The following is a 115,343-nucleotide window of genomic DNA, read 5'->3' as shown; positions in this document are numbered from 1 at the left end:
CGGCCTTCGATGCATGTTCCAGGGCTTCAGCCTGGGCGCCTGTAGTTTGGGCGCTTATGCCGTAACAGCTGCTCTTTATACCGTGTACCAAAATCGCGTATGCCGGCAGGGTTTCCGGGGTATACACCCGCAGTTGTTCCAGCAGGGGCGGGGTGTTGCTTGTCCAGGATTTAAGGACCTTGATATACGATTCATGGTCGCCGCCGAAACGTTCCAGACCGTTTTGTAAATCCAGACCCTCAATGACGGTGTTCTCCGGAATTAGCGGCCCGTCCTCTGTTTTATGTTCCTCGTCCTGGGGACGCATAACAGGCAATGCCGCTTCGAGATTTTTGTCCCGCACCCAATGATTGATCACCTGATCCAGGCGCATAATATCAATGGGCTTGGAAAGGAAGGCTTGGAATCCGTGGGCCAAAAACATTTCCTCATTCCCGGTGATGGCGTTCGCGGTAAGAGCGATGATGGGAATATTTTTTGCGTACCCGGTACCGATTTCCTCGCGGATGATACGCACCACCTCAATACCGTCCATTCCGGGCATCATGTGATCCATGAAGACGGCGTTGTATTTAGTTTCTTCCTGGCGGATAAGATCAATGGCATCGGGACCGTTGGTGACACAGTCTATTTGCATACCATAGGGTTTCATCATTCCCTTGGCTACATCCAGGTTTGTCTGAACATCATCTACCACCAGTACCTTTGCATAGGGTAACTGAATCCGTATAATCTGGGAATTTTGCCTGCGCCGGTCATCAATAAACCTAAAACCCTTAAGTCGTTCGGCAAGTTCCTTTCCAATGGGGTTGTCTTCTATAAAATCCTGGCGCAGACGTACCGTGAAAGTACTCCCCTTTCCATACTCGCTTTCCACTGAAATTGTTCCGTCCATCATCGTCACAATTTTTTTAGTGATTGAAAGGCCAAGGCCGGTTCCCTCAATAAAACGGTTGCTTTTGGTATCCACCTGATTGTAATCGGAGTAGAGTTTTTCTATATCCTCCGGCTTTATACCAATACCGGTGTCGGAAACCCTGGAGATAATCCATACACTGTCGCCGTCTTTTTCAGACGAAAGGTGCCAGTCAACCCGGCCTTCCCTGGTGTATTTAAAGGCATTACTCAGCAGGTTGTTAAAGATCTGCTTGATCCGCAGTTCATCTCCAAAAAGTTTTTGGGGAATATTTTCATCAAGGTGTAGTTCAAAGATGATGGGCTTATCGGCGATACGCAGAATATTGAGGGTGACCGTATCATTGATAAGGCTGGGGGTGTCGTACACCGTGGGAATTATTTCAAACTTTCCCGATTCTATTTTAGAGATATCCAGTACGTCATTGACTGTTCCCAGAAGGGTCATCCCGGCATTGTGGATCTTCTCCAGATTTTTTAAATTTTCACCGCTTATTTCCTCTGACTCAAGGATCATTTCACTGAAACCTATTATGGCATTCAGGGGGGTCCGCATCTCATGGCTGGTATTGGCAAGGAAACGGCTCTTTGCTTCGTTACTGGAAAGCGCCGCTTCCCTGGCCTGCACCAGATCTACCGTCATCTGGTTTCGTAGTATGGCATCGGCAATGAGAAGGCCCCCGGAGCGGAGAAGGTTTTCCTCGTCGATGGAGAATACCCGCTCTTTATGGCAGTCGTCATAGACCACGAAACCCCAAAAATGCTCACGAAAATAAATGGGGATGACCAGGATTGAAATGATCCCCTGAGGGGAAAGCTGGCCCCGTTCTGCATCAGAAAAGGTACGCACTATGCCGTTGATGCACTGCCCTGTGGAAAGCTTCTCTTCCCAGCCGGGGATATTTTCACTATAGGGGATATTTTTTGTAATTGCCTTACCCTGCTGCGGCTCCGCCCCCTCGGACCATTCGTAGAGCTGAGAACAGTATAACTTTCCGTTGACCGTAGAATTTTCCCAGATACGCATACGATCAACCCCCACACAATGGGAAAACATATCCATACAAGTGTGAAGGGCATCTACGAAACGATCCACATCGGACTGCAAGAGTACTGCCGCAGCATCGTTGGTGGTATGGAGAACCCTGGTCTGATATTCAAGGGTTTTAAGCATATTGTTGGCGGCAGCGTAGGGCTTTTCAATGGTACCGGAAGCGAAGCAGGCAGCTATAATACTTAGCAGGACGCTTATTACTCCCGTCATGATCATCCCGTTTGCCACATTGGTTAAGGCGCTTTCCCTGATGGGGGCAATTACCCCCAGGGTCCAGCCCGATACGGATCCCGATATCGGCCGGTACGCGCAGAGCCGTTCAACCCCATCCATGAAAAATCTACGTACCCCTGTTTCCCCACGGATCATCAGGCTGACCATTTTTGCAATTTCCGTATAAGCGCTGTCGGTTTTTGCAAGCTCAATGAAGTTCCGGCGTTCCTGCACCCATTCGGCTCGTCTGTTGGCAAGAATATAACCTTCATGGTCATCAATAAAAATATGACCGGTTTGCCAGATGGTAAACTCTGAAAGGAGATCGTTAAAAAACATTCCCGGTACGGTGGCGGCAAGTACCCGATCTCTGCCAATGGGTGCATAGACATGGAAAAACAGGTTTCCCTGGGAATCGTAACGTGTGGTGCTGACGGAACTTATTCCGTTAAAGGTCCGCCGTATATATTCATCGTTTATAAGCTCCACCGGGGCAGGGTCCGGACCGTAGGCTGCGATGATCCCTTCCCGGTTGAAAATAGTCAGTGAAGTGAATTCTCTTTGGGTATTGGCTTGTTCCTGCAGAATCTCTTCTAACTGGTCTTCCGGCGCATCAACCAAATATATGGTTACCCGTTCGGCATTGGATTTAAGGAGGTACAGTTCGGTGGAAACCAGACGATCCGCAATTTCAGCAATTTTCGTCATATCAGTTTCAATAGAGCTGTTGAGATGGGACAAAATAGAGATCATACCGGAACTGGTACCAAAAGCTACGATTACAAGTGAGATACTGATGATGATACTTATAACCTTCAAACGGATCGACATAGGGGTACCCCTTTTTTAATATTATCGCACAATCGCTTCTGTCGCTGCCATTCCCTCATTGGTGTAGACCCGGTTGTGGTTAAATGGATCCAGGATACGTTGGCCGCGGTGAAAAAATACGTAATGGTAGGTTCCCGGAGGAAGGGGGAGGGTAAGGGAATAGTAGCCAACCCTTGTTTCCTTTAGTTCATACATAAAGGGGTCCCATCCATTAAATGATCCCGCTACAGTAACGATTTCTCCGGAAGGCGCCTGGAAATTAAAGGTGAGGGTGCCCGGCGGGCCGTCAAAGGCGGTGGGGACCTTCTGAATTTCCGGCATCGCTATCATCGAGCGGACTATTCCGGACTTCTGATCTATCCGGTATTGTGGGTTCAGAGGATCGGTGGTCCACAGGCCATCGATAACCAGACGGTATTCCAGTTCCCGTATCTCCGGTGGTACCGTATAGACATGGAAGAGTATCCCCGAATCCCGGTATTGATCCTCGATATTCTTGCTTTTTGCTTCCTGCGGGGTCAATTCATCCTTGGCCTTCAGCAGTTTTTGGAACCAATAGACCCGGGCAAAGCCCTCGTGGGCAAAGGCGATCCCCACCCGTCGATGGGTGGAGGGGGAGGTAAAAATCACCCCATCATCAAAAATTTCCGGCGCCCCGGGAGCCGGAATGGTCAGGAGATGGTTGATAAATTGGTAAGATTCTGTATCAATAGCTTCTATATTGCCGATAATCACAACAAGGAGCATCAGAATTATATTCTTTCTCATACCTTATTTACAATTATCGGCTGATGTTTCAATATCTTAATAAGAGGGGAACCACGGGCCTATGGTCCAGTGATTGTGCATGCCGTCATTAGAGCAACTTAGAAACTTTAAAGCCTCTTTTGGCAATATCGCCGATGAAGCCATGGTTCTATCCCAGCTGGAACTTCCCCTGGATGATCTGCCCCTCCCAAACTCCGAACCGGTTGCACCTCCACCGCCGCCTCTCAGGGCGCCCTCGTCTCCTGTAGAGCCGGACGAGGAAACGGCCTTCGATGCGGTTCCCGGCCTTGATTTGGATACCAATGATGACCTTACCGGTATGGATGAACTTTTCGCCGAACCGGAAACCAATACCCCCCCTGTTCCCGATCTACCCACTCCTGAACCACCGCCTCCCCGATCTGCCGCTCCTCCTAGGACCCCCGATCCTGCGGCTCCTCCTCCTAGAGCCCCTGCCCCCTCCGCTCCTCCGGCTCCTCCTCCTAGGGCTCCCACTCCTAGGCCCCCTGCTCCTGCGGCTCCTGCTGCTGCAGCGCCCTTTGAGGTACCGGGGCTTGGGTTTAATTTTGCTGATCTATTGGGCGGCGGTTCCGCTAATCTCCCCCCCCCTCCGGCCGCCGAAACCGCCATAGAAGAGGCTCTTTCCGCAGTTCTACCCGAAGAAACAGACCCGGAACCCGATGTTTCCGATCTTGGCGCCGAAACCGTTGCCCCCGGGGAAGCGGAAATCGGCTTTGATGAGGAATTTGCCGATCTTGGTGATATCCACGCCGAAACAGCAGAACCGCAGCCTGCGGGGGAATCCGCTCCGGACGATATCGACCTGAATGCCGCTTTTGATGAGACCGAGGATGATGATCCCTTCTCGGACCTTGGCGATACCGATTTGGATTTGTCCGCAATAGACGATCTCGACCTATCCGCCGGTTTTCCCGATTTTGATGACAGCGCGGCTGCTTCCGGCGACACGGATATTACGGATACCGATTTAGATATACCCGCTGCGGATGATCTCGACCTGTCCGCCGGTTTCCCCGACTTTGACGATAGTGCGGCAGTTTCCGGTGAAGATGCCGGTACCGGTGAAGCCGGCGACGCCCCCTTCCCGGACCTTGGTGATACCGATTTGGATTTACCTGGCGCGGATGATCTCGACCTATCCGCCGGATTTCCCGACTTTGACGACAGTGCGGCAGTTTCCGGCGAAGATGCCGGTACCGGTGAAGCCGGCGACGCCCCCTTCCCGGACCTTGGTGATACCGATTTGGATTTGCCTGGCGCGGATGATCTCGACCTATCCGCCGGATTCCCTGATTTTGATGATAGTGCGGCTGTTTCCGGTGAAGATACCGGTGAAGCCGGCGATGCATCCTTCCCGGACCTTGGCGATACCGGTTTGGATATGCCCGGCGGCGATGATCTCGACTTGGATGCCGGTTTCCCCGACTTTGGCGACGATGCAGCCGCTTCCGGCGAAGAGACCGGAGAGGAAGTCGCCGCAGCGGACGTACCCGGCACAGACGAATTAGCTCCGGACGCCGATTTCCCCGGCTTTGAATCCTCAATCGAACCGCAAGTCGCTTCCGGCGAGGCCGGTGACGAGGTTGGGGATGATCCCGGCGCCATGAATGGTTTATTGGATGGGTTTGCCAACGATATTGAGGCAGGACTGGCCGAGGAGCCCACTACCGAAGCGGACTTTGGGGATGCTTTCCCCGACATGGTGGATATGAACCCGGAAGAAGGCGGGGAAGCCGAAGGGGAGTTCTCGGTTCCGGATGTTGGCCTTGATTTGTCGCCTGAGGGTGATGCCGGCATCGATCCCTTTGAAGGGTTCAGCCCCGATGGCGGGGAGGCCGGTCTTAGCAGCGATGAGGGAAAAGATACCGGACCGGGCAGTTCCGACATGGATTTTACCCTGCCCGGTATTGATGATCTATTTGGCGGTAATGCTCCTAAAATTGCCGGCATGGAAACAGGCGCCTCCGCTGCTGCCGGCGGATCGATGGCGCCTGAAGAAAATGTGGTTGAAGAGATCCGTTTAAGCGAGGCCGATTTTGACCGGCTTCGGAACACCCTCTCCGGTTATCCTCTGAATTTACGGATCGCCATTGAGGAAATAATCGCCGAACAGGCCATCGCTCCGCATCTCATGTCCTCCCTGATTAAGCTGCTGGTCCGGGGCGGGTCCGCCAAGGAAGCCTCTTCCCTGGCAGGAAAAATTCTGGGTAAACCGGTTCCCATTCCCAAGGGATTTGAGAAAAAAACCGGTGAAGAACTGGAGGCGGAACAGGCCAGCTTCCCCTATATTTTTGTCCATAAGTTTCTGCCGGTACTGCGGCTTTTCCTGGTTATTGCCATGTTGGCAGCTTCCCTGTTTTACCTGGGCTATAAATTTATCTATACCCCGGTACATGCAAATTCGATATACAAGCAGGGGTATGAACTTATCCCCACCGGGAGTTATGCCCAGGCAAACGAGCGGTTCAACCGCGCTTTCCGGCTTCACCGTCAGAAGGACTGGTTCTACAAGTACGCCGAAGCTTTCAGGGATGAGCGGCAGTATATCTACGCGGAGGAAAAGTACGATCAGCTTCTGACCCATTATCCCACGGATAAAAAAGGCGCCCTGGATTATGCCGGTATGGAAACCAATTATCTGCGGAACTACGCCAAGGCGGATCGAATTATCCGTTTAAATGTTCTGGAGTATTCTATTGATGATAGGGAAGGGCTCCTGGCCTTGGGTGATAACAACCTGCTTTGGGGAGAAATCGATCCTTCCCGCTATGAAGAGGCCCGCAACGCCTACGCCAGGCTTTTGGAACGATATGGATGGCAGGATCCAATAGTTGAGCGGATGCTGAGGTATTTCATCCGGGTTGACAACCTGGGGGAGGTTCTCCCGCTGCAGCAATACTTTATGTCCGATCCCAAGAAACGGAAAATTTCCGCGTTTACCCTCGCTGAATTGGGCGGATACCTTTTGGATAAACGGTTTGAGGAAGTCCGGGGCGTTCCGGATGAACATGTCGGTCAGATTGAGGGTATCCGGGACGTACTGATCCAGGCGGTACAGTCCGACCCGCGTTTACCCGAAGCCCATTATCATCTAGCCCGGTACTATGACCATTTCGGCAACAGTCTGGAAGAACGGCAGACCCTGGAAATAGCCGCCCGGGCCTTTGACACCGCCCCGCAGGAATCTACCCAGCGTACCCGGTACCGCCTGAACACCCAGCGGCGTCTGGGGGAGATGCTTATCAGCAGCCGGGAATTTTTCTCCGCCGAAGAACAGCTCATCAAGGGTATTGATATATATGAGGATGCCCTGGACCGGCGTTTCCTTACCCGTTCTCCTGAATTCGGCAGGCTTTACTCGGATCTGGGGGATCTGGAGTACTTTACCAAGTCGGGGAATATGCCCCAGGCCTTGGAGTACTACCTCTTGGCCGAACGGAATGGCTGGGCCCCCCCGGAGATACAGTACCGTATGGGAACTGCCTATTATCAGCAGGGGCAATGGGCGCCGGCCTTAGACCGGTTCTTCGCGGTTTCGTCAACGCAGGTTCCGAACCGCCGGCTTCTCAATGCCCTAGGAAATGTCTCTTATATGCGCGGCGACTATTTCCATGCCCAGGGCTACTATAACCGCCTCCTGGACCTATTGGACACCGAACGCGCCCGCTTCCCCATGCTCATGCCCAACGACCGGCCTGAACACCTGGAACTGGCGGAACGGATGATGGTGGTGCGGAACAACCTGGCAGTAACCCTGGAAGCCCTAACCAAGGCCACGGGCAACCGGAATTACCGCTCCCGCGCCCTAGGCCTCTACACCGAATCCGCCCGCGCCTGGGACTCCCTTACCCGCAACCCCAACACCATGCTCCGCGCCGGCGCCGGGGACCTTTCCACCCCCGGGATGAACCTTGCTTTCCTGAACTCCCGGAACACCCTCTACCCCGAACCGGGTTACGAACCCCAGCTCTACATCCAGATCGACAAGGACATGCTGGAACCCTCCGCCTGGGAGGATCTGGTCCCCCAGGATTTCCGGTTCACCGACGTGATTGAACCCTACCGCCCGCAGTAAAAGGCGTACGCGCGTTGACATACGGGGAACCATGATGATAAAATACGAAAATCGCGGATAGATACCGCTTTTTGGGCGATTAACTCAGTGGGAGAGTGCTACCTTCACACGGTAGAAGTCACTAGTTCAAATCTAGTATCGCCCAGCTATTTTTGGGGAGCAAACAGGCTTTGCTCCCTTTTTCTTTTCTTTACCCTATAAGGAATTAGCGTTTTCTCATTTTTCTCTCTTGACTTTTGTTCAGTTCGATTTTACCTTATTTTGTAGACATATCGTAGAGTATATGTAGACAAAAAGGGGAGAAAAGAGAATGGGAAGCGTACATATCAGGGAAAAGCGGGGAAAACTGTATCTGGATATTTACCAGAATGGGAAAAGAATCTGGCAAGCTCTCCACCTTACTGTTTCTGATGATTCGGCTACAAACAAGGAAACTTGGCGGCTTGCCAAAATCGCCCGTGATATGCGGGAACAACAGCTTTTTTCCGGCGAATGGGGATTGATTGATAGGTTGGGTAGTAAGACGGCCCTATATAGTTATATCGAGAAAATGTCCGAAGGGAGGGATAAGCAAAAGGACCGGGTTTGCAAAGTGTTGCCCTGGCTTAAGAAATATCCTGGAGGACTTGCCATTCAGGTGGGGCAAGTTCAGGCTAAATGGTTTACCAATTTTCAAGACTATTTATTAAAGGATTGTGGACTTTCCGAGCAATCGGCCTTTTCTTATGCCTATGCCGTCAGGATGGCCTTAAAGCAAGCGGTCAGAGAAAACATCCTCCCTAGTGATCCATCGGAGGGAGTAAAATCAATTTCTATACCGGAACCAGATCGGGAATACCTGGAATTGGAGGAAATCCAGCAATTATCAAAAGTTCCTTTAGGGGGAAAGCTGGGCGCCGAGGTAAAGAGGGCTTTTCTTTTTGCTTGCTATTGTGCCTTGCGTGTAAGCGATCTAAAAAGCCTTCAATGGGGGGATATTCAGCATAACACCTCAGGTGTACAAGTGGTTAAGAAACAAGTAAAGACCCGGAAACGGGTTGTGGTTCCTCTTCATGACAGTGCTTGGTCTATTATCAATGATAATGTACCACACAATCCTACCGATCCTGTTTTTCCCCTGCTGGTAAAGAGTAAAACCGATACCAATAAATATCTGATCCAGTGGGTAGAAAAGACAGGTATCCCAAAGCATATCACTTGGCACGCTGCCCGGAGGACTTGTCCTTCTTTGCTTCATGAAATGGGGGTAGACATTTACACCATCCAAAAAATATGCGGCCATGCCCAGGTTAAAACGACCGCTATCTATACCCAGGTTTCGGATAAAAGTCTACGAAAAGCGGTAGATACCTTGCCTAGTATTGAAATTAAATAGTACCTAGTAAGCATATGACACATTAAGAAAAAAAACGTCACTTTTTTTAGTAAAAAGCGGTTTTTCCTTATCTGATCGCCCTCTTTTACGCGTATATAGTGCAGCCCCGGAAGGGGACTTATAGACGAATCACGGAGGGCATTATGGCCGGTACAATTTCTCAAAAACCAATGAACTTATCAGAGGCCGCGGCTTATACAGGGTTATCAAAAACCTATCTGTATAAATTGATACATCTTAAAAAGATACCATGTTATAAACCGACGGGCGGGCGAGTGTTTTTCAAACGGGAAGAATTGGATCAATTCATATTCCGGGGTAAGCAATCTGCGGATTATGAGCTAAATATGTTGGCAGAACAGATTTTGACCGGAGGGGGTTATAGATGAGTAGCTCCCATGAAAATTGAATCCGTTCTTAAAGAGATTAGAGACAATCAAAGGAGGGCCACAATGATACCACATACTCGCCCGGATGGAACAATAGTAAGATTCCCTGCGGCAAAACGGGGAAATGCTACTTATGCGTGGAGAACTGAGCCTCTAATCTCTGCCTATAGGGAAGGTATTTTACATGAGATTTTGGATACATCGTTGATGTTTATTACCTTAACGGTGCCCTATGATAAGACATTTGAGGGTTGCAAAGTTTCGTGGTTAGCGGTTCATAAGGCATTAGGGCCGTTTATAAAAAAGCTTAAAACAATGGGGGCAAAGAAATATATAGCAGTTTTAGAGGCTACTGGTGAGGGCGGTTGTCACGTTCATTTACTGGTTCGTTGGAAAACTATAATTCTGACGGTAACAAAAAAGGAAAGGTATTATCCAGCGGATAGAGAGTTTTCAAGGAAGGTATGGGATTCCTGGGTATTTGAATGGGGTAAAGTTTCTCCGAAAACACTACAAAAAAACGCCGTCCATATTCAGATCTGTCCAAACAATTCTGAAAATCAAAATATAATTGGATATGTAACAAAATGGATTGGAAAGGGGAGCGATATTGAAACAGCCCTATATAATGCGGAACAGGGGATAGCCAATAAAAATGATATTTCACGTTTATTCACAAATTATTGGGCTTTCAAATTGCGGATAAGATTATACCGGATATCCAGGGGGGTAATAAAATGAGTTTATTATATTTAAGAGAGTAATTAGAGAGAGGGTTTCATAACGTAAAGCAATGATGGGTTCTTTTCCTTAAAGAAAATTTTAATTTAAGGGAATGAAGTATGTAACTACTCTAAGATTGATTAGAGAAATATATTTTGAGGGGAATGAAGTATGTTAATAGACTCTAACGATATTGATATGGTCCCATATTTTCAAGAGTTATGGAAAAGGGATAGAGAAAAACGAATTGCGGAAGAAGAAAGAGATAAACAGATAGATAGAAACTATCTTCTACAAACCAAACTCAAGGATTTTGCCAATACTCCCGATGTAAAGAATCCAGAAAGTAGGCAACGATTATTAAACTTTGCCAAGGAATGTGTAAAAGATAATGCCCCGATGCATCAAGGATATTATCTGGAAACTGAATTACACATGAAGCAGTTTATAAAAGAGGTCTTATTGGCATATTATAATAACTCATATCAAAAACTTGTCCATACTTTTGAATTGATGGACAGTAGGGATATAGTAGATCAACATTTATCTAAAAACATGAGTTTGCAATATTTTGTAAAACCGGATTTGTTTTTTATAATAAATAGATATAATAAAAGGCATAAAGCGTTATACCGCATTTCAGATTTTACTATCGAGGCACGATTACATGAATGCAAACGGACATGGTTGCTTTCAGTAGTCCAAAATGTTGGCCCAGATAAGGCGGGCGATCGTGGTTTCTTTGAAACTTTGGTTCCTGTAAAAGAAAAAATAAATGAAGTACTAAAAGCCGTGGATGAGAAGAAAAAGTATCCATGGTAGATCCGTCTGGGGTTTTATAAAATGCTATGTAACTTGTCCATATAACTAATAACATTGTATTATTAGTTATATGGAAAATCAGGTAAATGGAGAGAAAACAGAGATGGATTTCATAGCCCAGCGGATAACCCAGGCCCCAGTTTCTGACGTAGAGGAAATGGCCTTGAGGATTGCCAAGACCGCTCCCGCTTTGGCTGATCTAAACAGGGAACAGCTTGAACTCATCGCCCGTATGGTTATAACTCAAAGATTGACCGGGGAACTAAGCGATATGGCAAATCTTGCCGGGATAGACTATGAAGCGGAAAAAATCATTTTTTTGAATAATGCTGGGAAGAGTAAAAGTAAGCATACCCGTATTGGATATTCCGCAGCTCTTACCAGCCTTGAAACCTGGGCAGGCCGGGCCGGGATTAACCCCCTGGCCTTATCGCCTGCCCAGGCCGATGATTATATTTATAGCCTTAAAGGGGAGGGGCGGGCTTCCTCTTCAATCCGAAGGGATATATCCGCCGCTTCCTCTTTTTATTCATTCCTGGAAAGGCGGCATAAAAACATAAAGAATCCTTTCCGGGGAACCAAAGCCCGCCCGCCAAAGAAGACCATAAAAAAAACAGAAATCCCTACTCCCGAAGAAATGGATATTATCATGACTTCTATCCCTCCCTTAGAAGGGGCTATACTTGCGGTACTCGCAGGACGGGGGCTTCGGATCGGAGCTTTACCCCCTATGGAACTATGGGGAATAAAATATAAAAGTCAGAGTAAGGGAAAAGATATAACCGGGGCATTCCCGTTTGAGGTAATTACAGCGATTAAAACCGCCGAATTAGACCCCCGTCATCCCTTTGCCGATTTTACCGTAAACGCGATAGAACTCAAGATTAAATACCAAATTAAAAAACTCTATGAGGCAAAAAAGATTAACGCTCGCTATTCTTGTCATGACTTTCGCCATTTTTTTGCAGTAACAGAATATCGTAAAAACAAGGACATACACCGCCTAAGCAAGTTATTAGATCATGCTGGTATCGCCGTGACGGAAACGTATCTCCGGGGGTTGGGGGAAGTGGATATCTGATAAGATCGCTATATCGGCCCTGGTTTACTTCGACTTAGGCTTTTCGGGAGGAAGTTTATCATTGATTTCTAATAAGATTTTTAGTTGTTTGATAACCAGCTTCTGTAAATCCGGGTGTAATTGGTTATAGATATCAATAATTTCTGAAAGGGTAGTATCTTGGGAGGTAGTAAACATAGAACCGCTTCCTGTTTCTAACCATTTTTCACTTGCCCCGAAAGAATCGGCTATCAGTTTGATAAGTCTGACATTCAATTTTCGGTGGGATTGCTCAAGGGAACTCATATATCCGGTGGAAACCCGGATTTTTTCAGCGAATTTTTCTTGAGTAAGCCCTAAAGCCAGCCTTAATTCAATAAGTCTGGCCCCTAAATCTTTATTCATTGTCTATAAGAGTAGCAAAAAACGGGGTCATAGGCAAGTTTACCCTTTTGCCCATATTTCTCTTGACAGTCCACCAATGTAAATATATAATTGTAACATTGTAGGATTTTATGAATAATCAGAAGGATATGAAGTTTTTAGGAAAAAGCTTCAATGAGTTGCCACAGGAAGGGAAGCACCACTTAAAGGATTTTTTGGAAGGACTTCTAGCTCTCCAAAAATCACTATTGGGATCAGCTCCGTTGGTAAAAGAACCAGCAAACAAGAGTAAGGTAATGGGTAAAGGCCGCCCATAAGACGGCCTCCAGATATTTAGGAGGGATTATAACATGGGACAGAAGATAAACATTTCTATTGATACTGGACCCGAAAAAAGAATGCATTGGGGGTATTTCTTTATCTGTGGTTGGATTATAGGTCTACTGGTAGCTTGCTGCATTATCCCATTGTTTATCAAAGGCTTGGTTCCCCGGGCGTTTGGGTATTGGTAAAAAATACCTCTAAGAGCCTCATAGTAGTCCGGAATGGAGTTCGTTGAGGGGTTCCCTTACTTTCCCACGGTTAACATAAATCTATGGCGATAGCGGGGATTTTTAGTTTAGAATGTGTTGGAAATTTCAGGAAGAAATTTCAATAGGCGGCTTAAAAAATAAAAGGAGGGTATAAGTTGAAGAGGGTATTGGTTTTGTTAACGTTGGTTCTGGCGTTAGCTGGAATCGTGTCGGCTCAGTCTACTTCTCGGCAGACGGTGGTAATCTCGAAGGATGCCAGTTTACCTGGGTTTAATCCGGTAAACATTTATACAGTTTATAAGTATAACCCGGCAGGAGCAGACTTTCTTTACGAAGGGAAAAGGTACAACTTCAATTGTGTTCCGGCGGCAGTAATCCCATGGGAAAACACCACTGCTATTCTTTTGGAGACTCCGGACCCGTACAGTATTGGAATGGAGTATCATGCCCTACTGGAAGTGGCAAACGATTCTCCCATCTTGAAGGCAATTGGTCCGGTTCTGGAAAACGGGGAAGTAAAGCCGCCGTTAGTAGAATACCGAATTGTGGCTAGAGTAGTCGGCTACGTAAATGAGATGTTATACCTTTCAGAGTTTTAATGTACTTTTTTTCGGACCAGGCGTCTGGTAAATCGATCAACCCCGGCTTAAGCATTTAGGTATTCATTGCTATCCTCTTAAAATGCTCCGGAGGGCCTCATAGTAGCCCGGAATGGAGTTCGTTGAGGGGTTCCCTTACTTTCCCACGGTTAACATAAATCTATGGCGATAGCGGAGATATTTTTACTTGGACGTTAATTGGAGCCTTTGTATACTTAGTAGGAGAGTAGACATGAGGCAGATATTTGAGTTTGAAAGGGAGCTACGTCAGAGTCAGGAGCTTGTTACAAGTAGTGGGCTTGGGCATTTATACCAGTCAGTTGAGGAAGGATTAGTTGGATTTTTTTTCGCTAAAGCGGAGGGGTTGACACCGGAAGAGATCAGGTCCAAAAATGAAACATTGCGGGTACGGTTGCGGCAGCTTGGGTTTATCCCGTTAGAGGGTTATCCGGGCAAGGAAGCAGCCGGGGATGAGGGTGAGTATAAAATCTGGTTGTAGTGGTTTACATGGATGAGATATTCTGTGAACGTATTGTAGACATCGAAATATAACCGTAATTTAATTACTTGTCATATAATGAATTACTTGATTTCAAGATATACAAATCTAGTATCGCCCAACGTTGTAAGTATTTACTGTATAGAAATTCATACAATTTTTTCCCCTCTGCCCAAATTATTACCGTTGTCTTACGAAAATCAGCCAATTATGGTATAATACTCCTAAAAGGGTCCATCAATGAAAGAAAGCGAGTGGATAACCAGAAAAACCAGGATAGATACCCGCCTCACTTCCTTAAATCCATCATGGGCCATCATTCCCTATACAGAAGGGATGGATATTACCAGGTTAAAGGCCCACGCGATTGAAGAGTACCCTACTGCGAACGGACCCGCCGATTACGCCTTGGTGGTGAAGGGCAAATTATTGGGAATTCTTGAAGCCAAAAAAGTCAGCATCGGCGCCCAAAATGTACTTGAACAAGCCAAACGATACGCTGCCGGGTGTAAAAAAACGATTGGTTCCTGGAATGATTTCAAGGTACCCTTCTTATATGCATCTAATGGAGTTGAGATTCATTTTGCCGATGTCCGGGAGGATGGCTATTATTCCCGGGAAATCCTTGATTTTCATACTCCCGATGCTATGGAAGAACTTTTTAACAGGGACTATGATTTGGCGCGGGAATGGCTCAGTACTACCCCAAATGAAATAGATCGGCTGCGGCCTTATCAAAAGGATGCCATAAAAGCGTTTGAGATCGGCTTGTTAGAGAAAAAACAGCGGATGATGCTTGCCATGGCAACCGGAACGGGGAAGACCTTTACCGCTGTATCAATGATATACCGCCTCTTAAAATCCGGTTATGCCAAACGGATACTCTTTCTGGTTGACCGGCGAGCCTTAGCCGCCCAGGCGGCACAGGCTTTCGCAGCCTTCGACACTCCGGAAGGGAATAAGTTTGATCAGGAATATGAGGTATTTTCTCAGCGTTTTAGAAGGGAAGATTTTGAGGACGGTGAAGTATTCGATATCGGCGTTCTTCCTAATGCCTATTTAACCCAGCCGACCAACAGCCATACATAGGGGGAATCGGTAATTTACTATTCTTTATCCTCTATTAATAATGTTTTATATTCAGTTAAGTATTTTTCCCCCATTGATTCTTCAACGGAATATGTTTTTTCATTGACTTGTATTCTTGAACTACTACTAGCTAAATTCAAAACCTCTTTTGAAATAATAGTAAATGTTTTATTTAAATTCTCCTTTGCGCTATCGTCAACATCTATTCCAGCTGACTTTAATTTTTCGAATAAATCAATTTCAGTAACGAGGTAATCTGCGAGCTCTTTTTTTCTTGCTAATTTTCCTTCAAATGTAAATTTATTAAATATAAGTACAATTAATTTATCTAAAATTTCGCAAATAATTTTTATGATATTTTTATCACCAAGTAATTTATCAAGAAATGAGCCGGATTCAATTTTTATGATTTTCAAATCTATAGTTTCACTATTGATATAATATCCAATTTCATCATAAATTATCTGAATAGAATTAAAGTGTTCAATAAATTTAGAGAAATCAATATTTTCATTAAAGAAATGTAGATAAATTTCTGCACCGCTCTCGGCCATGTCTTTACCTATTTCTGTTTCGAGCCTTTTTACATATTCGCTTATTTTTTTGTATTCATTATTAATCTCCTTGTATTTATTTAAAGCAACATTAATACTTCTGAACATTACCATTAAATCGTTATGATTCTTACTTTTAATGTAAGAATAAATTTTAGTAGTTACTTCATCATATAAGGACAGTAACTCTTCAATATTATTTATTTCATCCGTAAAATTCAGATATAGATTTTGAGTTTTTTTATCTGAAATTGATTTTTTTATATTTATTAAGTCCAAATGATTTTTTAACATATCAAAATTAGTAGCAAAAGTGTCCACCTGATTTATTATTTCTCTTCTTGAATTTGTAATTTGACTTATGCTGTTTGTATCTAACCCTCTTGAAATAACGAGGTCATTGATAATATCAATTTTTCTATCAATTCCGTCCAATAATTTTAATATATCGGTAGTATAAGAACTCAGTTTATTTATTTCTACTAACATATTATCATAGAGCGCCATTAATTCGTATGATGTCATATTTACCTCTCTTATTTTGCCTTCATTATCGTTTTTGCCATATTTGGCCCCTAGCTTCTTACTTCATGCTTTTCCCACTCATAATACACCTTAAAATGATTTCCGATTTTCCACGAAAGTATACCCTCCCGCTGTAATCTACCCACAACAATACCGGGCGCAATTCCGATTTCTCTTGCAAAATGCCCAATATCCGTTAATGCAGGAGGTTTATGATCCTGAAGGAATTTTTTCAATTGTACAGGTGGGATAAGTTTGTCACGTGCAAAAGCATTTGCTTCTTCTTCCTTTTTATTTTCCTGCTGGGTACCTTCAAGAAAAAAGTCCTTGCGGCCATGTTTTAGTATATGCCCGATCTCATGAAAAAACGTAAACCAAAACTGATCATTGCTTTTTAGATAAAAACTAAGCTGTATTACAGGTTTGTCGCCGATCCATCGTGTTGATCCATGACAGCCGATTTTTTTCAGCGCCGGCACAAAGACCACTACTACTCCTGTCCCGGAACACAAATCAACGAGGGCGGGAATGAAAATTTCAGGGTCTTTTTCCATGGTTAATGCACGTATTTTGTCAATGTTTTCCAGAAGACGTTTGCTGTCATAAAGAGCGCATTTTATCTGCTTCGCCTCAATTTCCCCCTGCCTAAGCCATGCAGATATAGCTTCAACGCTTTTTTCCTGCTTGGTTGTTTGCCGGTAATTAACTTCCAGATTACCCCAAAAAGTAACCCATTGATTGGGAGAGGCAATGCCAAAAAAACGCAATAGAATTTCCAGTTGTTCAACTTTATCCTTAGTTTTTTGAATCCAGCCCAGTTTAGCCATCTCATTAATAGGAAAATTATCAAGCCAGTGTAATTGAGCTTCCATGCGCATTTTTTCCGCCAATCGGACCTTATCACCCTGATAATTGCGTTCCAGATTACTCCAATATTGAGCGGAGCGGCCTAGGGTACGTTCCAATTTTAGAGCCGTTTCGGAACTTATAGGCTCTTTTGCCTTAATAATTCCATTTATAGTCTTTCGTGTAAGACCGGTTCTGTCAGATAATTCTGCCTGGGTGATATTTAATCCCTCAAGAAAGTCCAAAAGAACTTCTCCGGGGGTGACTAAATAATCCGGCAAATAGGTGTTCTTTGTTACGTTACTCATGGGTATCTTCTATTCCTTCAATTCTAATAGCGGTCACCTTGGACCAATCAAGGCCCCCATCTTCCGTTTTTGCAACCGGATCATGGTCAGGGACAAAAATAAGGCGATAAGGGTGATCCAAATCTACCGACAATTGCCCTTTCCTGTTTCCGGTTAATTCATGACACCGGGCCGGATGTTTATAAGGTGGCCAAAATTCCATCAAATTCGGTGCAGCCCTCAAATCAGCCAAGCGTATACGAATCAGCTTTGCTCGTTTAGCGCCATGTATTGTATTGAGCTTGGCTTCCATACTAAGCTCTTTTTCCAGTTTGGTATTCTTAAAATATACGTCCAAACCCTAACTCCTGTCAAGTATTATTAACCTAATAGGTTAATAAATACAAGGGCCTTGCCCCCAGAAATTTTTATACCTGATAGCCGAATTCGCCATTTATTTTCTCAAAGCAGACAGAGGAGGCGCCGTCTTTCTTTGAAATCATTTTCTACTTGTATGACAAAAATGGGAAAAATGTCAAATACCCGTATTGAGATACGGGGGAAAAAGCGGCTGTCATCAACCCGGGCTGAAATATGCCCACCAGTGGTTAATTGTTCCACTTTGCACTCGATTCTATCAGCCAAACCCGCCACTTCCTTTTGTCCGCTGTCAAACCCTAGCGCAAGGACATTTGCAGGCTTTCGTTTTGGCAACAAGCTGTTGCCAAATTAGGACAAATTCACTGGTGGCTGGCTCTCATTTTTAGGGCATCAGTATAAAATAATCGTTGGGGATGAAGATTTTTACTTGAGACGGAGTTGGGGGGATTGGGTGAGATATCGGTAGCCCGTTTTGAATTGCCCCGATACCCCACGGCAATGATTGCGTCCAGGTTATAGTGCTTGATACGATAGGTTTTGCCATCCGAGGCAGTTGCCGAGAAATTCTCGGTAACTGCTAAAAATGAATTGTCCTCTCCCGAGGTGCTATCAAAGCAAGATGCCGCTGTTGAGTGGTGTGAGATTGCTACGGATTACAATGCCGACATAGGGAAAAAGCCGTGGATATACCTCTTGATACCGCATGACGAAGTAAAAGATAATATGACCTTAATAAGCTTTAGAAGGTTAAAATAAAGACAAAGAAAAGCCAGGGGATATAGCATTGAAAAAAGAGTTCGAATCGAGCTGCATAAACTTGGCAAGGAAGTATTCAGCATGAATATGGTCCCGCATGAAGAATCCCAGAAACTCCTCTCAGAAATAAGCAAATTGCAGGACACCTTGGCTGCTCTATATTTTGAAAAGGATGAATTACAATTTCAGACATGCAAAAATATCGAGATGGAATACATGCTTAAGATCGGTGTTCTGGAATACAATCTTTATGAAATAGAAACACAAATTTTGCGCATAAAGCGCAAATTAGAATTGATCCGTCAAAAAATAAACCGTCAGGAAATATTTATTATTGAATCAATAGAAAAGCAGTTGGATATCGAATATGAGGAATATACCAAAAAGCTCAAAGTCCAATATGAAATTTTCCAAAACGCACTTACCCGTAAAGAAAGTGGTTTTCTTGACAAGGACAAGGCCAAAGAAGTAAAGAAATTGTATGGTGTTATAGTCAAAAAAACCCACCCCGATTTATTGCCTGAACCTGACAACGCAAAGAACGAACTTTTCCTTAAAGCGGTGGAGGCCTATAAAAACGGGGATTTTGAAACCCTTTCCGCAATCAGTCTCATGGTAGACAAACCGGACCTGCAATCCGCAAAACCCAGTACCATGGAAGAATTGAAAAAGAAACAAGTCTCCTTGCAGGAGCGGATTATCAATATCACGGCTATTATTGCAGATATAAAGAAGTCTTTTCCTTATGATCAAATTGATTTCTTAAATTCCCCTGAACTGGTTGAACAGAGAAAAAATGAACTGACTGAAAAAATCAATGAGTATAATACTGTCTACAGCCAATACGAGCAAAAATTAAATGAATTAACAGGGGGTACTAAGCAATGAATGATATTATTAAACTCGATGAAACAAATATTGTAAGCATCCTTCATAGCGAAGGTGCCATCAAAGCAGCCGGAAAACCCTTTGTCAAGCAGATTTATTTGGTAGACGCGCATATCGCCGGAACCATGTATGTTGATAACATTGATGAATTAGAACCAAACCTTGTGGTGGGTAAGAAATTGAATTTTTTCCGGGAACCGGATAACCCTCATGACAAACTCGCCATTGTAGTAAAAGATGACCGGGGCAATAAAATCGGCTACGTTCCTCGAAATAAGAATGAGGTTTTAGCCAGACTTATGGATGCCGGAAAATTGATTTATGGAACCATTCATGAAAAGGAATATCAAGATGATTGGCTTAATGTTTCCATGCAAATTTATTTGGATGATTAGGAAGCGGTAAAAATCCGGAAGAATGAAAGAAAAGTATTACTCAATTGACAAAAATAGGCGGTGAAAGAGTTGAACTTCCCTATCCGGTATATCAGACCGGTGTAATCAAACCGATATACGAACCGCCTTTACAACAGGTGTAGGACGGGAATTGAACCCGCATAAACTGGATCCACAATCCAGTGCATTACCATTCTGCCACCTACACAGAGACATCGACAGGATTTGAACCTGCGGTTGAGGATTTGCAGTCCTCCGCCTTACCACTTGGCCACGATGCCTTGTTACGCCTCGACGGGGAATCGAACCCCGGTCATTGGATCGACAATCCAACATTCTAACCGTTGAACTACCGAGGCAGTATTACTAAGAGTGAGAGTTGAACCGACAATATCTACGTCCCAAGCACAGCTGTCTGCCGTTGGTCTACTCTCCGAGAAACTACGAAATCCATTTGGATATAAAAAAAGCGGCAAACCCATGAGGTCTGCCGCCTAAAAAAATCCAAACATCCATATATGCTTGTATTTAGACGGCGCCTCCTGAATCGCTAATGTCACAATGATTGCGATCAAATGATTTTGGGAAAAATACAAATTTGGACGATGCCTTTGTCTTCATACTTAATTTAGTATCTCACAAGAAAATAATAGTGTCAAGAGGTTTTAATTATTTTTATTATAACTAAATCCTTCAGACCCTCGGTTTGTTTCGCAAAATGCCGTTTCAGTAGACCGGGTATCCTCCAACTGGCCCGGGTTGGTCATGGCTACCTCGCCCTCAAGTATGCCGCCGGATATGGTCAACTTTCCGGTTTCTACCAGAAGTATAGCGGGATGTGCCTGCCGTATGCTCATATCACTTGCCGGCTTAGCGGGTTTTGTAACTTCTCTTAGTATATCGGTAATTGTTTCCTCGGGTTTTTCTTTGCAGTCCTGGGGGCTTATATAGGTATTGTCAAAAACAGCCCCGCCGGATATAAGGGTTTTACCGAATATAGCCAGCCCATTCCCCATCACAGCGGCGGTGTTTTTTGTAATTGCGCCATTCTCCATTGAAAAAACACTATCGGTCAGGACATAAACCGCCCCGCCGCAACCGTTGGTAGAGTTATAGGCCACGTACCCGTTTTTCATCGTAAAGGCGCCATTTTTTCCGGCAACTTGAACGCCTCCTCCGCCTAGACCGGCCTCATTATAACTGACTATTGCCATTGAATCGGTGGTAAAAGCGCCTTCGGTGTAAACACCGCCTCCCCAATTACTTGCGTTATTTTCGGAAATGTCCCCAAACAGATAGTTGAAGACAGCGCCCTCCGCAACATAGACGCCGCCTCCGGATCCTCCGTCCGGTACTTCACTCCGGACTGTGACGGCACGGTTTTTTTGGATTAAACCATCATACATGGTAAAGACCGCCCGGTCGTCAACATACACACCACCTCCATTTCCGGAGGGAACCATGATCCCCCCAATCTTTGCATCCCCTTGGCCGCCAACATAGTTTTTTTCGATAGTACCGTCATGCATGGAAAATTCAGCGTCGAGTCCCACAAAGATACCCGCCCCTGAAACGGCGGCCGTATTGTCGGCGATACAGCCTCCGTGCATGGTAAAGACGCCGCCATCATCGGCGAATACTCCGCCGCCAAACATCTTGCTGCTGTTTCGGACAACAGCTCCATCCCGCATGATAAATTCGCTATCCCTTCCCACATACACACCGCCGCCCATGCCTATCCCGACATGGTTGTCCGAAATTTCACCGCCCTCCATGATCAAAGTTCCCCCCTGGATACAAACCCCTGAGCCACCGTTGATGTCTGCCGAACCACCCCGGATCACGATGTTATCCACCATGCATACGCTGTTACCATCGGAAATATATATTACCTGTTTATCAAGCCCATCGGCATCCAGTATTCCGGGCCGTTCCGGGCTTTCTCCTCGAAGGAAAATCGGCGGCAGTCCCTTTCCGGAAACATCGATCATCGCCATCCGCGCCGCAGGTTCGGTAATGGTCCCGGAGATGACAATTTCCGCTTTTTCGTAGGATTTCCACACAATTTTCCCCAGCGCCGCCGCAATACTCCACAGAGGGTTTTGCTGGCTCCCGTCATTTCGGTCATCCCCGTTTTCTGAAACAAACAGGGTAATTTCCGTATTTCCATTCATAGTTTCTCCTTTTCCCGCTCCCTGCCCAAATTTTCGTCGACCCTTATGTTTTTCTGTATACAAATCCAGTGAAACAGTGACATATGTCACCCCTCCTGCCTTTCATTTGTTAATTTTCTTGTAAGTATCAAGGGTTGTTTGAATCCACTCACTTTTAAGCTTTACACACTGATATACCATGTATTACCATACATAAGAATTCTAAAAAGAGGCTTAGATAAATGGAAATAGCAAATAACATCTTTTCGCTTGACTGTGTTCTTTGTCCATGCATATCAGCATAGGTTTTGACTCCTGCGCCTTTCCAAGGTTTTCCGAAGCTATAGAAGACTTGCCTAACAGAACAAAGCACCGTTAACTCCCGAACAAAAGCATCATGCTATCCGCGATCCTGGGTGTGTAAATCTTTCTCCGGAGGAGTTTATACAATGGCACCCTGTCAATGGTATGACTTGGGAGGAACGAGCTCGACGGATGAAAGAGTCACATTAAGATCGGCCTCCGTAAACTTTCCGCCTGACAGAAAAATGGGCGGATACCGGTGAAATTGTAATTGTAATAAGCGGGTATCATAGTACTTTATGAATATACCCTGTATGTTTTTTAATACGATTTTGGCGGCCTAGGCTTTTCGGACAGATTTCAGTATTTTGTAACTCTTTACTATATAACGAAATAGATAATATTCTTCGTGGATTAACCAACATGGCACGGTATTTGCTAGTATTATGGTATGGAAGGGATGAATCTTAATAAAAATAGTTTTAGCATTTCTCGTTTAATGGGTTTCGATGCGGAGGCCTCTGAGCTCCAGGAAATAAAGACCGAACTGGTCAGAAAGTCCATGCATTTTCTTATTGCCCTTAGCCCCAGTATGGCATCCCTGAACCGCCCCCTCACGGCGGCAATTCTTATGGTGGGGACCCTTTTCTATGCCGTTATGGAGACCCTCCGGCTTTCCGGTATTGAGGTTCCCCTGGTGTCCTCCCTTACCAGTATGGCTTCCCGGCCGCGGGACCGGGAACGTTTTGTGCTTGGCCCGGTTACCCTGGGTTTAGGCGCCCTGCTGGCGTTGCTTCTGTATCCCTCCCCGGCGGCGTCCATCGGCATTTATGCCCTGGCTTTTGGTGATGGTTTTGCCAGTCTTATCGGTAAAACTTTCGGCAAGCACCGCCCCGATTTTATGTTGGGTAAGAGTATCGAAGGGTCTCTGGCCTGTTTTGGCGCGGTATTTGTTACCGCCTATGGTGTTTCCCGAAGTTTTAAGGTGGCCTTTATAGCCGCCATAACCGCGACTCTGGTGGAAGCCCTCCCCCTAAGGGACTATGATAATCTTGCCTTGCCCATAAGCGTTGGTTTTGTGGTGCAGATGTTCATCCTATAAGAAAAGCGTAAATCAGCAAAAATTCTCAATTTTCCTTTGACATAAACTTGTCTGATGGGTACAGTCGTCATATGAACCAATACTTCATTGAAGGCGGTGTTCCCATCAGCGGGACTATCCGGGCCAGCGGTAATAAGAACGCCGCTTTGCCCTGTATTGCCGCCGCCCTCCTTTCCGATGAGCCGGTGATACTCCGGAATATTCCCGATATTGAAGATGTCCAGGTGATGTTTTCCATATACCGGTCCTTTGGCGGGACCGTGGAAGTCTTGGGGCCGAATGCCTACCGGATGAAGCTGGGGAATATCAGCTCCTCCGAGGTGCCCCTGGAATATGCGCGGAAAATCCGGGCGTCTATCCTTTTTGCGGGGCCCCTTTTGGCAAGGACCGGGAAGGTGGTGCTGCCGCCGCCCGGGGGGGATGTTATCGGCCGCAGACGGCTGGATACCCACTTTCTGACGCTTACCGAATTGGGCGCCCAGGTGGAAATTAACGGCGCCTTTAACTTTACCGCTGCGGAGCTTCGCGGGGCGGATATTTTTCTGGACGAAGCTTCGGTAACTGCTACGGAAAACGCCGTCATGGCAGCGGTTCTGGCCAAGGGGGAAACCCTCCTGACCAACGCCGCCAGCGAACCCCACGTCCAGGACCTTTGCCGTATGCTCAGCGCCATGGGCGCCCGTATCGATGGTATAGGCTCCAATATCCTCAGAATAAACGGCGTGAAAAAGCTTTCGGGCTGCGACTTTGAGATTGGCGCGGACTTTATGGAGGTGGGTTCCTTCATCGGCCTTGCGGCGGTTACCGGGGGGGAACTCTCAATCGAAGGTCCCCGTTTCCAGGATCTGCGGCCTGCAAAGATTGCCTTTGGCAAGCTGGGGATAGTCTGGGAGCATGAAGGGTCCACCCTCCACGTTTCTAAAAACCAGGAGATGGCGGTGAACTGCGACCTGGGGGGGATGATTCCCAAGATAGACGATGCGCCCTGGCCGGGTTTTCCCCCGGATCTAACCAGCATTATTACGGTGGTAGCAACCCAGGTTACCGGTACGGTTCTGGTTCACGAGAAGATGTTTGAATCCCGGATGTTTTTTGTGGATAAGCTCATCGGCATGGGCGCACGGATTGTACTCTGCGATCCCCACCGGGCGGTGATCTCCGGACCTGCAAAACTGGCGGGGTCGGAGCTGCAGAGCCCGGATGTGCGGGCCGGTATGGCCATGGTTATCGCGGCCATGTGCGCCGAGGGCCGGAGTGTTATCCGCAATGTTTATCAGATAGAACGGGGTTACGAAAACTTAGTGGCGCGGCTCTCTTCTCTGGGCGCCAAGATCCGCGGAGTCGAGGACTGAGCGAACCAAAATTTCTTCGTTCAGGGATCCTTTTTGACGGGGATATAGTCAGGGTCCAGGGCCTGGCGGATAAAAACAGCCTCCTTCAAGGCCCGCTCCCCCTGGGCCAGGGATTCTAATTCCTGCCCCAGCAGCTTAAGATCTCCGAAACCGGAACGCCGGGCGGTTAAACTTTCCGCCAGGAGATCCGGGTTCAGCCGATCCGTCATGGAAAGGGCGATCTTACAGAAGGTTTCCATCAGGGGAAGGGCCGTAGAACTTTTGGGGAAAATATACAGGGCGCTGCGGATTACCCGCTCGGAAATAAGTTCCACCCCCTCGCTTTTACCCATTACGGCTTCTGAAACCGGAAGGACCTCTCCATCTCCGATAGCTCCCTTGCGAAACAGCAGACCCGGTTCGGCAGGCCTCACCGACTGGGAAACGATTATTATCCCCAAGGCACAATAGGCGGGTAAACCCGGAACACCCTCATTAAAATCAATTTTTCCGGGCGCCTCAAAATATCGCGTTGTTTTTCTTTTTATACGAAACTGACCAATTAATGACTGAAGTATACACCCTAAAAAAACCCCAATCAGAATTCCTGTTATCCCTCTAACAGCTCCGATAAGCGCCCCCAGGAGGGGACCTATCCAATTTTTAACGAACGAAAATTTCATTGTACTATCCATGTTGGGATGCTAAAAATATTAAGGACATGATGAAACAGAGCAATACCCCGGCGACAGCGATTATGATGGCCGTCGAAAATCCCAGGGAAAGGAGCATCCAGAGCCCCAGGATATTAGAAATTCCCCGGATTAAATCTATCATCCAGTTGAAGACCAGAGGGATAATGACAAGCATGGGGAACCCCAGGTACCGGGGCTTCGTTTTTGCCCGGAAACGCCAGCCTATGATGATGGCCAGAATAGAAAGGGGTAAAAGGCTTATCGGATCGGAGATACGGCGCATAATTTCCGCCTGGAATACCTGCGGGATATACCCGTAGTTTCCGAAATCTTTGCCCATGGCTAGTAGATCCACCAGGAAAAGACTGTCCACCCTGCGCCGGGCTTTGGAAAGCCGCAGGAAATGTTCGTAGGTGGTATCCAGGGCTATCTGAGCATCCCCCAGGTCGGAATGGCCCGGACCGGTCCATACGGGCTCCCACCGGATCGTTTCATCGTACCGGCTAAGGGCTCGCAGCAGGATAAGCAGCCTGGGCTTTCCCTGGACCGTCATGGGGATAAGTTTGGCATACCGGGCTTCCATCTCGTAGAGAGCTTGGTTGTTTCCGTCAAAGGCAACAATCTCAAGACCGATGGCGTAGGAGAAATCCGGGTAGGTCATGAGGGAATCGGCCCGCATCACGACCCGGCCCCCGGGAGTCCCTGAGGACGGCTGACCAACTGCCTGAGCTGTGGGTACCAAGGGGATAGAGAATACCGCTCCGGTAAGGTTTTCCCCGATACCCGCCTCTATTTCATCAAGAAAGAAGGCAACCTCGGTGGTTCCTTTCTCGCTCATGCCGAGGAATTTAACCACATCCGGATCTTCCGGGCTTAGTTCAGTAAGCTCCCTGAAAATATAATAGGCGCGGATCCAATCATTGGAAACCATAGCCTCATAGCCTTTCCGTTTAAGATGGTACAGGGAATAGTTTTGGGCTTCACGGATACCGGGCTCCATAGAAGAGACAGCGTTCCAGGCAAGGCTTGCCGTCCGGGCAGCTTCCCGGGCTTCAATACTCCCTGCCCTGGCTAAATGGGAGGCCAGGGTGGCAAGCCAATGGGCGTCATAGTACCGTTCTTCGGCTAAGGCTGTTTTAGCCATATTCAGGGCTTCCGCAGTATCCCGTACCGCCTTCCGTAGAGCCGCTTCGTCTTCCCGGTTTGCGGACCCCTGTCCCAAAACCGGCCGGATACCACTTCCGGAAAATTGGACAGTCTCTATCCCTACGGTGACCGTTGCCCTGGCCTGTTCCATAATAGAACTCAGGGGCCATATATTTTCACAGATCGCGAGAAAATGGGATGCCTCCTGCCAATTTCTTTGTGCCGCGGCTATCTCCGTCCTTTCCTTAGCTATTTTGAATAGTTCACCCTTAAAGCGCATATTCGATTGGTATTCCTCGGCAAGGGGAAAGGCGATAAAGAACAAAAGCCCGTAGCATGCGGCGGCGATTATAGCGGCAAGGATAGCCCCCTGAATCTTTTCGATAAATTTTAGGGAGAACCGGGGAAAATTTTCTTCCTCATCCGTATTAAATCCAAAGGGAATAACCAGGGATGCCATGGTCAAAGCCGGAAAGAGATCGATAAAATCCAAAATACCCTGCGTAAAACGCCATTGTAAGGAAAAATACTCCAGAGGGATCGCCCCGCCTGGGAAAACAAAGCGGTAGGCCACCACAACGACAAAGGAAACCAAGATATAGATGATAAAAATTCCTACCTTGTTCCCGGCGAATTTCTCCGCAGAGGAAACAAGGCTCTCCCGGTTTATCATTGGCGCCCTTCCCGCCGCTTCTTTTGGCGCGGCTCATGGCCCACCCCGATCCGGCCGCGGACCAGACTACCCAGGAATGTATACAGAAGGATAAGCAGAGCGAGTCCGGTAAAAATAACGGGGCTTATTATAGAGGCGTCTATCCGGTTGTCAAAAAAATTGAGGATAAAGTCCTGTACGATCCGGGAATCGACGAAGGTTTGAAATGCCAGGATGCCCCGGAATACCAGGGCGCCGGAAAAAAGATTTGCCAGGGGCCAGGAACTGAGATCCAGCACAAAGCGGAGGGACACCAGCAAAAAGACAAGAGCGCCCGCATAAATAGCGAAGGGAATGAGCCCCTTACCCAATCTGGTTTCAAACTGATCCGCCACCAGGGCTGAATCGACGAGAAAGCCGCTCGTCAGGTAGGATTTTTCATCCCTAAAGGGGGCCGGAGGCAGGGCTATGATGGTATTATTAGGCCCCGAAGGCAGTTCCTGATAGATCAAAGGACGTCCGGGGATTGATACCATCCGGGGACTCCCCGCCTCACCGGGATCACCCAGGACCACCATTACCGTATCCCCCTGGGAAAGAATAATTCCCGGGGAGCCCAGGGTTTTCAGTTTTCCGTCGGTGTAGCTTGATGAAAACAGAGGTAGTTGGAGGGTATCGTCGGATTTAAGGTGGAGGAGACCCAGGGATACCCCCAGGACAGCGCCGCCGGCCAGAATAAGGAGACAAAAAATAGCTACAGGCATGGGAATAGCCTGCCGGGCGGTATAACTGAGGCTTAACAGGATAGAAATATACAGGACCAGGGGAACTATTTTTTGGAGGGCGGAAAGGAATTCCCGCAATTCCACCGGGGGGCCGATGGGAATGGTCCGTGCGGCATCCAAGGCAAGCTGGATGTACCGGAGAACCCCACCGAGAACGAAGGCTATGATAAACATGAGGCTAAAAAAGAGCACCAGCCGTGCTATATTTTTCATTATCTCTAGCCTAGCATGAGAAACCCCGGTTTGCAACATGGGGGAAAAGCTTTTCGGGCGCCTGCATATACACAGTTTATGCACAGAGAAATACTTGGTGATTTTGCATGGGTTTTTAGGCGGACAAGGAAAATTTAGGTAAATCTAAACGGAAAAAACATTAAATATAGTAAATAAAATGTATAATTCTTTGTATTATATAGAATTATAAATCAAACTATAATTCCGGGATACATAGAAAAACCATCGGTGTATAAAAACTGATACACCCGCCTTATAATTCCCAGGGTATCAACAATTTATCCACAGGTATTGAACATAATACAAGTTAGTATTATTCGGTTTTTTCCGGCAAAGCCTTCATTTTTTCTTTTAGCTCCAGGAGCATCAGATCCGCAGTATCATCCGACTTTTCCAGCTCGGCAAACTTCTTTTCCAGGTCGTTATTGGCGGAAAGATCCTCCAGCTCCTTAGCCGCATCCGCCTGGGCTTCCAGTTGGTCCACCTTCTGGGCTATACGGTCAAATGCGTCAAAGGCGGTTCGATTACCGGTTACACTGGACATGGTGCTCTGGATCTTCTGCTGGGCTTCCGCGCGCTTGGCCCGGGCTATAAGTAAGTTCTTTTTCCGCTGGGCCTCGTCAATTTTGTTCTGCAGTTCCTTCAGGGATATCTTGAGCTTATCCACCGCCGCTTTCTGGGCTTCCCACTGTTTACGGTACTCCGCCGAGGCGTTTTCGTATTCCTGCTTACGGAGCAGGGCTTCCCGGGCCAGATCGTCCTTGCCCGCCCGAACCGCCAGCATGGCTTTCTTTTCCCATTCCTGGGCCAGGGCTTCCTGGTTTGCCGTTTCCCGCTCAAGCTTCTTTTCGTCCGCAATGGCCATGGCCACCGCTTTCTTTGACTCAATGAGCTGGGTATTCATATCGATCAGAAGCTGGTTGAGCATTTTTTCCGGGTTTTCGGCTTTATTTATTAAATCATTCACGTTTGAAGAAATAAGGGTCTTTAATCTTGAAAAAATTCCCACGGTATCTGACCTCCCACCAAATTATCTGTATTGAGAAAGTAACGGATAATGCTGAATCAGGGCAAGACTAAAAGCGTCAAGAGAGGCCCGAAATTCGGTATAATCCATGGTATCGTATTCCAATGTATCAATTAAAACTATTTTGTTCTCCTCCAGGGCATAGGCGCCGTGCACTAAATCGCTGGCGTTGAGCTCCAGGAGCTTGGTGAACAGTTCGAGGCGGTTTTCCTTGGGGGCATCCATTACCACCACCCTAAAAACTACCAGGGGTTCGTTCAAGGCTACCGCCACCCCTTCCATGCCGTGTTCTTCATCATCAATAAGCCAGACATTATTCCCAATTTCCTGATAGGTAAACATGAGGTCGATAAGGTACTGTTCGATCTTATTCTCTGCACGGGAAACTTCGTTATAAGTTGCCATGGGATCTCCGATGGGTGAAATATGAATCGGATTAACCGAGGAATACCTGACCCGAATTATCAATAGCCAGAATAGTTTTGCATTCGGAACACCGGAAACGACCGGGTTTCAGCGCCTTAAGCTTTTTGGAACAAATGGGGCAGGAGAAAACCTTTGGGAAAAGCGAAAGCTGTTCTCCGGGTACACCGCTGCGGAAGAAATTAACCGAATCATCAAGGTTGTCTTTAATATTGAAAAACTGGGAGAACCCTAACAATTGGAATACTTCGTACACCTTAGGCTGGATTTCCAACAGAACCAGATCTCCGCCCCTGGGCTTTACGGACTTGAGAAAGGCGGTAAAGGACCCGATACCGGTGGAGGAAACATAGTTGAGCCCTCCGCACTGGAACACCAGACGGATAAACCCGGCATCAATAGCCTTGGCCACCCGTTTTTGAAAATAATTTGAATTATACGTATCGATATAGCCGGAGAGATACAGAACAAGGCACCCTTCAACCTCAGATATCTTTTGTAGTTTTATCTTGAGGCTTTCGTCCTTTTCGTCATCGAACCCGGATACGATCTCGTTGTTAGTCATGACGCTCCCTTCGCCCAAAATCAACTCCCTATAACTTCGTTGACATAACCCACCGGTATATTCCAGTATCGGCCTTTAACACTCTAATATATCATATTAGCTCGTTATGGCTTTGTCAAACCTCGTTAATTATTTAAAATTTCCTATCAATATATAGCATATTACAATCCCGGCCCATCGTCAACCGGTAAAATTGGGGCAATTTCTATGCTTCCCTATCTCCGAAAAAAACGGATAAAATAACTCATGTACCTCTCGGATCTGGTGATAATCCTCTGCCGCCCCTCAGAACCGGGAAATGTGGGAGCGGTTTGCCGGGCCATGAAGAACATGGGCCTTACCCGGCTGCGTCTGGTAGCCCCGGCGCCTGGCGCTAAAACGTCCCGGGACGAGGCCGTGCTGCTGGCCCGGGCGGTTCATGCGGAGCAGGTCTGGGAGGATGCGGAAACCTTCGATACCCTGGCCGCCGCCGTGGCGGACCTTTCCCTGGTAATTGGAACCACCCGGCGCCGGGGCCACCACCGGAAAGCCGTAACCCAGACCCCGGAGGAATGCGCCGCCTTCCTGAAATGCCACCCCGGCCCGGCAGCCCTGGTTTTTGGCAACGAACGTACCGGCCTTGAGGCGTCGGAACTCAACCTTTGCAATCTGGCCTCCCACATCCCTGTGGACGATGCCTTTCCTTCGCTGAACCTTTCCCACGCCGTCCAGATTTATGCCTACCAGCTTTTCCGTACCCTGGACCCCAACCCTGCCCCGGTGGCAGGAACCTGGAGGCCCCTAGACCGGATCAGCCAGGACGCCTTGGTCAAGTCGATAAGCGATTCCCTGGCCGGCCTCGGCTTTTACAAGCAGCGTGGCCGGGAAGAACAGGAACGGTTCCTCCGGGACGTTTTTGCCCGGGCCGGGCTAACCGCCGACGAGGGCCGGTACCTGAGGAATATCTTCGTAAAAGCGGCGAGGCTTAGTTCTTCTTAAACACCCGATAAATCAAAAGCAGTATTTTATAGTAAAAATAAGGGAAAATACGGAAAAAGCGGAGCGGGCGCTGGAAACAGTAACCGAACCATTCAAAGCCCCGGTCAAAAACCGCGCGGGAGGGGCGTCTTTTACGCTCCGAAAAGACATCGAAGATATCGCTGCACCAGAGCCGCAAGCCGGGGTTGAGCAAGCCGGTGTTTCTGGCAATCCACCGTTCTCCTCCGTGGACCCCCTTGCCGATGAGCAGCAGCGAGGGTGAGGCTTTTCGTATAGCCTCCAGTATGGTGTTTTCGTCCTGGCGCTTGAAGTTGCCCACAAAACGGCCGACTACCCGGAGTTTAGGAAAGGTTTGGCGTATGTTTTTTTCGGTTTTTTTGAGAATTCGTGATTTTGCCCCTAAAAGGTAAACCGACAGTTCCCGGTTTTCCAGGATGGTCAGAAGGCTGATGATAAAGTCAAAGGGCATATATCGTACCGGGGTTTTACCGGTTAAGAACCGGGAACCGCCGATTAAACTTTTCGAAATGGGGAGGATCAGGGCGGCTTTTTGCACAAAGTCCCGGTATTCATTAGCCCCCCGAGCCCGCAACAGATCCCAGAGGGACAGGAGGACGATATTTTGCCCCTTAATACGCCCATCCTTTTCCGGGGCGAGCAGTTCATAAACCTTTTCGGTTAATGCTTCCTGGGACACTATATCCAGAGGAACCTTTAGGACATTAATCCGTTCTATCGGTGCGATGTTGTCAGAGTCCACGTTGTACTCTCCAAAAGAATGATCCGAACCGCTGCTGCGGCATATAGGGCGGCGGTTTCGGTTCTCAAAACGGTATTTCCTATAACCAGGGGTTTGAGTCCCGCCGCTAAAAACCGGGAAACCTCTTCCGGAGAAAATCCTCCTTCAGGGCCTATTGTAAGGACAACCAGATCAGGATTAATACTAAGATAACCATGGAACCCGCTCTGTGCAAGGGGTTCGGCAAAATCCCTGGGGTTCTGATGGAGGATGATCCCCAGGGGGCGTAGGGCTCGTTTTTTTACGGTTTCCCAGTAATCCAACAGGGCTTCCACCGTACAGGGAGGAGCAATTTCCGTGGCGGTAGAGGAGCCGCTCTGCTGCCGGGCTTCCTTGATAATCCGGCGCCACCGTTCAACCCGTCCGGTTCCCTCGATCTGGGGTATGGAATAATCGGAACTGAAGGGATGGATTTCGGCAATACCGCCTTCGGCAGCCTGACGGACTATGAGATCCAGCTTGGCGCCCTTGGGCAGAGCCTGGAACAAAATTATGCGGGGCAGGGATGTTTCGCCGCTCGACCCCCGGTTGGACAGTTCCGCAGGGAGACATTGCCCGGTAAGGCAGTTATCGGACACAGACTGTACCAAAACCCGGACTTCGCTGCTCAGGTTTCCTTCGGCGGCCGGGAGGAGGGCATTAAAAACCACCCCCTCCTTTAAACGACGGACCCGGGCCAGATAATGAAAATCTTTACCGGTGAGCCGTACTATCCCCTGAGAATCCGGAGGGGAGGGTAGGATGAACTGTTTCATGTCCCTCCGCTCTTTTATGAAGCCAGGGCGGTATCATCCTCCAGAACCGCCTCATTCTGCAATTCCCGCAGGGTCTTGGTGGTCTGCATCAACTGGCCGTAGTTTCCGTTCTTCAGTATGTTGACCGCCTCCTGGAGCTGTACATCGTATTCCAGATCGTAAACCGGGGCAATGGCGGTACGGTTCTGCTCATTCCGGATAAGCCGGCGGAGTAGGGAAAGATCGATTTTGTATTCGCTGTTCAATTCCCGGGCAAAGGCGTTTACCGCTTCGGAGTTGGCATTGGGATTTGCCTCAACAAAGGCGGGGATACGGTTATCGGTAATAAGGCCGTTCAGTTTTTCCGCTTCATCATCGGAAAATTCCGGAAACAGTACCTCCCTATCCGGGGGTATACCGATTTTATCGATGTTTACATCGCTGGGGGTATAGTACCGGGCGGTGGTTATCCGAAACCCCGATTGTTCCAGGGGATACACCTGCTGTACCGAACCCTTTCCGTAGGACTTTTCGCCCACCAAAAAGGCCCGGCCCCGGTCCTTCAGCGCCCCCGCTACAATCTCCGACGCCGAGGCGGAACCGCGGTTGATAAGGACGATGATGGGGATATTCGACGGGACCACCGTACTCCGGCGGGCGGTAAACACCTGATTCTCCGATGAAATCCGGGATTTAGTGGATACTACCACCCCGCCTTCCAGAAAGAGATCGCTGATGCCCACCGCAGAAGTGAGGAGCCCTCCGTAATTGTTCCGCAGATCCAGGATAAAACTGGTATAGTTCTTACCCTTTAAATCGTCCAGGGCTTCCTTGGTTCTGTCTACGCTCATAGGGGTAAAGGTGAGGAGCTTAAGATACCCAATACTTCCGATCATATCATGTTTAACCGTGGGGACCTCAATAATAGCTCTGGTGAGGGTAATGGGAAATTCAAGCTTTTCTCCCCGGCGGATCAGGAGCTTTACCTCCACCCCGGGGGTTCCCCGGAGACGGTTTAAGACTTCGTCCATGGACAGGGCATCCGTGGATTCGTCGTTTATTTCGACGATAAGGTCGCCGGGGTTGATCCCTGCCCTCCATCCGGGAGTATCCTCCATTGGGGAAGCCACCTCCACATAGGGGGGCCTTCCATCGGGCCTGGCCGCAGTCGGTTTGGTTATATACAAGCCCACCCCGCCGAAATTCCCATGGGTAGTATCGTTCAAGTCGGACATTTCCGATTCCGGCAAAAAGGCGGTGTAGGGATCTCCCAGGGCTTTAAACATGCCGGACATGGCCCCCTCATACAGAATCTTTGGATCGACATCTTCTACATAACGTTTTTGAATAAAATCAAAAACATTCTGAATAACCGAAGTATACTTTTTAGAATCCTGGTCATTGCCCTGGGCATACATACGAGGTACAGACGCAAAGATAAATATCACGCTGAGGATCAGGATTGCAACAATCCATACCATCGGCACAGTCTTGGGTGCCGATGGCACAGTCTTGGGCGCCAGCGGGTATGGCGGTTTTTTCTTATTATCATCCATAAAAAACACTTCCTTTTTGTATTTACTTCTGTATTATCGGCGTTTTGTCGTCGAATATACTGAATATCTAATTGTAGGAAACCTGGAAGCTTTGTCAATTACCAGAGTCCCAGTAGTTTCATCCGCTTCGCGGTTTTTCGCATATCATATTCAAGCCGTTTGAATTGCCACACCCCGGATTCGGTGTCGAAGAAGGCGTACCGGGCGGCGGCGTGGCGGTATTTTAAAGCATGATGGGCATCGTCCTCGTCCCGGGGGAAACCGATGCTTCCCGGGTTGAGCAGTACCCGCAGGTTTTCCCGGTCTGTTTCAATGGTAGAATCCGGTTCGCCATAACCTATTTGGTAGGAGACTGTCCCCTGAGGTTCCTGGGATGCAAGAAAAAACGAAGGGAGATGGGTGTGCCCAAAGAAACAGCGGGTAAATTTGCTCTTGGTAAAGGCGGTTGCGGCATCGGTCTGGGAAAAAACATAGCCCCAGAGGGGATTTTCCGGGCTGCCGTGGGACAAAAGCAGATCCCCGTAGGTGGTTTTAAGGGGAAGTTTGGAAAGATAGGCGCTATCCTCCGGTGAAAGCTGGGGCCGGGTCCATTCCAGGGCGATCCGGGCATGATCCGCAAAGTTGGAAAGGTCCGTAACACCCCCTGCGGCGAGATCGTGGTTTCCCCCTAAAACAACGGTACAGTGTTCGGCGGCCCGGGCGATACACTCCCTGGGGTCCGGTCCATACCCTACCAAATCCCCCAGACAAAGAACCGCATCCCGGTCCGCCCGGGTTTTCTGCAGAACCGCGTCAAAGGCGGCCAAGTTGGCATGTATATCCGAAACAACTAATATTCGCATTTTATAATTATTTTAGTATAATATAGTTGTAAACGTAAGTAGGAAGAGCATGGCAGAAAAAAAATCAGGACATTTGGCTGATATACTTTCGGATAGGTTTTCCGATGTTTGGAAACTCCTTTCCGAAACCACCATTTTTTTAAGCAGAACCAAAGAATTTGATGCCTATGAAGGTCAGCTCCGCGCCTGGCGCTCCGAGCTGCAATCTTCCGGCCGAAATCCCGAAGTAGCCCAGAGGATCCGTTCCGATCTGACGGGGCTTCGGAAGAGTCTCCGTCTTCAGGGCTACGATCTGAGCCTGGGAAAGCAGAACCTTGTTATTGAAGGATTCCGAAATGACGCTTGTCTTGGCGAGGGGTTCCGGCGGGTTGTCATATTTATCGGAGACAACACAATCTTTTTCCTGGCGGGGGAGGACAACCATATTGCCTTGGCGGAATATCTTGAAGCGCAGGTACAGGCTCAAGCCAACGCCCGCAAGCAGCAGGTTCGAATCCTGGACAGGCATTATCTTTGGTATCGCCGGCAGGGGCAGGATCTTATTCTTTCGGGATCGGATACGGAAACCAAAGAAGACTTTAAGCGGTTTACCGCCATGTGTGATGCCAATAGCCTGCTGCTTTTGAGCGGACTTAAGGGGCTGCGCTAATACGGAATTATACTCCGTACTCTATACAGCCGCTAAATTGCAGATTATACTCAGTTATGAGTCAAACAAAGAAGGTTCGGAAAAGTAGTATTTTGGTAAAAATAGCCGGATTGTCTTCTGCATTTGTTTTTCTGGCTATTCTGATCCTGGCGTTTGTAAATGTCTACGACACGAGAGACGTGAGTCTCGAAACAGCGGTAACGGTGGTTGAAAGCAAGATCCGTGGAGATATTAGTTCCTTGCAGTATAGGATTACCGATCAGTACGGTGAGCTGCGTTTGGAAGATGGCCATTTGGTTGACCAGGAGCTGCAGCCTCTTGATGAGCGGTATGATTTGATAGACCGGATATCGCAGGATTTGGGTATTGTTGCAACTATTTTTGTAAAGGACGGAGACGATTTCCGCCGGATTACCACCAGTATTATTGACAGTTCGGGAAAGAGGGCTGTTGGAACCATGCTAGGCCACGGCAGCGCCGCCTATGGGCCGGTTAGCGGCGGCCAAGATTATATAGGGAATGCGGTAATCCTTGGCAGCCAATACATAGCCGGGTATGAGCCGATTTTTGCCCCGAACAGCAGGGATGTGATTGGTATTTTATTTGTGGGCATTGAAATATCGTCGGTACATGCAATCATAGATGCAAGGATTAATAAAACTGTTATTACCATTGCGATAATTTCTGCGGCAATTTTAGTGTTCTCGGTGGTGTTAACGTTCCTGCTGTTTAAATCGATGATTATACGGCCAATAAAAAAAATCATCGCAATCCTGCAGCAGGTAGGGGAGGGGGATCTTACCCGTCAAATCAATCTCAAGTCCACCGATGAGATTGGCGATATGGCCCGGTACTTTGATCTTACCCTTGGTAACCTTAAAAACCTTGTGCGTATCATCAATGGGGAGGCAAAAAAACTCCTCGATATTGGCAATGATCTTGCCTCTAATATGACAGAGACTGCTACGGCGATAGTTCAAATGGCATCCACCATCCAGAGTATAAAAAACCGGGTTATCAACCAGTCCGCCAGCGTAACTGAAACAAACGCTACCATGGAGCAGATCACCATCAATATTGATAAACTCAATAATCAGGTGGAACAACAAACAAGCAGTGTAAACCAGTCCTCATCGGCGATTGAAGAGATGCTTGCCAATATCCAGTCCGTTACCCAAACCCTTGTCAAAAACACGGCGAATGTCAATAATCTTTCGGAAGCCTCCGAGGTGGGCAGGTCGGGCCTGCAGGGAGTGGCGGCGGACATTCAGGAAATTGCCCGTGAATCCGAAGGGCTTTTGGAAATTAATGTGGTGATGGAAAACATAGCGAGCCAGACGAACCTGCTTTCAATGAACGCCGCCATAGAAGCGGCCCATGCTGGGGAGGCGGGGAGAGGTTTCGCGGTGGTGGCCGATGAAATAAGAAAACTGGCGTCCTCCTCCGGGGAACAGTCCAAGACCATATCCGCGGTATTGAAAAAAATTAAGGATTCCATTGATAAGATCACCAAGTCCACAGAAACGGTATTGAATAGGTTTGAGGATATAGACGGCGGAGTCAAGACCGTATCGGATCAGGAAGAGAATATCCGTAATGCCATGGAAGAACAGGGCGTGGGAAGTCAGCAGATATTGGAAGCCATTAGCAAACTTAATGATATTACTCAAAGGGTAAAGAGTGGTTCCATGGAGATGCTTGAGGGTAGCAGGGAAATTATCCAGGAAGGTAGAAATTTAGAAACAGCAACCCAGGAAATAACTAACGGTATGAATGAGATGGCAGGCGGGGCAGACCAGATCAACGGAGCGGTAGATCATGTGAATATGATCAGCGGGAAAAACAAGGAAACTATTACCACCTTGGCGGAGGCGGTTTCCCGGTTTAAGGTCGAAGAAACCGTATAATTAGCGCAGCGGTATGTCGTCGTAGCGGCCGGAGTTGTTCCAGTAGGTCAGCCCGTTTGAACCGGCGTCCCGGACCCCCTCAACCTGGCGGCGGACATAGTCGGTGTTGTAATACTGCCTATCGTAGGAAACGTTAAGAAAAAAAGCCTGCACATAGGGCCGGACGATGATCTGTCCCCGACCGATACGTTCGGTGCGCTGGGTACCCTGGAAGTAGATCCGGTAGGGCCGGAGTTCCGCCGGAGCCTGGGCTAAAAAGTCCTGTTCAAAGTGGCTGGGGTAGTACATGGGGCAGATAACGTCCACGTACGGCGCCAGGAGCTCCACCTCCTGACCGGTACGGGCGCCGGTGCGGTACCAGCCGTTGGCGCCGTATATGTCGATGGATATGGGGGCGTCCACCCGGGAATGGATGTGCCGCATAAACGAGAGGATGGCGCTTTCCATGTCCATGCCGTTTTCCCGCCAGCGATACTGTGTGTCGGCAAGATTTGCCCCATCGGTGGGGAAGCGGATATAGTCAAACTGGATTTCATCAAAGCCCCGCTGGTGGAGCTCTGCGGAAATAGCGGCGGTGTATTCCCACACTTCTTCTGAATAGGGATCCACCCAGCGTTCATCGTAGTAGGTTCGCTTAATTTCGTATGCAGGATCGTCTGCGTTCAGTATTTCTGTTTCATAGGTAGAATCTTTGTCTACGCCGGTTCCCTTGGCCTGTCTCGAATCGTAATAGCCCACCCAGGGCTTTCCCCTGCGGCTGTCCCACACGGCGTACTTGCCCCCTTCCTTGCGGGCCAGTTCCGGGTCCTTAAACACCACAACCCGGGCAACGGTATATATTCCCCGGTCCTTCAAGTTTTTTAAGAGTACGTCGATATCCACCGGCCGGAAGACCCTGCCTTTTTCAGGGATGGCGGGATTGTTCGGACTGAACCTGAGGCGGCCATAGTCGTCCTTCATATCGATTACCACCATATTAAGACCGCTTTCTTCTATCACCTTGAGATAGGGGGCGAGGCTTTTGCTTTCCATAGAATGATTCACCGGAAGGTACAATCCCTGTCTGCCCCTGGCGGTGTTCCGTGGGGGTGAACTGATCAGGGTATTTTCGGGAACCCGTATCGGATCATCCGTGGCGTTTACCGCATCCAGCAGCCAGAGCTCCGACAGGGTAACCGGTTCGGTATCGGTGAAGGCGTCGCTGCCCCAGGAGATAAAGCATGAAGGTTTGATCCCCCAGGCTGCGGGGATAGACCGTATAAAGGCATGGAGATCCTGCCTGGTTCGGCCCGCCGCGGGTGATACCAGGGGGTAGTTTAGTTCTACTATGGCCCCTTCCTGGACAAAGCGTATCCCTGCGCCGGTGATATCCAGGGAATCCACGGTACCGAAATCGGCGTCGTCCGACCAGATGGGGGTAAACCGTTTCTGTCCCCAATCAAGCTGGTAGATCCTGCGGCGAAAGGTCTGGGATGCGTAGATTTTCTGTGCTCCCCCCACGGCCGCTACCGCAATGTCCGATACCTCATCGGGGTTTGCGGTAGTTTCCAGCCGTTCGATCCCCTGGTTAAGTTCTACCCACTGGTTATTGCGGCTGTTCGGAAGGAGGTAATGTACCCCATAGGTACTGTGGGAAAGAAAAACCGTAAGCGCCGGTAATGATGCTGTTGGTAGTGTTGCTATCGCCACCGCCTTTATCCCATTGGTTCTGTAGGGCGGAGACCCCAGGCTTTCCCAGTTCCGGCCGGCGTCCCGGGAAAGGAACACCGTATCCTTGGTGGCGCACACCATGATATCCGGGTTTTCCGGAAGGGCCCGGAGATCCTTTATTTCCTGAACCTGGTAGGTAAAGGTTTTTATCCCCCGGCTATAGTTTTTTATTGTTTTTATCGGCAGCCCCGTGTTCCGGGGCTCCCAGTAAAGCAGATCCGTCGAAACCAGTATCCCCTGATCCCCCAGGATAGCCCAGTATCCGGCAGTGTTGAGTATTTTTCGTACGGCGCCTCCGGACCAAAGGGGCCGTACCATACCCAACCGGTCTACCCCGTAAAGCCCCTTGTCGGTTCCCATGATCGTAGGCCAGATAGTCTGGGCAGGCAGGACGGTTTGGGTACCGGCGCCGGGGGGCAGGAGCAGAGCAAAACAATAAAATAGTAAAAAAGCCCATAGGAATCGGCTTTTACAGGTACCTTTTCGGTTCACCGTTATCTACCAGTGCATATAGTTCAATATAAGTCTTGGCGGTACTGGTGGCGATTTTTGCCAACAATATTTCCTCAATCTGGAAGAGGCCCACCTCGCTGGACATCTGTATTTCAATGCGTATCGGCTTTTCCTTGCCCGGGAAAATCCGGACATCCTCAATGGAGTTGGCCGATAGCTGGTGAATATCCCCGGGCCGGGGACCCCCAGCCACAATCAGGGGAATCCGGGCCCGGCCCTTGGTCATGTCGCAGCCATCCGCAATCTGAACAACCCCCGCCTCCAGAGAATGGATGGTCCTGCTTCCCATGTGGCCGAATATACCCTCCAGAGCCAGGGACCGGACCGTAACCATTTTTTGCAGATTCTCCGCATAGACCTTCCGGAGGAACCGATCCAGAATGGGGTAGGCCAGGTAAACGCTGTGCATCTCATGATCCTGGCGGCCAATGGTCATGCCCAGATCGTGGAGTATGCCCGCAAGGAACACCGCGCTAAGGCTATCGTCAAAATTACCGCAGTCCTCCTTCTCTAAATTGGTCTTAATCCCCGCATCCCGGAGGAGCCCCATCATAATCAGGGCGTTCAGCGCCACGGTACGCATATGAACCGGGCCATGGTCGTTGAAATTCAGCCGCATAATGGAAACCGTATTGGCATATTCCTGCATGGCCTGAACCTCATCGTCCTCCAGGACGAGCTTAACCGCCTCTACCGTCTTCCCGCCGAGGCCAAAATTCTTAACGGTTTCGAGGATTTTGGCATCAATGGCTAGTTCTTTCTGTGATCTCATACCTATAAAATACGATTATATGGGAGTTAGGTCCAGTAGGAAGGCCAATGTTATTCATAAAAGGGATACATCGGGAAACAGGCTGTGGGATGGGCTCAATATTGTAGCGCCCAGCAAAACTCCTAGATCTCGAATTGAGTAACCTAAAAAGTTAAATGAATATCCGGAGCGGACGCCGCCTGCGCTTGTTCGGTACGAACAAGCTTCTCTAATTTGCCTATTTCTCTTCCTTCACAAAGAGCGGCGCATTTTTCATCGCTTGCTTTAATTTCTTTCTCAGTAAAACGTACCGGCTCGCCCTCTCCCTTGATAGCGTCACGCAAAGCATCATTGAATTCCGCATTTAATTCTTCCATTTGCTCCATGCCCCCTTTAAATTATTTTGATAGGTCTGCATCTTAAACGGTTTTACTGATTTTATTTCATTATCCCACGTAGTACCGTTATGCGTCATCATATTACTATCGATGGTATACCACAATATTGCGGTAAGACTTTTGCTATCACCGGTTGCGTCAATTATCAGCAAACCTGAACTGAACCCTTGTTGAATTTCCCCTTCCCGATAAATCTCAGCAATCCAAATAAATTTTGGCAGCGACAAAAATAATAAATACTGTTTCAGACCAATATCCAACCCACACTGTTCTAAAATGAATTTCTTAAACGATTGGCTGCCGGTTAAGAGCAACCGTGTTATCCATTTTCCACCCCATCGTACCAGCCCTACCGCAGGGTTATCAAGCACATTTTCCAGTAAGGCATGTGCTTTCTCTCCTGCAAGGAATACATGGGTCGGCAACGGCACAATAAATGATTGTATGGTTAAATTGTGCAATTCTTCCCGCGCATAATGCGCGGTAGGCTTTAGAATATCCACTGCTTGGTAGGGAGGGAAATTATCGTCAATCAGGATTATCTTTTTATCAAGCGAAGACACATCAACCCATGTTTCCCCCGGAGGAACCGTGTAGGCAACCTTTTTCTCATGGCCAATCGCCAGTAATGCATGGCCATCGCTCCCATTCCCAAGCACCAGCAACAAAGGGATTCCCGATTCAATATAGAGTTTGAGCAACGAAAAATCCGCTGTTATGGTCGTATACATTAAACATTGATACCCATTATCCTGCAAACATTTTGCCAGTTCATGTTTCGTTAAACCGATGGACGGTAGCAGCCGGTGATCTGTGCCATCCAAAAGATTTTTCACGATCTGCGACGGCAACAGCGGCTTATACTGGGTATACTTGGTACCAAAATACTCGGTCAAACTCCACAATGCGCTTTCCGCACAGCTATGGGTTTCAGAATCCTGCGCCACATGGGGATACCCGTACACCTCTAAATCATTCCCTAGCAATGATACCTTCACCCGCATAAGGCAACAAAGGAACTGAGTGTCTAAAAAAGCCTTGGGGGAGACCAACGATCTCCCCAACGGATACATCGGCAAGGGCCGTATGACAAAAAACCCCAGGTACCGCTCGTTAAGGGACGGCTCGGGCCTTCCCAAATCCGCTATGGATACCACATCGCCTTCAAATATATGGACCCGGATGCAATTTCTGCCGATTTTCCGGTATTTTGCCGCATGGTATGTATAATAATTATCCCGATAGTGCCTGTCTATGTAGGGCTGCTCCAGGACAAAAGAAATATCGGCCCGTAACTTCCCCAATAATTGGTCGATTGCCTTAAATTGAATCTGAAAATTACCGCAAAACCCCGAACTTTTCAGAATTTTATCCAGTTTTCCGTTCAATTCTTCCATTTTGGAAGGCTCGATACCCACATAACCATGCATTCTCATAACTATTATAAAATGGGGGTTTTGTGTCAATAGCTTCCACTACAATAAAAAAGCCGTGCGTATCCTGGCTTTTTTATTGTCCTGTACGCTAAAACGGCTATTGCTAAATCTTACCTATTTTTTGGCGCCCTGCATTCGCTTGAGGGCTTTCCCTAGGGTGAGAATGACTTCGTATCCGTCCCCGTTTAGCTCCTCAATAACCCGTACCAATTCGCGGATTTTGGCATTTGTGGAATTACGCGCCTTTTCTTCCGGCGAATTATGTTCGGTCATAAGATATTCCACTGTCACCCCCAAGGCTCGAGCGATTTTAAAAGCGGCCTCGGCGGAGGGCCTATTGGCCCGTGTCCCAAGATAACATTCAAGGGTTGCCTTTGGAATACCTGTTTTTGCACATAATTCCTTGACGGTCATGTTTTGATAATCAAGCTCATCGTGTAGATTTTCCCTGAAATTCCCAATCATTCTCAAGAAATATAATGATATATCAATGTTTGATGCTTGTAAAAATTGAAATATCATGGTAATATATTCATATTAACATTGATTATTCATCACATTTTAAAAAATGGGTACTTAAGGAAAAGGATTCTACTTTTTTAGTAAGGAATAAGGATGAATACGGAACGTATACAAGATAATAGTAGTACAAAACAAGCAAGCGGCGGTCTTCGAGCCGCCATGAGTAATAACGCAACCGTAAAGCCCAACAGCGACCTACTCAACACGCTTAAAAATACTCTTCCCCAATTCTTTGAAAAAGATATTGTCGATGAGGAAGGGAACCTTATTGAGAGCGGCGCATTTAAGTCAGACAAATTCCTTGACGAAATCAAAGCCAACAATATTGCCGAAGCTCACGATGGCTACAAACTCGGCTTTGTCGGAAAGGACTATGCCCGGCTGCTATCAGGGCGGGTCTCCGAAACCGTAATTGTACCTGACCACAAGCACAATAGTTTGCCCGAAAACAAGGACTCAGGCAACGTTTTTATTACCGGTGACAATATTGACGCGCTCCGGCATTTGGTCAACGCTTACGAAAACCGGATAAAGCTTATTTACATTGACCCACCATATAATACGGGTAAAGAATTTGTTTATTCTGATAAATTTGAGTTCGAGGACGAAAAACTGGTATCTGCATTGGGCTATACTGAGGCGGAAATCGTCCGGCTTAAATCCATTCAAGGAAAAAGCTCGCATAGTGCATGGCTTACGTTTATGTATCCACGCCTAAAGATTGCTCAAAAATTGCTTACTCCTGATGGAGTTATTTTTATCTCCATTGATGACAATGAACAGGCAAATCTGAAGTTACTGATGGATGACGTGTTTGGGGAAGGGAATTTTGTATCGAGTTTTATTGTTACTCGTGCAGAGGGTGGTGGATTAGCAAAGCAAGCTGTTATCGGTCATGACTATGCTTTGGTATATTGTAAAAATATTTCTCAATTTATACCTCTTGGTAAAGTAAAAGATATTAGAGGTAAAATTGTAAACATAGATGGAGACGACTATTGGATTGAAACAGATTGGCTTCGTAAAGAATTTGGTAAATATGGGACATGTTTATATGAGGAGATACTTGAATATTTTGGGAAGCAAAAAAAAGATGAAATTGATGAAGGCCTCAAACAAGGAAACTATATTTTGATAGATAAGGGTGGTGCCCATATTGTAGGACGTTATAGGAAAGTCAGTGAAGACACATCAAAGTTTTATACGATTTTAAAACATTTAAATAAAGACGGTAATGCCGATTTAGAAAACTTGGGTTTACTTGGTCTTTTTGATAATCCAAAACCCATATCATTATGCAAAGAATTGATATTGGGGGGTACTATAAGAAGTATCAATGATAATGATCTTATTCTCGACTTCTTCGCCGGCAGTGCCACCACTGCCCATGCCGTTATGCAACTCAACGCCGATGACGGCGGAAACCGTAAATATATCATGGTACAATGGGATGAACCGACCAATGAAGACTCGGAAGCACGAAAAGCAAATCCGCCATTTAACACTATAGATGAGATAAGTCGCGAACGTATCAAACGGGCAGGTACAAAAATCCTCGAAAAATATAATGAAAAAGAAACGGCAAACGCAGAAGAATTGGCACTCGAAGATGAACCAGAACAGCCCAAATGGGATAAAGACATTGGCTTCAAGCACTACCGTCTTGTTACGCTCAATGTAAAAACACTCGACAAAATAGAAATCTTTGACCCATCCGCTCCCTTACTCATTGCCGAAGATATGATAAGCCCCTTTGCAAGACCCGAAACAGAAACAAGCGGACTGGAAACGCTTTTAACCACATGGCTTATAGACGATGGGTTTACTTTTGATACCCCTGTTGAAAACTTAGGAATCGCAGGTTATTCAGCCCATCTTGTTCAAAGCAAACTGTATCTTATTGCCCCCGATTGGGGCGCCAAACAAACAAAGGACCTCTTGAATCGAATCGGCAAGAATGAACTGAATGTGCAGCATATTGTGGTATATGCCTATTCGTTTTTAATGGAATCCTTGCGTGAACTGGAAATCAATATCAAAAACACTCTCGATGCTGACCACCAGGTTTATGTAGAAAGGCGTTACTAATGGCTGATGACTCAGGTTCAAAAAACACGCAACTTGCCATTCAGCTTGTCGAATTACCGCACCAGAATGAGGCCATTGAAGCGGTATTGGCTGCAATGGGGGAAGTATCGAGTAATGACAAGATGCTTTCGCTTGCCCATAACAACTTGTCACAGACCAGTTCTCCCCAAGCCAACCCGGAACTCGGACCAATCGAAAACATTGATGTCAAAATGGAGACCGGCACGGGCAAAACCTATGTCTATACACGTTTAATGTTTGCGCTTCATCAGCGTTTCGGCCTGTTCAAGTTTATCGTCGTTGTTCCCAGTCTTGCTATCAAAGAAGGAACAAAGAATTTTATTGAAAGTAATTACGCAAAACAACATTTCCAGCGATTTTATCCGGGTAAGAGACTCAATTTGCAACTCATCAATGCCGGTGATTTTACCACCAAGAGCGGCAAGCGCAAAATGTTCCCTACCGATTTGGTACAATATGCGGAAGCAACAAAAAACGAGCAAAACAGTATCAACTGCTTATTGTTGAATATGCATTTATTGGATAGGGACAGCGCAAAAATCTATGACAACGATTTTGACCAGACCCTTTTTGGCGGCGCAACATGCCCTGCCGAGGCGATTCAGCAGACCCGACCCATTATCATTATTGACGAACCGCACCGCATTAAACCGAACGATAAGGCGTTTAAAAACATCAAAGAAAAGTTTAATCCCCAATTGATTATTCGTTTTGGGGCAACATTTCCGGAAAAGGGCGGCGTAAAAGAGTATTTCCGCAGCGCACCAGTATATGAGCTTGGGGCAGTACAATCCTTTAATAGCGGTTTGGTTAAAGCCATTGACGTAACCTATCCCGATATTCCCGGTGTTGCCAGTCCTGATAGCGCCTTAAAATATAAAATCACCGGTATAAACTCAAGCGGCATAAAATCCGTCTTTTTTCAAAAGATGCCCGGCGGATCAGGGAATAAACCAAAAGAATTGCGAGTTGGTGACAGCCTGGCCGTTATAGACCCCGCATTTGAAGGTAATATTATCCTGGACCAAGTTAAATCAAAATCAAGCGCATTTTTAAGTAACGAAATTGAATTAGGCATTGGCATGGAATTATTTGCCCAAACCTTCACTTCTTCGTATCAAGAGCTTATCCTGCAACAGGCGATAGACGCACATTTTGAAAAGGAAATCGAAAACTTTTTCCGCCCCCAATCCGGTGTTAATGCACCTAAAGTAAAAACCATTTCCCTTTTTTTTATAGATTCAATCAATTCTTACCGTGATACTGAAGGCTGGCTAAAAATCAATTTTGAAAAATTACTTACCGCTAAACTGGATGCGTTGCTTTCCCAATATAAAGGGAAGACAGGATTGCGCGAGATTGAATATTACGAGTATTTACGAGCGACACGGCGAAATATTGCCGGGAGTCATGGCGGTTATTTTGCTAAAGATTGGGGCGAAAGCGATGAAAGCGCCGTTGCCGAAGAACGGGAAGATATTTTACACAAGGAACGGACTTTAACCTTCAAAAAGGAAAACGGCGATTGGAATATCCGCCGTTTTTTCTTTTCAAAATGGACCCTGCGCGAAGGGTGGGACAATCCAAATGTATTTGTCATTGCCAAAATGCGTACCAGTGGTTCAGAAACCAGTAAGTTACAGGAAGTAGGACGGGGCTTACGCCTTCCGGTTGATGAACGCGGAAATCGCTTGTCAGAGGAAGAATTTCGTTTAACCTACCTGATTGATTATTCCGAACAGGGATTTGCCAAAAAGCTCGTAGGTGAAATCAATTCAGATATTCCGATGAAAATTGACCAAATATCCGTTACCGATAAAACCATTAAGCTCATTCTTCAATCCCAGAACGTAGATGTCAAAGCTATGGATGAAAAATCTTTTTCGGCGGCTAAAGAGAAAGTGTTGGAACATCTTGATGAACTTGACATTATCAAACGCAACAATGATTTCAAAGAAGATGGTTACGAAAAACTGCTTGAGGAATATCCCGACCTAATTGCAACCTTGAAAAAAAGTAAAGTCACAGAAACATCAAATGGACAAAAACCAGCCCGTCCAAAGATTAAACTTCGCCTGGATAATTGGGAAAAAATTAAAGGCTTTTGGGCTAAAGTGACACAGCGTTATATGCTTGAATTTGAACGCTTGGATAAAGGCGAATGGGAAAAACTGCTTGATAAAGTTTTAACCGAGGACACTGAAAAGAAAATATTTGTAAAGCCTCAGATAGGAAGCCATACGTTTGGAGTAAAACGTGGTGAAGAAACAAATGATGATATTTCGTTAGTAGAAAATGTCAAATTCCTTGATAGCACCCTTGGAACCCTTGTCTATGGGGAGTTTTTGCGTCAAATCCATCAACAAACATTCATACCACTGACATTGCTGGAACGCAAAGTTGCTGAAACGTTACAAGAGTTTTTCAAAAACGGACTGCAAGTTAATCCCCTTTTGAATACAACAACGGTCTCCAACTTTGTTGCAGCCTTCCAAAGGGTGTTTCAAAAGACCTTTGCCCAAAAATATCTATACCGCAGTTTAGATTTTTCAGCAAAAACCTCAGTATTTAATACCGGGGATGGCTCATGGTTATTGGAACTTGAAGCGGGAGTTGTCGGCACGAGTGACGCAAAAGATATAAAAGATGACATCCGTAACTTATACGAACCTCCATTTAGATATGATTCCGATCTGGAGCATGATGTATTAAAACTTATCCCCTCTGAAGAGGTTGTTGTGTTCGGAAAATTACCCCGCAGGTCGATTAAAGTACCGACCTACACCGGAGGTACAACCACCCCCGATTTTTTATATGCGATTAAACGCAAGGAAGATAAAAACATCGCCTTGCATTTAATAGTCGAAACAAAGGCCACCGATTTACGGGGCGCCGAGCAAATAGCCATAGCTGGTCAAAAGAGATTTTTTGATAATATATTAGGAATTAAATGGGATTTAGCCAACTATGCAAGCGATGTTGAAGGGATTTTGAAACTTCTCATTGATAGTAAAGGTTAATTCCATGCAGCTCAATGATGCCCAAACAAAATTTGTAAATCATATAGGTCAATTTATCCGTTTACTTGCCCCCGCAGGATCAGGAAAAACAGCAAGCCTCCTCTATCGTTGTGTTCAGGTCATTCAAGAGGACCCATCACGGCGTATCTTAATTGTTACCTTTACGAGGGTTGCGCGGGCAGTTTTACAAGAAAGAATATCAAACGCCTCTGAATTTGCCAGTCTTAGGGGCAAAGTCGATGTAAGTACTCTAAATTCTTTAGGCTATAAATTTGTTAAAAATGAGCATCCTCGGATAAAAATAATTGATAATCCCCAGCGGGCAAACACATTCTATCATTCCATGCAGCCGGTATGGAGTAAGACAAAATATGAACGTATCCAGACATTGATGAAAAGTAATTACCTGAACCGGGCGAAGGATTTATTTAACATAATTGACAACTTTAAAGAACTTGGTTTCGATGATTATTCAGGCGCCTCTCATTTTGCGAGCCAATTTAATTTTTTAATCGAAGCAAAGGTCAGATTTTTCAAAACCGTTCTAAAAAATCTATGCAAGTATGAATTTATTACTAAAATCGCATATGATAGTTGGGATACGGATAAAATCATTGAAAATTTATTGGTACGATGGTATCCATTTTTCTGTGAATTTTCCCAGGAGCTTTATAATCAGGAATATATTTCTCTAAATGATCAAAAATTCAAGGCTAATTGTCTTTTACAAGAGAAAGTAAGTCTTAACACAATCCCAAGAAAAAACAATGCCTATTCTGATGTATTTGTCGATGAATTTCAGGATGTCAGCCCTTTAGATTTAATATTTATAAAGACATTAACCCAATACAACCGGGCAAATCTTGTTATTGTAGGTGATGATGACCAAGCAATATTTGAATTCAGAGGGGCATCCCCCCATTTTATTATTGACCCAGACCACTATTTTGACGGGCAATTTTCAACATTCACATTAGGGATAAATTACCGTTCTCCAAAAAACATCGTTGATATTTCACAGAAACTCATCATCCATAATAAAAACCGGGTAAAGAAAGAAATATCAACATCATCAGTAGGTAATGCCGAAATACAGTTAATGGAAATGCGTACCCCTGCGGAATTATTTGAATATATTGTAAAGCAAGTCAAGACAGCCCTTACAGACAATAACCATAAACGCATTGCTTTGGTTGCCCGGAAACGCAGCCAACTTCTCCCTTACCAGGTACTATTTTCCAAAGATAATATTGATTATTTTACCCCGGACGACTTAAATGTATTTCTTGCCAATGCCTTTAGCGAACTGAGAATATTATTAGAACTCAAGAAGAAACTGCTTCGCCACCCCGATCGGATTAGTAATTCGGATATTGTACTTCTCTGTAATAAAGTCAAGGAATATCCGCTAAAGAAAATTCAGAAAGATGAACTTTTACATTATTTGACTAATAAATTGACTGATAAGACAGTCGACGATATTTATCTTACCTTAAAAACCTGTGATCTTTCTTTTATCTCATCAAGCAGTCGGAAAACTAAAAATCAAGCTCGTAAATACAATGAAATATATGCCGAGGCCATACGTGACTTTTTAAATGCAAAAACAGTCGCCGGTGTCATCAGAATATTTGCCACTCAATTTGAAGGCTTTGCACAACACTTTGGAAAAAGCGAAGATGATATTTTCTATACAGACCCGCCCTTTTATCATCTTATTGATTTCGCTGAAAAGTATAGTGATGATTTTGATGAATTTTTATATGACATCGAGCAAGCAATTGAGAAATCGCGAACCGTTTCCATTCGTCCGGATGATGATGCCAATAATCCTCAAGTAAACAAACCCTTACATCTTACCACCGCCCTACGGATAAAAGGCGAAGAATATGATATCGTATATGTTTTGGACGCAAATGATAAAATCTGGCCCAACATAAATGCCAAAGAAGAAGATGAACTTGAAGGAGAACGCCGTTTATTTTATGTCGCCGCAACTCGTGCACGTGAGAAACTAATATTTTCCTATACGGTGAATATACATAGCGGTTGGGTAGCACCATCGCCGTATTTGCGGGAGATGAATTTATTGAATTGATTTTTTCCTTGTCATTATTCCGGATCCATTCGGCCCGGCAAAACAGAGTATCTTTGGCTTAATCTTGGTTCAGCCATATTTTAAGTAACCCATTGGCTACCCATTGTCAATACGTTGGATCTTTACAGTTTTTAACAGATTTTCCAAATTTCTCTATCAGACTAAAGCAAAATTCGCCATATTCCCCTAATCCCGGGAGGAGGCAATTATGTCCAAAAAAATCCATCTCACTCCCGAGGATGTCCTTAGTGACATCACCAGGGGCAATGTTTTCAAGGCTGTATTTACCCGGCCCACTTATCAGATTTCGCTCATTGGAAAGGGAAGAATCTACGATGATGACGATCTGGTCCATCGGTTTATCTATTACGATCCGGAACATAACTTGTCTTTTAAGGGTCTGACGGTTATAATCGACATAGAATTGGAGAAAGCGGAAAAGGTAGCAACGGAAAAATCGGCCCATGGGATGATGGATATTGAGAAATGGGCGGTATTTTTCCTGTACCACAGGGACTTAACAAAACGGGACCTGATCAATGAAATCCTTGAATACGAGGAGGGAATATCCATGGCGACGGAAGAATTATTGACGGTAACACAGGCAGAAAGGGACTGGGTACGGCGGGAAAGCGAACTCAAATTTGAGCTGGATATGCAGAGCCGGCTGACTTATGCGAAAGAAGACGGGTATGAGCTGGCCAAGAAGGAAGCTGAAATAATAATTCAGGAAAAGGACGGAGTGATTCAGGAAAAGGATGCGGAAATCCAGGAATTGAGACGGCTGCTAGCCGCTACGGGTAGTCCTCCTCCTGCGGACCGCTAAACTGGAACGAAAACACCGCCCTGGTTTTCAGCCAGGGCGGTAACTCGTACTTCTAATCTACACCCCTTGTCTGTTCCGCCTAATCAGATCCAGCGTGGTCTGTACCGTAGCGCTCTGGTATCCCTTCAGCGGCAGGATCCGCTCGTGGATGGCGTCGATGATCCAGTTGACCTGGGGGAAGTAGAGTTCCTCCATTTCCGCCGCCGGGGTAATCCAGTTGCGGCTTCCCACCACCGCCACCGGCGCGTCCAGGTAATCAAAGGCCATGGTCTGGATGTTCGAAGCCACCGTGTGGAGATAGGAACCCCGCTCCGCAGCATCACTGGTCAACAGCAGTTTTCCTGTTTTCTTGACAGACTCGATGATTCTTTCGTAGTTCAGGGGATTGATAAAGCGGAGATCGATGATTTCCGTTTCCAGACCAAAATCCGCCTGAAGTTTTTTCGCCGCATCCACGGCCTTGTACAGGGTCGCTCCCAAAGTAACGATGGTAAGATCCTTCCCCTGCCTTCGTATGGCGGGCTCTCCTTCGGGTACTTCGTAATAGCCTTCGGGGACGCCGCCCTTTTCAAACTGCTCGCCCACATCGTAGAGGAGCTGGCTTTCAAAGAAGATCACCGGGTCGGTTCCCCGGAGCGCTAAGTTGAGCATACCCTTGGCATCGTAGGGAGTGGCGGGGAAGTAGGCCTTGAGTCCCGGTATATGGGCCACCAGACCTGCCCAGTCCTGGCTGTGCTGGGCGCCGTATTTATTGCCCACCGAAACCCGGACTACCAGGGGCATCTTGAGAAGCCCTGCGGACATGGACTGCCACTTGGAGGCCTGGTTGAAGATTTCATCCCCGGCCCGGCCCAGGAAGTCGCAGTACATCAGTTCTACTACCGCCCGGCCGCCGGAAAGGGCATAACCAACCCCGGAGCCGACGATTGCGCCTTCGGAGATGGGGCTGTTGAAGAACCGGTTGTAGGGCAGTAATTCTGTGAGCCCCCGGTATACCGCAAAAGCGCCTCCCCAGTCCCGGTTATCCTCACCCCAGGCCGCCATGGTGGGGTCCGTGGCAAAGCGGTGGGCCATGGCCTCAAAAAGACCATCCCGGTACTGGTAAACTTTGTTCTTGGAAACCGGTTTGCCCTCCGCATCAAAGCCGTACCGGGATTTACCCGCCAGGGCCTTGACCCGGGCATTATCCGCCAGGGGCTGAGAAAGGTCACTCTTTCGGTCATCCAGTTTTTCAACCTTTCCGTTGGAGAACATCACCGATTCGATAAAGGCTCCACCCAAGCGGGGGGAGACATCATTATTGGTGGCCAGCTTGACCGCATCCAGGAGCTTGGCGTTCACATGGGTACGGAGACTTTCCAGTTCAGCCTTGTCGGCGATCTTGTTTTCAATAAGATAGGCGCCGTAGGATTCGATGGCATCCGCTTCCTGCCAGAGTTTCACCTCCTCGGGGGTGCGGTAACTGGAGGCGTCCGAGGGAGAGTGGCCGGACACGCGGTAGGTCATGGTATCCAGGAGTACCGGGCCTTTTCCCGCCAGCAGTATCGCTTTTTTCCGGGTAATGGCATCCGCCACCGCCAATGGGTTGTAGCCGTCCACCCGTTCGGAATGCATGTTCTCGGGGTTCACCCCGGCGCCAACCCGGGCCATGATCCCGTAGCCCATGGTTTCTCCGGCGGTCTGGCCGCCCATGCCGTAGAAATTATCGAAGAAATTGAACAGTATTGGCGGCGCTCCGCCGGCGTCTTTTGGCCAGAGAGTATTGTACTGATCCATGGCGGCCATCATCATTGCTTCCCAGACCGGGCCGCAGCCCATGGAGGCGTCACCGATATTGGCGATAACGATGCCGGGTTTTTTGTTGATCCGCTTGTACAGCGCCGACCCGGTGGCGATATCCGCAGAACCGCCGACAATAGCGTTGTTGGGCATGGAGCCGAAGGGGGTAAAGAATGCGTGCATAGACCCCCCAAGCCCGCGGTTGAACCCGGCTTTGCGGGCAAAAATTTCCGCCAGGGTACCGTAGAGGACAAAGTTTTCTGCCAGGTCCTTCACATTTTTGTAACTAGCCTTTTCTGCGGCTGCCAGGGTCTCCCCGCCCAGGAAACTCTTCATGATTTCCTCAAGCTTTTTTTCATCCAATTGCCAAATCGCAGAATAGCATTTGGCTAAAATTTCACCGTGGCTCCGGTGGCTGCCGAAGATGTAGTCATCGGTAGTAAGATTAACGCACTGCCCCACGGAAGAAGCTTCCTGCCCCATGGAAAGGTGGGCCGGTCCCTTGTGGTTATACTCAATGCCGTTCCAGGTTCCCTGGGTCTTAAAGGTATTGAGCATGGTTTCAAATTCCCGGATGGTCACCATATCGTACCAAATCCGCTTAAGCTTATCCTTTCCGTAAAGATCGATTTCCTTTTTGACATCGCTTTTATACTGATTAACCGGAATATCCTTGAGTTTGAGAATCTCCGGTTTCCGTACCGCTTTTGGATCCACCACTTGTGATTTAGGCATTTTCTGTTCTCCTTAGTTTAGTTGTTTTATAGTCCCCACACCGCATCACGGATCAGTTCGCTAACCGTGGGATGAGGGAAGATGATCTGCTTCACGTCTTCGATCCGCAGTTCCTGTTCTATTAGAGCAGCGCCGCCCCAGATAAATTCCGAAGCGTAGGCGCCAACGGCATGGACTCCCAGTATGCAACCGGTAGCGGCATCGGCGATTACCTTTACTGCTCCCTGCCCGGTGAAAGTGTTTTCCGCAGCAAAACGGCCGGAAACCCGCATGGGCAATGACGCCTTGCGGATAGCGATTCCCTTTGCGGCTGCTTCCTGTTCGGTCATTCCTACCCCGGCGGCTTCGGTGACCCCATAAACCGCCCAGGGTACGGCGTTGTAGCGCATTCGGTTGGAAGTCCCGGGGGCGCTGCCGTCCAGGTTCGTCAGTATATCTGCCACCGCGACTTCCGCCATACGATAGGCCGAATGGGCCAGGAGGCTTTTCCCGGTTACGTCCCCGGCAGCCCAGACGCCCGGTATGTTGGTCCGCATCCGGTCATCCACGTTGACCCCCTTGGGTGTCAGGTCCAGCCCCGCAGCTTCGGCGCCCCAGGTATTGAGCACCGGCCGGCGGCCCACAGCAACGAGCACTAAATCTGCTTCCACGGCTTCAGGCGCCTTGCCCTTGGGGGTAAAGTGAACCGTGGCCCCCTCGATCTTTTCAACCTTGCAGCCCAGCTTAAAATTAACCCCCGTTAAGGCCCGGCGGAATAGGGGCGCTTGCTCCTTGTCCATAAAGGGGATGATCTCATCCATCATTTCTATGACCGTAACTTCCGATCCAAAACTGGAAAAGAGGCCGGCGAATTCTACCCCGATAACCCCGCCTCCAATGACGGCGAGCCGTTTGGGTACGGAGCTTACGCCGAGGAGCCCGGTGGAATCCACCACCCGGGGATTGTCCTTTGAACCCGGTATGGGTGGGATAGCCGGAACGGAGCCCGCGGAAACCAGGATAGTCCGTCCCTCATGCTCTTCGGTTCCGCCGCCGCTCAGGGTTACTTTTACTTTTCCCGGCGTACTTCCCCTGGGAGGGGTGAGAATTTCCCCCCGTCCGTTGGCTACATCCACGCCGAAACGTTTCATCTGCCCGGCAATTCCTTCCCGCAGTTTTGCTGAAACTTCTTCCTTCCACTTTTGGATGACCCCCCAGTCAAAGGAAACATCCGCAGCGGTAACGCCGAATTTTCCCGCCTCCTTTGCGTGGACGTAGAGCTTAGCCGAGTTGAGTAGGGTCTTGGTGGGGATGCACCCCACATTCAGGCAGGTCCCTCCAAGGTGTTGTTCTTCTATTAATAGGACCTTCTTTTTATGGTGTCCCAGCCGTTCCGCCGCGAGGTATCCCCCGGGGCCGGCGCCGATGATTATGGTATCGTACATTGTTAACCCCTTATATCGCCAGGGTGAGGTCGATGTTCGCCACCGCCTCTCCCAGGGCTTTTAGAAATTTCGCCGCCGGAGCGCCGTCCACCACCTGATGGTTGATGGTCAGGCTGAATCCTATGTGGGGCAGGAACTGAACCCCGCAGCCGCCTTCTTCAGCGGTCTCCACGGGCTTAAGCTCGATATTGCAGACCCCCAGGATGCCCACCTCCGGTGCGTTGAGCACCGGTGTGAAGTTGGAAACCCCCAGGCTGCCCAGATTGGTTACCGTAAAGGTGGACCCGGAAAGTTCATTGGGCTTGACCCCGCCGCCCTGGCAGGCCGTTGCCAGCCGTTTCGCCTCGGCGGAAATCTGCTGCAGCGACAGGAGATTGGCGTTCCGGATTACCGGCACCATGAGGCCCCGGGGCGTATCCACCGCCACCCCCAGATGTACCCGCTCAAAGGTTTTCAGGGTATCCCCAACTTTGAGGGCATTCATAAAGGGATACCGCGGCAGGGTCCGTGATACCGCGTAGAGAATCAGGTCGTTAACGGTGATCTTGGAAAGCCCCAACCCTTCGCCTGCTCCCTTCATCCGGGCCCGCAACTCCTGGAGCCGTACCGCCGGGGCGCTTCCGCTTAAGGTGAACTGGGCGCTTTCCGCCAGGGACTGGTGCATACGATCCGCGATAAGCTTGCGTATTCCCTTGATGGGTGTCTCGGTGATGGCCCCTTCGCCTAAGTTGGCAGCCGCGGCTGCAGGAACCGGCGCCGCACCAATGCTGCCCGCTCCGCCTGCCGTACCGGCCTGGGTTGCCGTCAAGTCCGCCGCAGTAACTCTGCCGCCAAGCCCTGACCCTGACGCCGGTACCGTTCCGCCTCCTGCCGTTAAAGCCGCCTTGGCCGCAGCGCTAAGGGCAGGCCTGGTTTGCAGGGCCGCCTGTATATCCCGTTCAATGATCCGCCCATCCGGACCTGTTCCGGCAATGCCGGCAGTAGGAAGGCTTTCCTTATCCGCCAAGTGTCGTGCCCGGGGAGAAATAGCACCCCCGGATATAGCACCCCCGGATATAGCGCCCTCTCCCTGGCCCACCACATTTGGTGTGGCCGCCGAAACGGGAACAGCCGCCGCAGCGGTAGCCGTGGCGCCGGCGGGAGCGGAGGCCGCCTCCGTTGCACCGCCTACTGCGGCAGCCCAATCTTCCCCGGGCTTACCGATTACCGCAATGGGTTCCAGGACGGGAACATCGTCTCCGTCCGCCCGAACGAGTTTGAGAACCGTTCCGGTTTCCCCTGCGGGGACCTCAAAGGTGGCCTTATCGGTTTCCACCACGCAGGCCACGGAATCGGCGTCCACCGAATCCCCTTCCTTTACCTTCCATTCTACAAGGATACAGGATTCCACCGTATTGCCCTGACGGGGCATAATCAACACATGCGCCATACACGCTCCTTATATAGTTTAATTTCTCACCGGTAATTCTAAGTTTTTTATTCCCGCGCTTTCACGCCGAACCGCAATTCCCGCTTCGGCTAAATCCCGAGCCGCCCCATCCCCAAGCCCGTCATCGGTGATGATGAGGTCCAAGTCCGACAGGGGCAGTACGGTCGAGAAGCCGAGTTTTCCGTATTTACTGGAATCCGCCACCAGCACCGTAGTTTCCGTGTGGACCTTCATGGCCTTAACGATCTCCGCCCCTTCCATCAGGTGGGTGGTGATCCCCCGTTCCAGGGTAAAGCCGTCGGTTCCCACAAAGGCAAGCCGTACGTTCAGCCGGGCAATGGTTTGGAGGGCAATGGGCCCCACCAGGGATTCCGTAGGCCGCCGGAATTCGCCGCCGGTCATAGTAATCTGAAGATTGGGATTCATCCGGGCGTAAGAAAAAACCAGGGTTGAGTTGGTCACGATATGAATGTCCCGTTTCCCCATCAGATACCGGGCAATCAGGGCGGTGGTTGTCCCCGCCTCAATCATGATCACATCCCCATCCTGTATCAAGGCGGCCGCCGCCCGGGCTATGGCGTTTTTCTGTTCCGGCCGCTCCCGCTGCCGCTCCATGATATCCCGGTGTATCGCCGGCGTGGCTCCGCCTCGAGTCCTGTTGAGCCAGCCCTTGTCCTCCAACTCCTTCAGGTCCCCCCGGATAGTCACCTCGGAAAGGCCCAGATCCTGGGCCAGCGCGGCCACCGTCACGGCGCCGTTTTCCGAGAGCTTCCCAAGTATAGTTCTTTCCCTTTCGCTTAATTCGGATATCATTTGCCTTTCTCTTTCGAAATACTTACGAAACTGTTGTGATTATATATCGATATCCAGAAAAACGCAAGTGGTTATTCCTAATTTGGAATTGCTGAGACGTTTGCCTGAAATATCCGCCAAAATTTTTATATATCGATTGTGGGTCAAAATCGCACTCCCAGCCGATAATCATAGGTATGCGTCTTAAAAGTATGGTGTTTGCGGGGATTATTTTTCTTCTTGGAATAGCTCAGGCTTCCGGGCAGGATCTGTCCGTAAATATTGAGGATCTGCGGATTGAACAGCGGGTGGATGGCGGATTCCATCTATTTATACGAAAGAAACCCGGTATTAATTCGGTTCTGCTAACCGAATCTACCAAGGACCCTTCCTTTAATGAAGATAATTACGCCTACCGTGCCGCAGCATGGAACCCCATAAACGGTGACGAGCCCCGCATACTGAACGGCGTCCCCATACCCCGGGAAACCGGCATCTGGTCCATCGTCGATTCAAGCCCGGAGCCGGATTCCCAGTTTGGTCAGGCTTTCCAGCTCTATATTCCCTATCTTCTTTACTACGGTTACGCATCGACCCGTCACGGGGAGGTCTATGTGGTGGACGGAACCTACCTTAATATACGCGCCTTTGCCCTACCCTACGGTGATTACCGGGATCGCTTCCGGGACAATCCCTTTGTGGTGCGGGTTACCCAGCAGCCCCTGGCCGGTCCTCCGGAGGGGAACTATATGAAGGATACGGTAGATTCCTTTGCGGAAATTGTTGACGGCAGGGGAGAACTTGTTTATTCAAAGGGGCCGGATGACCTGGTGGAGAAGATTGGGGAAATCCTGGAAAAGGAAAAGGGCAAAAAGGTGGATCTGGTCATCTGCCTGGACACCACGGGAAGTATGCGGGACGATATCGACTCGATCCGGGAACTCCTTATTCCCCGCCTGGAGGAACTCATTGCCGAATTTGATGGATTCCGGATCGGTATGGTTCTTTACAAGGATTATAATGAATTATACCTTACCCAACTTGTTCCCTTTACCGATGACTTTGGGAAATTTCGGACCACCCTGAATGCCATCCGGGTTGGGGGCGGCCGGGATATTCCCGAGGCGGTCCACGAAGCGCTTTACGAAGGTTCAGTTAAATTCCCCTGGAACGCGGACACAAAAATGATAATCCTCATCGGTGACGCGCCCCCCCATCCACGGCAGCGGGGTAAGATCTCTAAGGACATGGTGATTAAGGCCATGGATGATCGGGGTCTAAAGCTCAATGCAATTATTCTACCCCAGTAGCTCCCGAATTTTGTCCGCCACGGCATTGCCCAGTTTGGTGTGATCCTCCCGGCTGTAGTGGAGGCCATCCCGGGGGTTCAGGGTAAACTTGAGGGGGGCGCAGTCGATAAAGGCGCAGCTCCGGGATGCCGCTGCCTGCTTGTAAAGGTAGGAGAATTCCAGGCTTTTTTCGTATGCCTGGGGACCAAAATCGTGACCGAACATACACTTGCCTATATCGGGGCTTACCGGAGCGGGGGCTATCACCAGGACCTGGGGCGCCGGATAACCATAGTATTCCTGCTGGGCGGTGAGGATAAGTTTATCAAGCCCCCGGCTTATTTTCCGGGCGCTCAGGTTAAACATCTGTTTAAGTTCATTTGCCCCAAGCTGTAGTATCACCAGATCCAGAGGCGCGTTTGCGTCCAGGGTCTCCTCCAGGCTTGCAAGGCCGAGCCGGTGGGGCTGATAGGGATCATCCCACACCAGGGTACGGGCGTTCAGGGTATTTTCGATGATGCGGTATTCGCTTCCAAGAAGTTTTTGCGCCAGCCCGGGCCAACGGACCTCATAGGGCATACGTTTAACGATACCGGTTGGCAGATCATAGGAATCGGCGTCCCATCCCCAGGAATTTGAATCTCCAAAGCAGAGTATGTGTTTCACGAGCTTCTCCTTACAATATTATTCAGAAGTACAGTTCCGCGGCGCCTGTGGATCGGATCCGGAGAACCGTAACCGAATTGGCGCCGAAAACGGCTTCCATTTTCAATTTATATGCATCCATGCGGTCCAGGGGGATATAAACCTGGATGGTTCCCGCAAAACCGCCTCCATGGACCCGGCAGGCGCCTAAACCCGCAGCTTCGGTATCAATAAAATTCCGGGTTAGGGCCAGGGCTGTGGAGACCCCCTGTTTCTCAGGATGTTTGGGGGAATAGATATTCTGCAGCAGTTCCCAGGAGGAATCCCCGGACTGGTTGACCAGATCCAGGAAATCGGCGATGGCCCGTTTTTCCAGGGCGGCAAGCATGGCATCCACCCGCCGGTTCTCGTCGAAGAAGTGTATGGCCCGCAGCAAAGCCCGGTCTCCGGCAGCCTTTCGGATTTCCGGGGCCTTGGCCAGAACTTGCTCCAAGGTGACTTCCCGCAGCACTGCTTTGCCAAGAACGGCGGCTGCGGCCTTCATTTCGGCGGGAATTGCCGTATAATCCGGGGTCAAGTCGGCATGGCTCCCGTGGGTATCCACCACACAGAGGGCGTACCCCGCAGAGGCGGGATCGAAGTTTATCTGTTTTACCCGGGGATGGGCGGGATCTTCAAAGTCGATGGCCACCGCCCCACCGGAGGCGCAGGCAGTCTGGTCCATCAGGCCGCAGGGTTTTCCAAAGTAGGTGTTTTCCGCTATCTGCCCAATCTGGGCAAGTTCAAGGGCGGATCGTTTCCCTCCCCCGTAGAGACTGTCGAAAATGCGTCCAAAGAGAACCTCCACCGCCGCGGAGGAGGAGAGCCCCGAACCGGATAGCACCGTGGATGCGGCATTGGCGCTAAAGCCTCCAATTGCCACGCCACGCCGGGTTAATTCCGCTGCGATACCCCGGACCAAGGATTCGGTACTTCCCCTTTCTTCCGGCTTGCTTTCCAGGTCTGATGAACCATCGGTCTTTGCCAGATTTACCGACACATCGGGGTAACCTGTGGAACGGAAGAAAACCTTTTTGTCCAGCCGGGGCGCCACAATAGCCACCGAATCCAGTTGTATGGAAGCGGCCAGTACCTTCCCCCGGTTGTGATCCGTATGATTGCCCCCCAGCTCGGTACGACCGGCGGCGGTAAAAACCCTAAGTTCCCCCGGTGTTTCCGGAAGTATCCCCTCAATAAGACCGGTATAACGGCGCCTTGCGGTTTCCGCCTGGCCCGGGCCATAGAGATCCTCAAAAATACCTGCGGCTTTAGTGGTTTGAATAGCTTCGAGCAACGCCTTTCCGGTCATAAAAAACCCCCATTCCCTGCAATTATACCGGAATGGGGGTAAAAATTGTAATATAGAAATTAGCTAAAGTTCCAGGAGTGTGTTCAAATCCAGTTCATCATCGTCACTTTGAACTGCGGAGGGGCTTACATTCGCGGGGACCTGCGGAGCAGGGCTTGGCTGGGGAGTACTGTCTGGTACGGTGGTTTCCGGTGTATTTTCCCGGGATGCCACATAGCGTCCCCGGAGTTCCCTGGTTCTTGGCTGGTCATCGGTTCTCTCATCCAGTTTGACATACACATAGGGGATCTCTCCTTTGAAATCTACCCTATAGGTTTCGTTACCGTATTCGGTAAATTCGCCGTATTGCCGGTCTTCTCTGAATACCAGGTAAAAACGGTTATCCGCCGAATTTTCTCTGAAAGTCAGGGTATGTTCATCCACATCATCAAAACAAATTTTCAGCGTCCGGGGCCCTCCGGGAATAGCGGGATCAGTATCGGGTATCAGTATTCCCCCCGTATCTTTTGGAATTATTATTTTTTCTTGGGCATTAATTTCCTTAATCATACCCTCGCCGCCCTGGTATATTTCGATATCAATTTGCATACCCTTCCCGTGTTCCAGGGTAATACCGGATGAAATAAAGTATTGGAGATCCCGTGTCTCATAGGCGCTTTTGCCTATCAGTTCCAAAATACCCCGGGTAACTGGCCGCGCGGGGATTTCCGGTGGCGGCGGCGCCGCCGGGCGGGCTTCCCGGGTAACGGGCGCTTCCTTCCTTACCGGAGGCAGCGGAGCCGGAGCCGGAGTAGGCTCAGGAGGCGGTGGGGTTTTGCACCCAACCAGGACTCCGGCGAGAAAAATCCCTAACGCTAAAAATATGGCTGTACTTTTATAAGTCATTTGACTCCTCACCTAAATTCCGATAATCCTATTAAGATTATCGGAAAAAATGATGAGCAATTTAGAGTAATATTGATAAGAAGGGGCACATTCCTAATCTTCGCGGTTAACCCTGAATCCGATTGGTTTTGATACCGGTGGATTTGCGATAAAACGATTCAATGCCTGAAGAATATCCTCTACCCGTTTATCATTGTTCTCAATATAGAGCAGCAACAGCTTGCGCAACTCCATAATTTGTTCGTTTGTACCGGTCTGTGAAAGCACATACTGACGCATTTGAATAAACACCCGCATTATTTTGATATTTACATCTATCGCGGTATCACTTTTCAAAACACTGGACAGCATTAAAATACCATGTTCGGTAAATGCGTATGGCGCAACCCGTCGTCCACCCCTCTTTTCGTCGATTTTTGAGGTCACAATTTGTGACCTCAAAGTTTGCCATTCATCTTCGGTCAATTGAAACATGAAATCCAACGGAAACCGCCCAATATTCCGTTTTACCGCTTGATTTAGCACCTTGGTTTCAACTTGGTACAAAGCGGCCAAATCGCTATCGATTATCACTTTACACCCACGGATCTCGTGGATCAGGGTATGTATGGGTATTACTTCGTCCATAATTTATTATCTTACCTATATTCTCCTTAGCAAAGGAAAAAACGTTATAAAAGTGACATATGTCACCCCCATTTAGCTTTGCCGGACTAGGTGGCGTTCCATCTATACATATTTATATTGAATAATCCCCGTAAAAGATGGATATTAATATATATATACATTTTGTGCCGCCTCTAAGGAGCGTTTGATGAGTGATACCCAGTCCGAAGGACCCGGAAGCGATAAGAAGAAACCCAAGAATTCGGGACCCCAGTTTCCCTTTGGAGGTCCTAAGCTGCCGGATCCAAAGCGTTTTGGCGGATGGCGGTTTTCCATCGTGTACATCCTCATCCTTGTTGTGGCGATGAGCCTTTTTAACTACGTATTCCTGAATAAGGTTAACCCCACGGTCGATTTTTCGGAGTTTAAGAACAAGATTGTCGCCGGGGAAATTAAGCGGGTGGAGCTGACCGATTCCTACTTTACCGGGTATACCACCCTCCAGCGATCAACCCCGTCTTCTACCCCTAGCCTCAGACCTTCCTACGGGGCATCCTCTGAGCCGGTCTACCGGACGGTTCCCATCAATGACCCTGAACTTGTCAAGCTCATGGATGAAAAGGGGGTCTCCTACTACGCAGTTTCCCGGGAGGGAAGCACGGTGCTCAACATCATCTTTAGCTGGGTCCTGCCCATCGCATTTTTCTTCTTTATCTGGCGTTTCCTCATGAAACGGCTGGGTAATATGGGGGGCAATGTCCTTTCCGTAGGTAATTCCCGGGCGGTGATCGTAGCCGAGGGGGATATTGCAACCCGGTTCCCCGACGTGGCCGGTGTGGACGAGGCTAAGGATGAACTGGTGGAGGTGGTGGACTTCTTAAAAAATCCAAAAAAGTACACCGACATAGGGGGTAAGATACCCAAGGGGGTGCTTTTAGTGGGGCCTCCGGGAACCGGGAAGACCCTACTTGCCCGGGCGGTAGCCGGAGAGGCGGGGGTATCCTTCTTCCGCATGAGCGGCGCTGACTTTGTGGAGATGTTTGTGGGTGTCGGGGCAGCCCGGGTGCGGGACCTCTTTAAGCAAGCCCGGGAAAAGGCGCCCTGTATCATTTTTATTGATGAATTGGACGCCATCGGCAAGAGCCGGATCAACAATATCGGCGGGGGCAATGATGAGCGGGAGCAGACCCTGAACCAGCTCCTGGTGGAGATGGACGGTTTTGACGCCACCAGCGGCCTTATCATCCTGGCGGCCACCAACCGCCCGGACGTACTGGACCCGGCGCTGCTCCGGCCCGGCCGCTTTGACCGCCAGGTCCTGGTGGACCGGCCGGACCTGAAGGGCCGGGAAGCTATCATCCGTATCCATTCCAAGGCGGTAAAGCTTGATGCCGCGGTGGATCTTGCCGCCATTGCCCGGGTTACATCCGGTTTTTCCGGGGCGGATCTTGCCAATATCGTGAACGAGGCGGCCCTGCTTGCCGTACGGGGAGGCAGAAAACTGGTGGAGCAGCAGGACTTTAACGAAGCTATCGAAAAGACCGTGGCGGGGCTCCAGAAAAAAACCCGGGTGCTGAAACCGGCGGAGCGCAAACTCACCGCGTACCACGAAGCCGGCCATGCTCTGGTTGCCGCCTTTACCCCCGGTTCCGATCCGGTGCAGAAGATTTCGATCATTCCCCGGGGTTATGCCCTGGGTTATACCCTGCAAATGCCGATTGAGGATCGCTACACCATCACCCAGTCGGATCTACTGGGACGGATCGACGTACTCCTTGGCGGCCGGGTTGCGGAAGCTATGGTTTCCGGTGAGTTTTCCACCGGCGCTTCCAACGATCTGACCAAGGCTACGGACATAGCCCGGAAGATGATAACCGATTACGGTATGTCGAACCGCTTTAAAAACGTGGCTCTTACTACCCGCGGAATGCGTATGCCCGGCGATGCGCCCCAGGAACCCACGTTCCACCGGGAGTATTCCGAGGCAACCCAACAATATATTGATGAGGAAATCGCCAAAATCGTAGAAGAACGTTATGTTGGGGTAATGGCGACTTTGGGGCGGAACCGAAATGTGCTGGATGCGGTGGCTGCCCAGCTCCTTGAAAAGGAAACCCTGGACGAGAAGGAATTCAAAGCCCTGGTGGGAGAAGCTCAATCCTCTCCGGTAGAATCCTGAAGGTAGCGGCCTTTAAGGTCTTTCACCATCGTTACATAATCATCGGTCATATTATCCAGGCGCTCTACCAGAGCCGCCGCTGCCTGATCGGGTATCGTTCCTTCGGGCATTAAAAACTGAAAAGGTTCTATTTTCAGCGCCTTTGAAAGCTTGACCAGGGTCTTCGGGGAAAGCCATTTTTTGCCGCTTTCCAGGTCATTGATAAAATTATGAGTCAACCCGGCCCTAACCGCCAGTTGTAATTGGGAAATTTTTTGTCTGGCCCGGAAGCGCTTTAAGTTTTTACCCAATGTAGCCCGAATTTCGGCTTCAAAGATATCATTCACCATCTCGAGAATCTCTGCTTTAATCGATGTTGTTGCAAATAGCCATTGGATACGTTATGTCGCTGATAGTTTGGTGACAATGCCTTTGGAGAAGAACCTAGTTAGCGGTCTTGACGGGTAAATTGTTCAGGATCAATATTTCCGGCCGGTATTCAAAATGCATGGTATCAAAAAAGAGCCATTTCCCGCCCCAGATGAAGCCGTAGTCCTCAAAGGCTTTAATCACCGCCTCCGGAGGGCTGGACCGTCTTTCGTAGGGTACGGCCCACCATGCGGGAAAATTTTGCGCAGTCCAAAGCCAGTAGGTTTGCAGCCCCCCATAGGATGTTGGGAGCAGATCAAGCGCCGTACCATAGGCGTGGAAACTTCTGCTTTGGGTATCGGCAATGCTCCGCCAGTTCCACCCCGCCAGAGAATCAAGCCGGTTCATCCACTGCCGTACCTGGGCATTGGTTTTAGCCGTATTCAGAATCCGTTCTTCCACCAGGGCTAACTCTTCCATAATTGAGTAATGGACCATCACGCTTCTGCCCAGGAAACGGATAGTTTTTACCCGGTCGTAGGACTCTTCCCTGGTAGAAGCCCGCCAGAGGGCGTCATAAAAATGCTGGGATCGCTTAGGGGGATTTGCCGCCCGTCGCTGGGCGGAATCTTTAAACCGCTCCGTCTCTTCCGGGGTCGGGTCTTTCCAGGGGGGTAATTCTGCGGGATAATTATAAAAAGGTTGGGGATCATATTCGGCATACCGGTTCCGGAGATTTTCCGGGAGCAGCCGCCCCTGGGCATAATAGAACCAGGTTTCGCCAACCTGCACCGCCCAATCTCCCGTATCCGCCGTTGAATTTTCACGGAATTCCGCCGCTCCGATGCGCCCCGGATAGGCCGCAGCCAGGGCTTTCATAACCGTCTCCCCCCGGTTCGGCAACACTGGCGGCGCAGTCTGCGCAAAACCCCTCCCGGCCAAGCAGAGTAAAGCAACTATGATGTAACACAAGGACATATCCGGATACTATCACAGGACCCGGATTTTGTGATACACTCCCTAAAAGTAATGCGACACTAGCTCACCCGGATAGAGCATCAGCCTTCTAAGCTGAGGGTAGTGGGTTCGAGTCCCGCGTGTCGCGAACGACAGTGAGCGACCCGCGGGACTCGAAGGGTGCGAGCGCCGACCGGAGGGAGGAAGAGGCGGCAGGATGCCGCCGGACGCGTTAGCGTCCAGTAAATCCATTCCTCTCGGCAAACGGCCCGAAGGGACGTATGCCGCCGGCAGCGAACACCCCGGCCTGGAAGGGTGAGGCATGGATGCCGAACCCCGGAAGGCGAGTCCCGCGTGTCCCGTAGGCATCAAATAAAAATTATTTATCTCCATAATATCTACAAATTTTTGTCATATACTAAACCTGTAAACAAAAGGCAGGTATTGGATGAAAAAAACCATTATTACGGCTGGAATCCTCATAGCGCTGGTTTTTGCTCTTCCGGGGTGCAGGGTGAAAGCCCAGGGCCTTTCCGGACAGAAAACAGACAGGTTTGAGGCAGTTAGCGGTTCCCCTAGAGCTGATGGCAGCGGCGCCGCTGTTGCCAGGATCCCCGCAGCGGCTGGATCAGGTCCGTACCGGAACCCGGCCGAGGTACAGGGCGGTGAACAGATTATTGCCACTACCTTCAGTTCCCGCCGCTATGTGCCTATCACGGTTCAGGTTGGGATTCCCGTCAAGTGGACTATTTCGATGGAACAGGGCAGCCTGAACGGCTGTAACGGAGCCATGATAATTCCTAAGTTCAATGTCCGTCAGCGTCTGAAGGTCGGGAGTACGGTGGTGGAATTTACCCCCACTGAAACCGGGAACATAGCCTACTCCTGCTGGATGGGGATGATCCGGAGCACCATCACTGTGGTGGAGAATTTGTCCGCCGAAAGCTCAGGCTCGTTCCGGCCGACCCTGTACCGGCCCGGGCAGGCGATGCTGCGGACTGCAGCCCTTGAAGCGGATGAGGATGATTTTTCCGGCTTCGGCGGGCCCGGGGGCTGCTGCGGCGCCGGCGGGTTTGCCTTTGGCGAACCGGGGTTTGAAGACCCGGAAGGGGACGATCCCTACCGGACGCCGGAAGATTTTGATGATCAGGGGGATGCCCTTACCCAAAACGGATTTGGCCGCGGCGGCTGTTGCAGCGGTGGTTCAAGAAGATTGTGAAAAAATACATTGATAAGGATGAAAGGATGAAAAGATACGTATTATTAATTGTAGGGACCTTACTGGTTTTGGCAGGCTGTAACCGGGTACAGACCGGCGGCCGGGAGTCCGACGAGGCTTTGGCGGCTTTTAACGCCATTGTTAAAGCGAATCCGGATCGAAAGGGCTATCATGATGCCCTAAAGCATTGGGGGCTCTCCCTTCCCGGGGGCGCTAAGTTTGAGTGGACCAAGGATACCGGGGCGAATAACATTGACTTTGCCATGGTGATCCCCGCAGAGCCCTTTATCCGGGCAGGGTTGGATGTGAGCCGCCTGGACGGGACCGGCTATGTGTTCCAGGCAGCCAAAGTTGAGGGCGGGGAAAACCTGCCGGATTTGTTGCTGCATCCGTACAACGTTAGTGATAAAAAGCAAAACGCCCAGGGTTCCGAGGATGCCCTCCGGCGTATCCTCAAGCAGAAGAACGGTATGGTAAAATACCATGGGGAACTTCAGCACTACCGGCTCTTCCTCTACGATGAAGGGGATACGCCCTTCGAGGTGCAGTGGACGGAAGAACTGGGTTTGAGCGATGCGGATATCACCTTTGTAATTCCCGCGGATCCCCTGACTGCGGCGGGGCTTGATATAACCCGGCTGGACGGTTGGGTTTTTCAGCCGGCGTCGATGGGCAGCGGCATGGGTATGGGAGCTAATCCCAACCAGTTGGTAGAAATATATACCCTGGTAAATTAAAGTAAATTTGGAGAAACTATGACCAGCAAAGTTTTAGTGATAGAAGGGATGACCTGCGCGGCATGCGCCAAGACGGTGGAACGGGTAACCAAAAAACTGCCCGGGGTTGCGGAGGCCAATGTGAACCTGGCCACGGAAAAGCTCAGTATCAGTTTTAATGATGGGGAGCTTACCATAAAGACCATCCAGGAGGCGGTAGAAAAGGCCGGGTACAAGGCTTTGACCCAGTCGGTAAGCAAGGCCTTCAACATCCAGGGGATGACCTGCGCCGCCTGCGCCCGGACCGTGGAGCGGGTAACAAAAAAACTTTCCGGGGTAGATGAAGCCAGCGTAAATCTGGCTACAGAAAAGCTGAACATTACCTTCGATCCGGATCTTCTGACCACGGCTATTATCAAAGCTGCGGTTACCAAAGCGGGGTACAAGGCCATTGAGGATGCCGACGAGAAGGATCTTGCGGGGAAGAAGCAGGGTGAAATTAATGCCCTGCGGAACCGGTTCATCTTTTCGGCGATTTTCGCTTTCCCCTTACTGTTCATTGCCATGGTCCCCATGATTTTGGAAGCCCTGGGGGTCAACCTGCCGGGTTTCCTCAATACCATGCGTTATCCAAAACAATTTGCCCTGATACAATTCTTGATGTGTACCCCGGTGATGATAATCGGGCGGCGCTACTATACCGTGGGTTTCCGTAACCTGGTAAAGTTCAGTCCCAACATGGATTCCCTCATCGCCATCGGTACTTCCGCAGCGTACCTCTATAGTTTCTACGGGGTGTACCAGATCTTCTTTAACGGTAATGTGGACTACGAACTTTACTTTGAGGGGGCCGCAGTAATCCTGGCGCTTATCACCTTAGGTAAATATATGGAAGCGGTTTCCAAGGGCAAGACTTCGGAGGCCATCAAGAAACTTATCGGCCTTGCGCCGAAACAGGCTGCGGTGATACGGGACGGAGTAGAAATACTGGTTCCCATTGACGAAGTGGAAGTGGGGGACATCGTGGTGGTACGCCCCGGGGAGAAGTTCCCCGTGGACGGCATTGTTACCGAGGGGCTCACCGCGGTGGACGAATCCATGCTCACCGGCGAGAGTATCCCTGTGGAGAAAAATATCGGAGATACGGTAATTGGGGCGAGTATCAACAAGAACGGTTCGGTCAAATACCGGGCAACCCGGGTTGGCAAGGACACCGCCCTGGCGCAGATCATCAAGCTGGTAGAAAATGCCCAGGGTTCCAAGGCTCCCATCGCCCGGCTTGCGGATATTATCTCCGGCTACTTTGTGCCCGTAGTAATAGTGCTGGCCCTCATAGGCGCCGGGGCCTGGTTTTTCTCCGGGGAGACCGTCGCCTTTTCTATCACCATCCTCATATCGGTGCTGGTTATCGCCTGCCCCTGCGCGCTGGGCCTGGCTACCCCTACTGCCATCATGGTGGGAACCGGTAAGGGCGCCCAGTATGGGGTGCTGATTAAGAGCGGTGTGGCCCTGGAAACGGCCCACAAGATCGGTGTGGTGGTGCTGGACAAAACCGGTACTATTACTGAAGGTAAGCCGACGGTTACCGACATCATCCTGACGGGCAATGAGCAAGGCGGTGCGGATACGGCGTCTGGTGACAAGTCCCTGCTGCAGTTAGCGGCCTCCGGCGAAAAGGGCAGCGAACATCCCCTGGGTGAAGCCATAGTCCGGGCGGCGGAGGAAAAAGGTTTAGAGCTTTTCCCGGCGGAACAGTTCCAAGCCATTCCCGGCCGCGGCATCCAAACAGTAATCCAGGGTAAGACGGTGCTTCTGGGAAATGAGAAGCTGATGGCTGAAAAAAATATCCCCCTGGGAGACGCCGCCGCCAATGCGGAGCGCCTTGCCGGTGATGGCAAGACGCCTATGTTCGTAGCGGTAGACGGCGCTCTGGGCGGCATCATCGCTGTGGCGGACACGGTTAAAGCAAGCAGCGCCGAGGCGGTGGAACGGCTCCACCGGCTTGGTGTCCAGGTGGCGATGATCACCGGGGACAACAAACGTACCGCCGCGGCTATCGCCAAACAGGTGGGTATTGATACGGTTCTGGCGGAGGTACTGCCGGAGGACAAGGCGGCGGAGGTAAAGAAGCTGCAGGCGAGTGGTAAGAAAACCGCCATGGTCGGGGATGGTATCAACGACGCTCCGGCTCTGGCTCAGGCCGACGTGGGTATGGCCATAGGTTCCGGTACCGATGTCGCCATGGAATCCGCCGACATAGTTCTCATGAAGAGCGACCTGCGGGACGTGGCCACCGCCATTGAGCTTTCCCGCAAGACCATTGTGAACATCAAGCAGAATCTTTTCTGGGCCTTTGCGTACAATACCCTGGGTATACCCATCGCCATGGGCGTCCTCTACCTGTTCGGCGGCCCTCTGCTCAATCCGGTGATCGCCGCCCTGGCCATGAGCTTTTCCTCGGTCTCGGTACTGAGTAACGCCCTGCGTTTAAGGGGCTTTAAGCCATCAAAGTTATAGGATATTATTAACAGCATACTAATAGGAGATAGGAGCGATCATGAAAACGAACTTAAAAATTGACGGGATGTCCTGTGAACATTGTGTAAAACACGTTAAGGACGCATTGGAAGAAGTGGCCGGGGTCAGCTCCGCGGCGGTAAGCCTTAAAGAGAATTCCGCCGTGGTGGATCACGGGGATGCGGTAACCCTGGATGCCCTAAAGGCTGCGGTTGTAGAAGCGGGTTATGAGGTAGTGTGAACGCCGTCCTGGTTGTAGACGACGAACCGAAGATCCTCGATATTGTAAAGTCCTATCTGGAAAAAAGTGGGTACCGGGCGCTGACCGCAAAAAACGGGAAGGAAGCCCTGGCGGCGCTGCAGAGTAATGCTGTGGATCTCATGCTCCTGGACCTGATGCTGCCGGACCTTTCCGGCGAGGAACTGTGCCGCAGGGTACGCTCTGAATCGGATATGCCCATCATCATGATGACCGCCAGGGTTGATGAGGAGAGCATCATCAACGGGCTCCGTATCGGCGCCGATGATTATGTGACCAAGCCCTTCAGCCCCCGGCAGCTCATGGCCCGGGTTGCAGCAGCGCTGCGCCGCTCCGGCGGCGGACCAGTGGAAGGGCGGGTCCTGACCTGCGATGTCCTGTCGGCGGATACGGAGAACCGCCGGGTGAGTAAGAACGGAGTTGCCCTGACCCTGACCCCGAACGAGTACAAAATACTAACGCTGCTTATGTCCAGGCCCCATAAAATTTTTACCCGGGATGAGATTATCGATAATATCAAAAACGACGAGTACGATGGTTTTGACCGTACCATCGATTCCCATATAAAAAACCTACGGCAAAAAATAGAGGACGATACCCGGAACCCCCGGTATATCCTCACGGTTTACGGCATGGGGTACAGATTCGGAGGGGAGGTGTCTCTTTGATCAGTCTGAGGAACCGCCTGGCCCTGAGCTACGCCTTGTTTATCTGCGTCTCCGTTCTTGTTATGGGTTTTATCATCAACCGGTTTGCGGAGAAATTGTTTTCCGCCTTTGTTACGGAGAATATCAACACCGAAAGCAGGGAAATTGCCGATACCATTGCTGAACAGTGGGATCCCAACACCGGTAGTTTTGATGTGATCAGCGTAGAAGCCATGGGTATGTACTTTGTTCACCAGGGCTATATCGTATCAGTGGTAGACATTAAGGGTGAAATAGTCTGGGACGCCCGTGCCTGCGACATGCAGCAGTGCGCCATGGTGATCAACGAAATTATCGACCGGATGGAAAATGAATTCGGGGTAGGGGGATCGTTTCAGACAAATCAGTATCACCTTGCGTATCAGGATGTTCCTATTGGATTTCTTAATATTGATACCTACGGTCCCTTTTTTTATAGTAAAACTGAGTCCGCATTCCTATCGGGTCTCAATAATTTCCTGTTGGTATCCGGTGGCATCTTCATCATCCTGAGCATCCTGCTTTCCGTCTTTCTGGCTGCGGAGATTTCCAGGCCCGTCCTCAGGGCTTCCGAGGCAGCCCGGCGGATCGCCTGCGGAGAGCTTTCGGCGCGGGTTTCCGATCGTTACGGAACCCGGGAACTCCGCGAACTTTCACGGTCGGTGAATGATCTTGCGGCGGCCCTGGAGAACGGAGAACGCTGGCAGAAACAACTGACCGCGGATATTGCCCATGAACTGCGTACCCCCCTAACCTGTCTTCAGGGAAATATGGAGGCCATGATCGACGGCGTATGGGAACCCACGGCGGAGCGGCTTTCCAGTGCTTACGAAGAAATTTCCCGGCTTAACAAGCTGGTGGAGGATCTGAACCGCCTTTCAATCCTGGAACAGAAAAATCTCATCCTGCATAAAACTGAATGTGATTTGACAAAACTTGCCGGCGCCGCTGTGGAACGGTTCCGTCCGGCAGCACTGGAAAAGGGCATCGAGATTAAGCTTCTTAGCCCCGCGGTAATAACGGTTAACGCTGATTATGACCGGCTGACCCAGGTATTTACCAATCTTATTTCAAATGCCCTTAAATATACCGACCTGGGCAGTATTACCGTTACTCTATCAGAAACGCAGCAATACTGCGAAGTAAGTGTAGCGGATACCGGAATCGGCATGGAGGCGGATGAGCTGCCCCACATATTTGAACGGTTCTATCGGTCCGACAAGTCCCGGAACAGGAATACCGGCGGGGCCGGGATAGGGCTCTCCATTGTTCAGACCATAGTAAACGCCCATGGGGGGCAGATACAAGCGGAAAGCAGGACCGGAAAGGGGAGTGTATTTATGGTACGCCTACCCAGGGAAGTTTTGTAGGCCTGTTCAAAAAAGGCCTTTAGATTTTGGGAATGAAGGTATATTAGAATTTGTATCCGATAGAACTACCAAGTATCCATCCCTTTGGAAATGCATTTATGTCATTATTTTCACCGGCATAATAACCATTACTTAATCCCGGAATTTCCAGGTTGGTTATATAAGACACTTCCGGAGAAATTATAAATTGCCATGGAATTACCGGGACAATATAACCAATATTTGCCATTGGTTCAAGAAATATTTTATCATTATGGGATGTTATACTTTTATCGCCGTTCCGGTAGGATGTTGAATAGGTAAACCTTCCACATCCTAGACCAATGCCAAAACTACCAAAAAATGATTCGTTGATAAAATATTTATACTGCACATAAGGAACGCCTAAAGCGCCTCCCCAACTTGTATACCCATTATCATTTCTATTATCATTTAAGCTTCCGGTTGTATATAAACCAATAATTATATTTTCTGTTAACCCTATTTCTATTTTCATTCCATGGAATCGGGTATTATTAGACAATTTAGGCAGATTTGGATCTTGAATAGCTGAAAACTTATCAAAATTTCCAAAATGTATTTTCATAAAATAACTTATAGAAACATATCGTTTATTATTATCCTCTGCGTTTAATCCAATACCAAGAACAATAAGTCCTGCCAGTAATATAATTTTATTACGCATAATAGTCCTCGGATCTTAGGATATAAGGGCATCGTCAAATTTGTCAATAGCGGCTCCACTATCGGGTAGGTCTGTGCTCTTCAATTTGCCTGTTTTTTATGATACCCTTCTGGTATGTTTAAATTTCTCCATACTGCGGATTTGCACCTAGGCAAGATTTTTTATGAACACTCCCTTTTAGAGGACCAGGCGGTGATGCTGGATCAGTTGGGGGAGGTCCTTTCGGATACATCCTATAGCGCCCTTCTCATAGCCGGGGATATCTACGATCGATCCATCCCCTCCCCGGAGGCGGTGGCCCTTTTCGGAGGCTTCCTGGGAAAGCTCCGCGCCGCCCGGCCGGATCTGGCTATCCTTATCCTGCCGGGAAACCACGATTCCGCCCCTCGCTTGGGTTTTGGCCGGGAACTGTTCGCCAAGCTGGGTATCCATATTGCCGGCGGGCCGGAGCAGGGTTTCGAGCCGGTGCTGGTGACACGGCAGGGCGAAGGCTGCGCATTTTTTCTGCTCCCCTTCCTGTACCCCGGCTGTCTTGGCGAGCCTGAAATCGAAAGCTCATCCCCGGGGGATCCGGTCCGTTCCCAAGGCAGGCTCGCGGAAATTGCGGCGGCCCGGCTGGAAACCGCCCGTATCAAAGCGGTGGAGGCTGGGGCTTCTCTAACCGTCCTGGGGGCGCATCTCTTTACCCTGGGGGGCCGGGAGTCCGAGTCTGAACGGATTTTTCTCGGTACGGCGGAGCAGGTGGACGCGAACCTTTTTGCGGGCTTTGATTATACCGCCCTGGGGCACCTCCACCGTTTCCAAAAAGTTAGTTCTAATACCTGGTATTCCGGAAGTCCCCTGGCGTATTCCTTTGACGAGGCGTTGGACACAGCAGGTCCGGATCAGGAAAAAGTATTCCTGTCGGTTGAACTGGAAACTGGCGCCGGGCCTATCGTTACGCCCATCCCCGTGAAGCCCTTGCGGAGGCTCCGCCGTCTCCGGGGTTCCTTCAATTTTTTCTACCGGGATTCCATCAACGACCCGGTGGTGAAGGAAGCCGAGAATGATTACTTGGAAATCACCCTTACCGATACAGCCCTGATCGATAATCCCCTTCCGCTGCTCAGACCCCGGTTTCCCCAGCTTCTTTCGGTTAAGCAGGGGGAGGCCTTTGCGCGGCTTTTTGCCGGCAGCGATGATGCGGTTCCGGCGCTTACCGGCAAGAAGCGGAGCCCCGAGGAGGACTTTGCAGATTTTCTTACCGGCCTTTACGGGGAGGCGGACACGGAGAAGCTGGGACTGTTCGGAGAATTGCTTACGGAACTGGATCAGGGGGCTGAACAATGAGACCCCTCATATTAAGCATGGAAAATTTCGGACCCTTTGTGGGAAAGACGCTTATTGATTTTACCGTTCTGGATGAAATTTTTTTGATTACCGGACAGACCGGTTCCGGAAAGACCACCATCTTTGATGCGATTTGTTTCGCCCTCTATGGGACTGTCCCCGGCAGCCGGCAGGGGCACATCGATCGGCTGCGCAGCGATTATGCCGAAGAGACCCAGGAATGTCTGGTGTCCCTGGAATTTTCCATCGGGGAAAAACGCTACCGGGTTGACCGGAGCCCGAAACAGGAAAAGCTCAAGAAACGGGGGATCGGCGTTACCACGGTGGAGGAGACGGCAACCCTCTGGGAGATACTCCCCGGCGATGGGGTCATGAACCAAAGCCTGAGTTCCCGAAAGTCCGAGGCGGATCAGCGGATTCGGGATCTTATCGGCCTTTCGGCCCAGGAATTTTTCAAGATCGTCCTCCTCCCTCAGGGCGAATTTGCGGAGTTTCTCCGGCAGAATACTACCCAACGGCGGGAAGTGTTGAGCAAACTGTTCCCGGTGGATTTTGCGGTACGGGTACGAATCTTGGCTCAGGATAAGGCTAAGGAAGCGGCTGCCCTGGCGCGGGAGGCGGAGCATACCCTGGGAGAAATTGTTCGGCGGGTTTCCTTCGATACCTACCCGGAACTGCATAAACAGGCGGAGGAGGCATTAAAAAAAGCCAGAGAAGAGTCTCAGAAATTAGAGCAGGAAAGTGTCCGGCTTGGCAATTTACTTACCCTGGAAGAAAACCGGGAGACCCTTGAACTGCGGCTTGAACAGGTCGGGAAGGCGAGGGCGATCCTGGAAGCGGAGACATTATCAATAGAAGAAAAGGAATCCCGGCTTGCCCTGTCCCGGAAAGCCCAGCCTTTAGCGCATCACCTCGTCCTTGAAACGGAAAAGCGGGAGACCCTCTCTGCGGTCCTCACGGAGTTGGAGAAGGTCCGCGGGGAATTGACCCTGGCGGAACGGAAGCACCGGGATGCGGAATCCGCGGCAGCGGAGCTTCCGGCTCTGGAAAAGGAACTGGCCGGAAACAGGGAAAAACGTCCCGCCCTTTTGGAGATGACCGGAGAAGAGAAATCCCTGGCCCATAACCGGGAAGAGATGGAAAAGATCGATGCCGCCCTGAAGGAAGGCCGCCGGAAAATTGCCGCCCTGAAAGGGGGCCTGGAGGAAAAGGATCGGGTCATTGCGGAACGGAAGGCCCTGGCGGATCAAGGGACGGCCATCAATGACAGCTTTGACCGGGAGCGGGAACTCAAGGACCGGCTGATGCGTCTGCGGCAGGCGTCCGTTGAGGCGGAAGAACTGGGGAAGGAAGCCGCCGCGGCAGCAGCCCGAAACAAGGGCCTGGAAGCCCGGAAGGCGGAACTGGCGCAGCGGGTTCCGGTACTGCGGGAGGAACTGGCGGAAAAGGAAGCTGCGAAGGAGACAGGGGAGCAGGCGGATATGGCCGCCCATCTTGCTGCGGAACTGAAACCCGGCGCTCCCTGTCCGGTCTGTGGTTCCACAGGGCATCCCAATCCCGCCGCCGCCCGGGCGCCTGTCTTTGGTATCCGCGAGCGGATAGAATCCCTGCGGGGTTCCCTCAAGGATGCGGAGCGGGATCTTACCGCCCGGTCCACGGAACTGGAATCCGGAAACCAGGAGCTTGCCCAAATCCAGCGGAAACTGGACAGGATGAGGGAGAGCATGGGTCCCTTAGCTGAAGGGTTTGACGTCGCCGATCCTGTTCTACGGGAGATCTACGCCGCAATCCATAGCCCCGATAGGCCCCTGCCCCTGGCTGCGGAACTGAGCCGGCTTGTGGAGGCAAAGTCCCGGGGTCTTACCACCCTGGCGGCCCGGCAAAAAGAAGCCCGGTTGGCGGGGGACAGCGCGGCCGCCCTATACCGGGAACGGGAGGGACTTTTAACCCAGCAGATGAATATTGAGAAGGAAGCCTCCGGACTTGTGGAAAAATACCGGATTCTGGAAAAAACTACCGCCGAAATGGCGGAGAAACACCGTGGATTACTCCGGGAGTGGAACTTGTCCGGTGCTGCGGAAGCTCTGACCGTCCTGGACCGTGCCAATGAGAGCCTGGAGAAGCGTATCCGGGAAATCCGGGAGACCAGGGAAGCCGCAGGCCGGGAACTGGCCGCCGCCAAGGCCCGGGAGGAGGGGATCACGGCGAACCGGACCGAGGCGGAACGGCAGCGCCGGGAGGCCGCCGATGCATTGAAGGAAGCCCTGGCCGCTTCAGCTTTTCCGGATGCCGAAGCCCTGGGGGCCGCCATCCTGGACCGGGACACGGAGACCGTCATGGCGGCGTCGGTTGAGCGGTGGAAAACAGAACGGTCCCGCCTAAAGACCCAGGGGGAAGAGCTGGACCGGAGCCTGGAGGAAAACCGCGCTGCCCGGGCGCCCTTGGGTACGGCCCCGGGGGAACCGGCGGAACTCCGCGCCGTCCTGGAAGCCCTGGCCGCAGACCGTACCGCCGCCGAAGCCCGGCGGGATAGGGCCGCCGCAGATCTCGCCTCCCTGGAACGGGACGAAGCCCGGCTCCGGGAAGCCAAGGACCGGCACGAGGCGCTTAGTCAACGGGCCGCCCAGCTCCAGGCCCTTTCGGATGATCTGTCCGGAAAGAACCCCAAAAAGAAAGCCTTTGACGCATGGCTCCTGGGGCTCTACCTTAAAGAGGTAGCCGCCCTTGCCACTAAACGGCTGGAGCGGATGAGCGAGTTCCGGTATTCCCTGATCCTGAACAGCGAAGGCGAATCCGGCAGGGGTCTCGCCGGGCTGGATCTGGCGGTTTTCGACTCCCTCACCGGGAAGACCCGGCCCTGCGCAACCCTTTCCGGAGGTGAAAGTTTCATGGCATCCATCAGCCTGGCCCTGGGTCTGGCCGACTCCATACAGACCCGCTCCGGCGGCGTCCGGCTGGACGCAGTCTTCATCGACGAGGGTTTCGGCAGCCTGGACGATGCAAGTCTGGACAAAGCCCTGATCATCCTGGATGAACTTCGGGAACATCGTATGGTGGGCCTCATCTCCCACGTAGGAGAAATGCGTTCCCGCATCCCCAGCCGCATTGACCTCATCAAAACCGGATCGGGGTCACGGATAGAGCGCATTATGTGGAAGCCTTGAGGCTAAACTTGACAGAATTCAGGTTATACCGATATATTTATAAAGAGGGATTAAAAATGGACGATAAGAATTTTGTTGCTATTGGGAGAATTATATTTGAAACTCCCGGATTCGATTGGAATATTCCTCATACCCATTTCATTGTTAATAAAACCGCCTTCGGGAACTATGAGTCAACCAATCTTGAGTTTATCCTTGACTCTGTGGGGAGTACCGTCGAGGAATCAGCCCAAAACCTTTCACGTCTTACTGCTAGTTATGTTATGGACATTATAATTAATCGTAAAGGTCATGACGATCTTATCGAAGTTGTAAAAGAGTCGCACATGGAAGATTACTGGGCTGAATATCGCGCTATTGAAATTAAACTTTCCAGAACAAGTTGTTTACCAAGGATGTTTTGGCAAGAAAAAACTGGAAACTGCCTCAAATTTCAAACCCAAGCTATGATGTGATGTTTGAGTTTATTGATAAACCAAGAACCGCAGGTTTCACCATCTTCATCAGAGATGGTCAGCATTGTATTGGAACATTGGCTTTGATAAATCAGTCAAGACGTTTCAGAATACCTGTTGATGATATTATTCTTCATTGTGCTATTCCCTAATGAGCGTCCCCTTGACAGGCCCCGTTCTTTTTGGGTAAACTAAAATTCCTAGATGCGGACGTCATATAACGGTATTATCCAAGCTTCCCAAGCTTGTGACGCGGGTTCGACTCCCGTCGTCCGCTGAAAGCGGAAACCTTTTACGCTGTTCCTCAAGGATATCCAGGCCAGCCCGGTCTACCGGTATCCCTGTTTTCTTTTATTGAAAAAAGGGAAAAAATGGTCAAGATGGATAATTACTTCTTGCCAATACGACAAAAGTGGAAGATACTAGATAAATAAATAGGTGCACTTGTGAATAATTGCGCTATAGTTCCCTGTTTGGGGATATTAAATTAAGGGGTAAGCAATGAACCTTTCGTTTTCTTATAAAGAATACGAGGAATACCTCAAAAAGAAAGACGAGATTAGCAATTCCCGCATTAGACCTGATGGTATGGATTTTTTTGACTGGCTATCATCCGAAAAGGGTGATATGTCTAAAACTCCGGAGGGGCAGCAGCTTATTGCTGCGTTACAATCTATAGATGACTAAAGCAAGCAGGCCGGAAGATTTCCCAATTTTTGGCTCCCTTGGGAGGGACGCCATTGAACGTATGCAAAAAACAATGGAACGTCTTTTGGGGAATCTGGCTACCGTATTACAATTTGATACTACTAAGATCATCATGTCCAAACCTGCTATCTTTGAAATGATTGAAAGGGTGGAAAAACGCCGGGTATATTTCCATGTTTTCTATGACGGGGATAAGATGGGTGAACTTAACGAAGGATCGCTCCTCTGTTATTGGATTTTAAAACTGCATCCTTTTTCCTGTCCTGGGACAGAATCCGATATTCTCAATGCAAAAATTGCCCTGTGCCTTTTTACAAATACTATATATTGCTACCTTCAAGATACTCATAAAAAGAAGGCAGAAATATCTGGTAAATTTGTGAAGGATATTTACTACTCATTCAGATATAGAGAATTGACCAAAGAGTCGATTATGATGTTGGCAGCAAGTCTTTGTATGGCATAGCCTACCGTGGGAAAAGTGACACTTTGCTTGTGACGCGGGTTCGACTCCCGTCGTCCGCTGAAAAGCCGCTACTCAATTGAAAATACAATATACGCCCCTGTTGGAATTTTAGTTTCAGCTTCTACCGACTCCACCCGTGCCCTAGGCGGCCCTTGGTGAAGCCACCGGAGAAACAGATCCAGGTTTTCCTGCGGACCCTCAGCCCAGACATCTACCTCCCCGTCACGGGTGTTTCGTACCCAGCCGGTCAGACGGAGGCGGCTTGCTTCGTTATAAGCGGAATACCGGAACCCCACACCCTGGACTCGGCCCCGAACCTGGGCAAAAAAAGCGGATGGGGGATTTTGATCCGGCGTCGAGAAGCGGCTCACTTAATCCGTTTGTATTCCTTAATCTCTTTCCGCAGCTGCTCCGCCAGTTCCGTCCGGGGCACACGCACCTGTTCCATGGAATCCCGGAAGCGCAGGGTTACTGTGCCGTTATCCTTGGATTCGTAGTCAATGGTGACGCAGAAGGGGGTCCCCGCCTCATCCTGCCGGCGGTAACGCCGCCCTATAGCCCCGGCCTGATCGTAGTCGGTGGCGAAGTCTTCCCGCAGTTCAGCCCGGATATCCTGGGCCAGTTCCGCCAGGCCGTCTTTTTTCATCAGCGGGAGTATCGCTACGGTAATGGGCGCCACCGTGGGGTGGAAACGCAGCACCGTCCGCCAGTCGTCATCGTTGCCCTTATCCGCTACCTTTTCTTCGTCATAGGCATCGCAGAGGATCATCAGCAAAGTCCGGGTAAGGCCCGCCGAGGTTTCGATAATGAAAGGAATATATCGCTCATTACCATTCTCCTGATCGATGTACTGCAGGTCCTTGCCGGAAAATTCCGTGTGCCGCGTTAGGTCATAGTTGGACCGGTTGTGGACACCCTCAAGCTCCTTCCAGCCCATGGGGAAGAGGTACTCAATATCGTAGGCGTCCTTGGCGTAGTGGGCCAGCTCATCCGGCCCGTGCTGGTGCCAGCGCAGGTGGTCCATCTTAACCCCCAGCTTCTCGTAGTAGGCCCAACGCTGCTTTTTCCATTCGTTGAAGGTATCCACATCCGTGCCGGGTTTTACGAAGTACTGCATCTCCATCTGCTCGAATTCGCAGGTGCGGAAAATGAAGTTCTTGGTGACAATCTCGTTCCGGAAGGCCTTGCCAATCTGGGCAATCCCAAAGGGTATCTTCATCCGGTTGGACTGGATGATATTTTTGTAGTTAACGTAAATCCCCTGGGCAGTTTCGGGCCGCAGGTAGATAAGGTTGTTGTCCACCTCTCCGGCCGCCGATTCCACCGGGCCGATATGAGTCTTGAACATGAGGTTGAACTTCCTGGTATCGGTCAGCTCCCCGCCGCAGTCGGGGCACTTCTTTTCCGCCAGGTTTTTCGGATCAATCTGGTCCGCCCGGAACCGGGTCTTGCACTTCTTACAGTCCACCAGGGGATCGGTAAAGTTTTCCACATGCCCCGAGGCCTCCCAAGTCCGGGGGTGCATTAGGATAGCCGCATCCAGGCCCACGATATTGTCGTGCAGCTGGGTCATTTCCCTCCACCAGTTCCGGGAAATACGATTTTTCAGCTCTATCCCCAAAGGCCCGTAATCCCAGGCGCCGTTCTGACCCCCGTAAATCTCCGATGACTGAAACACAAAACCCCGTCTCTTGGCGAGGGACGTGATTTTCTCCATAGTGGCAGGACCTTTATACTCGATTTCCTCTGACATGGATAACTCCAAAAAATTTGATGGTCCGGCGGCTGGCGCCAATGGTTAGGGGCTGCCCCGGACATGGGTTTATTATATAGAAGGGAGTAAGGGCGGGTCAATTAAGCGGGGAAAAGAAGGAAGAACCGCGAAGGCGCCTTTTATGGCTTTTTTGTGGTGGGTTCGGCTTTAGTTTTTCCATAACCACCCGGCTTATAGACTTCTCTTTTATAGCCAAGCCGATCCAATTCACAGGCGAGCAGGTAGTTCACCGAATCGGAAAAGCCCTTTTCACCATGTTTCTTCCCCCCATTCCATCATCGTTCACTGTATCCACATTCCCGCTCTTTTATTGTTACCCTTATTTTCTCTTCGTCGGATTTATTTCAGAAACAGTGGTATAGACTCCAAATAATTCAGTGCAATATAAAGAATTATAGAAACATTGACAGTATAAAAGTAATGACATATAATAGTATTATGAATAATGAGATTCCTTATTTAAAGGACATCGTATCTATAATTTGTTCACTTGTTTCTCCTGATGGGATAATACTCTTTGGCTCTTATGCGCGTGGAGATAATAAGAAAAATAGCGATATTGATTTGTTAATTTTAAAAAAAGGATTAAAAAACGAGCGGGAAATGACTAATAAATTATACAGAGCATTTTTTGATCGAGGAATAAACAAACCGATAGATTTATTGGCCATAGACAATGACAAATATAACATGTTGAGTAAAGAAATTGGATTAATTTATAAAACAATAAAGAATGAAGGAAAAATAATATATGGAGAGATATGAAGCATGGCTGGATAGAGCAAGAAGTAGTTTTGAGTTATCAAAGATAACAGCCAATGAATTAATATATTATGAGGATCTGTGTTTTCAAGCACAGCAGGCCGCCGAAAAAGCATTAAAATGTTTATTAATATATTTTGGTGAGGAACCTGAATTTACACATAATCTCGGTATATTATTAGAATCGTTAACAAAATATACTGAAATACCGGATAACATAAAAGAATTAATAAAATTGAATAATTTTGCTGTTCAAACAAGGTATCCTGGAGAATATGAAGAAATAACAAAAGCAGAATATGCAGAATGCATAAAAATAGCAAACGATTGTATTAATTGGATTGAAGAAATAATAAAACTGAAAGCTGAAATGAGAAAAAATAATACTTAACCCTACATATCCTCCAGCGTCAGACATCGCCCCTCAACTTCGTACCCCGGCAGCGCCTTCTCCTTAAGCCGCTCTATCTTTGCCGCCAGCAGGGTAGGCTTGTATTTCCCCCGCTGCCGTTTTACCTCTACCGCCAGAGCGCGGTTTTTTTCCAGCCCCAGGGCGACAATGTCTATTTCGTTCTGATCATCCCCCGTGGACCCCTTTCGAGCTCCTTCCCACCAGGAACCGATATCCCGATAATTCTGGCTTTCCGCAAGCTGCTGCCTAAAGTACCGTTCCAGGATCCTTCCGGAATAGGTGGTATAGTCGGCTTTAATGATGGAGCGCAGCCCGGTGAAGTTCTTAATTTCAATCATGGAACGATACCGGTCAAAATAGTTGAACCAGAATTGCAGAAAGTTATCGGCAATCTCATACCGCACTGTCTGGGTTCCTTCTTTTGCCAGAATCGGCCGCCGGCGGATAAGGATATTGTAGTCCTCAATCAGCCGTTTTATGTGGCCGCCAATACTCTTGTCGCCCAGAGTGGACGCTATGGCCGGCTGGGTATTGAGCCCCCCCGCCACGGCATCCAGGATAGAGAAGTAGACCCCGTAATTTTTACCGAATTCCTCAATGAGCAGGTACTTTCCTTCTTCAATAAAGGGAGAATTATCCCGAACCATAAAATCGATCATCCCGGGAATACTCAGTCCGGGCTCCTGATTAAGGTTATCGCAAAACATTTCAATGTACTTAGGGATGCCGCCGGTAAAAGCATAGAGCGCCAAAAGCTCATCGTTGCTGTACTTTGGCCGGTAATCCGTCATTATTTTTTTGAGGGTTGTCAGATCAAAGGGCGAAAGTTTAATAATGTTATCCGCCCTGCCGAAAAGGGGTTCCTTAGAATCCTGAAATATCCGCTGCATGAATGAATATACCGAACCGCAGAGAATAAGATGCATACGGCTGCGGTCCTTGTATTGATCCCAAAGATGCTGCATATCGTGATAGACCGAGGGGTTGATGTTCAGAAATTCCTGGAACTCGTCAATCACCAGGGTAAAGGGCCGGCGGGTGGCGAGGTCCATAAGGTATTGAAACAGGACCTGAAAGCGGTTAATCCCTTCGGGTATAAAGACATTGAGGGCCGTGGAAATAGTAGCCGCAAATTCCCCGCAAATAGCGGCTTCATCCTTGCGTCCCACAAAAAGATAGGCCGTGGGTGTTTTTGCGGTTGCCATGGTGATAAGGCTTGTTTTGCCGATACGCCGTCGTCCGGTTATAACGGTCATCCGGGAATGATCCGTAAACGCCAGTTCCCCAATACGGTTCAGTTCTTCAATTTCCTTGGTTCTGCCATAGAATTTCATAATCCCGATACCTTCGTTTTAGTTACCGCCGTAACTGTTACCATGGTAACTAAAATATAATGGGTACAGATTATCCTGTCAAGTTATTCCAATGACCGATGATTCTATCCTGGTAATATTCGTGGAAAATAAAGATATTTTAGTATTTTTTTAAAAGTGGAACCGCCGCAGACCCCGTAGGCCCTGCGGCGGCGGATTGTCCTACCAGCGATTGCTTTCCCGGCGGGGTTTGTCCATTGCTTCGTTTACTTTGATAGCCCGGCCGTCAAGGTCCGTGCTGTTGGTTCCACTGATGGCTGCCTGAGCTTCCGCGTCGGTGCTCATTTCCACAAAGCCGAAACCCTTGGAATTGCCCGTATCCCGATCGGTGATGATTTTGACCGATTCCACTGTACCGAAGGCGGAGAAGAGGCTCCTGAGATTATCTTCGTGGGTATTGTAGGAAAGATTGCCTACATATAATTTTTTAGCCATTTGGCTTCCTTTGCCCGGCCTTTACCGGGTCTTTTGTAGTCCGCTCATCCAGGATAAGCGTTAGCCTGTACAAAACGGTTATCCGTAATGGACAGGATCAAGCTGGGAAGGGACATTCAGGATTTTCCTTTCATGATTGTTAAAGTAGGTAATCCGGATATTTTATAATCGAACTGAAGACCAGTAACTAAAAATAGCAGACTTTCCAAAAGTACTTAGAAAAGATAATAGTAATGTCTGGGAGTTTCCAACTCTTGGAAGAAGTATATGACGGAAAAGAAAGAAATGTCAAGGGGTAAATGAAAGATAATCCATTATTTCCATCACTACCCCCGTTTCCCGCATAAACCCCCTTCAATTTCGACAAAATAGCGCATCCCGGGGACATATTGAAGAGTCCGTTTTCTTCCTTGACATTGGTTCCAAATTCCGATATCCTTAAGCTCTGTTGTCATATACTATAGTGATTGGTTAACTTTGGGAGCGGTGGGTGAGTGGCCGAAACCAACGGTTTGCTAAACCGTCGTACCCTAACCGGGTACCGGGGGTTCGAATCCCCCCTGCTCCGTAAGCTGTAGAATAAAGTATTCTTCCGTTGGCAAAATGTACTAAAAGGAGTGGGGATTCGAACCGGAGTCCCCGCCGACCGGAGGGAGGAAAAGGCGGCATGGATGCCGCCGTCAGGGGACGTAGGCGGTCGGAGGGAGCGGACAGGAAGTCCGCGACCGGAGACCGAATCCCCCCTGCTCCGTAAGCTGTAGAATCTGCCGGAAAGAGCTTCAGATCGCGGATCTGGAGCTCTTTTTATTAGCAAAGCAGGGCCGGATTGCCATGAATCTATAGAACTTGCACGATATTGTATTTTCTTTTTTTTCGTGGTATTATATCCATCAGACAGCGGTTTAAGGTGCCGCAGATCCGGCAAGCCTGTTTCGGCGGCGGCTGGGTTTTTTCTGCTATAAGGGTAAAAACTGCCGATCCCGGCGGAGGCTTTGGTATACCCAAAAAACCTCGCTGGAAGTACAGGTTTCCGGCTTTCTGATGGAGTATAATTAGTTATGATGAATACGGTTGTTAGCCGCTTTAAAATATTTACTAAATACCAGCATTTGTTTTTCCAGCTTGTGGCGAGGAATATAAAACTGCGCTACCGCCGGAGTATACTGGGCTATCTTTGGAGTATACTCAACCCCCTTGGAACTATGATTATTATGACCATAGTATTTTCTGCTATGTTCGCCCGGGGGGTTGCTAATTTTCCGGTATATTTGCTTAGCGGACAGCTGTTGTTTTCCTTTATGATGGGGGCGACTGCCTGGGCATTGCCTTCAATAATAGGAAACGCAGCGCTGTTTAAAAAAATCTATATACCCAAGTATATATTTACCCTATCAGCCGTAACTAGTGAATTTTTTACTATGCTTTTTTCTTTGGGGGCGCTGCTGGTTGTTTTGGCTGTTACTAGGACCCAGCTTACCGTCCGTTTTTTGTTGATCGTTCTGCCAATAATAGAGCTTTATATTTTCTGCCTGGGCTTGGGAATGCTTCTTGCCCCAGTGACGGTTTTTTTCCGGGATACGCAGCATTTATGGAATGTTTTTTGTACCGCATGGATGTACATGACCCCTATTTTCTATCCCGTTGAGATGCTTCCGGAGTGGCTTCGTTCTATTATAACCCGGTTTAACCCCATGTATTTCTATATAGCGGCCTTTCGTGAATTTACGTTGAACAGCGGAGGGGACTGGGTAAGTAATATTTGCCGCGGGGCGGTGGCTGCGGTAATAATGCTATTTGTGGGTATTTTTGTTTTTTCCCGTACTAAGAATAAATTCATACTGTATATGTAGGAGGTCGGTTTTTGGACAATACTATTATCAGGGTTGAAGACGCATCGGTACGTTTTAACATGGCCTCTGAGAAAATAGACAGTATAAAAGAATACTTTATTAAGCTGGCTAAACGTCAGCTTATGTTTCAGGAATTCTTAGCTCTGCAGCATATCACATTTGAGGTAAAAAAAGGAGAATCCTGGGGCATAGTTGGCAGTAACGGGGCGGGAAAATCCACCCTCTTAAAACTTATTTGTGGAGTACTGACTCCGGACAAGGGGTCCGTTATGGTGAACGGGTCAATTGCGCCGATGATAGAGTTGGGAGCAGGGTTTGATCCCGATTTGACCGCAGAAGAAAATATCTATCTGGAGGGAGCGCTCTTGGGATATGACAAGAAATTCATGAAGAATCATTATAATAGAATTGTTGCATTCGCAGAACTTGCGGATTTTATGAAGATGCCCATTAAGAATTATTCTTCTGGAATGCAGGCCCGGATGGCCTTTGCCATAGCAACTCTGGTAATGCCTGATATTCTGATTGTGGATGAGGTTCTTTCCGTGGGTGATGCGGCGTTCCAGAGGAAATGCGAAGCCCGGATACATGAGATGCTTGAAGGGAAAACGACTTTGCTTTTTGTTTCTCACAGCAATGATGTTGTTAAAAGACTCTGTGAAAAAGCAGTATGGCTGCGGAAGGGAGAAATTGCAATGATTGGATCTGCGGAAGAGGTCTGTGATGCATATGCGCAGTATTATCAATGAGGGAGTTTTAAATTGAAAGGTATTATCCTCGCCGGTGGGGCAGGAACCCGTCTTTACCCCATAACAAAGGCCGTATCGAAACAAATTCTGCCCCTTTATGATAAGCCTATGATCTACTACCCGCTTTCGGTTTTGATGCTGGCGGGAATCAGGGATGTGCTTATCATCTCTACACCCAGAGATTTGCCCATGTTTAAGGAATTGTTTGGTTCCGGAAACTGGCTGGGCATGAATTTTGATTATATTGTGCAGGAAAGCCCCCGGGGTCTTGCGGACGCATTTATATTGGGAGCGCGGTTTATTGGGCGGGATACCTGTGCATTGGTGCTTGGAGATAATGTGTTTTATGGCCGGGGTTTTAGTAATACTCTTAAAAGTACTGCTGCTAAGATCGATAAAGGCGGAGGAGGGGCAATATTCGGCTATTATGTTAAGGACCCCGCCGCTTACGGTGTTGTGGAATTTGATGAAAAAGGCAAAGCGCTTTCCATAGAAGAAAAACCCGCCTGTCCAAAGTCCCACTATGCTGTTCCCGGGCTTTATTTTTATGATAATACCGTAGTTGATATCGCCGGGAATATAAAACCTTCTGCCAGGGGGGAGATTGAAATTACTGCGGTGAATAATACCTATCTTGAACAGGGCCGGCTAGCTGTGGAAGTTCTCGGGCGGGGTATGGCTTGGCTTGATACGGGAACCTACGACGGACTTTTGGAGGCGTCTAACTATATTGAAACCATACAAAAACGGCAGGGGATGTATGTTTCCTGTATTGAAGAAATAGCTTATTCCAATGGATGGATAAACAGGGATGCGCTTCTGGAATTAGCCGCTCCATATAAAACCGAATACGGTGAATACTTGCGGTATATCGCGGAGGAGAATTAAATTGCCCTTTACGTTTACATCCTGTCCCATAGAAGGATTATACGAAATACAACCCAGGGTTTTTGGAGATAGCCGGGGGCATTTTTTTGAATGTTGGTCGGAGCGGGATTTTGCAGATGCCGGGTTGCCCTTTCATTTTGTTCAGGACAATCAGTCCCAATCGGCAAAGGGGGTGTTGCGGGGTCTTCATTTTCAGAAAACCCACCCCCAGGGGAAGCTGGTAAGGGCTATTGCGGGTGAAGTATTCGATGTGGCCGTGGATTTACGTCCCGGTTCGCCTACCTTGGGAAAATGGCACGGGGTTACCCTGAGCGGTGAAAAACAAAACTTATTTTATATACCTCCGGGATTTGCCCATGGCTTTCTGGTATTAAGTGAGTTAGCTGTATTCGCCTATAAATGTACCAACTTCTATCATCCCGAAGATGAAGGGGGTATTATATGGAACGATCCTTCCATTGGTATTATCTGGCCGGAGATTGCTGCGGAATATATTTTATCAGAGAAAGACAGGAAACTTCCTAGTTTTTGTATTGGAAATAACCAATGATATGGATTATTGGAAATAGGGGCATGTTGGGAAGGGAGCTTTCGGTGACCCTTGAAAGACATGGGCTTGAATATATTGGTACAGGCAGAGAAGTAGATATAACTAATCCGGATGCTCTGTCTGCATTCGTAGAGAATCAAAAAGCCCCCTTTAAATGGATTGTTAACTGTTCTGCCTATACCGCAGTAGATAAGGCGGAGGATGATGCAGTTATTTGTCGCAAATTAAACATTGATGGTTCTGGTAATATTGCTAAGGTAGCAAAAAAAATCGGTGCAAATCTGATCTATATCTCTACCGACTATGTCTTTGATGGGAAAGGGATAATCGGTTCTTTTGGGGTTCGCCCCTATAAGGAAGAGGATCATACAAGCCCTAACGGTGTTTATGCACAATCAAAGCGGGATGGGGAAAACAGGGTTCTACAGGAAAATGACAGATCCTATATAATCAGAACCGCATGGCTTTACGGTAAATATAGAAAAAATTTTGTGTATACTATGCTGAGTTTGATGAAAGAAAAGGATATGATTTCTGTGGTTAATGATCAGCGGGGGAGCCCTACCTGGACTTATGATCTGGCGGAAACGATTACTGCGTTTATAAAAAAAGCTGGTACCGTTTCTTTCGGGTTATATCATTATACCAATGAAGGTAATATAACTTGGTTTGATTTTGCACAAGAAATATATGCTAAGGGAAAAAGACTGGGAATACTAACAAAAAACTGTATGGTAAGTCCCTGCACCAGTGTAGAGTTTCCGACAAGGGCAAAACGCCCCGCTTATTCGGTTCTTGATAAGACGAAGGTTAAAAAGACATTAGGAATTGACATTCCTGATTGGAATATCAGCTTAGGAGAATTTCTTAAAATATGCGAAGTTTAAAGAATATCCTTATTACCGGCGGCGCAGGATTTATCGGTTGTAACTTTATCAGGACTTTGTTGGAAAAAACACCTGAATTTAAAGGCAAAATTATTAACCTTGATGTTCTGACCTATGCAGGAAATCCCGCAAGCCTAAAGGATGTTGAAGATCGTTTTGGCGGGAAGCGTTATTTTTTTGAGCGGGGCAATATTTGCACTAGGGATATAACTGAACAGGTTTTTAAAAAATACAATATTGACACAGTGGTCCATTTTGCCGCAGAAAGCCATGTAGATCGTTCTATCTTAGGGCCGGAGGCGTTTGTAAAAACTAATGTAACGGGAACCTTTACTCTGCTTGAAACAGCACGAAATTGCTGGAGTAAAGACGGAGCAATGCGGCAGGATGTTCTCTTTCACCACATAAGCACCGACGAAGTATATGGCTCCCTTGGGGGGACTGGGTATTTTACAGAAACTACTCCCTACGACCCCCGTTCTCCCTATTCGGCTAGCAAGGCCTCAAGCGATCATCTGGTTATGGCTTATAACCATACCTACGGACTACCGGTAACCCTTTCAAACTGTTCCAATAACTATGGCCCCTATCAATTTCCGGAAAAACTCATACCCCTTATGATTCTTAATATGATTGAGGGTAAACCCCTTCCTGTTTATGGGGACGGAAGAAATATACGGGACTGGGTTTATGCGGAGGATCATAATAGGGCTGTTTGGACCATATTGAATACGGGTAAAACCGGGGAAAAGTACAACATAGGCGGGGAAAACGAGTGGGAGAATATTCAACTGCTTAATACCTTAATTGATATTGTATCGAAAAAAGCTGGGTTGGATCAGGCAAAGGTTCGGGAGACAATTACCTATGTAAAAGACCGGCCCGGCCATGATCGTCGTTACGCCATAAACTGTTCTAAGCTCAAGAAGGAACTGGGCTGGAAGCAAGAGGTGAGTTTTGATGATGGTCTTGATAAAACGGTGAGCTGGTATCTAGCAAATAAAGAATGGATAGAAGGAATACGGAGCGGGGAATATAAAAATTGGATAGAAAAAAACTATGGTGAGCGAAGAATATGAAACGGCTTCTTCTTTTTGTTCATTTTAATAAATATGATGGTCTGTCCGATTATATTTTGTATCTGTTGGAACATATAAAACATATCTATAGTCGTATTGTGTTTATTTCAAACAGTGTTATTTCAGAAGATCAAAAGATCAAAGTGGCGAAGTTATGTAATGCCATAATCTTAAGGGAAAATAAAGGTTATGACTTTGCAGCTTGGAAAGAAGGACTGCTTAAAGAAACTTGGGATGTTTTAACTCAATATGACAATGTAACCCTGATGAATGATACCTGTTTTGGGCCCCTTTTTGATATTGAACCAATTTATAATAGATTTGAAGATCAATCCCTTGATTTTTGGGGAATGACAAATTGTCCTTATGCAAATAATGGTATGCCGGGGACTAATGATGCAATACCTGAACACGTACAAAGTTATTTTATTTGTTTTAAAAATAAAGTTTTACAATCAAAGGTATTCCGGACATTCTGGGAAAACGTTCAAATTGAAACGAAGGTGGAAAATGTAATACAAAAATATGAAACTCGGTTAACTGGAATTCTGGGGAAAACCGGTTTTATTTATACAACTCTGTATGACACAAATATACGAACCGGAATTACACATCACCCTGATCTTGCAACTTGGTATCCTGATTTATGTATCAACAACAAAGTTCCCTTTGTTAAAGTAAAATCATTTATTCGATTTCCTCATCCCAAATATATACTAAAACTTATACAGGAGAAATCAGAGTATCCTGTTTCGCTTATACAGGATGCAATTTCAGATAGCTATGATCCATTTACAGCGCTCCTTGTATGTGATAAACTGATACCTGCTCGAGTTAATCGGGAATTACCGGAAACCAGCTTAAAAATAGCGGTACATTTGCATGTTTTTTATCTGGATCTTTTTGAGCAATATTTTATTTATTTCGATTCCTTTTTATTCAATTTTGATTTATTTATAACAACAGATACACTGGAAAAATCAAAAGAAATAAGTGATTGTTTGGAAAGTCATGTCACCGCGAAGAAAATAAAAGAAATAATTATAACCGAAAATCGTGGAAGGGATATTATTCCCTGGCTTTCCATTGGGGACAGGCTTGCAGACTATGATATTGTAGGACATTTTCACACAAAGCGATCCCCGGTTGCGGAAGAATGGTCGGGTATCACATGGCAGCAGGAAATAAACGATTTATTACTTAGGCCTATTAATGAGATTGTAAATATTTTTAATACCAACAGTAAAATAGGAATTATTATTCCCGAGTTACCTTTTATTTTTCATATCCCAATTCCTTTACGCTTTTCTTATGAAAAAAATATGCAAGTAACCATGCAAGGGCTTTGGAGAAAAATGGAGTGTAGGAAAGACATAAACTTCGAAGTCCTTATGACGCCAATAATGTCCTGTGGAACTATGTTTTGGTATAGACCGGAAGCATTGCGGCGCTTATTTCAATTAAAAATATCCATGGAAGAAGTCCCTCCGGAACCATTAACAATTGATGGAACGCTGCTTCATTGTATCGAGCGTATAGTAGTCTATCTTGCCTGGAATGAAGGGTTTGATTATAGGATTATGGTACCTGAATCGCAAAAAATAAGCGGTTTTGTGGATAATCTTATGCTTAATCAACAATTTGTAATAAATGAACAACTAAGAAATGAAAAAATAATGATCCTACGATCAAGATCTTATAGGCTCTCAAGGGTTTTATTAGTTCCTTTAAGGGTTTTCAGGAAGATAATTAATTTTATCTTGAAGTGATCAATTGATTTTATTATAAGAGGTTTATATGAAGAAAATATGTATAATTGGTGGATGTGGTCACGTGGGCATACCATTGGGGTTAGCCCTTGCCAGCCGAAAATTTAATGTTACATTAGTTGATATCAATGAAGATGCAGTTAAAAAAATTAATAATTGCGTTCTACCATTTAAGGAAGAGGGAGCTGAAAATATTCTTAAAGCTCATATTTCAAAAAACCTTGTTGCCGTAACTGATAAAGCAAAAATAAAAGAACAGGATGTTGTTATTTTTGTTACCGGTACACCTGTTGATGAACATCATAATCCTAAAGTACAGGATGTATTAAAAGTTATATCCTCATATCTCCCCTTGATGAATAAAAATCAATTGGTTATATTACGGAGCACTATTTTCCCTGGAACAACAGAATTAATTACACGGTTACTAAAGGAACATTTTGGTCTGGCAAATTTGGCGTTTTGTCCGGAGCGTATACTGCAGGGAAAGGGGGTTGAGGAAATATTTAATTTACCACAGATTATTGCGGCCGTATCAGAGGAAGCGTATCGGGAAGCGGAGGGTATTTTTTCTTTGATAAGTCCTAAAATTATACGTTTAGAAAGTAAAGAAGCGGAATTAGTTAAACTAATAACCAATACCTGGCGGTATCTTGAATTTGCGGCGGCAAATGCCTTTTATATGATGGTTGAAAATGACGGGGTTGATTTCTATAAAGTTTATAATGCGTTAAAAGAAGACTACCCCCGGGCCGCCAATTTCCCCAAGGCCGGACTTGCGGCAGGTCCGTGTCTTTTCAAGGATACTATGCAGCTTTCCGCATATTATCAAAATAATTTCTTTCTTGGACAATCGGCTATGCTGATAAATGAAGGATTACCTAATTTTCTTGTAATGCAATTGGAAAAGAAAATAGGCTCCCTGGTAAATAAAAATATTGCATTATTGGGGATGACATTTAAGGCGAATAATGATGATATTAGGGAAAGTTTATCCTTCAAGATTAAAAAACTATTGGAATTCAAAATGGCTAAAGTGCTTATACACGATCCATATGTAGATAATATTAGTCCTCTTGATGAAATTCTTGAAAAAGCGGAAGGTATTATTCTGGGTACACCTCATAATGAGTATAAACAAATTTATCCCAAGGTCCCTTTTGTGGATTGTTGGGGATTATGGTATAAGGATTAAAACATGAAAATTTTGGTAACAGGCTCATCCGGTTTCATTTGTGGTTATCTTGTGGAAGAATTGCTTCAGCATGGACATACTGTTGTTGGAATAGATAATTACTCAAAGTATGGAGCTGTTAAGAAATCCTACGACAATCATCCAAATTATCAGTTTCATCAAGGGGATACGAAGGATGCTTCTCTCCTAAAAAAACTGGCGGCAGATTGTGATCAGATATTAGCGGCAGCCGCGATGATTGGCGGTATATCTTACTTTCATGCGCAAGCGTATGATCTTTTAGCGGAAAATGAGCGGATAATGGCAGCAACATTCGATGCCGCCATTTGGGCATATAAAAATAAGAAGCTTCAAAAAATTAATGTATTAAGCTCCAGTATGGTATATGAAAATGCAGTTTCGTTTCCCAGCAAAGAAAATGATGTACGAAAATGTCCTCCCCCCTTAAGTACCTACGGCTTTCAAAAACTGGCATGTGAATATTATTGTCAGGGGGCCAACGAACAATACGGACTTCCGTATACGATAATTCGGCCCTTTAATTGTGTTGGTACCGGCGAAAAAAGAGCATTATGCGATAAAGAGATATACTCAGGAAATATACAGCTTGCCATGAGTCACGTAGTGCCCGACTTGGTACAAAAGATTGTAAAAGGACAGGATCCTCTTCATATTTTGGGAGCGGGAAATCAGATTCGGCATTATACGTATGCGGGAGATCTGGCCAGAGGCATTAGATTGTGTATCGAACACCCTAAGGCGGTAAATGAGGATTTTAATCTATCAACACCGGAATCAACAACGGTGTTGGAGTTAGCGGAAACAATTTGGAAAAAGCTTAACCCCCAAAAGCCCTTTACATATATTTCTGATACGCCTTATAAGTATGATGTTCAAAAACGGGTTCCTTCGGTACAGAAAGCACAGGATTTCCTTGGGTTTACTGCAGAAACCAAACTTGATAAAATATTGGATGAAGTAATCCCATGGATTGTAGAGCAAGTTAAAATAGGCGGGATTTAAATATGTTGCCTTCTCCCCCCTCCCCCGAAGATGCCAATCTTCAAGTATTATATGACAATAGGTTTAAGGCAAATGCGAAAAGCAAACAAAAGATTTGGGATGTTCTTTGCAAACATTTTTTCCAACGGTTCATCCCAGAAGAAAGCTGTGTGTTGGATATTGCTGCTGGAAACTGCGAATTTATTAACTATATTAAAGCACATGAAAAGATAGCGTTTGATCGTAATTCTGATATATATCGCTATGCAGATCAGGATGTCCGGGCTATAAACGACAACTTTTTTAATATGGGGAAATATATAAAAAAAAATATTGATATTATATTCGCTTCCAATTTACTTGAACATCTTGATTCTAAGGAACAGGTATTGGCTGCAATTAAATTGTGTTATGATTATTTAGTTTATGGGGGAAAATTACTGATTTTGCAGCCCAACATTAAATACGTTAAAGGGGCGTATTGGGATTTTATCGATCATAAAATCCCATTAACTGAGAAATCACTTATCGAAGCAGGACAGCTTTGCGGATTTAGTGTGTCATATGTTATAGCGCGCTTTTTACCATATACCACGAAATCAAGGATGCCGCAGCATCCGTTGCTGGTTTTTTTATATTTGAAAATACCCTTTATAAGGCTTCTACTTGGTCAGCAATCTTTTGTTGTATTGGAAAAACAACAATGAGACCCTTGACAATTATTATTCCTGTTTACAATGAAGCGGAAAACATTAAAATAGTAATTGAACATATTGAACTGGAAGTTCATATACCGCATATAGTTAATATTATTTATGATGCCGATGAAGATACTACAGTTCCCGTGGTACAGGAGATAAGAAAAACCTATGAAAATGTTAATTTAGTAAAAAATAAATATGGGAACGGCGTTTTGAATGCCATTAAAACAGGGCTTGAAGAGGTTACAAGTACATATGCCATTGTTACAATGGCCGATTTATCCGATCCTCCTGATGTAATTAATAAGATGTATAATATGGCGGAACAGTATAATGCTGATATCGTATGTGGGTCTCGGTATATGAAAGGTGGAAAGCAATGCGGAGGACCGGCTATTAAAGGACTATTGTCCCGGCTTGCAGGTTTAACGCTGCATTATTTTGCAAAATTGCCGACCCATGATGCGACAAACAGTTTTAAATTATACCGTACTTCTTTTTTAAAGGATCAAGTATTCGAAAGTACCGGCGGCTTTGAAATAGGTATAGAACTCGTCTCAAAAGCCTATGTACAGGGAAGAATGATCTGTGAAACACCAACTATATGGACAGATCGCGTTGCAGGAAAATCCAATTTTAAATTGATGGCATGGTTAAAAAATTATTTAAAATGGTACTTCTATGCCTTTAAGCGGCAATAGTGAAAATGAGAAAAATATGGTAAATAATATTCACAATGTATCAGAAATGCCGACAATTCCCAAAAATACAAAAAGAATTCTTTTATTATTCAGTATTATTGGGATAGTAGGCTGCCTTTTAATACTTATCCCTCAGGTGAGAAATGCGATTATTCTATTTGGCGAACGATTTATTGTGCATCGAAAACTAAATAATTCAGTTTGGAACGGAATATTAATTCAAGTGTCAAGCTCAATTTTACTCCTTTTTTTCTTTGGTTTTATTTTTTCAAAAAGCCATCAAAATTTTTTATTATTATTACCTATAATATTTGGTTATTTGGTTGTTGCTATTTATGGTGTCAATATCTTGTACTGGGATGAATGGAACCTGCCGGTATTTATAAATGGCATTCTTGAACATGGCATCCGTTTTAAAGACTTTGTTTCCCAACATAATGAACATAGATTGGTTTTTCCGAAAATAGTATTCCTTATAATTGGGTTAATATTCCATATTAATAGCAAAGTGTATATGTATGTTTCATGGATTCTTAATTCTTTTATATATCTAAGCTTAATAAGTTATTTAAAGCATATAACGAAAAATCAGAATAGTAAAATGAATATATTTATAGCTTTATTATTAGGATTTATTGTGTTTGATACTATACAGATTGAAAATTTGCTTTGGGGATTTCAGATTGGATTCATAATGGTAAATTGTTTTGCTGTTTTAAGTTTTTATTTATTTCATATATGGACTTTTTCCAATAAAAATAAGTATTTAATATTTTCACTTATCGCTGCAGTTGTTTCCGCTTTTTCTGCATTGCATGGATTATTCGTATTACCCGTAATATTGTGTATTATGGGTATAGATTCTTTTTCAAAAAAAGAGTTTGTCGCAAAAAATTATATATACATTTTAATTCCTTTAATTTTTGTTTATACATTTTATTTTTATAACTATCATAAAGTTCCTTATCATCCTGACTATTTTGGCGCACCTTTGTATAAATTACCGCTATATTTTTTTTGCGTATTGGGTTCCCCTCTTATCCCGCGCTATTACAATCAGTTTGATCTTGTTTTCCGCACAGTATTTATGGGTTTTATTATATTTTCAACCAATATTATTATTACAATATATTTAATCAGAAAGAAAAAAGTCAATATGAATATATTTCCTCTTTGTTTAATATATTTTAGTTTTGTCTTTTGTGCTTCATTAACGATGGGAAGGGTTGGATTTGGCATAGGACAAGCTTTGTCTTTGAGATATACGTCATGCGTATTGTTGGGCATAGCCGGTTTAGTATTAATTATATTTAACGAATTTATTATTAATAATAGAAAACAATTTGTAGCGTATGGTTTATTTGCACTGTTTTTTTTGATAATGGCTCAAAACACTGATTTTTCTTCTCTTAGGAACTACTCTGAATTAAGAAAGATGCAGCAAAATATACTCCTTGATTATAGGAACCAACCATTGGAAAATTTAAAAAATATTCGTTCGTGGAATGATTATGAATCCGCAAAAGAAAGAATAGAACTCATTGAAAGCCACAAATGGTCTGTTTTTTTCGAAAAATAAAATGGGGTATTGTTGAATATTTTAACGCGGTATAATGAAGACAACAGCTTATGAAACGAATATTGTTATTTGTCCATTATAATAAATATAATAACCCTGCAGATTATGTTATATATCTTTTAGAACATATAAAACATATATATAGCCGTATTGTTTTTATTTCAAATAGTCCAATTTCAGAAGCATACGAAGAAAACCTTAGGATCATCTGTAATACTATTATAGTACGCGAGAATAAGGGATTTGATTTTGGGGCTTGGAAAGACGGGATATGTCAGGAGACTTGGGGTGTATTAGAACAGTACGACAATCTTACCCTGATGAACGATACCTGTTTTGGGCCATTGTTTGATATGGAACCAATATATCAAACAATGGAAAACCGGGATCCTGATTTTTGGGGCCTTACTGTTTTTCCGGCTTCGAGTCATGGGATGCCGGGTACGCACGGACCTATACCCGAACATATTCAAAGTTATTTTATTTGTTTAAGTAATAGAGTGGTTAAATCGGAAATATTTAGAAAATTTTGGCAGAATGTACAATATGAAATAAATGTTGAGAAAGTAATCAGAAAATATGAAACCCAGTTAACCTTAATTCTTCAAAGAGCAGGGTTTAATTATACTGTTCTTTACAATACTTTAAAGCAATCAGGTATTATGTATCATTCTGATTTATCTACATGGTACCCGGATCTGTGTTTAGCTAATGATGTCCCATTCATTAAAGTAAAATCATTTATTAAATTTCCCAATCCTAAATATATTAAAGAACTTGTGAATGAGAAAACGGATTATCCGGTTTCACTTATTGATGATCATGTTTTTAAAATATATAATCCAAATGTTTCGCTTAGTATTAATAATAAATTAATTGCAGCACGGTTGAGCGGTGATAGTGTAAATGTGCCGCAAAAGATAGCGATACATTTACATGTTTATTTTATAGATGTTTTTAAGCAATATATAACTCTTTTAGATGGGCTTAAAATTCGATTTTCTTTATTTATAACTACCGATACATTGGAGAAAAAGGAAAAAATAAAAAGCTATCTTATCGGACATATTTCCGGTAGGAGTCTAATAGAAATAATTAATATTGAAAACAGGGGACGTGATATTATCCCCTGGTTATCAATTGAAGAAAAACTGAGGGAATTTGATATTGTAGGGCATTTTCATACAAAGAAATCTTCTACTTCAGAAGCCTGGACGGGTTTAAGCTGGCAAAAAGAGATATTTAATTTATTGATAAAGCCAACAGATGAAATAATTAAAACATTTAATGTCAATGACAAGATTGGTATTATTATTCCGGAGATCCCTTTTTATTTTCATATATTTAGCCCCCTACATTTTTCTCGGGAAAGAAGGATGCAGAAAATAATGGAGCAGCTATGGATAAAGATGGGCTGCAGGAAAGAGCTGGATTTTAAAGCACTTTTGACCGCGATAATGCCCTGTGGTACAATGTTTTGGTATAGACCTAACGCCTTAAAGCCGTTGTTTGAACTGCAATTAAAAGCCCAGGATGTTCCCGCTGAACCGATAATGGATGGAACTATACTTCACTGTTTAGAGCGTATGCTTGTTTATATAGCCTGGAATGAAGGATTTGATTACCGGATAATGGCGTCCGAGTCCAGGGATATTAGTTACTTTGAAGATAATATTTTGCTTAATGGTTTAATGAATAGCAGGGTTTACCGCTTGTTTAACCTATTCTCACCCCTTAAGAGTGTAGTATTTTCATTAAGACAGCATGGTATATGTATTACATTAAATAGAATACTGCTGCGTCTTAAGAATATCTTTTAATCAAAATAGTTATATGTGAAGGGATTTAGCGTATTTGCTGAAAATTCAATAAAACTTCAAAAGGAAAACATTTGTGCTTCGCCCTTATTTAGAGACTATTGATAAAAATAAACGTATACTCGAAATTGGCCCATTAACGACACCAATGATAGCTAAAAATGGAATCAATAATGTGTTTTATGCGGATATTCGTTCAAAAGATGAATTAAAAGAATTCTATAAAAACGAAACGGTTGTAGACAAGGAGAAAATAGTCGATATTGATTTTATTATAAAAGAAGAATCTTATTCCAAAAGTTTATTGGATGTTGAAAAATTTGATTATGTAGTTATGAGCCATGTTATAGAACATATACCGCAATTGATTTTATTTTTTCAAGATATCGTTAAGATATTAAATCCGGATGGAAAATTGTGCTTAACAATACCGGATAAAAGATATTGTTTCGATCATTATCGTAATCCAACGTCATTTTCGGAATGTTATGATATTTATAAGAATCATATTTCCAATAATCCAATTGCAGTGCTTGATCATGTCTGTAGTTCGACAAAAAATGATGATGTATTTTGGTGGAATAACCCTGATAATTTCGAGGAACTTAGGCTTCGTGGAACCGAGTACGTTAATGATGCTATTCATCTATATGAAAAAGCGCGGGCGGGCGAATATATGGACGTTCATTACAATGTTTTCACCCCGGAATCATTTTTGCTATTATTATATTATATGACTAGCTTTTCATTATTTCCATTTCAAGTATCGGATTTTTGGGGTACTGAAATAAATACATTAGAATTTAATGTTGTATTACAGGCTAGTCATAATGTAATTTTATCGGGCACTCAAATTTCCACTATGCAGGATAATATTATCAATATTTTAAGGAAGAATACGAATTATTTATCAGGTTCTATGATAGCTCAATTTGCACTAGAGAAAAAAATGTTACAAAATACGATAGACTCACTATTGTCTTCAAGATCGTTCAGAATTACAAAACCCTTAAGAGATATATTTAAGCTATTACAATCTATTAAGGCTAAATTCATTAAGGAATGAATGTATCAATTATTGGTACGGCCGGTGTTCCATCAAAATATGGTGGTTTTGAAACGCTCGCTGAAAATCTTGCAAAATTTCAATCAAGCAGTAATAAATATACGATCTTTTGCTCTTCAAAAATATATACCATAAAAAAAGAGGAGTATTTAAACGCTAAATTAAAATATATCAATTTAAAGCCAAATGGGATATCAAGCATAATATATGATATTATTGCAATGTTGCAATCCCTAAATACTAATATAATGCTTGTTCTTGGGATTTCAGGTGCTATTTTTTTTCCGATAATTAAATTATTATATCATGGCATAATAATCACCAACATAGATGGAATAGAGTGGAAACGAAGCAAATGGAATGTACTTGTTCAATTTTATTTACATTTATCTGAAGAGATGGCTATTAAATATTCAGATATAATAATTGGGGATAATAAAGGGATTATAGATTATGTTAAAGAAACTTATAATAAGGTTGCTATACTAATAGAATACGGAGCTGACCACATACAAAAAATTGGATGCGATAATGAATTATTCAATAAGAAATATCCATTTAATAAAAAAAAATATGCAATTGGTATATATAGAATTGAACCTGAAAATAATATACACTTGATTTTAGAGGCCTTTGCAAGGCAAAAAAGCATAGAGCTCGTTATAGTAGGGAATTGGAAAAATAGTAAATACGGATTAAGCCTTATAGAGAGATACTCTAAATTTAGTCATATCTATTTGTTGGACCAAATATACGATTATAAAGACATCGGTTTCTTGCGAACGAGAGCTTTTCTAAATGTCCATGGACATTCTCGAGGGGGGACAAATCCTTCTCTTGTTGAGGCTATGTATTTTGGACTTCCCATATTAGCCTTTGATTGTATCTATAATAGGTATACTACAGAAAATCAATGTATATATTGGTCGAGCGCGGAAGAATTATATAATTATTTATTACAGCTTAATGAAAAAAAATTAAATGATATTGGGGAAAAAATGGAACTTATTGCTGATAATAGATATAGGTGGAGTATTATTGCATCAAAATATGAAGAATTGTATCAGACCTATGATAACCATTAAGAATCTCTGGAAAACCTACCCCATGGGCAAAGTACAAGTTGATGCCCTCAGGGGAATAAACCTGGAACTTTCCGGTGGTGACTTTATTGCTATTGCGGGGCCATCCGGATCCGGTAAAACTACCATGATGAACATTGTCGGCCTCATTGACCAGCCTACCCGTGGTAGTGTCCTCATTGAAAACCGGGAAACCGGAGGACTGGGCCGCCGGGAACTGGCTCGAATGCGCCGGGACTTGATAGGCTTTGTGTTCCAGTCCTTTAATCTTTTGCCGGTTTTAAGTGTTTTGGAAAATGTGGAACTACCCCTGATAATAGCGAAAAAGGGAGGTGGTAAAGCGGCGCGGCGGCAGCGGGCGGAATATCTTTTGGAAGAGGTTGGTCTTGCGGACCGGCGGAACCACAAGCCGGCGGAACTTTCCGGTGGGCAGCAGCAGCGGGTAGCTGTTGCACGAGCCCTGGTTGCAAAGCCTAAGATAGTAATTGCCGATGAACCTACCGCAAATCTCGATACCGCCAATGGGGAACGGATTTTATCACTGATGAAAAAAATTAACCGGGATGAGGGTACCACTTTTATATTCTCCACCCACGATCCTGATATTTGGGAAATGGCGGATCATATTATATTTCTCCGGGACGGCCTTGTGGAGTCGGAGCGGCGGAAATGATTTGTCTTATAATACTAAAAAACATTATCAGAAATAAAAAAAGCAGCCTAATCATTCTACTGCTTGTGGCATCTATTACCTTTGTTTTTTTTACCGGTAACAGTCTTATTGGCAGAACCGACAGGGAGTTGCGGAATGCCTATACTGAAAATTTTACCGGTGATGTGCTTATTCAGAAAACAGACCAGGTGAGTATGGGACTCTTTGGCGCAAATACTCCCATTATAGACAGCTATTTTACCATCCCGGTTATTCCCGCTTATAATGCGGTGATGGATATTGCGACCGCAGAACCGGGAGTTGTTGGGATCGCCGGCCAGGTAGTGTGTTCCGCATATATGGAAATTCTGGACATTCAGGAGCCGGTTCTGGTTTTTGGCATAGACGCCGCCGCTTATTTCTCACTTTTCCCGGGCATTGTCCTAGAGGAAGGCCGCCTGCTTGAGGAAGGTGAATACGGCGTCATGATTACTGCGGATCGGGCGGAACGCCTGGAAAAACGTACCGGCAACCGGCTTGAAATCGGTATGCCCATTCTTATGACTTCCGGCGGAGAGACGGGGTTTAAGATCCGGGAGCTCCCTCTAACCGGTATTTACCGTTACCGTAATCCCGGACAGTCAATGAACGAGGTGGTGCTGATGGATCCCCAGACGGTCCGGGTACTTTCTTCAATACAGGTAGCTACTTCCGATGCAGAAGCGGGGGAAGATGCCTTGGCGCTGCTTGATCTTGATCCCGGTGATCTTTTTGGTGATGACCTTTTTGCCGGTTCCCTTGAAAGCTCCGATGAAGGGGTTTTTTCTGTGGACTACCTGGAGAATTATTTAAAAGAGGACATCGTTACGGATACTGTTGCTGCTGTCGGGGGTGACTGGAATTTTATAATCCTCAGGCTTGAAAAAGGGATTTCCCCTATGCATTTTATCACGTCCTTTAATAAAAAGCTCACCCCCTACGGGGTTACGGCGGTGGGCTGGCGGACCGCTGCGGGAATGTCCGCCATGACCTTGCTCTTGCTTAGTGCGCTGTTTAACAGCGGAGTAATACTGGTGGGTATCGCAGGGGTAATGGTGGTAATTAACCTCCTCCTTATTTCAGTTTTCCGCCGTACCCGGGAAATAGGCGCCCTCCGGGCCATCGGCGCTTCCGATGGATATATCCGCTTTTTAATACTGGGGGAAAACTGCATTTTGGCCTGTTTGGGTGGACTTGCCGGAGTACTTGGGGGCCTTTTCGTTTTTTCCCTGATAAATAAAGCTGGCATTGTTATTCCTAATAGTCTTATCGCTTCTCTCATGGGCGGCCGGGCGTTGATCGTGGAATTTGTCCCCTCCGTAGCTGCAGTGTCCCTTGCTGTTGCGGTTATTCTGGGCATGGCGGCATCCCTCTACCCTGTGGAAACCGCAGTCCGCATAGAACCCATAGCTGCCATTCGTCAGGGCTGAGCATGAAGTTTTTCCTTCTCCTCCAAATGGCCTTGCGCTACCTATTCCGATACCGTCGCCGATACTTCTTCCTCTTCCTTGCCCTTGCTTTCTGTTTTTCTATTATCACTCTTATTACCTCTGTCAAGGATGGAATGTCCGAGAATGTGTATCTTTCCGCCCAATCCCATTATGCCGGTGATATCACCGCCGTGGGTTACGATCGTGATTTCCGGCGGGAATTGCATATGAACCAGGAGGAAATAGCCGCCGTGACAGAGAGCGCCGAATTATCGGGTCTTAATCCTGAACGTGTGGTAAAACGGACCAACCTTATTGATAAGGGGATACTTTATTACAATGGAGCGGCGGTATTACATAAGTACCTTATCGGCGTCGACTGGGAGATTGAAGCGGACTACTTTAGCCGCCTTAACTATATGGAGCCTCCCCGGGGACCTATAGAAGGGGATGATAGTATTCTGCTCTCTTCTCCGGTGGCCCAAAAATTCCAGGCCCGGATAGGAGATAGCCTGATTCTGGAAGGGGAAACCAAAACAGGCCAAAAAAATACCGCCGTGTTTATTGTGGCGGGTATTATTGAAGATACAACTATTTTTGGGTATTATAAAGCCTATATATCCCGCCGGGCTTTGAATGACCTTATCGGCTTTGAGGAAGAGGATTGTTCTACCATAGGTTTCTTTCTGGATAACCGTGTAGCAGTGGAGAAAAAGAGAATCGCTCTTACGGAAGAACTGGAAAGACATATCAACACCGCCCCCATAGTTCATGACCGGGATGAATTGAGCCGGGAACTGGATGGAACCTGGGAAGGGGTTAAGGTTTTTGTTCTTACCATTCCGGTGTACCTTTCTGAGGTTGCAGAACTTCTTGATGCCATAAACATCCTAAGTTATTTTCTTTACGGGATGATGCTTCTTATTATTCTGGTGAGCGCATCGGTTACCTACCGTCTCATCCTTCATGAGCGTACCCGGGAGATTGGGACCCTTCGGGCTATTGGTTTTTATGAAGGAGATGTTGGGTATATTTTATTGATGGAGACAGTATTTTTGGGAATCATTTCAATTATTGCGGGTTTTATTTTTGTACGCTTTTTTGTTTGGGGGGTTTCATTTATATCTTTCACCTGGATTCACAGTTTTGAGATATTTATGAAGGATGGCAGACTTACCGCCCTGTTCCTCCCAAAGACCATGCTGGTTAACCTTGGCGCCGTATTCTGTATGCTCATTATAGCGTCAATTTTGCCGGTATTCCGTTCATCCCGGGCGCCTCTGCCGGTTTTGCTATCCGGGGAGGCAATATGAAAAAATCTATTTTAAGCATTTTCCTGGTATACCTCTGTTCTTACGGCCTTTGGGCTCTTACGGATCAAGAACTCCTGCGTCAGGCGGACAGTTTGGTTAGTTATTATAATATGGATTTTTCTGCGGAATATACCATAGTCCAAGACCGGCCTGGGCAAAGCCGGTCTACCACCGTGGCTGGGATATTCCGCAGGGATTCCCGGGAAACCTATGTTATCGTGATCCTCCAGCCCGCCATAAGCCGGGGGCAGGGCTACCTTAAACAGGATAAGACCCTCTGGTTTTACGATCCCGAAAGCCGCCGGTTCAATAGTACCAATAGTACCGAACGTTTCCAGAACACCAATGCCAGGAATTCTGACTTTACCCGGTCTACCCTAGCGGAGGATTACCGGATTACCGGAGGGGAGGACGCAGCCCTTGGCCGTTTCAGATGCAGGGTTTTAAACCTGGAAGCGCTGACCAATGAAGTTACCTATCCAAAGATGAAAATCTGGATCAGCGAAGACGGTCTGGTACGAAAGACCGAAGATTACAGCCTTTCCGGACAGCTCCTGCGCAGCTCCGCCATTCCGGATTATTACCAAATTGGAAACCGCTTTGTACCCAAAAGGATGCTTTTTGTTGAAGAATTAAAGGGCGCTGTGATTGATGGTAAATTTGTAAACGAAAAAACCCAGTTCACTATTAACAAACCCTCCTTTGAGGCGGTAGCCGACTCGGTATTTTCCAAGACCTTTTTGGAGACGGTTAACCGGTGAACCCTCTCCGCGTATTTCTGTTATTAGTTTTCTTATTGCTGGTCGCTGTATCCCTTTTTGCCGAAACAACGGATCTATTAGACGCCGACCTGGATTCCCTTTTTGACGACCCTCCGGAAGAGCAGACGTTGGAGGAATCTTCCGGCAACAGTATCCTTTCGAGCAGCATACGGCAAAGGGGTTTTTCCCTGGATGCCGCCTATTCTTTCTACGGCGGCATTGCCCCCGGCTGGACCGAAGCGCCCTGGTACTGGGATACGGAGGATGAAGAGTATTCTCATATCATCGGCACGAATATGGTCGCCGGACTGGGGCTTGACTTCCGGATTTCCGAAACCTTGCGGGTTTATAATAGGTTTTCTTTTTCTTTTCCCGATTTCGGTATTTCTGTAGAGGAATTTTATTTTGATTATAATATTAATAATGTAGTTTTTATGCGCGCCGGGAAATACGACCTTACCTGGGGCATTTCTCCTAATTATCCCTTTACTAATCTGTTATCCCGGGTTCCCGCTAATAAGGGGGGGGACCCCTATATCGCCAAAGTTGATATACCCATCGGTATTGGAGGGATACAGCTGTTGGCCCTGACCCGTAAAGGGTTTTGGGCAGATCCTAGTCTTCCGGCCTTTCGGGAAATCGGATACGGAGGTAAATACAACATTGCTTTACCCCGGGCGGATATAGACGCGGGCCTTTTCTTCCTTAAGGCCATGCCCCTGCGGGGTTTTATTTCGGTTAAAAGCACCATAGCAAATACTGAACTCTATGCCGAAGCCATGGCTTCCGTCGAACATGAAACCTGGGAGGACTTTAAAATTTCCGGCAATCTTGGGTTTTACCAGGACATTTTCGGGGAAATGCTTCGGATAAACGGAGAATTATTTTATAACAGTGAGTACGGCGCCGGCTGGTTTCGTCTGGGAACGGATCTGCGGGATGAATATATTTCCCCATTTATCAATGGTCTTAATATTGCCATGAATGTGGTGTATAAACCCGGCGGTCTGTGGGGGTTCCGCTTTTTTACCCAGTGGCTTTACGGCGTTAACGAAGCCGCGGCCCAACTGGTTCCGGGCTTGACCATTGATCCCTTACCCCATGTAAATATCTCCCTGGCGGTTCCCATGGCTTTGGGCAGCAGGATTGATGAAAATTCCACTCTTGCCTATTACAGAAATAACGCAGATAGAAACAACCGCCCCTTTGCGGTGGTATTCCTGGTTACCATCAGTGGTGATTATAAGTACGGGCATTATGAGTAAACAGATTAATTCACCTAAAAATAGATGGAAAGGCATAGTTTTGATGCTTTTCTGTTCAATTTGTCTCTGTACTGGTCAGCTTATTTGGAAACTCATGCCGAATTTTAGTTTGATTCATATTATTGGCGGTTTTTTTATTTTTGGAATCGGCGCCCTTGCAATGATTTTTGCATACCGGTACGGTGATCTTTCTGTTTTGCAGCCGATAAACAGCACTAGTTATGTTTTTTCATTGATATTGGGCTCTTTAATCTTTCAAGAGCAGATTACTTCGTTAAAAATTACCGGTGTTGCCATGATAATGATAGGTGTAATACTTCTTGGAATAAGCGGTAATACATGAACTACATTCTTATTCTCTTAATGACCATCGTAGCCGCTGCCGCAAGTTTTCTTTTAAAAAAGTCCACTTCCGGCGGTTCTTTGCTTTCTATATTGAAAAGCAAATACCTTTACATCGGCGGTTTTTTATATTTTATAAGCGCGCTTGTTAATATTTGGATTTTACAGAGAATGCCCTATTCCGTTGTTATCCCCATAGGTGGTATTTGTTATATATGGACCATGTTTATATCCAATAGGTTTCTGAATGAAAAAATCAATAAAGGTAAAATATTTGGAGTAAGTTTTATACTAATGGGGGTTTTTTTTCTTACACGGCAATAAATTAATTGACAAAATGTATGAGAAGTATTAAAATACCCATTGTTCGTTTGATAAAAACGATTAAAAGAGGGTGTTATGAAAGTAGTTATATTAGCCGGAGGGCTTGGCACACGAATTTCTGAAGAGACCGATTTGAAGCCCAAGCCGATGGTAGAAATTCATGGTCGGCCGATTCTCTGGCATATCATGAAGCTGTATTCTTACTGGGGGTTTAATGAATTCGTGGTGCTGACCGGGTATAAATCGCACATCATCAAAGATTATTTCATAAATTACTATACCCGTTACTCTGATATTACCGTTGATATGGGAAACAATACTGTGGAAGTACACAAGCACCGGAACGAACCGTGGAAAGTAACGATGCTGTATACCGGGAAAAACACCATGACCGGTGGAAGGATTCTGGAAGCCCGCGATTTTATCGGAGAAGAGCGGTTTATGCTGACTTACGGAGACGGAGTAGGCGATGTTAACATACCGGATCTTGTTAAAAGTCATGAAGCGGCGGGTAAGTACGTTACCTTAACTGCGGTGTTGCCCGTCGGCCGTTTTGGCGCGTTGGTAATTAATGGCGACGGAGGAATTTCTGCGTTCAATGAAAAACCGGGTGGCGATGGCGCCTGGATTAATGGAGGATTCTTCGTGATGGAACCGCAGATATTTAACTACCTTACTGACGGGGATGCAACGGTGCTTGAGCGTCAGCCTCTTGAGAAACTGGCGGAGAATGGGCAGCTCAATGCGTATAAGCACGGGGGGTTTTGGAAGGCTATGGACACCCTTAAAGACAAAAATGAGTTGTCTAATCTGTGGTCATCAGGGAAGGCTCCATGGAAGCTGTGGCAATAATGAAGCGTAGAAAGGAGTGAAAATGATTTTACGTGCAAAGACAGACGCATTGATTAAAACGCGCGAATTATCGGTAAAGCGTCGTGAAAACACCGTAAAAAACACGGGAGAAATGAAAGCCGGAAAGATAGTGCTGGAATCAAGGCCGCAGCGGCTTGTGTTTGAAATGACAAACGCATGCAATCTTAACTGTGTTATGTGCGGAAGAAACGCGAAGGAATTCACAGCGGCACATTTTGATATAGGGTGGCTAGAAAAATTTGATGATGTTGTTGCGGATATTGAGGAAGTTACATTGATGGGCTGGGGAGAGCCAACGATGCATCCGCAGTTTACAGAGTTTCTTGCGTGGGCAAATAAGCGTGGCTTGCGGAAATATTTCTGTACTAACGGTATGAGGCTGGGCAAACTGTTGCCTACGATTTTTGATGAACAGGTTGACGTTATCGCCATTAGCATTGATGCAGCAACTGGGGAACGGAACAATGCGATACGGCGCGGGGCGAAGTTTGATACTATTATTGAGAATATTAAAGCGATTGTGACAGAGAAAAAACGGATCGGTACGCCCTGGCCGTATATGAACTTTGTTACAACGCTTATGAAGGGTAACCTGCATGAGTTGCCTGCGATTGTTAAACTAGCGGTGGATATAGGGCTTGATGAAGCGAAGGGCGTGTTTTTGACGGTTTTTGATGGCGCCCTGGCCGGGGAATCTTTGTTTGATGAAATGGGCGAGGTGAAGAATGTTTTTGACGAGGCGTACCGGGTTGCAAAGGACTGTGGAATAGCGGTAAAACTACCGCATCTGCGTGGGGAGGACCCCGCCGGTGATGCTCCCCATAAGCCATGTTATACCGCATGGCGGGATTTTTTTCTCGGGTCCGATGGATATGTACGCCCCTGTATGTCTACGCCTATCAAGCTTTTTCATATAGATAAATACACAGATTTTGACGCAATGTGGAACGGAGAAGAGTTTGTGCGGTTCAGGGAAGCTGTTAATCAGGAAAAAGCCATGCCGGATTCGTGCGGGAATTGTTACCAATCTTCCTTCGCCAATTGGAACAAGCGAAGTTCTTTTTTTCAGATAGGAAAGGAATTTTCACCTGAGTGGGAAAAGCGTTTAGATCCCCGGGGTAATGGGCGCAGAAAAGATGTGGTATGACAAATCTTTCATTGTGAAGGGAAGTATTAAGTTGGGAGCTGCGATGGAACATCAAGACAGTGGTGGAGAGAGGTGTAAGGTTCACAAAGTCTGAGACAGACGTGGAAAGGCCGGTGTGTATGGAGCGGCTGATATTTAAATATTTTTATGTTAGCGGGAGAAAATTAGAAGATGAAAATTGAAAATACTAAAATTGAAGGCGTTAAAACAATTTTATCCGACCCTTTCCGTGATGAGCGAGGTTTTTTTAATCGGATTTTCTGTCAAGAGGAACTATCGACGATACGTCCCAATTTGGTGATTGTACAAATTAATCATTCAATGACAAAAAATAAGGGGACGATACGCGGGATGCACTTTCAGTATCCACCGCATAGTGAGATGAAGATTGTACGTTGCGTAAAGGGGAGTATTTTTGACGTAGCGATAGATTTACGTAAGGGGTCGCCTACTTTTCTACAATGGCACGGGGAGGTGTTGTCTGTGGAAAACATGAAGGCACTGGTGGTTCCCGAGGGGTGCGCACACGGGGTGCAAACATTGGAGGATAATGTGGAGATGGTGTACATGTCAACAGCGGCTTATTGCAAAGAAGCTGAAGGGGCGGTGCGTTACGATGATCCAAAGGTGGGTGTACGTTGGCCGCTAGAAGTGAGTGTAGTTTCACAGAAAGACGCAGGACATGCGTTGCTGGATGACCCCCCCCCCCCCCCCCCATATATATGTCGGAGGCTAAAAAACAGCAATGCTAGAATAGCACCATATATCATATTGCGGAGGTTAGCGGTATGATTAAGAGAAAGAGTGCGAAAGAAGCATTAGATGCAATACTTATGAGTATAAAGGCGTACTATAAAAACTATATGCAGAAACCGCTATATCAAAACGGAGAACGCATTGCGTACGCCGGGCGGGTGTATGATGAACAAGAGATGGTAAATCTTGTGGATAGCGCCTTGGAGTTTTGGCTCACTTCCGGACGCTATACGGAACAGTTCGAGAAAAAACTTGCCCAATATATCGGCGTTTCATTTTGTTCATTGGTAAATTCCGGTTCATCTGCAAATTTATTAGCGTTTATGGCATTAACATCCCCTCTTTTGGAGAAACGTGCCATAAGACGGGGAGATGAGGTAATTACTGTTGCCGCAGGGTTTCCAACGACGGTTACGCCAATAATGCAATACGGTGCGGTACCGGTGTTTGTAGACGTAACGCTTCCTCAATACAACATTGATGTAACGCTACTCGAAAAAGCGTTGTCGTCGAAAACAAAGGCGGTAATGCTTGCCCATACGTTGGGGAATCCGTTTGACCTTAATGCGGTAAAATCTTTCTGCGACACACATCATCTTTGGCTTGTCGAGGATAATTGTGATGCACTTGGGACGGTCTATGCCATTAATGGTGTTGAAAAATTAACCGGGAGTGTAGGAGATATTGGGACATCGAGTTTTTATCCGCCTCATCATATAACAATGGGAGAAGGAGGTGCAGTATATACGAATAATCCGCTATTGCATAAAATCGTCCGTTCTATGCGGGATTGGGGGCGGGATTGTATATGTCCGTCAGGTGTGGATAATCTGTGCGGGCATCGGTATGACAATCAATACAGTGAATTGCCGCATGGATATGACCACAAATATGTTTATAGTCATTTCGGGTATAACTTGAAAGCAACGGATATGCAGGCGGCAATCGGCTGTGCTCAAATGGAAAAACTATCATCATTTACAGAGCGCAGGCGGCAGAATTGGCAACGGTTATATGACGGACTAAAGGATTTGCGGGATGCGTTGATTTTGCCGGAAAGCGCTCCAGATGCAAACCCAAGCTGGTTCGGATTTTTAATTACCTGTAAAAATGGGGTTAGCCGAAATGATTTGGTGCAATACCTGGAAAAAAATAATATCCAGACACGGATGCTTTTTGCGGGGAATTTGTTGCGGCATCCGTGTTTTGATGAAGCGCGGGAGTCAGGTAGCGGCTATCGGGTTGTGGGAACGCTGGAGACAACTGACCGTATAATGCGCGATACCTTCTGGATTGGGGTGTATCCGGGGATGAATGATGAAATGATTGACCAGATGATTTCTATAATTCATCGCTATTTCAGAGAGGAAATAAAATGAATTTTGTTTCCACGTCAATTGAAGGGCAATTCCAGGGTATTTCTCCGGTTGTCGCTGACGAACGGGGTAGCTTTCAAAAATTTTTTAACTTTAATATATTTAAAGAACATGGGTTACAAGGTGATTTTAAGGAGTTGTATTATTCAGTTTCCCATAAAGATGTAATACGGGGTATGCATTTTCAGATTCCGCCGTATGAACATGCCAAGCTGGTATATGTGAGCTGCGGCAGTATCCTGGATGTTACAGTTGACCTTCGGCAAAACAGCCCTTCATTTAAACACGTATTTTCGACAACGCTTTGTGCTGCATCAGGGGATTTTTTGTATATACCTGCAGGTGTTGCGCATGGTTTTTACGCTTTGACGGAAGAGAGTATTGTGCATTATGCCCAGACATCTTGTTACAACAAAGAATGTGATAAAGGTGTTTTGTATAGCTCTATTGGCTTTGACTGGCATATTGAACATCCAATAGTTTCGGAACGGGATAATAAGTTTCCGACCATGCAGAATTTCTTGGGAGAAAAGTCCTATGCTAATAAATGAAGCAGTCGCGTTTCTTGACAAGAGTATTCCCGATAAGACCGTGGGATTGCCAGATGAGATATTTTATTTTATCAGCAGGGTAACGCCCTTAGTAAATGTTGATTTATTAGTTAAGGATAAACAAGGGCGAACACTTTTGGCCTGGAGAAATGATGAGCAGTATGGAAATGCTTGGCATATACCAGGTGGGATAATCCGTTTTAAGGAAACAGTATCACAGCGTATACATAAAACAGGGATAAAAGAATTGGGGACAGAAGTTTCGTTCCTGCCTGAACCTATCGGTATTCGGCAGGGGTTTGCATTAAATATGGATAATCGTGCCCATTTTATTTCGTTTTTATATAGATGTTTTGTACCGGTAGATTATGTTCCTAATAATGCGGGGAAAGACCGATACGATACCGGATATTTAGAGTGGCATGAGTGTGCGCCAAAAAATTTGCAAATTCTTCAAAATGATTATCGGCAATTTATTAATGATAATATGGATCAGAAAGAATATCCTTGCATAAAAGGAAAAAAAATTACATTTATTGATTTTGATAACAAATATAGAGGAGAAATAATTGAAAGCGCAAATTAAACCAAGAATAGACCTTGAAAACAGGACGAAACTGGAAACAGTTATCCCTTTGCGGACTCCGTTTATTATCAATATTGATCCATCTGATATTTGCAATTTTCAGTGTAAATTTTGTCCCACTGGTGATAGGGAACTGATGAAAAACACCGCAAAGCGTGGGCGGGGTGTAATGGATTTTGAATTTTATAAAAAACTTATAGATGATATTGGTGAATTTGAAGATAAGGTGAAAGTTATCCGTTTGTATAAAGATGGCGAACCTTTGCTTAATCCGCATTTTGCGAATATGGTAAAATATGCGAAAGAATCAGGCTGTTGCGATAGAGTTGATACCACCACAAATGCATCTTTATTAACGCCGGAATTAAGTAAAAATATAATTGATGCAGGACTTGATAGAATCAATATTTCTGTAGAAGGTGTAAACGAAGCGCAATATGCGGATTTTTCGCAGTATAAAATAGATTTTAAAAAATTTGTGGATAATATTAGGTATTTTTATGAACACCGTAAACAGTGTGAGATGATTGTGAAAATAAATGGTGATATTTTGACTGAATCGGAGAAGCAGCAATTTTATGATATTTTTGGTGATATAGCCGATGGCGTTTTTATTGAAAGTATAATGGATTGTTGGCCGGCCTTTGAGCAGAAAAAAGTCGAAATTAATAAAACAAGGGGAGTATATGGGCAAGCAATTAATGAGGTGCAAGTATGCCCATACGTATTTTATTGTTTGAATATCAATTCTGACGGGACGTACAGTCTGTGTTTTTTGGATTGGGCGCGTAAAATGCTTCTGGGAAATGCGGGGACGAGGACACCAAAACAAATTTGGAATAGTAGTGAATTACGGGAATATCAAAGTATGTTTTTGCGGAAAGAACGAAAATCTCATCTAATTTGCACCGATTGCGGACAGATGAGACAAGGGCAACCTGATAATTTGGATGCATTTGCAGATGAATTGAAAAAACTTTACAATGGAGAGAATAGAATATGAAAATATTATTTATCGGTGGAAATGGTAACATTAGTTGGTATTGTGTACAAAAAGCTCTTGAGGCCGGTCATGATGTGTGGGAATTGAACAGAGGAGTAACTTCAAAAACACGTCGTGAAATTCAAGCAAAGGTACACAAACTAACCGGGGATATAAGAAATCATGAGGAAATTAGAAAAGTATTAGGCGATATGAAGTTTGACGTTGTAGCCGATTTTATTTGTTATAACAAGAAGTTTGCAGAATTTGATATAGATTTATTTAGAGATAAAACTAAGCATTTTATTTTTATTAGCTCAGTAGTTGTATATCAACGAAAAACAAAATATCTTCCGTATAGCGAGAATACTCCTCAATGGGATGAAACTGATTATAATTATGCGCTTGATAAGATATATGCAGAACGTGTATTTATGGATGCATATAACCAGTTTGATTTTCCAGTAACTATTGTGCGACCCGCGCATACCTATGATACTATAATTCCAATTTCTCTCGGACATAATTGTTTTACAGCTCCACAACGATGTTTGGATGGAAAACCAGTTTTAATCGCAGGGGATGGAACGAATCTGTGGACTTTAACTCATTCAAAAGATTTTGCAAGAGCATTTGTCGGATTAATGGGATGTTCAAGCGCAATTGGTGAAGATTTTCATATTACCGGAGATGAATGGTTAACGTGGCTTGATATCATGAAAATACTGCTTGATACACTCGGTGTAAAAACCCCAAAGTATGTTCATATTCCGGCAGATGAAATTCTTAAAATGAACATTCCTGTGTCGACTCACATGGCTATATCTTTTTTTGGAAAGGCTTTTGCTGGACAGCGCATGTGGTGTGATATTTATAATAATTCAAAGATAAAGAAATTTGTTCCTGGATGGAAATCGGAAATTTCTTTTAAAGAAGGGATAAAAGAGACGATTGATTGGATGTTTGAAAAAAATATTAGACGACGTATCAATCCAGATTTGAATAATTTGTTGGAAGAATTGACTTTAAAGTATAATAAATCATAGAAGACTATTTGTGATTTTTAGTGAATGGGATCAATTGAAAACAGATCTGCTTATATATATTGTTCTGATGTGATGTCTTAAGCACATGAGGAATGGACTTTTACTTTCGGATTTAACAGGGGGTTATGTATTATGAATGAATATGCGCGGTTAAGATCGGTATTTGAGTCTTTACAAGATGAAGAATCAAAAGAGATATTTTTACATCGATTGTTGTATTGTTTTGATAACGATAAAAAACATACCAATGATATTATTAAAATCGCCAATTATTATGAAAAGATGCGGTATAAAGACAGACCGACTTTTCTTGATTTTTTGAATACCCATAATAGGGGGGAAAAAGTTATAGTTTACGGTGCAGGCTGGATGATGGGGCGTGATGTGTTAAATGTTTTGACAATGCATGACATACAAATTGAATGTTTTTGCGATAGTTCACAGGAAAAGCAAAAAACACTGTTTTACGGCTACAATGTAATTTCTCCTGAAACGCTTAAAGAAAAGTATAAAGATTCAACTATTGTTATAAGCACAATTGAGTATCTATCTGAAATAACTGTTTCCTTGGTACAAAATGGATTTAGCGTAGAACAGCTCATTACGATAACAGGTACGGAGGATGAGTATTTTGGAATGCCCTTTTTGCGCCCTATTAGCAATGAAGTCTATGTAGATGCAGGTGTTTTCGATGGGAAAACGATTGTTAAATTTCTCGAATTTGCATCTGGCAAATATAAAAAAGTGTATGGTTTTGAACCTGATCCATCCAATTGTAAAAAAATTGCGCATACACTGAAAGAAAAAGAAATGCATAGTATTGAAATAATAGCAAAAGGAACATGGAGCAGTGAAGCGGAACTTATTTTTACTCCCGCAGGAACTGGAGGAAAAATAGAAACTATTATTGGGGGGGGGGGGGGGGGGGGAAGAGGAGGGGGGGCTGGAAAAAAAAAATTTATATCCCATTTACCCCCAAAAGCAAGAAAAAAA

The 115,343-nt window shown here is 46.7% G+C and carries 107 protein-coding genes and 8 tRNA genes (1 of these 115 running past the window's edge); 73 read left to right on the top strand and 42 right to left on the bottom strand.

The window, feature by feature from the left end; all coding sequences use genetic code 11:
* Together LQZ19_RS09615 and LQZ19_RS09610 are read right to left on the bottom strand one after the other, a co-directional pair.
* Positions 1–3,013, bottom strand: the 5' portion of a protein-coding gene (locus tag LQZ19_RS09615) for an ATP-binding protein (protein ID WP_411047452.1). The gene continues 314 nt to the left of window position 1, outside the view; 3,013 of the gene's 3,327 nt are visible here — the first part of the coding sequence; its start codon is at positions 3,011–3,013; its stop codon lies beyond the left edge, outside the window.
* Between the two features lie 21 nt (positions 3,014–3,034).
* Positions 3,035–3,781 carry an early set domain-containing protein gene (locus LQZ19_RS09610; protein ID WP_411047451.1) on the bottom strand — a complete coding sequence of 249 codons (747 nt, stop codon included), beginning with the start codon at positions 3,779–3,781 and terminating at the stop codon, positions 3,035–3,037.
* 79 nt (positions 3,782–3,860) lie between these two features.
* Here LQZ19_RS09610 and flcA point away from each other — a divergent pair, with 79 nt between their 5' ends.
* From flcA to LQZ19_RS09575, 7 genes are all read left to right on the top strand, one after another.
* Positions 3,861–7,877 (top strand): periplasmic flagellar collar protein FlcA, encoded by a 4,017-nt coding sequence (gene flcA / locus LQZ19_RS09605; protein ID WP_411047450.1) that lies wholly within the window; start codon positions 3,861–3,863, stop codon positions 7,875–7,877.
* Between the two features lie 73 nt (positions 7,878–7,950).
* A tRNA-Val gene (locus LQZ19_RS09600) sits at positions 7,951–8,022 on the top strand.
* Between the two features lie 318 nt (positions 8,023–8,340).
* Positions 8,341–9,252 carry a site-specific integrase gene (locus tag LQZ19_RS09595; RefSeq protein WP_411047449.1) on the top strand — a complete coding sequence of 304 codons (912 nt, stop codon included), beginning with the start codon at positions 8,341–8,343 and terminating at the stop codon, positions 9,250–9,252.
* Positions 9,253–9,395: 143 nt separating this feature from the next.
* Positions 9,396–9,641, top strand: coding sequence for a helix-turn-helix transcriptional regulator (locus LQZ19_RS09590; protein WP_411047448.1), 246 nt, complete (start codon positions 9,396–9,398; stop codon positions 9,639–9,641).
* Positions 9,642–9,650: 9 nt separating this feature from the next.
* Positions 9,651–10,382 carry a rolling circle replication-associated protein gene (locus LQZ19_RS09585; protein ID WP_411047447.1) on the top strand — a complete coding sequence of 244 codons (732 nt, stop codon included), beginning with the start codon at positions 9,651–9,653 and terminating at the stop codon, positions 10,380–10,382.
* A gap of 153 nt (positions 10,383–10,535) precedes the next feature.
* Complete coding sequence (locus LQZ19_RS09580; RefSeq protein WP_411047446.1) at positions 10,536–11,186, top strand: hypothetical protein; 651 nt, start codon at positions 10,536–10,538, stop codon at positions 11,184–11,186.
* A 70-nt stretch (positions 11,187–11,256) separates the two neighbouring features.
* Positions 11,257–12,267, top strand: coding sequence for a tyrosine-type recombinase/integrase (locus LQZ19_RS09575; protein ID WP_411047445.1), 1,011 nt, complete (start codon positions 11,257–11,259; stop codon positions 12,265–12,267).
* 24 nt (positions 12,268–12,291) lie between these two features.
* On the opposite strand, the gene LQZ19_RS09570 is transcribed toward LQZ19_RS09575, so the two are convergent.
* Positions 12,292–12,651: a helix-turn-helix transcriptional regulator gene (locus tag LQZ19_RS09570; RefSeq protein WP_411047444.1), complete on the bottom strand. Its 360-nt coding sequence runs from the start codon at positions 12,649–12,651 to the stop codon at positions 12,292–12,294.
* Between the two features lie 110 nt (positions 12,652–12,761).
* On the opposite strand from LQZ19_RS09570, the gene LQZ19_RS09565 reads away from it, so the two are divergent.
* The 4 genes from LQZ19_RS09565 (at position 12,762) to LQZ19_RS09550 (ending at position 15,350) form a co-directional block, all read left to right on the top strand.
* Positions 12,762–12,947 (top strand): hypothetical protein, encoded by a 186-nt coding sequence (locus tag LQZ19_RS09565; protein ID WP_411047443.1) that lies wholly within the window; start codon positions 12,762–12,764, stop codon positions 12,945–12,947.
* A 371-nt stretch (positions 12,948–13,318) separates the two neighbouring features.
* On the top strand, positions 13,319–13,762 hold the full coding sequence (locus LQZ19_RS09560) for a hypothetical protein (protein WP_411047442.1): 444 nt from the start codon (positions 13,319–13,321) through the stop codon (positions 13,760–13,762).
* Between the two features lie 232 nt (positions 13,763–13,994).
* Positions 13,995–14,261, top strand: coding sequence for a hypothetical protein (locus LQZ19_RS09555; RefSeq protein ID WP_411047441.1), 267 nt, complete (start codon positions 13,995–13,997; stop codon positions 14,259–14,261).
* A 240-nt stretch (positions 14,262–14,501) separates the two neighbouring features.
* Positions 14,502–15,350 (top strand): DEAD/DEAH box helicase family protein, encoded by an 849-nt coding sequence (locus LQZ19_RS09550; protein ID WP_411047440.1) that lies wholly within the window; start codon positions 14,502–14,504, stop codon positions 15,348–15,350.
* Positions 15,351–15,367: 17 nt separating this feature from the next.
* On the opposite strand, the gene LQZ19_RS09545 is transcribed toward LQZ19_RS09550, so the two are convergent.
* The 4 genes from LQZ19_RS09545 to LQZ19_RS09530 all read right to left on the bottom strand — a co-directional run bounded on the left by LQZ19_RS09545 (position 15,368) and on the right by LQZ19_RS09530 (position 18,470).
* A complete protein-coding gene (locus tag LQZ19_RS09545) occupies positions 15,368–16,429 on the bottom strand; it encodes a hypothetical protein (RefSeq protein WP_411047439.1) in 1,062 nt (353 codons plus the stop codon).
* A gap of 50 nt (positions 16,430–16,479) precedes the next feature.
* Positions 16,480–17,583 carry a HigA family addiction module antitoxin gene (locus tag LQZ19_RS09540; protein WP_411047438.1) on the bottom strand — a complete coding sequence of 368 codons (1,104 nt, stop codon included), beginning with the start codon at positions 17,581–17,583 and terminating at the stop codon, positions 16,480–16,482.
* Entirely contained in the window at positions 17,576–17,920 is a 345-nt protein-coding gene (locus LQZ19_RS09535) for a type II toxin-antitoxin system RelE/ParE family toxin (protein WP_411047437.1), read from the bottom strand. The genes LQZ19_RS09540 and LQZ19_RS09535 overlap by 8 nt, the downstream gene beginning before the upstream one ends.
* Before the next feature lie 382 nt (positions 17,921–18,302).
* Positions 18,303–18,470, bottom strand: coding sequence for a hypothetical protein (locus LQZ19_RS09530; RefSeq protein ID WP_411047460.1), 168 nt, complete (start codon positions 18,468–18,470; stop codon positions 18,303–18,305).
* Positions 18,471–18,480: 10 nt separating this feature from the next.
* On the opposite strand from LQZ19_RS09530, the gene LQZ19_RS09525 reads away from it, so the two are divergent.
* From LQZ19_RS09525 to LQZ19_RS09515, 3 genes are all read left to right on the top strand, one after another.
* A complete protein-coding gene (locus LQZ19_RS09525) occupies positions 18,481–18,699 on the top strand; it encodes a hypothetical protein (protein ID WP_411047436.1) in 219 nt (72 codons plus the stop codon).
* An 81-nt stretch (positions 18,700–18,780) separates the two neighbouring features.
* A complete protein-coding gene (locus LQZ19_RS09520; protein WP_411047435.1) occupies positions 18,781–19,587 on the top strand; it encodes a hypothetical protein in 807 nt (268 codons plus the stop codon).
* A complete protein-coding gene (locus LQZ19_RS09515; RefSeq protein WP_411047434.1) occupies positions 19,584–19,982 on the top strand; it encodes an HIRAN domain-containing protein in 399 nt (132 codons plus the stop codon). Before LQZ19_RS09520 ends, LQZ19_RS09515 begins: the two co-directional genes overlap by 4 nt.
* A gap of 54 nt (positions 19,983–20,036) precedes the next feature.
* Here the strand turns inward: LQZ19_RS09515 and LQZ19_RS09510 are convergent.
* From LQZ19_RS09510 to LQZ19_RS09490, 5 genes are all read right to left on the bottom strand, one after another.
* Positions 20,037–20,110: transfer RNA gene (locus LQZ19_RS09510), tRNA-Ile, on the bottom strand.
* Between the two features lie 8 nt (positions 20,111–20,118).
* Positions 20,119–20,190: transfer RNA gene (locus tag LQZ19_RS09505), tRNA-His, on the bottom strand.
* A 2-nt stretch (positions 20,191–20,192) separates the two neighbouring features.
* A tRNA-Cys gene (locus LQZ19_RS09500) sits at positions 20,193–20,263 on the bottom strand.
* Positions 20,264–20,269: 6 nt separating this feature from the next.
* Positions 20,270–20,341: transfer RNA gene (locus LQZ19_RS09495), tRNA-Asp, on the bottom strand.
* Positions 20,342–20,647: 306 nt separating this feature from the next.
* The gene (locus LQZ19_RS09490) at positions 20,648–22,156 is read right to left on the bottom strand and encodes a hypothetical protein (protein WP_411047433.1); all 1,509 of its coding nucleotides are present in this window, start codon (positions 22,154–22,156) and stop codon (positions 20,648–20,650) included.
* Positions 22,157–22,889: 733 nt separating this feature from the next.
* Here LQZ19_RS09490 and LQZ19_RS09485 point away from each other — a divergent pair.
* A complete protein-coding gene (locus tag LQZ19_RS09485; protein WP_411047432.1) occupies positions 22,890–23,540 on the top strand; it encodes a diacylglycerol/polyprenol kinase family protein in 651 nt (216 codons plus the stop codon).
* Between the two features lie 71 nt (positions 23,541–23,611).
* On the top strand, positions 23,612–24,892 hold the full coding sequence (gene murA / locus LQZ19_RS09480; protein ID WP_411047431.1) for a UDP-N-acetylglucosamine 1-carboxyvinyltransferase: 1,281 nt from the start codon (positions 23,612–23,614) through the stop codon (positions 24,890–24,892).
* A gap of 20 nt (positions 24,893–24,912) precedes the next feature.
* Here the strand turns inward: murA and LQZ19_RS09475 are convergent, their stop codons facing one another.
* The 6 genes from LQZ19_RS09475 to LQZ19_RS09450 all read right to left on the bottom strand — a co-directional run bounded on the left by LQZ19_RS09475 (position 24,913) and on the right by LQZ19_RS09450 (position 30,398).
* On the bottom strand, positions 24,913–25,554 hold the full coding sequence (locus LQZ19_RS09475; RefSeq protein WP_411047430.1) for a hypothetical protein: 642 nt from the start codon (positions 25,552–25,554) through the stop codon (positions 24,913–24,915).
* Positions 25,555–25,558: 4 nt separating this feature from the next.
* Complete coding sequence (locus tag LQZ19_RS09470; protein WP_411047429.1) at positions 25,559–27,385, bottom strand: LptF/LptG permease family protein; 1,827 nt, start codon at positions 27,383–27,385, stop codon at positions 25,559–25,561.
* Complete coding sequence (locus LQZ19_RS09465) at positions 27,382–28,362, bottom strand: hypothetical protein (protein ID WP_411047428.1); 981 nt, start codon at positions 28,360–28,362, stop codon at positions 27,382–27,384. Before LQZ19_RS09465 ends, LQZ19_RS09470 begins: the two co-directional genes overlap by 4 nt.
* A 334-nt stretch (positions 28,363–28,696) precedes the next feature.
* A complete protein-coding gene (locus LQZ19_RS09460) occupies positions 28,697–29,392 on the bottom strand; it encodes a PspA/IM30 family protein (protein WP_411047427.1) in 696 nt (231 codons plus the stop codon).
* Between the two features lie 21 nt (positions 29,393–29,413).
* Positions 29,414–29,815, bottom strand: coding sequence for a YbjN domain-containing protein (locus LQZ19_RS09455; RefSeq protein WP_411047426.1), 402 nt, complete (start codon positions 29,813–29,815; stop codon positions 29,414–29,416).
* A 31-nt stretch (positions 29,816–29,846) separates the two neighbouring features.
* Complete coding sequence (locus tag LQZ19_RS09450; RefSeq protein ID WP_010254341.1) at positions 29,847–30,398, bottom strand: STAS domain-containing protein; 552 nt, start codon at positions 30,396–30,398, stop codon at positions 29,847–29,849.
* A gap of 246 nt (positions 30,399–30,644) precedes the next feature.
* On the opposite strand from LQZ19_RS09450, the gene LQZ19_RS09445 reads away from it, so the two are divergent.
* A complete protein-coding gene (locus LQZ19_RS09445) occupies positions 30,645–31,376 on the top strand; it encodes an RNA methyltransferase (RefSeq protein WP_411047425.1) in 732 nt (243 codons plus the stop codon).
* Here LQZ19_RS09445 and LQZ19_RS09440 read toward each other — a convergent pair.
* From LQZ19_RS09440 to LQZ19_RS09425, 4 genes are all read right to left on the bottom strand, one after another.
* The gene (locus LQZ19_RS09440) at positions 31,363–32,136 is read right to left on the bottom strand and encodes a WecB/TagA/CpsF family glycosyltransferase (RefSeq protein WP_411047424.1); all 774 of its coding nucleotides are present in this window, start codon (positions 32,134–32,136) and stop codon (positions 31,363–31,365) included. The two genes, LQZ19_RS09445 and LQZ19_RS09440, sit on opposite strands and share 14 nt — an antisense overlap.
* Entirely contained in the window at positions 32,109–32,930 is an 822-nt protein-coding gene (locus LQZ19_RS09435) for an RsmE family RNA methyltransferase (RefSeq protein ID WP_411047423.1), read from the bottom strand. Before LQZ19_RS09435 ends, LQZ19_RS09440 begins: the two co-directional genes overlap by 28 nt.
* A 14-nt stretch (positions 32,931–32,944) precedes the next feature.
* Positions 32,945–34,390: a S41 family peptidase gene (locus tag LQZ19_RS09430; RefSeq protein WP_411047422.1), complete on the bottom strand. Its 1,446-nt coding sequence runs from the start codon at positions 34,388–34,390 to the stop codon at positions 32,945–32,947.
* Between the two features lie 173 nt (positions 34,391–34,563).
* Positions 34,564–35,307: a metallophosphoesterase family protein gene (locus LQZ19_RS09425; protein WP_411047421.1), complete on the bottom strand. Its 744-nt coding sequence runs from the start codon at positions 35,305–35,307 to the stop codon at positions 34,564–34,566.
* Between the two features lie 49 nt (positions 35,308–35,356).
* Here LQZ19_RS09425 and LQZ19_RS09420 point away from each other — a divergent pair, with 49 nt between their 5' ends.
* Positions 35,357–35,956 (top strand): hypothetical protein, encoded by a 600-nt coding sequence (locus LQZ19_RS09420; protein ID WP_411047420.1) that lies wholly within the window; start codon positions 35,357–35,359, stop codon positions 35,954–35,956.
* A gap of 56 nt (positions 35,957–36,012) precedes the next feature.
* Entirely contained in the window at positions 36,013–37,863 is a 1,851-nt protein-coding gene (locus LQZ19_RS09415) for a methyl-accepting chemotaxis protein (protein ID WP_411047419.1), read from the top strand.
* On the opposite strand, the gene LQZ19_RS09410 is transcribed toward LQZ19_RS09415, so the two are convergent.
* The 4 genes from LQZ19_RS09410 to LQZ19_RS09395 form a co-directional block, all read right to left on the bottom strand.
* Positions 37,864–40,065: a putative glycoside hydrolase gene (locus LQZ19_RS09410; protein ID WP_411047418.1), complete on the bottom strand. Its 2,202-nt coding sequence runs from the start codon at positions 40,063–40,065 to the stop codon at positions 37,864–37,866.
* On the bottom strand, positions 40,043–40,858 hold the full coding sequence (locus LQZ19_RS09405; RefSeq protein WP_411047417.1) for an HD domain-containing protein: 816 nt from the start codon (positions 40,856–40,858) through the stop codon (positions 40,043–40,045). Before LQZ19_RS09405 ends, LQZ19_RS09410 begins: the two co-directional genes overlap by 23 nt.
* A gap of 143 nt (positions 40,859–41,001) precedes the next feature.
* A complete protein-coding gene (locus tag LQZ19_RS09400; protein ID WP_411047416.1) occupies positions 41,002–41,214 on the bottom strand; it encodes a hypothetical protein in 213 nt (70 codons plus the stop codon).
* On the bottom strand, positions 41,202–42,239 hold the full coding sequence (locus LQZ19_RS09395) for a hypothetical protein (protein ID WP_411047415.1): 1,038 nt from the start codon (positions 42,237–42,239) through the stop codon (positions 41,202–41,204). Before LQZ19_RS09395 ends, LQZ19_RS09400 begins: the two co-directional genes overlap by 13 nt.
* A gap of 19 nt (positions 42,240–42,258) precedes the next feature.
* Between LQZ19_RS09395 and LQZ19_RS09390 the strand changes: the two genes are divergently transcribed.
* On the top strand, positions 42,259–42,465 hold the full coding sequence (locus LQZ19_RS09390; protein ID WP_411047414.1) for a hypothetical protein: 207 nt from the start codon (positions 42,259–42,261) through the stop codon (positions 42,463–42,465).
* Between the two features lie 320 nt (positions 42,466–42,785).
* Here the strand turns inward: LQZ19_RS09390 and LQZ19_RS09385 are convergent, their stop codons facing one another.
* On the bottom strand, positions 42,786–43,136 hold the full coding sequence (locus tag LQZ19_RS09385) for a helix-turn-helix domain-containing protein (RefSeq protein ID WP_411047413.1): 351 nt from the start codon (positions 43,134–43,136) through the stop codon (positions 42,786–42,788).
* Positions 43,137–43,286: 150 nt separating this feature from the next.
* Here LQZ19_RS09385 and LQZ19_RS09380 point away from each other — a divergent pair, with 150 nt between their 5' ends.
* The 4 genes from LQZ19_RS09380 to LQZ19_RS09365 all read left to right on the top strand — a co-directional run bounded on the left by LQZ19_RS09380 (position 43,287) and on the right by LQZ19_RS09365 (position 51,246).
* Positions 43,287–45,281, top strand: coding sequence for a site-specific DNA-methyltransferase (locus LQZ19_RS09380; RefSeq protein WP_411047412.1), 1,995 nt, complete (start codon positions 43,287–43,289; stop codon positions 45,279–45,281).
* Positions 45,281–48,322, top strand: a complete 3,042-nt coding sequence (locus LQZ19_RS09375; protein ID WP_411047411.1) for a type III restriction-modification system endonuclease — start codon at positions 45,281–45,283, stop codon at positions 48,320–48,322. Before LQZ19_RS09380 ends, LQZ19_RS09375 begins: the two co-directional genes overlap by 1 nt.
* A gap of 4 nt (positions 48,323–48,326) precedes the next feature.
* Positions 48,327–50,420 carry a UvrD-helicase domain-containing protein gene (locus LQZ19_RS09370; protein ID WP_411047410.1) on the top strand — a complete coding sequence of 698 codons (2,094 nt, stop codon included), beginning with the start codon at positions 48,327–48,329 and terminating at the stop codon, positions 50,418–50,420.
* Between the two features lie 208 nt (positions 50,421–50,628).
* On the top strand, positions 50,629–51,246 hold the full coding sequence (locus LQZ19_RS09365; RefSeq protein WP_411047409.1) for a PD-(D/E)XK nuclease family transposase: 618 nt from the start codon (positions 50,629–50,631) through the stop codon (positions 51,244–51,246).
* 57 nt (positions 51,247–51,303) lie between these two features.
* Here the strand turns inward: LQZ19_RS09365 and LQZ19_RS09360 are convergent, their stop codons facing one another.
* Genes LQZ19_RS09360 through LQZ19_RS09345 form a run of 4 tightly spaced genes read right to left on the bottom strand, consistent with a single transcriptional unit; the run spans position 51,304 to position 57,426 of the window.
* On the bottom strand, positions 51,304–53,760 hold the full coding sequence (locus tag LQZ19_RS09360) for an alpha-ketoacid dehydrogenase subunit alpha/beta (RefSeq protein ID WP_411047408.1): 2,457 nt from the start codon (positions 53,758–53,760) through the stop codon (positions 51,304–51,306).
* A gap of 26 nt (positions 53,761–53,786) precedes the next feature.
* The gene (gene lpdA / locus LQZ19_RS09355) at positions 53,787–55,184 is read right to left on the bottom strand and encodes a dihydrolipoyl dehydrogenase (protein ID WP_411047407.1); all 1,398 of its coding nucleotides are present in this window, start codon (positions 55,182–55,184) and stop codon (positions 53,787–53,789) included.
* A 10-nt stretch (positions 55,185–55,194) separates the two neighbouring features.
* The gene (locus LQZ19_RS09350) at positions 55,195–56,613 is read right to left on the bottom strand and encodes a dihydrolipoamide acetyltransferase family protein (protein WP_411047406.1); all 1,419 of its coding nucleotides are present in this window, start codon (positions 56,611–56,613) and stop codon (positions 55,195–55,197) included.
* An 18-nt stretch (positions 56,614–56,631) separates the two neighbouring features.
* The gene (locus LQZ19_RS09345) at positions 56,632–57,426 is read right to left on the bottom strand and encodes a DeoR/GlpR family DNA-binding transcription regulator (protein ID WP_411047405.1); all 795 of its coding nucleotides are present in this window, start codon (positions 57,424–57,426) and stop codon (positions 56,632–56,634) included.
* Between the two features lie 176 nt (positions 57,427–57,602).
* On the opposite strand from LQZ19_RS09345, the gene LQZ19_RS09340 reads away from it, so the two are divergent.
* A complete protein-coding gene (locus LQZ19_RS09340; RefSeq protein WP_411047404.1) occupies positions 57,603–58,715 on the top strand; it encodes a vWA domain-containing protein in 1,113 nt (370 codons plus the stop codon).
* On the opposite strand, the gene LQZ19_RS09335 is transcribed toward LQZ19_RS09340, so the two are convergent.
* The 4 genes from LQZ19_RS09335 to LQZ19_RS09320 form a co-directional block, all read right to left on the bottom strand.
* The gene (locus LQZ19_RS09335) at positions 58,704–59,360 is read right to left on the bottom strand and encodes a GDSL-type esterase/lipase family protein (RefSeq protein ID WP_411047403.1); all 657 of its coding nucleotides are present in this window, start codon (positions 59,358–59,360) and stop codon (positions 58,704–58,706) included. The two genes, LQZ19_RS09340 and LQZ19_RS09335, sit on opposite strands and share 12 nt — an antisense overlap.
* 22 nt (positions 59,361–59,382) lie before the next feature.
* Positions 59,383–60,687, bottom strand: a complete 1,305-nt coding sequence (locus LQZ19_RS09330) for a galactokinase (RefSeq protein WP_411047402.1) — start codon at positions 60,685–60,687, stop codon at positions 59,383–59,385.
* A 63-nt stretch (positions 60,688–60,750) separates the two neighbouring features.
* Positions 60,751–61,572 (bottom strand): hypothetical protein, encoded by an 822-nt coding sequence (locus LQZ19_RS09325; protein WP_411047401.1) that lies wholly within the window; start codon positions 61,570–61,572, stop codon positions 60,751–60,753.
* 93 nt (positions 61,573–61,665) lie between these two features.
* Positions 61,666–62,199 (bottom strand): ORF6N domain-containing protein, encoded by a 534-nt coding sequence (locus LQZ19_RS09320; RefSeq protein WP_411047400.1) that lies wholly within the window; start codon positions 62,197–62,199, stop codon positions 61,666–61,668.
* A 187-nt stretch (positions 62,200–62,386) separates the two neighbouring features.
* On the opposite strand from LQZ19_RS09320, the gene ftsH reads away from it, so the two are divergent.
* The gene (gene ftsH, locus LQZ19_RS09315; RefSeq protein ID WP_411047399.1) at positions 62,387–64,357 is read left to right on the top strand and encodes an ATP-dependent zinc metalloprotease FtsH; all 1,971 of its coding nucleotides are present in this window, start codon (positions 62,387–62,389) and stop codon (positions 64,355–64,357) included.
* On the opposite strand, the gene LQZ19_RS09310 is transcribed toward ftsH, so the two are convergent.
* Both LQZ19_RS09310 and LQZ19_RS09305 read right to left on the bottom strand, forming a co-directional pair.
* A complete protein-coding gene (locus LQZ19_RS09310; protein WP_411047398.1) occupies positions 64,333–64,686 on the bottom strand; it encodes a helix-turn-helix domain-containing protein in 354 nt (117 codons plus the stop codon). The genes ftsH and LQZ19_RS09310 overlap by 25 nt on opposite strands.
* 94 nt (positions 64,687–64,780) lie before the next feature.
* Entirely contained in the window at positions 64,781–65,584 is an 804-nt protein-coding gene (locus LQZ19_RS09305) for a M15 family metallopeptidase (RefSeq protein ID WP_411047397.1), read from the bottom strand.
* A gap of 152 nt (positions 65,585–65,736) precedes the next feature.
* Between LQZ19_RS09305 and LQZ19_RS09300 the strand changes: the two genes are divergently transcribed.
* From LQZ19_RS09300 to LQZ19_RS09270, 7 genes are all read left to right on the top strand, one after another.
* Positions 65,737–65,810 (top strand) — tRNA-Arg (locus tag LQZ19_RS09300).
* Positions 65,811–66,110: 300 nt separating this feature from the next.
* Positions 66,111–66,881, top strand: a complete 771-nt coding sequence (locus LQZ19_RS09295) for a cupredoxin domain-containing protein (RefSeq protein WP_411047396.1) — start codon at positions 66,111–66,113, stop codon at positions 66,879–66,881.
* A 26-nt stretch (positions 66,882–66,907) separates the two neighbouring features.
* Entirely contained in the window at positions 66,908–67,618 is a 711-nt protein-coding gene (locus tag LQZ19_RS09290; protein ID WP_411047395.1) for a hypothetical protein, read from the top strand.
* Positions 67,619–67,636: 18 nt separating this feature from the next.
* The gene (locus LQZ19_RS09285; RefSeq protein ID WP_411047394.1) at positions 67,637–70,114 is read left to right on the top strand and encodes a heavy metal translocating P-type ATPase; all 2,478 of its coding nucleotides are present in this window, start codon (positions 67,637–67,639) and stop codon (positions 70,112–70,114) included.
* Positions 70,115–70,154: 40 nt separating this feature from the next.
* Positions 70,155–70,355, top strand: a complete 201-nt coding sequence (locus LQZ19_RS09280) for a heavy-metal-associated domain-containing protein (protein WP_010253854.1) — start codon at positions 70,155–70,157, stop codon at positions 70,353–70,355.
* Positions 70,352–71,041, top strand: coding sequence for a response regulator transcription factor (locus LQZ19_RS09275; RefSeq protein ID WP_411047393.1), 690 nt, complete (start codon positions 70,352–70,354; stop codon positions 71,039–71,041). Before LQZ19_RS09280 ends, LQZ19_RS09275 begins: the two co-directional genes overlap by 4 nt.
* Positions 71,038–72,429 carry a sensor histidine kinase gene (locus LQZ19_RS09270; protein ID WP_411047392.1) on the top strand — a complete coding sequence of 464 codons (1,392 nt, stop codon included), beginning with the start codon at positions 71,038–71,040 and terminating at the stop codon, positions 72,427–72,429. The genes LQZ19_RS09275 and LQZ19_RS09270 overlap by 4 nt, the downstream gene beginning before the upstream one ends.
* Positions 72,430–72,472: 43 nt before the next feature.
* Here LQZ19_RS09270 and LQZ19_RS09265 read toward each other — a convergent pair whose 3' ends face one another.
* Positions 72,473–73,114 (bottom strand): hypothetical protein, encoded by a 642-nt coding sequence (locus LQZ19_RS09265; RefSeq protein WP_411047391.1) that lies wholly within the window; start codon positions 73,112–73,114, stop codon positions 72,473–72,475.
* A 114-nt stretch (positions 73,115–73,228) separates the two neighbouring features.
* Here LQZ19_RS09265 and LQZ19_RS09260 point away from each other — a divergent pair, with 114 nt between their 5' ends.
* The 6 genes from LQZ19_RS09260 (at position 73,229) to LQZ19_RS09235 (ending at position 79,236) form a co-directional block, all read left to right on the top strand.
* The gene (locus LQZ19_RS09260) at positions 73,229–74,443 is read left to right on the top strand and encodes a metallophosphoesterase family protein (protein WP_411047390.1); all 1,215 of its coding nucleotides are present in this window, start codon (positions 73,229–73,231) and stop codon (positions 74,441–74,443) included.
* Entirely contained in the window at positions 74,440–77,607 is a 3,168-nt protein-coding gene (locus LQZ19_RS09255; protein WP_411047389.1) for an AAA family ATPase, read from the top strand. Before LQZ19_RS09260 ends, LQZ19_RS09255 begins: the two co-directional genes overlap by 4 nt.
* A 56-nt stretch (positions 77,608–77,663) precedes the next feature.
* Positions 77,664–78,062, top strand: a complete 399-nt coding sequence (locus LQZ19_RS09250) for a hypothetical protein (protein WP_411047388.1) — start codon at positions 77,664–77,666, stop codon at positions 78,060–78,062.
* Between the two features lie 206 nt (positions 78,063–78,268).
* A tRNA-Gly gene (locus tag LQZ19_RS09245) sits at positions 78,269–78,339 on the top strand.
* Positions 78,340–78,563: 224 nt separating this feature from the next.
* Positions 78,564–78,749, top strand: a complete 186-nt coding sequence (locus LQZ19_RS09240; protein WP_411047387.1) for a hypothetical protein — start codon at positions 78,564–78,566, stop codon at positions 78,747–78,749.
* Positions 78,742–79,236 carry a hypothetical protein gene (locus LQZ19_RS09235; protein ID WP_411047386.1) on the top strand — a complete coding sequence of 165 codons (495 nt, stop codon included), beginning with the start codon at positions 78,742–78,744 and terminating at the stop codon, positions 79,234–79,236. The genes LQZ19_RS09240 and LQZ19_RS09235 overlap by 8 nt, the downstream gene beginning before the upstream one ends.
* 68 nt (positions 79,237–79,304) lie before the next feature.
* On the opposite strand, the gene LQZ19_RS09230 is transcribed toward LQZ19_RS09235, so the two are convergent.
* Both LQZ19_RS09230 and LQZ19_RS09225 read right to left on the bottom strand, forming a co-directional pair.
* A complete protein-coding gene (locus tag LQZ19_RS09230; protein ID WP_411047385.1) occupies positions 79,305–79,607 on the bottom strand; it encodes an acylphosphatase in 303 nt (100 codons plus the stop codon).
* Complete coding sequence (locus tag LQZ19_RS09225) at positions 79,604–80,989, bottom strand: glycine--tRNA ligase (protein WP_411047384.1); 1,386 nt, start codon at positions 80,987–80,989, stop codon at positions 79,604–79,606. Before LQZ19_RS09225 ends, LQZ19_RS09230 begins: the two co-directional genes overlap by 4 nt.
* 459 nt (positions 80,990–81,448) lie before the next feature.
* Here LQZ19_RS09225 and LQZ19_RS09220 point away from each other — a divergent pair, with 459 nt between their 5' ends.
* Positions 81,449–81,775, top strand: coding sequence for a nucleotidyltransferase domain-containing protein (locus LQZ19_RS09220; protein WP_411047383.1), 327 nt, complete (start codon positions 81,449–81,451; stop codon positions 81,773–81,775).
* The gene (locus tag LQZ19_RS09215) at positions 81,762–82,163 is read left to right on the top strand and encodes a HEPN domain-containing protein (protein ID WP_411047382.1); all 402 of its coding nucleotides are present in this window, start codon (positions 81,762–81,764) and stop codon (positions 82,161–82,163) included. The genes LQZ19_RS09220 and LQZ19_RS09215 overlap by 14 nt, the downstream gene beginning before the upstream one ends.
* A 2-nt stretch (positions 82,164–82,165) precedes the next feature.
* Here LQZ19_RS09215 and LQZ19_RS09210 read toward each other — a convergent pair whose 3' ends face one another.
* Both LQZ19_RS09210 and LQZ19_RS09205 read right to left on the bottom strand, forming a co-directional pair.
* Entirely contained in the window at positions 82,166–83,518 is a 1,353-nt protein-coding gene (locus LQZ19_RS09210; RefSeq protein WP_411047381.1) for an ATP-binding protein, read from the bottom strand.
* A gap of 201 nt (positions 83,519–83,719) precedes the next feature.
* Positions 83,720–83,992: an RNA-binding regulator gene (locus LQZ19_RS09205; protein WP_010253880.1), complete on the bottom strand. Its 273-nt coding sequence runs from the start codon at positions 83,990–83,992 to the stop codon at positions 83,720–83,722.
* A gap of 480 nt (positions 83,993–84,472) precedes the next feature.
* Here LQZ19_RS09205 and LQZ19_RS09200 point away from each other — a divergent pair.
* From LQZ19_RS09200 to LQZ19_RS09045, 32 genes are all read left to right on the top strand, one after another.
* Positions 84,473–84,560, top strand: a tRNA-Ser gene (locus LQZ19_RS09200).
* 490 nt (positions 84,561–85,050) lie between these two features.
* Positions 85,051–85,842 carry an ABC transporter permease gene (locus tag LQZ19_RS09195; protein WP_411047380.1) on the top strand — a complete coding sequence of 264 codons (792 nt, stop codon included), beginning with the start codon at positions 85,051–85,053 and terminating at the stop codon, positions 85,840–85,842.
* A gap of 11 nt (positions 85,843–85,853) precedes the next feature.
* On the top strand, positions 85,854–86,591 hold the full coding sequence (locus LQZ19_RS09190) for an ABC transporter ATP-binding protein (RefSeq protein ID WP_411047379.1): 738 nt from the start codon (positions 85,854–85,856) through the stop codon (positions 86,589–86,591).
* Between the two features lie 12 nt (positions 86,592–86,603).
* Positions 86,604–87,479, top strand: coding sequence for a glucose-1-phosphate thymidylyltransferase RfbA (gene rfbA / locus LQZ19_RS09185; protein WP_411047378.1), 876 nt, complete (start codon positions 86,604–86,606; stop codon positions 87,477–87,479).
* A gap of 1 nt (position 87,480) precedes the next feature.
* On the top strand, positions 87,481–88,029 hold the full coding sequence (rfbC, locus tag LQZ19_RS09180; protein ID WP_411047377.1) for a dTDP-4-dehydrorhamnose 3,5-epimerase: 549 nt from the start codon (positions 87,481–87,483) through the stop codon (positions 88,027–88,029).
* Positions 88,026–88,916 (top strand): dTDP-4-dehydrorhamnose reductase, encoded by an 891-nt coding sequence (gene rfbD, locus LQZ19_RS09175; RefSeq protein WP_411047376.1) that lies wholly within the window; start codon positions 88,026–88,028, stop codon positions 88,914–88,916. The genes rfbC (LQZ19_RS09180) and rfbD overlap by 4 nt, the downstream gene beginning before the upstream one ends.
* On the top strand, positions 88,904–89,995 hold the full coding sequence (gene rfbB, locus LQZ19_RS09170) for a dTDP-glucose 4,6-dehydratase (protein ID WP_411047375.1): 1,092 nt from the start codon (positions 88,904–88,906) through the stop codon (positions 89,993–89,995). The genes rfbD and rfbB overlap by 13 nt, the downstream gene beginning before the upstream one ends.
* Positions 89,992–91,764: a rhamnan synthesis F family protein gene (locus LQZ19_RS09165; protein ID WP_411047374.1), complete on the top strand. Its 1,773-nt coding sequence runs from the start codon at positions 89,992–89,994 to the stop codon at positions 91,762–91,764. The genes rfbB and LQZ19_RS09165 overlap by 4 nt, the downstream gene beginning before the upstream one ends.
* Positions 91,765–91,792: 28 nt before the next feature.
* Positions 91,793–92,959, top strand: a complete 1,167-nt coding sequence (locus LQZ19_RS09160) for a nucleotide sugar dehydrogenase (RefSeq protein WP_411047373.1) — start codon at positions 91,793–91,795, stop codon at positions 92,957–92,959.
* A gap of 3 nt (positions 92,960–92,962) precedes the next feature.
* Positions 92,963–93,982 (top strand): NAD-dependent epimerase/dehydratase family protein, encoded by a 1,020-nt coding sequence (locus LQZ19_RS09155; protein WP_411047372.1) that lies wholly within the window; start codon positions 92,963–92,965, stop codon positions 93,980–93,982.
* A 2-nt stretch (positions 93,983–93,984) separates the two neighbouring features.
* Positions 93,985–94,668 (top strand): class I SAM-dependent methyltransferase, encoded by a 684-nt coding sequence (locus LQZ19_RS09150; RefSeq protein ID WP_411047371.1) that lies wholly within the window; start codon positions 93,985–93,987, stop codon positions 94,666–94,668.
* 5 nt (positions 94,669–94,673) lie between these two features.
* On the top strand, positions 94,674–95,363 hold the full coding sequence (locus LQZ19_RS09145; protein WP_411047370.1) for a glycosyltransferase: 690 nt from the start codon (positions 94,674–94,676) through the stop codon (positions 95,361–95,363).
* Complete coding sequence (locus tag LQZ19_RS09140) at positions 95,344–96,942, top strand: hypothetical protein (RefSeq protein WP_411047369.1); 1,599 nt, start codon at positions 95,344–95,346, stop codon at positions 96,940–96,942. The genes LQZ19_RS09145 and LQZ19_RS09140 overlap by 20 nt, the downstream gene beginning before the upstream one ends.
* A 50-nt stretch (positions 96,943–96,992) precedes the next feature.
* Positions 96,993–98,762, top strand: coding sequence for a rhamnan synthesis F family protein (locus LQZ19_RS09135; protein WP_411047368.1), 1,770 nt, complete (start codon positions 96,993–96,995; stop codon positions 98,760–98,762).
* Between the two features lie 73 nt (positions 98,763–98,835).
* Positions 98,836–99,825: a class I SAM-dependent methyltransferase gene (locus tag LQZ19_RS09130; RefSeq protein ID WP_411047367.1), complete on the top strand. Its 990-nt coding sequence runs from the start codon at positions 98,836–98,838 to the stop codon at positions 99,823–99,825.
* Complete coding sequence (locus tag LQZ19_RS09125) at positions 99,822–100,910, top strand: DUF1972 domain-containing protein (RefSeq protein ID WP_411047366.1); 1,089 nt, start codon at positions 99,822–99,824, stop codon at positions 100,908–100,910. The genes LQZ19_RS09130 and LQZ19_RS09125 overlap by 4 nt, the downstream gene beginning before the upstream one ends.
* Positions 100,876–101,580 (top strand): ABC transporter ATP-binding protein, encoded by a 705-nt coding sequence (locus LQZ19_RS09120; protein WP_411047365.1) that lies wholly within the window; start codon positions 100,876–100,878, stop codon positions 101,578–101,580. Before LQZ19_RS09125 ends, LQZ19_RS09120 begins: the two co-directional genes overlap by 35 nt.
* The gene (locus LQZ19_RS09115) at positions 101,577–103,028 is read left to right on the top strand and encodes an ABC transporter permease (RefSeq protein ID WP_411047364.1); all 1,452 of its coding nucleotides are present in this window, start codon (positions 101,577–101,579) and stop codon (positions 103,026–103,028) included. The genes LQZ19_RS09120 and LQZ19_RS09115 overlap by 4 nt, the downstream gene beginning before the upstream one ends.
* 134 nt (positions 103,029–103,162) lie before the next feature.
* Entirely contained in the window at positions 103,163–104,341 is a 1,179-nt protein-coding gene (locus LQZ19_RS09110; RefSeq protein WP_411047363.1) for an ABC transporter permease, read from the top strand.
* The gene (locus LQZ19_RS09105) at positions 104,338–105,102 is read left to right on the top strand and encodes an outer membrane lipoprotein-sorting protein (RefSeq protein ID WP_411047362.1); all 765 of its coding nucleotides are present in this window, start codon (positions 104,338–104,340) and stop codon (positions 105,100–105,102) included. The genes LQZ19_RS09110 and LQZ19_RS09105 overlap by 4 nt, the downstream gene beginning before the upstream one ends.
* Positions 105,099–106,367: a hypothetical protein gene (locus LQZ19_RS09100; protein WP_411047361.1), complete on the top strand. Its 1,269-nt coding sequence runs from the start codon at positions 105,099–105,101 to the stop codon at positions 106,365–106,367. The genes LQZ19_RS09105 and LQZ19_RS09100 overlap by 4 nt, the downstream gene beginning before the upstream one ends.
* Positions 106,360–106,710: an EamA family transporter gene (locus LQZ19_RS09095; protein ID WP_411047360.1), complete on the top strand. Its 351-nt coding sequence runs from the start codon at positions 106,360–106,362 to the stop codon at positions 106,708–106,710. Before LQZ19_RS09100 ends, LQZ19_RS09095 begins: the two co-directional genes overlap by 8 nt.
* Positions 106,707–107,033 (top strand): EamA family transporter, encoded by a 327-nt coding sequence (locus tag LQZ19_RS09090; RefSeq protein WP_411047359.1) that lies wholly within the window; start codon positions 106,707–106,709, stop codon positions 107,031–107,033. Before LQZ19_RS09095 ends, LQZ19_RS09090 begins: the two co-directional genes overlap by 4 nt.
* 75 nt (positions 107,034–107,108) lie before the next feature.
* A complete protein-coding gene (gene rfbF, locus LQZ19_RS09085; RefSeq protein ID WP_411047358.1) occupies positions 107,109–107,885 on the top strand; it encodes a glucose-1-phosphate cytidylyltransferase in 777 nt (258 codons plus the stop codon).
* Between the two features lie 22 nt (positions 107,886–107,907).
* Entirely contained in the window at positions 107,908–109,053 is a 1,146-nt protein-coding gene (locus LQZ19_RS09080) for a radical SAM protein (protein ID WP_411047357.1), read from the top strand.
* Between the two features lie 171 nt (positions 109,054–109,224).
* Positions 109,225–109,845, top strand: coding sequence for a dTDP-4-dehydrorhamnose 3,5-epimerase (gene rfbC / locus LQZ19_RS09075; RefSeq protein ID WP_411047356.1), 621 nt, complete (start codon positions 109,225–109,227; stop codon positions 109,843–109,845).
* The gene (gene rfbH, locus LQZ19_RS09070; RefSeq protein ID WP_411047355.1) at positions 109,842–111,188 is read left to right on the top strand and encodes a lipopolysaccharide biosynthesis protein RfbH; all 1,347 of its coding nucleotides are present in this window, start codon (positions 109,842–109,844) and stop codon (positions 111,186–111,188) included. The genes rfbC (LQZ19_RS09075) and rfbH overlap by 4 nt, the downstream gene beginning before the upstream one ends.
* Positions 111,185–111,736 (top strand): dTDP-4-dehydrorhamnose 3,5-epimerase family protein, encoded by a 552-nt coding sequence (locus LQZ19_RS09065; RefSeq protein WP_411047354.1) that lies wholly within the window; start codon positions 111,185–111,187, stop codon positions 111,734–111,736. The genes rfbH and LQZ19_RS09065 overlap by 4 nt, the downstream gene beginning before the upstream one ends.
* Positions 111,723–112,322 carry an NUDIX hydrolase gene (locus LQZ19_RS09060; RefSeq protein WP_411047353.1) on the top strand — a complete coding sequence of 200 codons (600 nt, stop codon included), beginning with the start codon at positions 111,723–111,725 and terminating at the stop codon, positions 112,320–112,322. Before LQZ19_RS09065 ends, LQZ19_RS09060 begins: the two co-directional genes overlap by 14 nt.
* On the top strand, positions 112,306–113,325 hold the full coding sequence (locus tag LQZ19_RS09055) for a radical SAM/SPASM domain-containing protein (RefSeq protein ID WP_411047352.1): 1,020 nt from the start codon (positions 112,306–112,308) through the stop codon (positions 113,323–113,325). The genes LQZ19_RS09060 and LQZ19_RS09055 overlap by 17 nt, the downstream gene beginning before the upstream one ends.
* Positions 113,322–114,350: an NAD-dependent epimerase/dehydratase family protein gene (locus LQZ19_RS09050; RefSeq protein ID WP_411047351.1), complete on the top strand. Its 1,029-nt coding sequence runs from the start codon at positions 113,322–113,324 to the stop codon at positions 114,348–114,350. Before LQZ19_RS09055 ends, LQZ19_RS09050 begins: the two co-directional genes overlap by 4 nt.
* A 132-nt stretch (positions 114,351–114,482) precedes the next feature.
* The coding region (locus LQZ19_RS09045; RefSeq protein WP_411047350.1) for a class I SAM-dependent methyltransferase at positions 114,483–115,343 on the top strand (861 nt) is incomplete at its 3' end.

The sequence above is a fragment of the Treponema primitia genome (assembly GCF_046533075.1).
Lineage (GTDB): Bacteria > Spirochaetota > Spirochaetia > Treponematales > Breznakiellaceae > Termitinema > Termitinema primitia_B.
Note: the sequence above shows the minus strand (reverse complement) of the source record. Positions and strands in the feature narration are given on the sequence as shown.

Excerpts from the sequence above, each read along its gene's own strand:
- LQZ19_RS09340 (WP_411047404.1), top strand. The coding sequence starts at position 57,603 with ATGCGTCTTAAAAGTATGGTGTTTGCGGGGATTATTTTTCTTCTTGGA.
- LQZ19_RS09375 (WP_411047411.1), top strand. The coding sequence starts at position 45,281 with ATGGCTGATGACTCAGGTTCAAAAAACACGCAACTTGCCATTCAGCTT.
- LQZ19_RS09065 (WP_411047354.1), top strand. The coding sequence starts at position 111,185 with ATGAATTTTGTTTCCACGTCAATTGAAGGGCAATTCCAGGGTATTTCT.
- LQZ19_RS09470 (WP_411047429.1), bottom strand. The coding sequence starts at position 27,385 with ATGATAAACCGGGAGAGCCTTGTTTCCTCTGCGGAGAAATTCGCCGGG.
- LQZ19_RS09195 (WP_411047380.1), top strand. The coding sequence starts at position 85,051 with ATGATGAATACGGTTGTTAGCCGCTTTAAAATATTTACTAAATACCAG.
- LQZ19_RS09080 (WP_411047357.1), top strand. The coding sequence starts at position 107,908 with ATGATTTTACGTGCAAAGACAGACGCATTGATTAAAACGCGCGAATTA.
- LQZ19_RS09285 (WP_411047394.1), top strand. The coding sequence starts at position 67,637 with ATGACCAGCAAAGTTTTAGTGATAGAAGGGATGACCTGCGCGGCATGC.
- LQZ19_RS09290 (WP_411047395.1), top strand. The coding sequence starts at position 66,908 with ATGAAAAGATACGTATTATTAATTGTAGGGACCTTACTGGTTTTGGCA.
- ftsH (WP_411047399.1), top strand. The coding sequence starts at position 62,387 with ATGAGTGATACCCAGTCCGAAGGACCCGGAAGCGATAAGAAGAAACCC.
- LQZ19_RS09120 (WP_411047365.1), top strand. The coding sequence starts at position 100,876 with ATGAAGAATTGTATCAGACCTATGATAACCATTAAGAATCTCTGGAAA.
- LQZ19_RS09590 (WP_411047448.1), top strand. The coding sequence starts at position 9,396 with ATGGCCGGTACAATTTCTCAAAAACCAATGAACTTATCAGAGGCCGCG.
- LQZ19_RS09150 (WP_411047371.1), top strand. The coding sequence starts at position 93,985 with ATGTTGCCTTCTCCCCCCTCCCCCGAAGATGCCAATCTTCAAGTATTA.
- LQZ19_RS09420 (WP_411047420.1), top strand. The coding sequence starts at position 35,357 with ATGGCAGAAAAAAAATCAGGACATTTGGCTGATATACTTTCGGATAGG.
- LQZ19_RS09550 (WP_411047440.1), top strand. The coding sequence starts at position 14,502 with ATGAAAGAAAGCGAGTGGATAACCAGAAAAACCAGGATAGATACCCGC.
- LQZ19_RS09490 (WP_411047433.1), bottom strand. The coding sequence starts at position 22,156 with ATGAATGGAAATACGGAAATTACCCTGTTTGTTTCAGAAAACGGGGAT.
- LQZ19_RS09250 (WP_411047388.1), top strand. The coding sequence starts at position 77,664 with ATGGACGATAAGAATTTTGTTGCTATTGGGAGAATTATATTTGAAACT.
- LQZ19_RS09485 (WP_411047432.1), top strand. The coding sequence starts at position 22,890 with ATGGAAGGGATGAATCTTAATAAAAATAGTTTTAGCATTTCTCGTTTA.
- rfbD (WP_411047376.1), top strand. The coding sequence starts at position 88,026 with ATGATATGGATTATTGGAAATAGGGGCATGTTGGGAAGGGAGCTTTCG.
- LQZ19_RS09380 (WP_411047412.1), top strand. The coding sequence starts at position 43,287 with ATGAATACGGAACGTATACAAGATAATAGTAGTACAAAACAAGCAAGC.
- LQZ19_RS09205 (WP_010253880.1), bottom strand. The coding sequence starts at position 83,992 with ATGGCTAAAAAATTATATGTAGGCAATCTTTCCTACAATACCCACGAA.
- LQZ19_RS09115 (WP_411047364.1), top strand. The coding sequence starts at position 101,577 with ATGATTTGTCTTATAATACTAAAAAACATTATCAGAAATAAAAAAAGC.
- LQZ19_RS09330 (WP_411047402.1), bottom strand. The coding sequence starts at position 60,687 with ATGACCGGAAAGGCGTTGCTCGAAGCTATTCAAACCACTAAAGCCGCA.
- LQZ19_RS09260 (WP_411047390.1), top strand. The coding sequence starts at position 73,229 with ATGTTTAAATTTCTCCATACTGCGGATTTGCACCTAGGCAAGATTTTT.
- LQZ19_RS09235 (WP_411047386.1), top strand. The coding sequence starts at position 78,742 with ATGACTAAAGCAAGCAGGCCGGAAGATTTCCCAATTTTTGGCTCCCTT.
- LQZ19_RS09215 (WP_411047382.1), top strand. The coding sequence starts at position 81,762 with ATGGAGAGATATGAAGCATGGCTGGATAGAGCAAGAAGTAGTTTTGAG.
- LQZ19_RS09425 (WP_411047421.1), bottom strand. The coding sequence starts at position 35,307 with ATGCGAATATTAGTTGTTTCGGATATACATGCCAACTTGGCCGCCTTT.
- rfbB (WP_411047375.1), top strand. The coding sequence starts at position 88,904 with ATGCGAAGTTTAAAGAATATCCTTATTACCGGCGGCGCAGGATTTATC.
- LQZ19_RS09430 (WP_411047422.1), bottom strand. The coding sequence starts at position 34,390 with ATGGTATGGATTGTTGCAATCCTGATCCTCAGCGTGATATTTATCTTT.
- LQZ19_RS09135 (WP_411047368.1), top strand. The coding sequence starts at position 96,993 with ATGAAACGAATATTGTTATTTGTCCATTATAATAAATATAATAACCCT.
- lpdA (WP_411047407.1), bottom strand. The coding sequence starts at position 55,184 with ATGTACGATACCATAATCATCGGCGCCGGCCCCGGGGGATACCTCGCG.
- LQZ19_RS09345 (WP_411047405.1), bottom strand. The coding sequence starts at position 57,426 with ATGATATCCGAATTAAGCGAAAGGGAAAGAACTATACTTGGGAAGCTC.
- LQZ19_RS09060 (WP_411047353.1), top strand. The coding sequence starts at position 111,723 with ATGCTAATAAATGAAGCAGTCGCGTTTCTTGACAAGAGTATTCCCGAT.
- LQZ19_RS09225 (WP_411047384.1), bottom strand. The coding sequence starts at position 80,989 with ATGTCAGAGGAAATCGAGTATAAAGGTCCTGCCACTATGGAGAAAATC.
- LQZ19_RS09395 (WP_411047415.1), bottom strand. The coding sequence starts at position 42,239 with ATGCGGGTGAAGGTATCATTGCTAGGGAATGATTTAGAGGTGTACGGG.
- LQZ19_RS09595 (WP_411047449.1), top strand. The coding sequence starts at position 8,341 with ATGCGGGAACAACAGCTTTTTTCCGGCGAATGGGGATTGATTGATAGG.
- LQZ19_RS09220 (WP_411047383.1), top strand. The coding sequence starts at position 81,449 with ATGAATAATGAGATTCCTTATTTAAAGGACATCGTATCTATAATTTGT.
- LQZ19_RS09280 (WP_010253854.1), top strand. The coding sequence starts at position 70,155 with ATGAAAACGAACTTAAAAATTGACGGGATGTCCTGTGAACATTGTGTA.
- LQZ19_RS09295 (WP_411047396.1), top strand. The coding sequence starts at position 66,111 with ATGAAAAAAACCATTATTACGGCTGGAATCCTCATAGCGCTGGTTTTT.
- murA (WP_411047431.1), top strand. The coding sequence starts at position 23,612 with ATGAACCAATACTTCATTGAAGGCGGTGTTCCCATCAGCGGGACTATC.
- LQZ19_RS09450 (WP_010254341.1), bottom strand. The coding sequence starts at position 30,398 with ATGACTAACAACGAGATCGTATCCGGGTTCGATGACGAAAAGGACGAA.
- LQZ19_RS09405 (WP_411047417.1), bottom strand. The coding sequence starts at position 40,858 with ATGAGATCACAGAAAGAACTAGCCATTGATGCCAAAATCCTCGAAACC.
- LQZ19_RS09445 (WP_411047425.1), top strand. The coding sequence starts at position 30,645 with ATGTACCTCTCGGATCTGGTGATAATCCTCTGCCGCCCCTCAGAACCG.
- LQZ19_RS09305 (WP_411047397.1), bottom strand. The coding sequence starts at position 65,584 with ATGAAAGCCCTGGCTGCGGCCTATCCGGGGCGCATCGGAGCGGCGGAA.
- LQZ19_RS09050 (WP_411047351.1), top strand. The coding sequence starts at position 113,322 with ATGAAAATATTATTTATCGGTGGAAATGGTAACATTAGTTGGTATTGT.
- LQZ19_RS09140 (WP_411047369.1), top strand. The coding sequence starts at position 95,344 with ATGCCTTTAAGCGGCAATAGTGAAAATGAGAAAAATATGGTAAATAAT.
- LQZ19_RS09515 (WP_411047434.1), top strand. The coding sequence starts at position 19,584 with ATGAATGATATTATTAAACTCGATGAAACAAATATTGTAAGCATCCTT.
- LQZ19_RS09580 (WP_411047446.1), top strand. The coding sequence starts at position 10,536 with ATGTTAATAGACTCTAACGATATTGATATGGTCCCATATTTTCAAGAG.
- LQZ19_RS09565 (WP_411047443.1), top strand. The coding sequence starts at position 12,762 with ATGAATAATCAGAAGGATATGAAGTTTTTAGGAAAAAGCTTCAATGAG.
- LQZ19_RS09155 (WP_411047372.1), top strand. The coding sequence starts at position 92,963 with ATGAAAATTTTGGTAACAGGCTCATCCGGTTTCATTTGTGGTTATCTT.
- LQZ19_RS09520 (WP_411047435.1), top strand. The coding sequence starts at position 18,781 with ATGAATATGGTCCCGCATGAAGAATCCCAGAAACTCCTCTCAGAAATA.
- LQZ19_RS09575 (WP_411047445.1), top strand. The coding sequence starts at position 11,257 with ATGGAAAATCAGGTAAATGGAGAGAAAACAGAGATGGATTTCATAGCC.
- LQZ19_RS09310 (WP_411047398.1), bottom strand. The coding sequence starts at position 64,686 with ATGGTGAATGATATCTTTGAAGCCGAAATTCGGGCTACATTGGGTAAA.
- LQZ19_RS09365 (WP_411047409.1), top strand. The coding sequence starts at position 50,629 with ATGTCCAAAAAAATCCATCTCACTCCCGAGGATGTCCTTAGTGACATC.
- LQZ19_RS09400 (WP_411047416.1), bottom strand. The coding sequence starts at position 41,214 with ATGGAAGAATTAAATGCGGAATTCAATGATGCTTTGCGTGACGCTATC.
- LQZ19_RS09210 (WP_411047381.1), bottom strand. The coding sequence starts at position 83,518 with ATGAAATTCTATGGCAGAACCAAGGAAATTGAAGAACTGAACCGTATT.
- LQZ19_RS09540 (WP_411047438.1), bottom strand. The coding sequence starts at position 17,583 with ATGAGTAACGTAACAAAGAACACCTATTTGCCGGATTATTTAGTCACC.
- LQZ19_RS09555 (WP_411047441.1), top strand. The coding sequence starts at position 13,995 with ATGAGGCAGATATTTGAGTTTGAAAGGGAGCTACGTCAGAGTCAGGAG.
- LQZ19_RS09265 (WP_411047391.1), bottom strand. The coding sequence starts at position 73,114 with ATGCGTAATAAAATTATATTACTGGCAGGACTTATTGTTCTTGGTATT.
- LQZ19_RS09415 (WP_411047419.1), top strand. The coding sequence starts at position 36,013 with ATGAGTCAAACAAAGAAGGTTCGGAAAAGTAGTATTTTGGTAAAAATA.
- LQZ19_RS09125 (WP_411047366.1), top strand. The coding sequence starts at position 99,822 with ATGAATGTATCAATTATTGGTACGGCCGGTGTTCCATCAAAATATGGT.
- LQZ19_RS09095 (WP_411047360.1), top strand. The coding sequence starts at position 106,360 with ATGAGTAAACAGATTAATTCACCTAAAAATAGATGGAAAGGCATAGTT.
- rfbF (WP_411047358.1), top strand. The coding sequence starts at position 107,109 with ATGAAAGTAGTTATATTAGCCGGAGGGCTTGGCACACGAATTTCTGAA.
- LQZ19_RS09610 (WP_411047451.1), bottom strand. The coding sequence starts at position 3,781 with ATGAGAAAGAATATAATTCTGATGCTCCTTGTTGTGATTATCGGCAAT.
- LQZ19_RS09110 (WP_411047363.1), top strand. The coding sequence starts at position 103,163 with ATGTCCGAGAATGTGTATCTTTCCGCCCAATCCCATTATGCCGGTGAT.
- LQZ19_RS09475 (WP_411047430.1), bottom strand. The coding sequence starts at position 25,554 with ATGAAATTTTCGTTCGTTAAAAATTGGATAGGTCCCCTCCTGGGGGCG.
- LQZ19_RS09350 (WP_411047406.1), bottom strand. The coding sequence starts at position 56,613 with ATGGCGCATGTGTTGATTATGCCCCGTCAGGGCAATACGGTGGAATCC.
- LQZ19_RS09545 (WP_411047439.1), bottom strand. The coding sequence starts at position 16,429 with ATGACATCATACGAATTAATGGCGCTCTATGATAATATGTTAGTAGAA.
- LQZ19_RS09465 (WP_411047428.1), bottom strand. The coding sequence starts at position 28,362 with ATGAAAAATATAGCACGGCTGGTGCTCTTTTTTAGCCTCATGTTTATC.
- LQZ19_RS09255 (WP_411047389.1), top strand. The coding sequence starts at position 74,440 with ATGAGACCCCTCATATTAAGCATGGAAAATTTCGGACCCTTTGTGGGA.
- LQZ19_RS09325 (WP_411047401.1), bottom strand. The coding sequence starts at position 61,572 with ATGACTTATAAAAGTACAGCCATATTTTTAGCGTTAGGGATTTTTCTC.
- LQZ19_RS09160 (WP_411047373.1), top strand. The coding sequence starts at position 91,793 with ATGAAGAAAATATGTATAATTGGTGGATGTGGTCACGTGGGCATACCA.
- LQZ19_RS09370 (WP_411047410.1), top strand. The coding sequence starts at position 48,327 with ATGCAGCTCAATGATGCCCAAACAAAATTTGTAAATCATATAGGTCAA.
- flcA (WP_411047450.1), top strand. The coding sequence starts at position 3,861 with ATGCCGTCATTAGAGCAACTTAGAAACTTTAAAGCCTCTTTTGGCAAT.
- LQZ19_RS09585 (WP_411047447.1), top strand. The coding sequence starts at position 9,651 with ATGAAAATTGAATCCGTTCTTAAAGAGATTAGAGACAATCAAAGGAGG.
- LQZ19_RS09090 (WP_411047359.1), top strand. The coding sequence starts at position 106,707 with ATGAACTACATTCTTATTCTCTTAATGACCATCGTAGCCGCTGCCGCA.
- LQZ19_RS09105 (WP_411047362.1), top strand. The coding sequence starts at position 104,338 with ATGAAAAAATCTATTTTAAGCATTTTCCTGGTATACCTCTGTTCTTAC.
- LQZ19_RS09455 (WP_411047426.1), bottom strand. The coding sequence starts at position 29,815 with ATGGCAACTTATAACGAAGTTTCCCGTGCAGAGAATAAGATCGAACAG.
- rfbH (WP_411047355.1), top strand. The coding sequence starts at position 109,842 with ATGATTAAGAGAAAGAGTGCGAAAGAAGCATTAGATGCAATACTTATG.
- LQZ19_RS09240 (WP_411047387.1), top strand. The coding sequence starts at position 78,564 with ATGAACCTTTCGTTTTCTTATAAAGAATACGAGGAATACCTCAAAAAG.
- LQZ19_RS09385 (WP_411047413.1), bottom strand. The coding sequence starts at position 43,136 with ATGATTGGGAATTTCAGGGAAAATCTACACGATGAGCTTGATTATCAA.
- LQZ19_RS09320 (WP_411047400.1), bottom strand. The coding sequence starts at position 62,199 with ATGGACGAAGTAATACCCATACATACCCTGATCCACGAGATCCGTGGG.
- LQZ19_RS09360 (WP_411047408.1), bottom strand. The coding sequence starts at position 53,760 with ATGCCTAAATCACAAGTGGTGGATCCAAAAGCGGTACGGAAACCGGAG.
- LQZ19_RS09570 (WP_411047444.1), bottom strand. The coding sequence starts at position 12,651 with ATGAATAAAGATTTAGGGGCCAGACTTATTGAATTAAGGCTGGCTTTA.
- LQZ19_RS09435 (WP_411047423.1), bottom strand. The coding sequence starts at position 32,930 with ATGAAACAGTTCATCCTACCCTCCCCTCCGGATTCTCAGGGGATAGTA.
- LQZ19_RS09165 (WP_411047374.1), top strand. The coding sequence starts at position 89,992 with ATGAAACGGCTTCTTCTTTTTGTTCATTTTAATAAATATGATGGTCTG.
- rfbC (WP_411047356.1), top strand. The coding sequence starts at position 109,225 with ATGAAAATTGAAAATACTAAAATTGAAGGCGTTAAAACAATTTTATCC.